Source organism: Geobacter grbiciae (assembly GCF_018531165.1).
Classification (GTDB): Bacteria; Desulfobacterota; Desulfuromonadia; order Geobacterales; family Geobacteraceae; genus Geobacter; species Geobacter metallireducens.
Map to the genome: position 1 here is coordinate 57,672 of NZ_JAHDIW010000011.1, position 90,255 is coordinate 147,926.

The 90,255-nt window shown below is 57.8% G+C and carries 97 protein-coding genes, 5 tRNA genes, 2 pseudogenes and 1 riboswitch (1 of these 105 cut by a window edge); of the genes and pseudogenes, 18 read left to right on the forward strand and 86 right to left on the reverse strand.

Annotated features, from left to right (window positions below; all coding sequences use genetic code 11):
• The 9 genes from KJB29_RS13335 to KJB29_RS13375 all read right to left on the reverse strand — a co-directional run.
• Nucleotides 1–176, reverse strand: the beginning of a protein-coding gene (locus KJB29_RS13335; protein ID WP_215734969.1) for a trans-sulfuration enzyme family protein. It extends 991 nt beyond the left edge of the window; only the first 176 of its 1,167 coding nucleotides appear in the window; its start codon is at nucleotides 174–176; its stop codon lies off the left edge, out of view.
• An 80-nt stretch (nucleotides 177–256) separates the two neighbouring features.
• Nucleotides 257–362: riboswitch (SAM riboswitch) on the reverse strand.
• Between the two features lie 102 nt (nucleotides 363–464).
• Nucleotides 465–1,244 (reverse strand): inositol monophosphatase family protein, encoded by a 780-nt coding sequence (locus KJB29_RS13340; protein WP_215735038.1) that lies wholly within the window; start codon nucleotides 1,242–1,244, stop codon nucleotides 465–467.
• Nucleotides 1,245–1,447: 203 nt separating this feature from the next.
• Entirely contained in the window at nucleotides 1,448–2,194 is a 747-nt protein-coding gene (locus KJB29_RS13345) for a sensor histidine kinase (RefSeq protein ID WP_215734970.1), read from the reverse strand.
• A gap of 221 nt (nucleotides 2,195–2,415) precedes the next feature.
• The gene (locus KJB29_RS13350) at nucleotides 2,416–3,882 is read right to left on the reverse strand and encodes an ammonium transporter (RefSeq protein ID WP_215734971.1); all 1,467 of its coding nucleotides are present in this window, start codon (nucleotides 3,880–3,882) and stop codon (nucleotides 2,416–2,418) included.
• A gap of 36 nt (nucleotides 3,883–3,918) precedes the next feature.
• Nucleotides 3,919–4,257, reverse strand: a complete 339-nt coding sequence (locus KJB29_RS13355; protein WP_004514085.1) for a P-II family nitrogen regulator — start codon at nucleotides 4,255–4,257, stop codon at nucleotides 3,919–3,921.
• A 46-nt stretch (nucleotides 4,258–4,303) separates the two neighbouring features.
• Entirely contained in the window at nucleotides 4,304–5,053 is a 750-nt protein-coding gene (locus tag KJB29_RS13360; RefSeq protein WP_215734972.1) for a hypothetical protein, read from the reverse strand.
• 379 nt (nucleotides 5,054–5,432) lie between these two features.
• Nucleotides 5,433–6,584, reverse strand: a complete 1,152-nt coding sequence (gene nifV / locus KJB29_RS13365; protein WP_215734973.1) for a homocitrate synthase — start codon at nucleotides 6,582–6,584, stop codon at nucleotides 5,433–5,435.
• A gap of 200 nt (nucleotides 6,585–6,784) precedes the next feature.
• Entirely contained in the window at nucleotides 6,785–7,471 is a 687-nt protein-coding gene (locus KJB29_RS13370; protein ID WP_215734974.1) for a type 1 glutamine amidotransferase, read from the reverse strand.
• Nucleotides 7,472–7,635: 164 nt separating this feature from the next.
• Entirely contained in the window at nucleotides 7,636–7,968 is a 333-nt protein-coding gene (locus KJB29_RS13375; protein ID WP_215734975.1) for a cupin domain-containing protein, read from the reverse strand.
• 176 nt (nucleotides 7,969–8,144) lie between these two features.
• Between KJB29_RS13375 and KJB29_RS13380 the strand changes: the two genes are divergently transcribed.
• From KJB29_RS13380 to KJB29_RS13400, 5 genes are all read left to right on the forward strand, one after another.
• The gene (locus tag KJB29_RS13380; protein ID WP_215734976.1) at nucleotides 8,145–8,480 is read left to right on the forward strand and encodes a PepSY domain-containing protein; all 336 of its coding nucleotides are present in this window, start codon (nucleotides 8,145–8,147) and stop codon (nucleotides 8,478–8,480) included.
• A 55-nt stretch (nucleotides 8,481–8,535) separates the two neighbouring features.
• On the forward strand, nucleotides 8,536–9,132 hold the full coding sequence (locus KJB29_RS13385) for an undecaprenyl-diphosphatase (RefSeq protein ID WP_215734977.1): 597 nt from the start codon (nucleotides 8,536–8,538) through the stop codon (nucleotides 9,130–9,132).
• Nucleotides 9,133–9,167: 35 nt separating this feature from the next.
• The gene (locus KJB29_RS13390) at nucleotides 9,168–9,938 is read left to right on the forward strand and encodes a COG4705 family protein (RefSeq protein ID WP_215734978.1); all 771 of its coding nucleotides are present in this window, start codon (nucleotides 9,168–9,170) and stop codon (nucleotides 9,936–9,938) included.
• A gap of 135 nt (nucleotides 9,939–10,073) precedes the next feature.
• Entirely contained in the window at nucleotides 10,074–10,736 is a 663-nt protein-coding gene (locus KJB29_RS13395) for a response regulator (protein ID WP_215734979.1), read from the forward strand.
• Complete coding sequence (locus KJB29_RS13400; RefSeq protein ID WP_215734980.1) at nucleotides 10,712–12,052, forward strand: ATP-binding protein; 1,341 nt, start codon at nucleotides 10,712–10,714, stop codon at nucleotides 12,050–12,052. The genes KJB29_RS13395 and KJB29_RS13400 overlap by 25 nt, the downstream gene beginning before the upstream one ends.
• A gap of 47 nt (nucleotides 12,053–12,099) precedes the next feature.
• Here KJB29_RS13400 and KJB29_RS13405 read toward each other — a convergent pair whose 3' ends face one another.
• The 6 genes from KJB29_RS13405 to KJB29_RS13430 all read right to left on the reverse strand — a co-directional run bounded on the left by KJB29_RS13405 (nucleotide 12,100) and on the right by KJB29_RS13430 (nucleotide 19,133).
• Nucleotides 12,100–12,732 carry a hypothetical protein gene (locus tag KJB29_RS13405; RefSeq protein ID WP_215734981.1) on the reverse strand — a complete coding sequence of 211 codons (633 nt, stop codon included), beginning with the start codon at nucleotides 12,730–12,732 and terminating at the stop codon, nucleotides 12,100–12,102.
• A gap of 173 nt (nucleotides 12,733–12,905) precedes the next feature.
• Nucleotides 12,906–14,885, reverse strand: a complete 1,980-nt coding sequence (locus KJB29_RS13410; protein WP_215734982.1) for a (Fe-S)-binding protein — start codon at nucleotides 14,883–14,885, stop codon at nucleotides 12,906–12,908.
• Nucleotides 14,886–14,970: 85 nt separating this feature from the next.
• Nucleotides 14,971–16,302 carry an electron transfer flavoprotein subunit alpha gene (locus KJB29_RS13415; protein WP_215734983.1) on the reverse strand — a complete coding sequence of 444 codons (1,332 nt, stop codon included), beginning with the start codon at nucleotides 16,300–16,302 and terminating at the stop codon, nucleotides 14,971–14,973.
• Nucleotides 16,303–16,460: 158 nt separating this feature from the next.
• Nucleotides 16,461–17,279: an electron transfer flavoprotein subunit beta/FixA family protein gene (locus KJB29_RS13420; protein WP_215734984.1), complete on the reverse strand. Its 819-nt coding sequence runs from the start codon at nucleotides 17,277–17,279 to the stop codon at nucleotides 16,461–16,463.
• Between the two features lie 164 nt (nucleotides 17,280–17,443).
• Entirely contained in the window at nucleotides 17,444–18,253 is an 810-nt protein-coding gene (locus tag KJB29_RS13425; RefSeq protein ID WP_215734985.1) for a GNAT family N-acetyltransferase, read from the reverse strand.
• Between the two features lie 7 nt (nucleotides 18,254–18,260).
• The gene (locus KJB29_RS13430) at nucleotides 18,261–19,133 is read right to left on the reverse strand and encodes a radical SAM protein (RefSeq protein WP_215734986.1); all 873 of its coding nucleotides are present in this window, start codon (nucleotides 19,131–19,133) and stop codon (nucleotides 18,261–18,263) included.
• A gap of 351 nt (nucleotides 19,134–19,484) precedes the next feature.
• On the opposite strand from KJB29_RS13430, the gene draG reads away from it, so the two are divergent.
• Together draG and KJB29_RS13440 are read left to right on the forward strand one after the other, a co-directional pair.
• Complete coding sequence (gene draG, locus KJB29_RS13435) at nucleotides 19,485–20,387, forward strand: ADP-ribosyl-[dinitrogen reductase] hydrolase (RefSeq protein ID WP_215734987.1); 903 nt, start codon at nucleotides 19,485–19,487, stop codon at nucleotides 20,385–20,387.
• A gap of 112 nt (nucleotides 20,388–20,499) precedes the next feature.
• Nucleotides 20,500–21,966 (forward strand): cytochrome c family protein, encoded by a 1,467-nt coding sequence (locus tag KJB29_RS13440; RefSeq protein WP_215734988.1) that lies wholly within the window; start codon nucleotides 20,500–20,502, stop codon nucleotides 21,964–21,966.
• A 72-nt stretch (nucleotides 21,967–22,038) separates the two neighbouring features.
• On the opposite strand, the gene KJB29_RS13445 is transcribed toward KJB29_RS13440, so the two are convergent.
• The 5 genes from KJB29_RS13445 to KJB29_RS13465 form a co-directional block, all read right to left on the reverse strand.
• Nucleotides 22,039–22,836, reverse strand: coding sequence for an NAD(+)--dinitrogen-reductase ADP-D-ribosyltransferase (locus tag KJB29_RS13445; RefSeq protein ID WP_215734989.1), 798 nt, complete (start codon nucleotides 22,834–22,836; stop codon nucleotides 22,039–22,041).
• Between the two features lie 56 nt (nucleotides 22,837–22,892).
• Nucleotides 22,893–23,222, reverse strand: coding sequence for a NifB/NifX family molybdenum-iron cluster-binding protein (locus KJB29_RS13450; protein ID WP_215734990.1), 330 nt, complete (start codon nucleotides 23,220–23,222; stop codon nucleotides 22,893–22,895).
• A 70-nt stretch (nucleotides 23,223–23,292) separates the two neighbouring features.
• Complete coding sequence (fdxB, locus tag KJB29_RS13455; RefSeq protein WP_215734991.1) at nucleotides 23,293–23,556, reverse strand: ferredoxin III, nif-specific; 264 nt, start codon at nucleotides 23,554–23,556, stop codon at nucleotides 23,293–23,295.
• Nucleotides 23,557–23,641: 85 nt separating this feature from the next.
• Nucleotides 23,642–24,025, reverse strand: coding sequence for a nitrogen fixation protein NifX (gene nifX, locus KJB29_RS13460; protein ID WP_215734992.1), 384 nt, complete (start codon nucleotides 24,023–24,025; stop codon nucleotides 23,642–23,644).
• A 136-nt stretch (nucleotides 24,026–24,161) separates the two neighbouring features.
• Entirely contained in the window at nucleotides 24,162–26,921 is a 2,760-nt protein-coding gene (locus KJB29_RS13465) for a bifunctional nitrogenase iron-molybdenum cofactor biosynthesis protein NifEN (RefSeq protein WP_215734993.1), read from the reverse strand.
• A gap of 347 nt (nucleotides 26,922–27,268) precedes the next feature.
• Here KJB29_RS13465 and KJB29_RS13470 point away from each other — a divergent pair, with 347 nt between their 5' ends.
• The 4 genes from KJB29_RS13470 (at nucleotide 27,269) to KJB29_RS19415 (ending at nucleotide 30,430) form a co-directional block, all read left to right on the forward strand.
• Nucleotides 27,269–27,769 (forward strand): rubrerythrin family protein, encoded by a 501-nt coding sequence (locus KJB29_RS13470; RefSeq protein WP_215734994.1) that lies wholly within the window; start codon nucleotides 27,269–27,271, stop codon nucleotides 27,767–27,769.
• 55 nt (nucleotides 27,770–27,824) lie between these two features.
• Nucleotides 27,825–28,400 (forward strand): rubrerythrin, encoded by a 576-nt coding sequence (rbr, locus tag KJB29_RS13475; protein WP_215734995.1) that lies wholly within the window; start codon nucleotides 27,825–27,827, stop codon nucleotides 28,398–28,400.
• Nucleotides 28,401–28,564: 164 nt separating this feature from the next.
• Entirely contained in the window at nucleotides 28,565–29,440 is an 876-nt protein-coding gene (locus tag KJB29_RS19410) for a PAS domain-containing protein (RefSeq protein ID WP_246561395.1), read from the forward strand.
• A gap of 12 nt (nucleotides 29,441–29,452) precedes the next feature.
• Nucleotides 29,453–30,430, forward strand: coding sequence for a PAS domain-containing sensor histidine kinase (locus tag KJB29_RS19415; protein ID WP_343213569.1), 978 nt, complete (start codon nucleotides 29,453–29,455; stop codon nucleotides 30,428–30,430).
• A gap of 152 nt (nucleotides 30,431–30,582) precedes the next feature.
• Here the strand turns inward: KJB29_RS19415 and KJB29_RS13485 are convergent, their stop codons facing one another.
• The 4 genes from KJB29_RS13485 to nifH form a co-directional block, all read right to left on the reverse strand.
• Nucleotides 30,583–31,449, reverse strand: a complete 867-nt coding sequence (locus tag KJB29_RS13485; protein ID WP_215734996.1) for a nucleotidyltransferase family protein — start codon at nucleotides 31,447–31,449, stop codon at nucleotides 30,583–30,585.
• Nucleotides 31,450–31,880: 431 nt separating this feature from the next.
• On the reverse strand, nucleotides 31,881–33,350 hold the full coding sequence (nifK, locus tag KJB29_RS13490) for a nitrogenase molybdenum-iron protein subunit beta (RefSeq protein ID WP_215734997.1): 1,470 nt from the start codon (nucleotides 33,348–33,350) through the stop codon (nucleotides 31,881–31,883).
• A 137-nt stretch (nucleotides 33,351–33,487) separates the two neighbouring features.
• Nucleotides 33,488–34,951, reverse strand: a complete 1,464-nt coding sequence (gene nifD, locus KJB29_RS13495; RefSeq protein ID WP_215734998.1) for a nitrogenase molybdenum-iron protein alpha chain — start codon at nucleotides 34,949–34,951, stop codon at nucleotides 33,488–33,490.
• Between the two features lie 183 nt (nucleotides 34,952–35,134).
• Nucleotides 35,135–36,004 (reverse strand): nitrogenase iron protein, encoded by an 870-nt coding sequence (nifH, locus tag KJB29_RS13500; RefSeq protein ID WP_215734999.1) that lies wholly within the window; start codon nucleotides 36,002–36,004, stop codon nucleotides 35,135–35,137.
• A 435-nt stretch (nucleotides 36,005–36,439) separates the two neighbouring features.
• On the opposite strand from nifH, the pseudogene carB reads away from it, so the two are divergent.
• Nucleotides 36,440–38,455, forward strand: a pseudogene (gene carB, locus KJB29_RS19870) (carbamoyl-phosphate synthase large subunit); the annotation flags it as partial.
• A 95-nt stretch (nucleotides 38,456–38,550) separates the two neighbouring features.
• On the forward strand, nucleotides 38,551–39,639 hold the full coding sequence (locus KJB29_RS19875; protein WP_425514121.1) for an ATP-binding protein: 1,089 nt from the start codon (nucleotides 38,551–38,553) through the stop codon (nucleotides 39,637–39,639).
• A gap of 82 nt (nucleotides 39,640–39,721) precedes the next feature.
• Here the strand turns inward: KJB29_RS19875 and KJB29_RS13510 are convergent, their stop codons facing one another.
• A complete protein-coding gene (locus KJB29_RS13510; RefSeq protein WP_215735000.1) occupies nucleotides 39,722–40,285 on the reverse strand; it encodes an ANTAR domain-containing response regulator in 564 nt (187 codons plus the stop codon).
• A 181-nt stretch (nucleotides 40,286–40,466) separates the two neighbouring features.
• On the opposite strand from KJB29_RS13510, the gene KJB29_RS13515 reads away from it, so the two are divergent.
• The 5 genes from KJB29_RS13515 to KJB29_RS13535 are packed head-to-tail and all read left to right on the forward strand — an operon-like array spanning nucleotide 40,467 to nucleotide 45,634.
• Nucleotides 40,467–41,474 (forward strand): HlyD family secretion protein, encoded by a 1,008-nt coding sequence (locus KJB29_RS13515; RefSeq protein WP_215735001.1) that lies wholly within the window; start codon nucleotides 40,467–40,469, stop codon nucleotides 41,472–41,474.
• A gap of 9 nt (nucleotides 41,475–41,483) precedes the next feature.
• A complete protein-coding gene (locus KJB29_RS13520) occupies nucleotides 41,484–42,410 on the forward strand; it encodes an ABC transporter ATP-binding protein (protein WP_215735002.1) in 927 nt (308 codons plus the stop codon).
• Entirely contained in the window at nucleotides 42,407–43,369 is a 963-nt protein-coding gene (locus KJB29_RS13525; RefSeq protein ID WP_215735003.1) for an ABC transporter ATP-binding protein, read from the forward strand. Before KJB29_RS13520 ends, KJB29_RS13525 begins: the two co-directional genes overlap by 4 nt.
• Nucleotides 43,366–44,499 carry an ABC transporter permease gene (locus KJB29_RS13530; protein ID WP_215735004.1) on the forward strand — a complete coding sequence of 378 codons (1,134 nt, stop codon included), beginning with the start codon at nucleotides 43,366–43,368 and terminating at the stop codon, nucleotides 44,497–44,499. The genes KJB29_RS13525 and KJB29_RS13530 overlap by 4 nt, the downstream gene beginning before the upstream one ends.
• Before the next feature lie 4 nt (nucleotides 44,500–44,503).
• Nucleotides 44,504–45,634, forward strand: a complete 1,131-nt coding sequence (locus KJB29_RS13535; protein WP_215735005.1) for an ABC transporter permease — start codon at nucleotides 44,504–44,506, stop codon at nucleotides 45,632–45,634.
• Nucleotides 45,635–45,808: 174 nt separating this feature from the next.
• Here the strand turns inward: KJB29_RS13535 and rplQ are convergent, their stop codons facing one another.
• The 61 genes and pseudogenes from rplQ to KJB29_RS13840 all read right to left on the reverse strand — a co-directional run.
• Nucleotides 45,809–46,345, reverse strand: a complete 537-nt coding sequence (gene rplQ / locus KJB29_RS13540) for a 50S ribosomal protein L17 (RefSeq protein ID WP_215735006.1) — start codon at nucleotides 46,343–46,345, stop codon at nucleotides 45,809–45,811.
• Between the two features lie 33 nt (nucleotides 46,346–46,378).
• Nucleotides 46,379–47,401 carry a DNA-directed RNA polymerase subunit alpha gene (locus KJB29_RS13545; RefSeq protein ID WP_215735007.1) on the reverse strand — a complete coding sequence of 341 codons (1,023 nt, stop codon included), beginning with the start codon at nucleotides 47,399–47,401 and terminating at the stop codon, nucleotides 46,379–46,381.
• A gap of 33 nt (nucleotides 47,402–47,434) precedes the next feature.
• Nucleotides 47,435–48,061: a 30S ribosomal protein S4 gene (gene rpsD / locus KJB29_RS13550; RefSeq protein WP_215735008.1), complete on the reverse strand. Its 627-nt coding sequence runs from the start codon at nucleotides 48,059–48,061 to the stop codon at nucleotides 47,435–47,437.
• 43 nt (nucleotides 48,062–48,104) lie between these two features.
• Nucleotides 48,105–48,500: a 30S ribosomal protein S11 gene (rpsK, locus tag KJB29_RS13555; protein WP_215735009.1), complete on the reverse strand. Its 396-nt coding sequence runs from the start codon at nucleotides 48,498–48,500 to the stop codon at nucleotides 48,105–48,107.
• A gap of 22 nt (nucleotides 48,501–48,522) precedes the next feature.
• Complete coding sequence (gene rpsM / locus KJB29_RS13560) at nucleotides 48,523–48,891, reverse strand: 30S ribosomal protein S13 (protein WP_215735010.1); 369 nt, start codon at nucleotides 48,889–48,891, stop codon at nucleotides 48,523–48,525.
• Nucleotides 48,892–48,915: 24 nt separating this feature from the next.
• A complete protein-coding gene (rpmJ, locus tag KJB29_RS13565; protein WP_011365704.1) occupies nucleotides 48,916–49,029 on the reverse strand; it encodes a 50S ribosomal protein L36 in 114 nt (37 codons plus the stop codon).
• A 29-nt stretch (nucleotides 49,030–49,058) separates the two neighbouring features.
• A complete protein-coding gene (map, locus tag KJB29_RS13570; RefSeq protein WP_215735011.1) occupies nucleotides 49,059–49,805 on the reverse strand; it encodes a type I methionyl aminopeptidase in 747 nt (248 codons plus the stop codon).
• Between the two features lies 1 nt (nucleotide 49,806).
• On the reverse strand, nucleotides 49,807–50,454 hold the full coding sequence (locus KJB29_RS13575) for an adenylate kinase (RefSeq protein ID WP_215735039.1): 648 nt from the start codon (nucleotides 50,452–50,454) through the stop codon (nucleotides 49,807–49,809).
• A 20-nt stretch (nucleotides 50,455–50,474) separates the two neighbouring features.
• On the reverse strand, nucleotides 50,475–51,782 hold the full coding sequence (gene secY, locus KJB29_RS13580; protein ID WP_004514256.1) for a preprotein translocase subunit SecY: 1,308 nt from the start codon (nucleotides 51,780–51,782) through the stop codon (nucleotides 50,475–50,477).
• Nucleotides 51,779–52,225 carry a 50S ribosomal protein L15 gene (gene rplO, locus KJB29_RS13585; protein WP_011365701.1) on the reverse strand — a complete coding sequence of 149 codons (447 nt, stop codon included), beginning with the start codon at nucleotides 52,223–52,225 and terminating at the stop codon, nucleotides 51,779–51,781. Before rplO ends, secY begins: the two co-directional genes overlap by 4 nt.
• 20 nt (nucleotides 52,226–52,245) lie before the next feature.
• Nucleotides 52,246–52,425, reverse strand: a complete 180-nt coding sequence (rpmD, locus tag KJB29_RS13590) for a 50S ribosomal protein L30 (protein WP_215735012.1) — start codon at nucleotides 52,423–52,425, stop codon at nucleotides 52,246–52,248.
• A 22-nt stretch (nucleotides 52,426–52,447) separates the two neighbouring features.
• A complete protein-coding gene (gene rpsE, locus KJB29_RS13595; protein WP_214185064.1) occupies nucleotides 52,448–52,936 on the reverse strand; it encodes a 30S ribosomal protein S5 in 489 nt (162 codons plus the stop codon).
• Nucleotides 52,937–52,960: 24 nt separating this feature from the next.
• Entirely contained in the window at nucleotides 52,961–53,326 is a 366-nt protein-coding gene (gene rplR / locus KJB29_RS13600) for a 50S ribosomal protein L18 (protein ID WP_215735013.1), read from the reverse strand.
• 17 nt (nucleotides 53,327–53,343) lie between these two features.
• Nucleotides 53,344–53,883 (reverse strand): 50S ribosomal protein L6, encoded by a 540-nt coding sequence (rplF, locus tag KJB29_RS13605; RefSeq protein ID WP_215735014.1) that lies wholly within the window; start codon nucleotides 53,881–53,883, stop codon nucleotides 53,344–53,346.
• 29 nt (nucleotides 53,884–53,912) lie between these two features.
• A complete protein-coding gene (rpsH, locus tag KJB29_RS13610) occupies nucleotides 53,913–54,311 on the reverse strand; it encodes a 30S ribosomal protein S8 (protein WP_215735015.1) in 399 nt (132 codons plus the stop codon).
• Nucleotides 54,312–54,346: 35 nt separating this feature from the next.
• Nucleotides 54,347–54,532, reverse strand: a complete 186-nt coding sequence (locus KJB29_RS13615; protein ID WP_214185068.1) for a type Z 30S ribosomal protein S14 — start codon at nucleotides 54,530–54,532, stop codon at nucleotides 54,347–54,349.
• Between the two features lie 18 nt (nucleotides 54,533–54,550).
• Nucleotides 54,551–55,090: a 50S ribosomal protein L5 gene (gene rplE / locus KJB29_RS13620; protein ID WP_004514248.1), complete on the reverse strand. Its 540-nt coding sequence runs from the start codon at nucleotides 55,088–55,090 to the stop codon at nucleotides 54,551–54,553.
• A 14-nt stretch (nucleotides 55,091–55,104) separates the two neighbouring features.
• A complete protein-coding gene (gene rplX / locus KJB29_RS13625) occupies nucleotides 55,105–55,431 on the reverse strand; it encodes a 50S ribosomal protein L24 (protein ID WP_215735016.1) in 327 nt (108 codons plus the stop codon).
• Between the two features lie 21 nt (nucleotides 55,432–55,452).
• Entirely contained in the window at nucleotides 55,453–55,821 is a 369-nt protein-coding gene (rplN, locus tag KJB29_RS13630) for a 50S ribosomal protein L14 (protein ID WP_004514246.1), read from the reverse strand.
• 13 nt (nucleotides 55,822–55,834) lie between these two features.
• Nucleotides 55,835–56,092 (reverse strand): 30S ribosomal protein S17, encoded by a 258-nt coding sequence (gene rpsQ, locus KJB29_RS13635; RefSeq protein WP_004514245.1) that lies wholly within the window; start codon nucleotides 56,090–56,092, stop codon nucleotides 55,835–55,837.
• Between the two features lie 7 nt (nucleotides 56,093–56,099).
• The gene (rpmC, locus tag KJB29_RS13640; protein ID WP_215735017.1) at nucleotides 56,100–56,288 is read right to left on the reverse strand and encodes a 50S ribosomal protein L29; all 189 of its coding nucleotides are present in this window, start codon (nucleotides 56,286–56,288) and stop codon (nucleotides 56,100–56,102) included.
• Entirely contained in the window at nucleotides 56,278–56,700 is a 423-nt protein-coding gene (rplP, locus tag KJB29_RS13645; protein ID WP_004514243.1) for a 50S ribosomal protein L16, read from the reverse strand. The genes rpmC and rplP overlap by 11 nt, the downstream gene beginning before the upstream one ends.
• 18 nt (nucleotides 56,701–56,718) lie before the next feature.
• On the reverse strand, nucleotides 56,719–57,354 hold the full coding sequence (rpsC, locus tag KJB29_RS13650) for a 30S ribosomal protein S3 (protein ID WP_004514242.1): 636 nt from the start codon (nucleotides 57,352–57,354) through the stop codon (nucleotides 56,719–56,721).
• 19 nt (nucleotides 57,355–57,373) lie between these two features.
• The gene (gene rplV / locus KJB29_RS13655; protein ID WP_011365700.1) at nucleotides 57,374–57,706 is read right to left on the reverse strand and encodes a 50S ribosomal protein L22; all 333 of its coding nucleotides are present in this window, start codon (nucleotides 57,704–57,706) and stop codon (nucleotides 57,374–57,376) included.
• Between the two features lie 21 nt (nucleotides 57,707–57,727).
• The gene (rpsS, locus tag KJB29_RS13660; protein ID WP_215735018.1) at nucleotides 57,728–58,009 is read right to left on the reverse strand and encodes a 30S ribosomal protein S19; all 282 of its coding nucleotides are present in this window, start codon (nucleotides 58,007–58,009) and stop codon (nucleotides 57,728–57,730) included.
• Between the two features lie 27 nt (nucleotides 58,010–58,036).
• Nucleotides 58,037–58,861 carry a 50S ribosomal protein L2 gene (gene rplB / locus KJB29_RS13665; RefSeq protein ID WP_004514240.1) on the reverse strand — a complete coding sequence of 275 codons (825 nt, stop codon included), beginning with the start codon at nucleotides 58,859–58,861 and terminating at the stop codon, nucleotides 58,037–58,039.
• A gap of 27 nt (nucleotides 58,862–58,888) precedes the next feature.
• Nucleotides 58,889–59,173: a 50S ribosomal protein L23 gene (locus KJB29_RS13670; RefSeq protein ID WP_004514239.1), complete on the reverse strand. Its 285-nt coding sequence runs from the start codon at nucleotides 59,171–59,173 to the stop codon at nucleotides 58,889–58,891.
• Entirely contained in the window at nucleotides 59,170–59,793 is a 624-nt protein-coding gene (gene rplD, locus KJB29_RS13675; protein WP_215735019.1) for a 50S ribosomal protein L4, read from the reverse strand. The genes KJB29_RS13670 and rplD overlap by 4 nt, the downstream gene beginning before the upstream one ends.
• A gap of 22 nt (nucleotides 59,794–59,815) precedes the next feature.
• Nucleotides 59,816–60,448 carry a 50S ribosomal protein L3 gene (gene rplC, locus KJB29_RS13680; protein ID WP_215735020.1) on the reverse strand — a complete coding sequence of 211 codons (633 nt, stop codon included), beginning with the start codon at nucleotides 60,446–60,448 and terminating at the stop codon, nucleotides 59,816–59,818.
• A gap of 27 nt (nucleotides 60,449–60,475) precedes the next feature.
• Complete coding sequence (rpsJ, locus tag KJB29_RS13685; protein ID WP_215735021.1) at nucleotides 60,476–60,784, reverse strand: 30S ribosomal protein S10; 309 nt, start codon at nucleotides 60,782–60,784, stop codon at nucleotides 60,476–60,478.
• Nucleotides 60,785–60,802: 18 nt separating this feature from the next.
• Nucleotides 60,803–61,993: an elongation factor Tu gene (gene tuf, locus KJB29_RS13690; protein ID WP_215735022.1), complete on the reverse strand. Its 1,191-nt coding sequence runs from the start codon at nucleotides 61,991–61,993 to the stop codon at nucleotides 60,803–60,805.
• A gap of 28 nt (nucleotides 61,994–62,021) precedes the next feature.
• Nucleotides 62,022–64,100: an elongation factor G gene (gene fusA / locus KJB29_RS13695; RefSeq protein ID WP_215735023.1), complete on the reverse strand. Its 2,079-nt coding sequence runs from the start codon at nucleotides 64,098–64,100 to the stop codon at nucleotides 62,022–62,024.
• A gap of 37 nt (nucleotides 64,101–64,137) precedes the next feature.
• The gene (rpsG, locus tag KJB29_RS13700; protein WP_215735024.1) at nucleotides 64,138–64,608 is read right to left on the reverse strand and encodes a 30S ribosomal protein S7; all 471 of its coding nucleotides are present in this window, start codon (nucleotides 64,606–64,608) and stop codon (nucleotides 64,138–64,140) included.
• Nucleotides 64,609–64,630: 22 nt separating this feature from the next.
• Entirely contained in the window at nucleotides 64,631–65,002 is a 372-nt protein-coding gene (rpsL, locus tag KJB29_RS13705; RefSeq protein WP_011365696.1) for a 30S ribosomal protein S12, read from the reverse strand.
• 121 nt (nucleotides 65,003–65,123) lie between these two features.
• Nucleotides 65,124–69,302, reverse strand: a complete 4,179-nt coding sequence (gene rpoC / locus KJB29_RS13710; RefSeq protein ID WP_215735025.1) for a DNA-directed RNA polymerase subunit beta' — start codon at nucleotides 69,300–69,302, stop codon at nucleotides 65,124–65,126.
• Between the two features lie 77 nt (nucleotides 69,303–69,379).
• Complete coding sequence (gene rpoB, locus KJB29_RS13715; RefSeq protein WP_215735026.1) at nucleotides 69,380–73,492, reverse strand: DNA-directed RNA polymerase subunit beta; 4,113 nt, start codon at nucleotides 73,490–73,492, stop codon at nucleotides 69,380–69,382.
• A 162-nt stretch (nucleotides 73,493–73,654) separates the two neighbouring features.
• Entirely contained in the window at nucleotides 73,655–74,038 is a 384-nt protein-coding gene (rplL, locus tag KJB29_RS13720; protein ID WP_214185091.1) for a 50S ribosomal protein L7/L12, read from the reverse strand.
• A 49-nt stretch (nucleotides 74,039–74,087) separates the two neighbouring features.
• Entirely contained in the window at nucleotides 74,088–74,612 is a 525-nt protein-coding gene (gene rplJ / locus KJB29_RS13725; protein ID WP_004514633.1) for a 50S ribosomal protein L10, read from the reverse strand.
• Nucleotides 74,613–74,787: 175 nt separating this feature from the next.
• On the reverse strand, nucleotides 74,788–75,492 hold the full coding sequence (gene rplA, locus KJB29_RS13730; RefSeq protein WP_004514632.1) for a 50S ribosomal protein L1: 705 nt from the start codon (nucleotides 75,490–75,492) through the stop codon (nucleotides 74,788–74,790).
• Between the two features lie 22 nt (nucleotides 75,493–75,514).
• On the reverse strand, nucleotides 75,515–75,937 hold the full coding sequence (gene rplK, locus KJB29_RS13735; protein WP_215735027.1) for a 50S ribosomal protein L11: 423 nt from the start codon (nucleotides 75,935–75,937) through the stop codon (nucleotides 75,515–75,517).
• Between the two features lie 63 nt (nucleotides 75,938–76,000).
• Nucleotides 76,001–76,528 carry a transcription termination/antitermination protein NusG gene (gene nusG, locus KJB29_RS13740; protein ID WP_004514630.1) on the reverse strand — a complete coding sequence of 176 codons (528 nt, stop codon included), beginning with the start codon at nucleotides 76,526–76,528 and terminating at the stop codon, nucleotides 76,001–76,003.
• Between the two features lie 15 nt (nucleotides 76,529–76,543).
• Nucleotides 76,544–76,729: a preprotein translocase subunit SecE gene (gene secE / locus KJB29_RS13745; RefSeq protein WP_004514629.1), complete on the reverse strand. Its 186-nt coding sequence runs from the start codon at nucleotides 76,727–76,729 to the stop codon at nucleotides 76,544–76,546.
• 26 nt (nucleotides 76,730–76,755) lie between these two features.
• Nucleotides 76,756–76,832 (reverse strand) — tRNA-Trp (locus tag KJB29_RS13750).
• 46 nt (nucleotides 76,833–76,878) lie between these two features.
• Entirely contained in the window at nucleotides 76,879–77,028 is a 150-nt protein-coding gene (gene rpmG / locus KJB29_RS13755; protein WP_214185096.1) for a 50S ribosomal protein L33, read from the reverse strand.
• A gap of 67 nt (nucleotides 77,029–77,095) precedes the next feature.
• Nucleotides 77,096–78,286, reverse strand: a complete 1,191-nt coding sequence (gene tuf / locus KJB29_RS13760; RefSeq protein WP_215735022.1) for an elongation factor Tu — start codon at nucleotides 78,284–78,286, stop codon at nucleotides 77,096–77,098.
• Nucleotides 78,241–78,390, reverse strand: coding sequence for a CRISPR-associated protein Cas5 (cas5, locus tag KJB29_RS19880; protein WP_148206089.1), 150 nt, complete (start codon nucleotides 78,388–78,390; stop codon nucleotides 78,241–78,243). The genes tuf (KJB29_RS13760) and cas5 overlap by 46 nt, the downstream gene beginning before the upstream one ends.
• Nucleotides 78,346–78,421, reverse strand: a tRNA-Thr gene (locus tag KJB29_RS13770). The genes cas5 and KJB29_RS13770 overlap by 45 nt, the downstream gene beginning before the upstream one ends.
• A gap of 13 nt (nucleotides 78,422–78,434) precedes the next feature.
• Nucleotides 78,435–78,511 (reverse strand) — tRNA-Gly (locus KJB29_RS13775).
• Nucleotides 78,512–78,619: 108 nt separating this feature from the next.
• A tRNA-Tyr gene (locus tag KJB29_RS13780) sits at nucleotides 78,620–78,705 on the reverse strand.
• A 22-nt stretch (nucleotides 78,706–78,727) separates the two neighbouring features.
• A tRNA-Thr gene (locus KJB29_RS13785) sits at nucleotides 78,728–78,803 on the reverse strand.
• A 143-nt stretch (nucleotides 78,804–78,946) separates the two neighbouring features.
• Nucleotides 78,947–79,757, reverse strand: a pseudogene (locus KJB29_RS13790) (electron transfer flavoprotein subunit beta/FixA family protein).
• 73 nt (nucleotides 79,758–79,830) lie between these two features.
• On the reverse strand, nucleotides 79,831–81,642 hold the full coding sequence (locus KJB29_RS13795) for a YgiQ family radical SAM protein (protein WP_215735028.1): 1,812 nt from the start codon (nucleotides 81,640–81,642) through the stop codon (nucleotides 79,831–79,833).
• A 9-nt stretch (nucleotides 81,643–81,651) separates the two neighbouring features.
• Entirely contained in the window at nucleotides 81,652–82,692 is a 1,041-nt protein-coding gene (gene argC, locus KJB29_RS13800) for an N-acetyl-gamma-glutamyl-phosphate reductase (protein ID WP_215735029.1), read from the reverse strand.
• A gap of 128 nt (nucleotides 82,693–82,820) precedes the next feature.
• On the reverse strand, nucleotides 82,821–83,213 hold the full coding sequence (rpsI, locus tag KJB29_RS13805) for a 30S ribosomal protein S9 (protein ID WP_215735030.1): 393 nt from the start codon (nucleotides 83,211–83,213) through the stop codon (nucleotides 82,821–82,823).
• 35 nt (nucleotides 83,214–83,248) lie between these two features.
• Nucleotides 83,249–83,680 carry a 50S ribosomal protein L13 gene (gene rplM / locus KJB29_RS13810; RefSeq protein WP_004514736.1) on the reverse strand — a complete coding sequence of 144 codons (432 nt, stop codon included), beginning with the start codon at nucleotides 83,678–83,680 and terminating at the stop codon, nucleotides 83,249–83,251.
• A gap of 100 nt (nucleotides 83,681–83,780) precedes the next feature.
• Entirely contained in the window at nucleotides 83,781–84,515 is a 735-nt protein-coding gene (truA, locus tag KJB29_RS13815) for a tRNA pseudouridine(38-40) synthase TruA (protein ID WP_215735031.1), read from the reverse strand.
• Between the two features lie 84 nt (nucleotides 84,516–84,599).
• A complete protein-coding gene (locus KJB29_RS13820; RefSeq protein WP_215735032.1) occupies nucleotides 84,600–85,619 on the reverse strand; it encodes an aspartate-semialdehyde dehydrogenase in 1,020 nt (339 codons plus the stop codon).
• A gap of 3 nt (nucleotides 85,620–85,622) precedes the next feature.
• Complete coding sequence (asd, locus tag KJB29_RS13825) at nucleotides 85,623–86,723, reverse strand: aspartate-semialdehyde dehydrogenase (protein WP_004514733.1); 1,101 nt, start codon at nucleotides 86,721–86,723, stop codon at nucleotides 85,623–85,625.
• A 36-nt stretch (nucleotides 86,724–86,759) separates the two neighbouring features.
• Complete coding sequence (leuB, locus tag KJB29_RS13830; protein WP_004514732.1) at nucleotides 86,760–87,848, reverse strand: 3-isopropylmalate dehydrogenase; 1,089 nt, start codon at nucleotides 87,846–87,848, stop codon at nucleotides 86,760–86,762.
• A 262-nt stretch (nucleotides 87,849–88,110) separates the two neighbouring features.
• On the reverse strand, nucleotides 88,111–89,160 hold the full coding sequence (locus tag KJB29_RS13835; RefSeq protein WP_004514731.1) for a hypothetical protein: 1,050 nt from the start codon (nucleotides 89,158–89,160) through the stop codon (nucleotides 88,111–88,113).
• Nucleotides 89,161–89,205: 45 nt separating this feature from the next.
• The coding region (locus KJB29_RS13840; protein WP_215735033.1) for a PKD domain-containing protein at nucleotides 89,206–90,255 on the reverse strand (1,050 nt) is incomplete at its 5' end.

The window sequence follows — 90,255 nt, forward strand, 5'->3', positions numbered from 1 at the left end:
CTCCCCTCCTCCAGGGCCTGCCGGGTGGGGTTGCCGGAGCGGGTATAGTCGTAGCCGGTGCTCTGGCCGAGCCCCGGGTGCCGGAAGGTGGCCGTCTGGTAGATGGGGACCGTCACCGCGCCGGTGCGGGTGTCCCACTCAAGTCCGATCTGTGCTGTCTGGGTTGCGATGTTCATAGTGGTTTTGCCTCCTGAATGAAAAAATCCCCTTCCGGGGTGCGGAAGAGGATTTTTCGCCGTTACGGCGGCAACGCTCTTCCTTATCTCCCGGAACGTTGCCGTTCCGCAGGATTTGGCACCGTCCCCTTGCGGGGGGTTGCCGCGACGTCATAGGGCCAGTCCCTCGGTCGCTCGTGATAAGAAATGAATCTATTCAGTTGTCAACCGACTCTATTGTTAAGCTATTTGCTAAAGATACCTGAAAGAAACTCTAGCAAAGGAGTCATATATCGTCAACCTATTTTTTCACATCACTTTACCCGACAATACCGCCAGCATTTCGTCGTGGATAAGGCCGTTGGAAGCCAGAATGCGGTGGTCGTCGATGGCAAAGGGCTCGCCGGCATGGTTCGTCACCCACCCCCCCGCCTCGGTGACCAGGAGCTGGCCGGCGGCCACGTCCCAGGGTTTCAGCTTCACCTCCCAGTAGCCGTCGAGACGGCCGGCAGCCACGTAAGCCAGATCGAGGGCCGCGGCTCCGGCCCGGCGCACGGCCCGGGCGGCAAACTGGAAGCTGAAGAAGTTGGCGAAGTTGTTCTCGTTGTCGCGGGTCCGGTCATAGGGGAAGCCGGTGGCGAGGAGGCACTGCTTGAGTGGCTGGCGGGACGAAACCCGGATGGGCCTGCCGTTCACGAAGGCCCCCTCTCCTTTCACGGCGGTGAAGAGTTCGTCCATGACCGGGTGGTAGATGACGCCAAGCCTCACCTCGCCGTCGATCTCCAGGGCGATGGAGACGCAGAACCAGGGGAAACCGTGGGCGTAGTTAGTGGTGCCGTCGAGGGGGTCCACGATCCAGCGGTGAGGGGACATCCCCGCATCCAACGTCCCCTCTTCGGCCAGAATGCCGTGGCCCGGATGGGCCCCGCGGATAGTGGCGACGATCAGGTCCTCGCACGCCCGGTCCACCTCGGTGACCAGATCGATCTCCCCCTTGAAGCGGATATCGTGCTCCTCCCATAGCCGCTGCCGCTGGATGGCGCCGGCGCTGCGCGCGGCCCGGATCGCCGTCTCCAGAAATTCCTTCATCATGATTCCCCCGTGCCTTTGTGTTTATCCGCAAGAATAACACGGAGCAACGGAGCAACTGAGTAAAATCCGAGAAGAAAATCCTTTTATATTCTCATTTCAGTATCACACCCACCGGGCGAGGCAGGATTTCGGCCCGACGTATTGATTTCTCTGTTGCTCTGTTGCTCTGTGTTATTCCAACTGCCCTTTTCAGGATAATACTATTCAGCAACGGGAAAGGTCAGGGTGAAGGTGGTCCCCTCTCCCACCACGCTCTTCACGGCGATGGTGCCGCCGATTCCTTCCATGAGCTTGCGGGTGATGAAGAGGCCGAGGCCGGTCCCCTCCCCCGGCTCCTTGGTGGTGAAGAAGGGGGTAAAGATCCGCTCCAGGGCGTCAGGGGGAATGCCGGGACCGGTGTCGGCCACCTGCACCGTAACGGCCGTCTCGCTCTCCTGAACCGTCCGCAGGAAGAGAGTTCCCCCCTCACCCATGGCCTGGAGGGCGTTCATGACCAGGTTGATGATGACCTGCTTCACCCGGTTGGCGTCGGCGGCGATGAAGGGGAGCCGGTGGTCCAGGTCCTCGATGACGCCGATGGACCGCTTCCCCGCCTCGAAGCGGAGGAAGGTCATGACCTCGCCGATGACCTGGTTCGCATCCGCCTCGGCCCGCCCCCCACTATCCCGCCGGGCAAAGGAGAGGACCCCCTTGGTCAGTTCGGCCAGGCGGTGGGCCTCCTCGTTGACCCGCTCCACCATCTCGCGGACGAACTCGGGCAGTTCCTCCTCCCGGAGAATCATCTGGGTGGCCGAGACGATGACCGACAGGGGGGTGTTCAGCTCGTGAACCACTCCCGCCGCCATCCTCCCCAGTTCCGCCATCTTCTCGTTGAAGGCAAGCAGTTCTAAGAGCTCCCCTTCCACGTTGCCGTTGTCGGAGAGATATTTCGCCAGTGCATCCGCCATGGGTCCTCTGGTGCAGACCGGTTGAATAGGGTGCCTCATACCTTGTAGGCACGAGACGTGCCAGAAGTACCATTCATATTATCAACAAGTTACAAAGCAATCCCAGCAAACAGGGCAAAACATGCACACCATTTAGGCAGCAAAGCGCCCACAATTGAGGCACAAAGAAAGCCGCCCCGATAGAGGCGGCTTCAAATGTTGCGAGTGAATCGGCAAAACGCTCAGTTGTAGGCCGACTCGGAATGCTGGGTCTGATCGAGCCCCATGATCTCGTCTTCCTTTTCCACGCGGAGCCCGATGGTCTTGTGGAGGACAAAGGCAATAACAAGGGTGACGATGAAGGCATAGGCGCCGGCGGCCACGACTGCGATCACCTGGGTGAAGAACTGGGAGACATTGCCGGAGAGGAGCCCCGTGGCGCCGACGGTGGCGAAGATACCGGTGGTAAGGGCGCCGAAGGTCCCCCCCACGCCGTGGACACCGAAGGCGTCGAGGGAATCGTCGTACTTGAGCTTGGCCTTCAGCAGCACGCCACCATAGCAGACCACGCCCGCCGCAAGTCCCATGAGGATGGCGGCGCCAGGTTGCACAAAACCGGCAGCGGGGGTAATGACGACCAGGCCGGCAACGACACCGGAACCGAAACCGAGAGCGGAAGGTTTGCCCGCGTGAATCCATTCCGCGATCATCCAGGAAAGGCCGCCTGCAGCCGGTGCGATGGTGGTGGTGGCAAAGGCGAGACCGGCCAGCCCCCCCGCCGCGTCGGAGCAGTTGGCCCCGACGATGGCGGAACCGGCGTTGAAGCCGAACCAGCCGAACCAGAGCATGCCGACGCCGAGCATGGTCAGTGGCAGGCTGTGGGGCGCCATCCGCTCGTGGGGGAAGCCATGCCGCTTGCCGAGAAAGATGAGGAACGCCAGGGCCGAGATACCGGAAGAGAGGTGAACGACGGTGCCGCCGGCGAAGTCGAGGGCTCCCTTCTTGAAGAGCCAGCCGTCGGACATCCAGACCCAGTGGGCCAGGGGGTCGTACACCAAGGTGGTCCAGAGAAGCACGAAGACGCAGTAGGCGGAAAACTTCACCCGCTCGGCCAGGGCGCCGGAGATGAGGGCGACGGTGATCATGGCGAACATGCACTGGTACATGGCGAAGACGTACTCGGGGATGGCACCCGGCGCGGTCGGCACGTTCTGGAAGAGGGCGTAGACCGGGTTGCCGTCCTTGAAGGTGATGAGGCCGTTCAGAAGCGCCTTGCTCAGGTTGCCGAGGAGGCCACCCCCAATGTCAGGGCCGAAGGAGAGGGAGTATCCGAGCACGGCCCACTGGACCCCGACGATCCCCATGGCGACAAAGGAGTGCATGATCGTCGAGAGGACGTTCTTGCCCCGGACCATGCCGCCGTAGAAGAAGGCGAGTCCCGGAATCATGAAGAGGACCATGGCGGCGGAGACGAGCATCCAGGCGGTGTCGCCGGTATTGAGGACCGGATCGACGTTTTTCGGGGCGGCAGGGGTGGCCGGAGCAGCGGCGGGCGCCGCGGCGACTGCGGGTGCCGGGTCAGCCTTCTGGGCCGACGACAGGGAAGCCTGAGCAGGGGCAGCGGGCTTCGCTTCCTCGGCCAGGAGGGCGACCGGGAGCGAGAGAGCGACGATTGCCAGCAATGCGACAAATGATAGTTTAAACTTCATTGGTTACCTCCATGGACTGATCTCTATTCCTGTCTCTCAGATGGCCTCGGCACCCTTTTCGCCGGTTCTGATCCTCACCGCCTCGTCGAGGGGAAGGATGAATATCTTGCCGTCGCCGATCCTGCCGGTCTTGGCGGTGTTTTCTATGGTTTCCACCACCTTGGCCACCACCTCATCGGCCACCGCAATCTCAATCTTAACCTTTGGAATGAAATCGACAACATACTCGGCACCGCGGTAGAGTTCGGTATGCCCCTTCTGGCGGCCGAATCCCTTTACCTCGCTCACGGTTATTCCTTCCACGCCGATTTCGGTGAGTGCGTCCTTTACCTCATCCAGCTTGAACGGTTTGATTATTGCCTCGATGAGCTTCATTGCTAACCTCCGAATGTCGTTGTTTCCTTCGGGACGCTTCGGCCGCCTAGGGGAAGTTGATATCAAGCTGCGTGGTGACGGTATTCTTGCCGCCGGTGTAGGCGTTGTTGTATATGTCATAGCCGACGATCAGCGAGACGTTTTTGGTGAAGGCCCAGGACACGCCGAAGTTCAGGGCGCCTGCGCCGCTGTTGCCGCTCTGGTAGTCGACCGCTGCCCACAGCTTGTCGGAAATCTCGCTCATGGTCCGGTCCCAGGAGAGGAGCAGCCCGTCATTGGCGGCCTTTCCGTTCTCGTCCACCAGCACCCTGCCGCTGCCGTGGTAGTACCCGGCAGAGATCCTCCCGATGACGGGAAGCGTCTTCGCTGCTAGGGCATACGTGATGTTCTGGGTGGTTACCCCCACTTTCGTGCCGAAATTGTAGCCGCCAACAGCAAGGGCCGGCGAATAGGGAAACAGGGCATCCTCAGGGGTGCCGATCTTCGCGTTGAAGTAGAAGGGACTGCTGTCGGTGGCTGAATTGGTGCCGGTCTCCATGTAATCAACCCCCACCTCCATCTGCAGCTTCTCGAAGGGGAGAACGCCGACCGTCACGCCGGCATCATAGGTATTGGTGGTGACGCCGTTGTGCTTGGAAGTCCGGGTATAGTTGTCGAGGCCCAGGTGAACCGTCTTGTAGGCCTGGACATCGGCGGAAGGAATCCATATCTGGGTGGAGGGGGTTGCCAGAGCGGCGCCGCAGGTGGCGGCCACCAGTGCCAGTGCCAGGGAAAAAGTCTTCACTGTCTTGTTCATGTCCATACTCCTTTGTAAGTATTATTTTGATTACATCCACACTGCACATATTCCCGGGGTCCCGCACACGCCTCCTTTCGTCAAATCGAATAAAAAAGGCGCCTCCGCTCCGTAGCGGAAGGCGCCTTTGCCTTGTCAATCCAAGTTGTTTCTCGATTGCTGTTCAGGGCCGGCGGCACAACCTTTGTGCTTCCGGCTCCTGGCAACGAATTAGCACAAGGCATGCCACCATGCTTCATTAAATTCCAGCCCCGTAATTACGGGAAGTTAGTGAACCGCGGATCGTGATGCGAACGGAATGAGGGGGATGAACCGCTCACCCCCTTCGCGTTTTGCACATTTTATAAGCATTTTCCATTTCAAGGATGATGCATCCCCTTCATGCCGCCCTGAGGGCGCACCGCTCCGAGGCATGGATCGTACGAAGCTCCCCATCGGAGAGGGGACGTTTCAGCCGCTGGGCCAGGTTCCGCACCTCATCCATCAGAGCACCCGCCTCCTGCCGGGAGAGCTCAATACCCATCTGCCGGAAACGCTCCACAAGGCCGCTGGTCCCTGAATGCTTCCCCACCACGATGTGTCGGCAGAGCCCCACCTCGGCCGGATCGAACCCCTCGTAGTTGCGGGCATCCTTGATGACCCCGTCGGCGTGGAGCCCCGATTCATGGGAGAAGACCCGCTCCCCCACCACCGCCTTCCAGGGAGGGACCGGCCGCTGGGAGGCCCTTCCCACGAAGCGGGAAATCTCGTGGAAGCGGTGGGTGTCTATCCCCGGATCGATGCCGCAAGCAAGCTTGAGCCCCATCACCACCTCTTCCAGAGCCGCGTTGCCTGCCCGCTCCCCGAGGCCGTTCACCGTGGTGTTCACAAAACGGGCACCGGCCTTGATGCCGGCGAGGGCGTTGGCTGTGGCCATCCCCAGGTCGTTGTGGGTGTGGACCTCGATGTCGAGGCCGGGGACTGCGGTCCGCAGGGCCTTCACCTTCTCGTACATGGTGAACGGGTCGAGGATGCCGAGGGTGTCGCAGAAGCGGAAGCGGTCCCCCCCCATGGCGCGGGTGATCTCCATGAGCTCGGCCAGGAACCCGAGGTCGGCCCGGCTCGCGTCCTCCCCACCGACGGAGACGTAAAGATCACGTTCTTTGGCAAAGCCCAGGGCCCGTTTCAGCTGCTCCCTGACCCCATCCCGGCTTGTGCGGAGTTTGTGGGCAATCATCTGATCCGAAACCGAGAGGGAGATGTCCACCGCGGCAACGCCGCAGGCCAGGGATGCCTCGATGTCGGGGATCACGGCCCGGTTCCAGGTGATGAGCCGGGCGTTGAGCCCCAGGTCCACCAGGGCACGAATCGCATCCCGCTCCTCCTCCCCCATGGCCGGGATGCCACACTCCAGCTCCTGCACCCCGATCCCGTCCAGCATCCGGGCAATGGCGAGTTTCTCCTTCCTGCTGAAGACGACCCCGGCAGTCTGTTCGCCGTCCCGCAGTGTGGTGTCGTCGATGATGATGGGGCTTGTGGTCGCGTTTTCCATGGCAGGCTCCTTTCCGTGAAAAAAAGAGCCCCGGATCTGGTGTTCCGGGGCTCCATTGCCGACTGCTCTCAGGTTGTCTCCACAGAAAAGCACAAGCCGTGCCACGGGATTCAGTTCTCGGCTAAAGCCCCGATGGCGTTGAACAGAGGGGTGACAGACATGATTCTGCTGCCTATTTCTTTGGCAGAATACCGAAATATTCAGACAAGGGAGGCAATGCGGAGGAAATTGGCAAGGAGCCGCCGGGAGGCAGCCCGAAAACCCGGCTCTACGGCCGCGAATTCCGCCACAAAACGGTCGGCGCTGGACGCCGTCTCGTCGTTCCAGCGCGCCCAGGTGGCAATGATATCCCGATTTACCTCCGGGTGAAACTGGAGCCCCCAGGCCCGCTCCCCCACGCGGAACGCTTGGTGCGGACAGTCGGGGGACGAGGCGAGGATGGTCCCTCCGGCGGGGATGGCAAAAGTGTCGTTATGCCACTGAAAGGTGACGAAGGGGGAAGAAATGCCGGCAAAGAGGGGATCGTGCTCCCCTTCAGGGGCAAGGGTGACGGTGAGGGTTCCCTTCTCGCCGTTGGCCCCTGGGGTCACCGCCGCCCCGAGGACATGGGCCAGGAGCTGGCCGCCGAGGCAGATGCCGAGAAAGGGGATTTCGGCAGCCACTGCCTCGCCGATGAACTCCTTAACGACAGAGAGATAGGGATGGGTCGCCGTGTCATGGACCCCCATGGCCCCTCCGAGCACAATAACGGCGGCCCCTTCGGCGGCCAGCGGAAGTTCCTCCCCCGCGAAGGGGCGAGCCAGCCGGAAAGGCACCCCCATCTCCTCCAGGTACTCGGCGTAGGCCCCGGACGGGACATCGGGATCATTCTGCACGATCAGAAGCATTGCTTTCCTCCGGTTGCAACGGGATTGGGCAGAAGTGGGTCTCTTCTCCCCGATCTGAATACCTGATGCACGGAGCAGGCCGGAATCATCCGTGCCGATTTTACAAAAAAGAAACCCACTTCAGGGCGGGTCTCTTTTCTTCAGCAAAGCATGGTGGGAGCGTTTTACGCCCGGATCATCACCAGAAGCATCTTGAAGCGGGTCACCGCCCGCAGGGCGTGGGGGTGATTGGCGGGCATGATGATGAACTGTCCCGCCGTCACCCGGTGATCGGTGCCGTCGATGGTGATGTCCGCCTCGCCGTCGACGATCTCCACGAAGGCATCGTAGGGGGCCGTGTGCTCGCTCAGCCCTTGCCCCTCGCCGAAGGCGAAGAGGGTGATGGTGCCGACTTTTTTGTCATTGAGGGTCCGGCTCACCACGGAGCCCTCCTGGTAAGCGATCAGATCCTTCAGGTCAATGGCGCGTCCCACCAGGGTTTCCGTTGTTTCGCTCATGATTTCCTCCTCAATGGTGAAATGGTCTTCCTCTGCAATAACAGTACACCATTCCGGGGCAGGGGGATTTGATCCCCGTCAAAAAACTTTTTCTTCCTAATTTTGAGCTAAGTTTCCCCTGCTATCGTCCTAACCATACAGCACGAACTGCTGACACCAAAAGGGAGGAAACACCCATGAAACGAGCACTGAAGGCAGGATTAGCGCTTGTCGCCATCGCCACCATCGGGACTGTAACCGCAAATGCTTCCAAAGTACCGGAGAATGATGCGCTCATCATCCGTCACGCGGAAACCTCACTTATCAAGGCGGTAAGGGCAGCGGAACAGCAGACCAATGGAAAGGCAACGCGGGCCGAGTTGGAGCATGGAAAAAAGGGGTGGATCTACGAAGTTGAAGTCGTTGCCAACGGCACCACCTATGATGTCGCCGTTGATGCGGCCAAGGGGATCGTTCTGGCCTCTACCGTCGATAAAGCCGACAACACCAACGATCAGGACAAGGAAGATTGATCTCGACAGAAACCATCATCCGGGGAGAACAATCTCCCCGGGCAGGTAAACGACAATGGAAGTACTGAATCATAGGCTATTTATGCTTCTTAACGCTCCAGCCCATCCCAGCGAACTCATGCTGTTACTGGCTCGCGGTGCGGCCGAGGATCTCATCCTGCTGGTGCCGTTACTTCTGGTGTACGGCTGGCTGTGGGGAAACGAGCAGCGACGCATCGTTATGCTGGAAGCAACGGCAACCGGCTCGCTGGGCCTGCTGGCCAACCAGGTCATCGCCTTTTTCTGGCTGCATCCACGCCCATTCATGGTCGCCATGGGGCACACATTCTTGCATCATGCGGCGGACTCTTCATTTCCCAGTGACCACCTGACCCTCATCTGGGGTGTCTCATGCTCGCTCATGATGCGGAAGCGCTTTCGACGGGCGGGTATTGCACTGGCTGTAGCGGGAGTGCCGGTGGCCTGGGCGCGGATCTACCTAGGAGTCCATTTCCCGTTTGACATGGCAGGAGCTGCCTTGGTGGCTCTTATGAGCGCCTGGCTGGTGTCCCGCAGCGAGCGTCTGCTCATTGCTGTCTGTTACCGCCCGATGCTCGCAGCTTACCACCTGATTGCAAAACCACTGATTCAGGGAGGCTGGGTCGATGAATAAGCCATCCATTAATAGCGAGAAGGGAGATTTCTGACATGAATACACCATCCGGGCGGACAACCGGGCAACTCCTGAACAAAGTGCCGGAAGTCACCATCACCTTCTGGCTCCTCAAGATCGCCGCAACAACCCTCGGCGAAACGGGGGGCGACGCCGTATCCATGTCCATGAACCTGGGGTATCTGGTCGGCACGGGGATCTTCGCGGCGATCTTTGCCATAGCCGTCACCGCCCAGGTTCGCGCCGGACGCTTCCACCCCCTTCTGTACTGGAGCACCATCATAGCCACGACAACGGTGGGAACCACCCTGGCCGACTTTGCCGACCGCTCTCTGGGCATCGGCTATGCCGGCGGCGCATCGATTCTCTTCACCCTGCTCATGGGATCCCTCTTCGTCTGGCATCGAAGCCTCGGTTCCGTCTCCGTCGACACGGTCCGAACCAGGAAGGCGGAGGTGTTCTACTGGGTAACCATCATGTTTTCCCAAACCCTCGGCACCGCCCTGGGAGACTGGACGGCGGATACGGCCGGCCTCGGCTACACAGGGGGGGCGATGATTTTTACCATCCTGCTGGCAGGGGTTGTGGCGGCGTACTACCGGACCCGCATATCCCGCACAGCCCTTTTCTGGACGGCGTTCATCCTGACCCGCCCCCTGGGAGCGGTGGTCGGCGACCTGCTCGACAAACCAGTCAACGCCGGGGGATTCGGATTGAGCCGCTACACGGCATCGACGGTTCTTTTCAGCTTCATCCTCCTGGGGCTGTATGCCTTTCCCCATCGAGCCGCGGAGAAGGGCCACTGAGCCGGGGCGGGGATATTTCCCTGGTGACATCCGCCCGGCCTGGGGTATGGTATAGCTGACGGCATTGACACTGGCTGCACGCGGATAACGGCGGGCTAGTGGCTGTGCCCGCCAAGCCGTCCCCCCGGAGAGATGATGCGGATTTTGCTGATTGAAGATGACAGGATGATCGGCGAGGCGGTCGAACAGGCACTGAAGGATGCCGCCTATGCCGTGGACTGGGTCCGCGACGGCATCGCCGCCTCCGATGCCGTTGAGACCGGTGAGTATCAACTGGTTATCCTCGATCTGGGTCTTCCCGGAAGGGACGGCCTGGAGGTGCTGCGGCGGATGCGCGGGGCGGGAAACCCTGCACCCGTCCTCATCGTCACCGCCCGCGACGCCCTTGACGAGCGGATTCGCGGTCTCGACCTGGGTGCCGACGACTATCTTCTCAAACCATTCGCGGTGGGAGAACTGCTGGCAAGGATACGTGCCGTAACCCGCCGCCAGGCGGGGAGCACCGTCCCCCTCCTCAGCAACGGAGTCCTGGCCCTCGACCCGGCCACCAAGGAAGCCGTCTGCGGCGACCGGCGCTGCCGCCTCACCAGCCGCGAGTTTTCACTGCTGCAGGCCCTGCTCCTGCGCCCCGGCGCGATCCTCTCCCGCGATGACCTGGAGACCCGCATCTACGGCTGGAATGAGGAAGTGGAGAGCAACGCCGTCGAATTTCTTATCCATGCGGTACGCAAGAAACTGGGGAGCGACGCAATCAAAAATGTCCGGGGGATGGGATGGATGGTGGAACGCAACCGGTGAACGGCTCCCTGCGTCGCCGCCTGTGGCGCTGGATAGCCGGGGTAACTCTTGCAAGCGGCCTGGCGGCAGGGCTCTGTTCATACCTGATATCATTCCGGGAGGCCCAGGAACTTCAGGACGATCAACTCCGCCAGATGGCCCTCCTGATGGAACGCCACCCGGAAACCGCCGATGGCTGGATGAGCCCCCTGGGAAGTGTGGACGGCAATGATCGCGATGCGCGAACTGTCGTCTGCCCCCTGGGGGTCGCCCCCAAAAACCCGAAACTCCCGGTCCTCCCCGGAACCTTGCCTGAGGGATTCCAGACGCGGGTCCACCATGGAACGGCCTGGCGCCTCTATGTCTTTACCCTTCCGTCCGGTGTCCGGCTCGCCACGGGGCAGATGACGGCGGTACGCAATGAGATCGCCCGGGACAGCGCCCTTCTCACCCTGATTCCAATACTGCTGCTGGTGCCGGCCCTCTCTCTTCTGGCAGCCTGGATCATAGGGCGCGCCCTGGCACCGGTAACACATCTTTCCCATCAACTGGACAGACGGGATGACACCAACCTGACCCCCATAGCCGCCCATGGAGTCCCCTCGGAGATACGCCCCTTTGTCGCCGCCATCAATGGGCTCATGCAGCGTCTTGCCACGGCCCTTGAGCAGCAGCGCCGTTTCATTGCCGACGCCGCCCACGAACTGCGCTCTCCCCTGACTGCCCTGACGGTACAGACGGACAACCTCGAACAGAGCATTTCGTCGCCCGAGGGGAAGCAACGGGTCATGCAACTCAAAGCCGGTCTTGAGCGAGCCGGGAAATTGCTGGAACAGCTCCTGAGTCTGGCACGGCGCCAGGCTGGCGCCGCGCCCGCGACTGATGTCCCCTTCGACCGCCTGGTTCAGCAGGTTATCGAGGATTACGTGCCGTTCGCCGCAACAAAGCGGATTGACTTTGGCTGCGACCGGTTTGAGGAGGTTGCCCTGACCGCACCGGCGGAAGACCTGCTGGTGCTGGCACGTAACGCCGTTGACAATGCCCTGCGCTATACGCCGCAGGGAGGCAGGGTTGATGTCAGTCTGTACCACGACGGGGGGGAGATGGTCTTTCAGGTGGAGGATACGGGACCGGGAATTCCCTCCGGCGAAGAGGAGCGGTTGTTTGAGCCATTTTATCGTGTGGTGGGGAGCGATGAAACCGGCAGCGGTCTTGGACTGGCCATCATACGGAGCATTGCGGACCGCCTGGGAGGCACGGTGAGCCTGAACAACAGGAAGGGGACGAAAGGGGCGCTATTCCGCTACCGGCAACCTCTTACCCAAAACAACCGGTGATGGTATCGTTCGGGGGCGTTGACCGTTATCCCCGGTACGCACGCAACTCACGCCTCGGGAAACTCGTCCAGCCCAATGAGAGTCTCCCGCAATTCGTACCGCGCAACGGCGAAGAGTTTCTCCAGGAGGCGCTCCGTGGGGGCCGGGGGATAGAGAGGAAACGAGAGCCGGTAGATGAGGTCCAGGTAGCCGTCGTTCCTGTTCTCCTCAAGGAAAAGGGAGCCGTACGGGTAGATGGGCGCATAGATGAGCGCCTCCTCCATGACGGCGTCGTCATCGCTCCAGAAGGGAAGGATCATCTCCAGGCAGAGACAGAGTCCGAGCCCCGTGGGATCGTCAGCCACGAAGAGGAGCAGTTCGTCCTGGGGAGAGCCCCCATGCTCCAGCACCTTGGGGCAGGCAGTCGCGGCGGGGATCACCATGAGACGCCCGTGCTGGGGGTCGAGGCCGTAGAGCCACCCCCTGCGCTCCAGATGACGCTCGATCCGCTCGTAGGCCTTCACGTGCTGCGGGGCGATACCCTTGTAGAAATCCGCCCGAAGTTCATGGCGCTTCGCGATCAGCACCTCGAAGGGGATGCTGGCATCCTCGCCGGTGGCGGGACGGCTCCCCCGCAACTCGGGGTTGTTCACCACCAGCCGGAGGTGGGGCCGTTTCCGGTCGTCCTTGTACTGCGTCATGACGTTGTGCACCCTTTCCTGTGTCGTGTCGCAAATCCCAGCTTGTTTCCGTGGGATTATACCCCGAAACGCCGCCGGTGCCTATCCCTGTCAAACCTTTCGGCTCTTGCGGGCACAAAAAAGGGAGCCCCCCGAAGAAAGCTCCCCTTTTTTCATGTCTATCCAGAGATGACCTACTGCGCCGGACGCATCGCCTCGGCAACCACCTCGGCTATGTCCCGAACCTTGGTCTGGCCCGCCTGCTTGTCCTTGAGTCCGTCCTCGAACATGGTCATGCAGTAGGGGCAGGCGACGCAGATGGTATCGGGATTCTTCGAAAGAGCCTCGGTGACCCGGTTCAGGTTGATCCGGGTGCCGGTCTGCTCCTCCATCCACATCCGGCCGCCGCCGGCGCCGCAACAGAACGACTCTTCCCGTGCCCGGTCGAACTCGGCCGGGACCGCGCCGGCCACCTTCGCCACCACCTGCCGCGGTGCCTCGTACACGTCGTTGTGACGCCCCAGGTAGCAGGAGTCGTGGAGGATAATCTTCCCCAGCTCGCTCACCTGGCGGTTCAGCTTCAGCCGGCCGGCGTCCAGAAGCTGCTGGATCAGCTCGGAATGGTGGATCACCTCCAACTCGAGACCGTACTGGCGGTAGTCGTTCTTGAGGGTGGTGAAACAGTGGGGGCACTGGACGATGACCTTGGTCACCCCCCGCTCCCGGAAGATCTCCACGTTCTCCCGGGCCATCCGGTCGAAAACGTACTCGTTCCCCAGGCGCCGGAGGCTGTCGCCGCAGCACTTCTCGTCCTTGCCGAGAATCCCCCAGGAGATGCCTGCCGCGTCAAGGATCGTTGCCACGTTCACCGTCACCTGCTTGCTCCGGGAGTCGAAGGAGCCGGCGCACCCCACATAGAAGAGGTACTCGGTCTTCCCTGCCTCGAAGGGTTTTACATCCATCTGTGCGGCCCACTTGGCCCGCTCGCTGGGGGCGATCCCCCACGGGTTTGAGCGTTGCTCCATGTTCTCGAAGAGGTTCAGGAGTTCTTCGGGGAATGTTGTCTTCATCTCCACCAGATGCCGACGCATGCCGACCAGCTTCGAGGGGTGCTCGATCATGACGGGGCAGGCCTGAAGGCAGGCGCCGCAGGTAGTACAGGCCCAGATGGTCTCCTCGGTGTTGGTCCCCTCCCCTTCCGCTCCGATTAGGGGGACCCGCGGCGGCTCACCCGCCTTCAGGGCCTGCTCGTTGGCCAGCAGGTTTGCCTTCAGACTGTGCACCACCTGCCGGGGGTTGAGGGACTTGCCGGTGGCGTTGGCCGGACAGGCATCCTGACACCGGCCGCACTCGGTACAGGAGAAGGAATCAAACAGGTCCTTCCAGGTGAGGTCGGTGACTTTCTCCACCCCATAGCGGTTGCCGACAGCGAATTCCTCGCGGGGCTGGGTGCTGGTGCTCCCCAGGTTCTGGAAGAAGCAGTTGGGTATGGCGGTGAGGATGTGCATGTGCTTGCTCATGGGGAGGAAACAGATGAAAGCCAGGAGCACCGTGGCGTGCAGCCACCAGAAGAAGCTCCCCAGTGCCGGCAGGCTGGCGCCGCTCTCCGCGAGCATGTTGGCGGCAACGGCGGAAACCGGCATGAAGGAGGCCGGCTCCAGTCCCCCCACAATCTTGACGCCGTTCAGGCCGAAGGAGGCGATCATCAGCAGGGCGATGAACGAGAGGATGAGGAACGCCTCGAAACTTCTGGCGCTTACGTAGGCGCTGTCCAGGTAGGCCGGCTTGAAGATGAGCCGCCGGGCAAAGGAGAGGACGATGGCCGCCAGGGCAAACAGGGAGACGATGTCAAAGGCGAAGACCAGCGGGTGGTAGAGGGCTGTCGGCAAGACGTTCGCCAGGCGGAAGCCGGGGATGAGTCCTTCCAGGATGAAGGCGCCGTTGGCCATGAGGAGCACGACGAAAGCCCAGAAGATGACGAAGTGGTTGATGCCGAAGGGGCGGGCCACCACCCGCTTCTGGCCGAAAGCGTAGAGCAGCATGTCCCAGAGCCGCAACGACGGATTGTCAAAGCGGTTCTCGGGCCGGCCGAGACGAATGAGGCTCAGTTTCTTGCCGCACTGCCAGATGAAGACGCCGATGGCAATGAGGAACAGTGGAGTGAAAATGGTCATAGCGAACCTTTCGGTGCCAATCTAAGGGCTAGTTTTTGGGCCTGGGGTTAAAGAGAATGGAGCGAACTCCCTTGACTTTTATCCATCAGCCCTTTCTTTTCGATGCTTTCAGTTCCCGCAGCTGGCTGGTGATGGCCGGGACGATTTTGAACAGGTCTCCCACGATGCCATAGGTGGCCACCTGGAAGATGGGGGCCTCCTTGTCCCGGTTTATGGCGATGACCACGTCGGAATCCTGCATTCCGACGAGATGCTGGATGGCGCCGGAGATGCCGCAGGCTATGTAGATCTTTGGGCGCACGGTCTTGCCGGTCTGCCCGACCTGGCGGTCGTGGGGCATCCAGCCGGCGTCCACGGCGCTGCGCGACGCGCCGACCACCCCACCCAGCTCATCAGCCAACTCCTGGAGCATGGCGAAGTTCTCCGGTCCCATCAGGCCGCGCCCGCCGGAAACGATGAACTCGGCCCCGGCGATGTCGACCCCTACCTTCGTGTCCCTGATGATTTCAATGACCTTGGTGAGGATGTCGGCCTCGTTGAGGGTAATCTGCTCCCGGACGATCGCGCCGGTGGCGCCTTCCATCCGTTCGGGCATCGGCATCACGTGGGGGCGGACCGTGGCCATCTGCGGACGGAACTTGTCGCACATGATGGTGGCCATGATGTTGCCACCGAAGGCGGGGCGGGTCTGGCGGAGGTTCCGCTTGTCGTCCACGTCGAGACCGGTGCAGTCGGCGGTGAGGCCGGTCTTGACCCGCGTGGCAACGGCCCCGGCAAGGTCGCGCCCCATGCCGGTGGCCCCCATGAGGATAATCTCGGGCTTGTATTTGTCGATCAGGTGGCAGCAGGCGTTGAGGTAGGGCTCGGTGCGGTAGAAGCGGAAGACGTCCTGGTCCATGAGGTACGCCTTGGTGGCGCCGTAGCTGAAGGCCTCGCGGCAAAGGTGCTCCACGCCGTGGCCGATGACGATGGCGCAGAGTTCTGTGCCGATGTCCCGGGCCAGTTGGGCACCGACCCCCATCAGCTCCCAGGAGACCTTGGCGGGCTCCCCTTCGGTCTGCTCCACAAAGACCCAGCCCCCTCGGTAAGCGGCGAGCATCTGCGCCAGGGCGGCCTCCTCGGCGTCCTCTTCCTCGACAGCGGGGGCCGCTCCGGCGGCCTGCTGCCTGGCCAGTTCCTCCAGAATCTTCAGCTCCTCGGGGGTGAAGAACATCTCCAGGGCATCGGCGGGGCAGACCTTCACGCATTTAAGGCAGCCGATGCACTTCTCGGAGAGGATGATCGGTTCCCCCGCATCGCTCATCTCTATGGCATCCACGGGGCAGGCGCTCTGGCACCGGGCGCCGCAGGCGATGCACTTTCCCGGGATGGGCCGGGCTGTGCCCCGGGGCTTCTTTATCTTCTTTGGTTCAGTCATGGGTGAATACTCCGTATTCTTGTTCGGGCGCTTCGCGCGTTTGATCACTTCGTTCGATCGCTTCGCTCGTTCGTTTACTTCGTCTCGAACGTTTCGAACGCGGCGCTCGCCGCACGAACGTGCGAAGCACATCAACGAGCGTCAGCGATCGAACATCATCACACCGCCAGCAGATCCTTCGCCAGCAGCTGGTCGATGAGCAGGCGGGCCGTTCCCGTCGGATCGGCCATGCCGTCGCCGATGATCTCCCCCTTGTCCCGCTCGGGGGAGAAGATTCGGCTCACCCAGGTGGGTGACCCCTTGAGGCCAACGGTGTTCACGTCCATTCGCAGCACCTCGTTGGTCCAGACCGTTACCTGGGCATCGGCGGCGGCAAGGCGCATGGGAACAGAGGGGTAGCGGGGGCGGTTCAGCTCCCGCACGGCGGTTATCATGACCGGCAGAGTGGCTTCAACGACCTCGTAGCGTCCTTCCAGCTTGCGCCGGACCTTGATCCGCCGGTTGACCGGGTCCAGTGCCTCGATGCGGTCCACGAGGGTCAGCGGGGTAAAGCCGAGGCGCACGGCAATGCCGGGGCCCACCTGGGCGGTGTCGCCGTCGATGGTCTGCTTGCCGCAGAAGACGATCCCCACCTCTTCCCCGGTCTCCTGGGCGATCCGCTTGATGGCAGCGGCGAGGACATTGCTCGTGGAGAGGGTGTCGGCGCCGCCGAAGCAGCGGTCAGAGCAGAGAATGGCATCATCGGCCCCCATGGAGAGGGCCTTGCGAAGAGCGGCCTCGGCGTTGGGTGGACCCATGGAGAGGGCCACGGCCCGGAAGCCGAAGCGGTCCTTGATCCGGAGGCTCTCCTCCAGGGCATGGGTGTCGTACGGGTTGACGATGAACGGGATCCCCTCGCGGACGAGGGTGTTGGTGGCTGGATCAATCTTTACCTGGGTAGTGTCCGGCACCTGTTTGATACAGGCAATGGCGAGCATGAAAATCCTCCCGCCCGGTGAAGGGCTCAAAAGTTAGAGACGGAGTCAACGGGTCATTGCCTCCATCTTCAGCAGCAGATAATAATATCAAAAAATCAAACTTGATTTCAAGAATAGTTTGCTTAAATTTTAGGCATATTTTTTATTGTGAATAAAAATAATATTCACCCCACGCTCCCCAATGTGGCAAGGGCGAAAATCTTTTCCGGCTTATAGGCCGGCTCGTCACCCACGCACATGAGGACCGTCCGCCCGCAGGCGGCAAAGCCGGCATGAGCGAGAACAGAGGCGGCGGCACTATTGCGGGCCGGCACGTCGAGGAGAACCTGCGCCCCCCCCTGCAGGCGGGAGAGCGCCCGCCCCAGGAGCTCCCCGGCAACGCCCCGTCCCTCTGCCGCCCAAGGGCCCAGCTGAAAGCCGCTTCCGCACGGCTGGGTCACCAGGAAGCCTCCGTTCTCCCGCAGCACTATTCCCCGAGCAGCCACGGCACTCAGGACACACCTGCGGTCATCACCCCATCCGGCACGATCGAGGGCAACCAATTCGTCCGGAGCAACGAGGTCATCGTGCCAGTGCGCCCCCCCCGTGGCCGTTCCGCGCCAGCGAACCACGCCGTCCATTTCCCGGAACCCCATTTTCTCGTAAAGGGGACGTCCCTGCGCCGATGCGGTGAGCCAGACGGTCCTGACTCCGGAGTCCAGGAGCTCGCCCATGGCCCGGCCCATGAGGAGGGTTCCGTATCCCCGTCCGCGATACTCCTCCGCCACGATCAGGTTGCCGATCCAGCCGCTCGCGCCGTAGCGGATCGCTGTGACGAACGCTACGGGCCGCCCGTTTTCCTCCACGGCGAGGCAACCTCGGGGAAAGCTTTCCAGGATGAATGCGAACTCCCATGGGTCGCTGCTCCATCCCTCGGCGGCGGCCAAGGCCAGGAACAGGGGAACGTCATCGGGATAAAAGGGCCTGATCTTCATGCCCGCCTCAAACGGCAACGGGAAGCGGAGTGCCAGACTCCGTCACGGTGGCATCCCGGCCGATGAGCCCCACGGCGTCGGCCCGGCACTGGCGGCAGTGCTTGAACTGGCCGATGATCGACTCGTTTCGCTGCCGCATCCGGTCCAGCTCTTCGGGCGGCGGCGGGCTGATATGGGCGAAATCGGCCTGGGGTATGAGCGGCATTATATTCATGACAAAGGCGCCGAGCTCCTTGATTTTTCTTCCGATAAGGGGCACCTGCTCCTCGTTGACCCCGGGGATGTAGACGGTGTTCACCTTCACCGTCATCCCGTATCCCACGGCCCGCCGGATCCCCTCCAGCTGGTTGGCCACCAGGATCTCCGCCGCCTCGACGCCCCGAAAAACCTGGCCTTGATAGCTGATGTGTCCGTAAATCCGCGCCCCCACCGCCGGATCGAGGGCATTGAGGGTAACGGTGAGGCTGTGGAGATCCAGTTGGTGGAGCCGGTCGATGGCGTCAGGGAGGAGGAGCCCGTTGGTGCTCATGCACTTCATGAGATGGGGGAACTCCTCCCCCACGAGGCGGAACGTCTCAAAGGTCTCTTCGTTGGCCAAGGGGTCGCCGGGGCCGGCAATGCCGATCACCTTGATGATGGGCCCCACCACGGGACTCGCCATCACCTCGCGAACCTTGGCGATGGCCTCGGCGGGAGTGATGAGCCGGCTCGTGACGCCGGGACGGGACTCGTTGGCGCAGTCGTGCCTGCGGGTGCAGTAGCCGCACTTGATGTTGCAGCGGGGCGCCACGGCCAGGTGCATCCGGCCGTTCTTGTGGTGGTTGCCGCCGAAGCAGGGGTGCCCCTGGATCTTCTTCAACTGGTCGCATGATGTGGCCATCTCTACCTCCGTGCCCGAATAGGCTGCCTGAACGAAAAAAAGCCCGGCGGATTTCTCGCGCCGGGCTCCTGTGCCTGTCTTCCTCTCCACACGTCGTCGTATGGCCTTTGCCTTATCCATTAACATGAAGCGTGCCAGATCCTACCTAACCGTGGAAGTGACTGTAACGCCTTATAGTTAGCGGTCATTTAGTTATACTAAAAATTATTTTTCTGCCCGTTTTTTCCAAGGTGGATTAAAAAATAGGCAACAACGCGAGCAAGGAGTTACCCCCGCTGCTTCGCCAACCCGCCACCGTGCTCCCACAACACCTCGTTCCACCAAGGCTTGTTTATTGCAGCACCTTCCACCATGCCCCACCTCCTCGATCATCACGATATCCGCTCCCGGGCCCGGGCCGCCTTCATCGGACTGGCGGTGGGAGACGCCCTCGGCGCGCCGGTGGAATTCATGACGGCCGGGGAGATACGGTCCAAGCATGGCGTCCTGCGGGAGATCGTCGGTGGCGGATGGCTGCAGCTCAAACCGGGCCAGGTGACCGACGACACCGAGATGTCTCTCTGTGTGGCCCGGGCCATCGTTGCCGCTGGCGGTTGGTCCCTGCGCGGCATCGCCGAAGAGTTCGCGGGATGGCTCAGGACAAAACCGGTGGATGTGGGGGACACCTGTCGCCGGGGCATCCGGAACTTCATGCTCAAGGGAATCCTCGAAACCCCCTTCAACCAGTGGGACGCCGGCAACGGCGCCGCCATGCGGATGCTCCCGGCGGCCCTCTACACCCTCGGCGACGATGACCTCCTGCAGCGCTGCGCCCTGGAGCAGGCCCGCATCACCCACAACCACCCCCTTTCCGACGCCACCTGCATCACCCTCGGGCGCATCGTCCACCTGGCGCTCCAAGGCGCATCCAAGAACCGCCTCCGCCGGGAGGCAGACCTCCTCGTCGCCACTCATCCCACCTTTTCCTTTACCCCCTACCGGGGACTCGCCACCGGCTACGTGGCCGATACCGTACAGACCGTTTTCCACCATTTCTTCCAGGGACGCAGCTTCGAGGAATGCCTCGTGGGAACCGTGAACCAGGGGGGGGATGCCGACACCACCGGTGCCATCTGCGGCATGATCGCCGGGGCCTATTACGGCATGGAAGGTATTCCCCAGCGGTGGCTGAAGCGAATGGTGCGGAGAACCATGGACGAAACCGCAGAAGTTTCCCAACGGATAATCGAGCTGTCTCCGGCCCTCCGCAAATAATTTGGTAATTTGTCGCCCTCCTCTTGACGCCCGTTTTTTTTCTGCTAAAACGTTAACCGTCAGTTAACCGAAACTCATGATCACTGCAGGTATGGGCCAAGGAGGATCCACCATGAAGCGAACGTCACGCCTCGCCACCACCCTTTTCGTCTGTTTCGCAATCGTCGGTGCCGCTGTGGCGGCCCTAGCAGCCTCACCCGTCTTTCCCGTGGACCGGGAGTTCTACCCCTACTACCCGTCACTCATCAAGTGGAACAAATCGTCCGTCCCCTTCAACGCCCCCGAGGTCTGCGGCGGCTGCCACGACAAGCAATACAAGGAATGGAACGGCTCGGTCCACAGCCTCGCCTTCAAGGATCCGGTCTACCAGGGTGAACTCAACAAGGCAGTCAAGGCCGTGGGCCATGACATCGCACGGCAGTGCGAGGGATGCCACACCCCCATCGGCGTGGTCACCGGCGAGGTCAAGGCGCCGGGCCTTGCGGGGCTTTCCGCCATCGCCCTTGCTGGCGTCTCCTGCGATGTCTGCCACTCCATCAGCGGCGTGACCCACCAGCAGACACCGGCCCGGGTCGCCGAGAATGGCTCCTTCATAATGACCCCCGGCGTGGAGACAACCAGCGGCCAGGCCATCATCAAGCGCGGCCCCATCCCCAACCACAAGGAGTGCGGCGGAGGGTTCCACCAGTGTGAGGAATCCCCTCTCCACCTCCAGGCCAACCTCTGCGCCTCCTGCCACCAGGTCTACCACTACGACGACCACTTCCCCATCGAGGCCACGTACAACGAGTGGATTGCCGGCCCCTACGCCCAGAAGGGGATCATGTGCCAGGACTGCCACATGGTCGACATCCAGACCTTCAAACGGACCGCCGACCAGTTCGTGAAGCCCGAGCGCAAAGAGTACAAGCACTACTTCAGCGGTGCCAACTACCTCCTCACCTATCTGGCCTCCGGCGCCGCCAAAAAGGCAGGGGACGAGGAACTGGCCAAGAGCATGATGAACCAGTACGAGATGGCCGTGGAGCGGCTGAAATCCGCGGCGGAACTGGAACTGTTCCCCATCTATCACAACGGGAAGCTCGACGAACTGAAGGTGCGGGTAAAGAACATCCGGGCCGGACACAACCTCCCCACATCTCTCACCAACGTGCGTCAGATGTGGCTGGAGATCACCGCCAAGGACGAGAACGGCAAGGTGGTCATGACGAGCGGCACCCTCAACCCCGATGGATCACTTTCCGAAGTCGCCCGCAATTTCGCCTCCGACGGCATGACCAGCGACTTCCACTTCGCCATCGACCCCTGGAAAGTGGTCGGTTTCTCCAAGCATGACACCATTCCGCCCAAGGGGTACCGGGAGACTTACTACGGGTTGCACTTCCCGGCTGACCTAAAGAAGGTCACCATCGAAGCCAAGCTCCGGTTCCGCCAGGCCGACCAGAAGGTGGCCGAAGCACTCCTGGCCGCCGTGCCCAAAGACATCAACCTGGAGCAGATGTACGGCCTCAAGGCAGTTCCCCCCCTCCCCGTGGTTGACATGGTGGTGAAGGAGGTGACGGTGGATACGAGCAAGTAAGCAAGGCCTACACGGTTCGACGCAACAAAGCCCCGGTGGATCGCTCCGTCGGGGCTTTTGTGTGCCAAATTTTCACACCGTACACATAACCCTCCGCACCCGGTACTCCCCCCCGATGACCAGGTACTCCCCCTCCCCCTTGAGGATGCTGCCAGGGAGGAGATCGTCGAAGAAAAAGACCTTGGACAAGGGCGCCCGGATCTCCCAGACCGTGGAGCCGAATTCCCAGGCCCGCTCCTCATGGGAGGTGAAGGAGACGAGGTTGTTGAACCGAATGATTTTCTCCCGCCTGCCGAGCTCTTCCACCACGTCGTAGTCGTCAGCCGCAAAGGTCCCCCGATAGAGAGTCACACACAGCTCGCCGGGAAAGCGGCGGGCCAGTTCGTACTGACAGAACTCGTAGAGGATGTCCAGCTGGGAGTTGATGGCGCTGGTCCGCTTGCTGCCGGCGGTGCGGTCCACTACGTAGCCGTAGTAGGACTCGGTGTGGATACCGGTGATGCGGGCTTTGTGGAAAGTAGGGACGATCCCTGTGCGGCTCTCGACCCACCCCTTGAGGACGGCCCCCTCCACGGAATTTGAATCCATCATCCAGCCTCGGAGATAGCGGAGATAGCTGTTTTTCAGGCTTCTGCGGGCCGATGGCGTTGCCTGCTCCTGCCAGAGGTGGAGCTGAAACTTCACCGACATGTAGTCGTTGAAGACAGTGCCCCGCTCATCGGGCGAGTCAATGGCGGCGAGCCGCTCGAAGAGGAAGCGGTTGGCGAGGCGGACCCCCTGGACCTCCAGGGGGTGGGGATTGTCGTTGAAGTGGCGGGAGGCGATGACCCACGGCGGCAGGTTGCAGAGATTGAATCCCGAGTTGTGCATGGGTCATCACCTCGTTGTGACGGTTGGCTGGCGCAAGGGCACAGCAAGCGGCGCCCCTACAGGGCCTTGACAAGTTCCGCCAGGGTCGGTTTGATGGGGCCATCGGCCACATAGGCGTCAATGCCAAGCCGCTCCATCGCCATCTGGGGAGCCTGGCCGATCTGAGCGCAGACCACGGCCCGGCAGCCGGCAAGGGCTCCGGCAATGGCCTCAAGGATATGGCTCCGCAGGGGATGGTCCACGTCGTAGGAGCAGTAGCGCTCCACCTTTTTCTCGTCCACCAGCTTTGCGTCGGCTCCCTTCACCTCATAGATGAGGAACCGCTCCGCATGGCCGAAGTGCTGATTGATCTCCCTTCCGTCCTTGGATGCTACGGCAATGAGCATGGTAACCTCCTTGGTGGGGGACCGGTTCCTCTCATATGCTTTTCCTGGTTCCCGATCCCTGGTCCCGGCTTTAAAGAACCACCGGTTCAAAGCTGAAGCACTTCTTCGAACAAGTCCTTCCGCAGGCCTGACAGCCGATACAGTTGCCGGGGTTCGTGACCTTCATGAACATCTTGGCGGAATCGTCCTCATCCACCTCCTCAAAGGTGAGCACGTCGTGGGCGCAGACCTTGAAACAGCGGGCGCAGCCGATGCAGGTCTCTTCGTCGACGGAGACCACAAACTGGGGGGTGTACTCGCTCTTGTTTCTTCTCAATCCGGTGATGTAGGCCATGGTGCCTCCTCCGTTATGGTTGTGTAGGGGCGCTGCTTGCCGCCCCCACTGATATGAGAGGGTGCGGCAAGCAGCGCCCCTGCGGTTATTCCTCGAACGAAGTTTCCTCCCCTTTGTTCATGGCCTTGCGCAGCCACGGTGGAGGGTTCCCCTTCAACACCTCCTGAAGCCGGCTCACCGTATCGGGAAGGCTCACGGGGGAGTTGGTCTTCATGGGATGAATCTTCAGGGCAACGAGCTTGGCAGCCGCCGGCCCGCCGATGGCCATGGTGTAGACGATGGCACACTCCCTGAGGGCGGCGGCCCGGGCCGCAATCTTGTCCTCCTCGTCATCACCGTGGGTGCCAATGGCGACCGTCTCCAGGAATGATGAGGCCTCCGGCCCGATCTCCCAGATATGGAAATACTTGGCCACGCCGAAGTGCTCGTCGATCATCTCGCCGGTTGTTGATGTGAATGCGACTTTCATAGGTAACCCCTCTTTCTTGGAACACAGAGCAACTGAGCAACAGAGAAAAACGCAAATTCCTTCTGTAGACGAAACGCCTAAATTCAGTCGTTAAGGTTTTCTCCGTTGCTCTGTTGCTCTGTGTTATTACAGCCTTTCAGTTATGGGCCAGCTTCTGCCCCTCGGCCGCGTTGGCCTGGAACAGGTTTGCCGTCTCGAACAGAAGGTTCATGGTCCCCCGGTACCCCACCCACATCTTCTGGTGGGCGCCGAGGCGATCGAAGACCGGGAGCCCCGCCCGCAGGTGGGCCTTGATCCCCAGCTTTGCCGCGGCCTGACGCCCATTGGAGTTGGCCACCACCAGGTCGCTCCCCTTTGCCGCCGTCTCCAAGTCCTCCAGGTCCCCCACAAAGATCTCCCGTGCCGGCAGGGCATCGAGCCCCCGGACCCGTGTCGCCGCAATGGCCGCCTGGATCTCGCACCCCATCCCCGCCAGGAAGTTCACCAACGTTTTCAGGTTGTCTCCCTCCAGGGCCACGGTGACTTTCTTGAGGCCGAACTGGTAGTGGGAGTCCACCATGGCATCCATGAGGCGACTCCGCCAACGGCGGAATTTCTCGGGAATGGGCCTGCCGGAGATGGCCGACAGGGTCTCCATGAAGCGGTCCACCTCGGCCAGCCCGGTGATGGAGGTGAAGCCGTAGCTGGGCGCCCCGCAGTTCTCCGTCAGGGCCTCGGCCGCCCTGGAAAGCGAATCGCCGATGAAGACCGTTGCACAGCTTCGCCCCGCCTCCCTAATGCGCGCCATCGACACCCCGCCGGTGGAGAGGGGGGACACCGTCTCGTCGATGTGGCCGTCCAGGGCGTTGGCGATGTCGGGGACAATGATGGGATCGAGCCCGAAGGCCTCGCAGATCTCCCGCACCTCCTCCACGTCGGCAGGGGTCAGGTGGGCGCCGGGGAGGATCGTCACCTGGCTCGGAATCGTCTCACCCGGCTCCGGCACCTCCTTCACAATGGCCTCAACCGCCGCCGCGTACCCCTCCTGGAGAGAACCGCAGTAGTCGGGGGTCGATGACCAGACGATGGGGACCCCGTCGAATTCCGGGTTTTCCTGGCGAAAGTGGACAATGGCGCTCCGGACGTCGTCCCCCATGGTTTCGGTGAGTCCCGAGGTCATGACCCCCACAACCTCAGGGTGAAACTTCTCGATCACCTTTTTCAGCCCCTTTTTCAGGTTTTCCCAGCCACCGAAGATGGCGGTGTCCTCGCTCATGGCGGTGGAGTTCAGGGCGACGGGCTCCTTGAAGTGGCGGGAGAGCTGGAGCCGGATGAAGGTGGAGCACCCCTGGGCACCGTGGAGAAGGGCCAGCATCTGGTCGATGCCGAGATAGGCCAGGGTCGCGCCGAGGGGCGGGGAGTTCTTCTGGGGGTTTACCGTGGCGTTCTTGGCCGACGCCTTGACCTTTGAATCCTTCAGGTCCTCGGCCAGGCAGGCCCGGGCGTGACCGGCGGCTTTTGCCACGGCGTCTGCCAGTTCCTCCTCGCTCTTCTCCCACGGCGCCGGCGCGTTCAGGACCGGCCAGATGGGGTTGTTGACCGTGAGGTCCAGCTGCTTCGCAAAGGTCACCATCCCCTCGTACCCGGCGTAGGGGTGGGAGCGGCCGTGGTTGATGTCCAGGAACGGGGTCTTGGTCTTGAGGGCCAGGAACTTGGTCTTTCCCCCTGCCACGATCAGGTCCGGCATCTTGTCGTACATGACCTGGAGGAGCCCCGCGCTAGAGGTATCCTCGATGATCCGGGCGTCCCGGTGCATGAGGGCCTTCATCCGGTAGAAGTCCTCCAGGGTGGAGTTCTGGGTCCCGGCGGCCAGGATCTCCACCCCCAGCTCCCGCAGGGCGTTCACCATGGACCAGGTCTTGACCCCGCCGGTAAAGAGGACCGACCGCTTCCCCTCCAGCCGCGCCCGATAGGGGGCGAGGCGCTCGCGGCACGTGGCCTCTTCCTCCTCCAGGAGCTTTTCCACCCGATCCTGCATGGTCCGCTTCTCCAGCCCTCCCACGGCGTCGTCCAGCTCCCGGGCGATGTCCCGCAGCGCCTTGGCCGTGTCGGTCATACCGTAGAACGACTCCTCCAGGTAGGGCATGCCGTAGTTCTTCTGCATCTTCTTGGCGAGGTTGGTGAGGCTCTTGGAGCAGATGATGACGTTGAGCTTTGCCCGGTGGGCGTAGCGCAGTTCCTCGAACCGGGCGTCGCCGCTGAAACAGGAGAGGACCTGGATGCCGAGCCGCTCGAACAGGGGCAGCATTCCCCAGAGATCGCCGGCGATGTTGTACTCGCCGATGAGGTTGATTGAAAAATCACCCAGAACCGGCGGCTCGGCAGTGCCGATGACGTGCTTGAACAGCACCTCGCCGGCCAGGCGGTTGCCGATGTTCTTGTCGCCGATGAAGCCGGGGGTGTTGACGGGAATGAGGGGAATGGCGACCTTCTTCCGGGCCGCGGCGCAGACCGCCTCCACGTCGTCGCCGGTCATGGCGGTGACGCAGGTGGCGTAGACGAACATGGCCTTCGCCTCTCCCGCGTACCGCTCGGCCAGTTCAAGGATCGCCTTGTAGAGCTTCTTCTCGCCACCGAAGACCACGTCGTTCTCCAGCATCTCGGTGGTGAAGCCCCGGCGGTAGAGCTGGGACCCCGAGGAACGGGCTCCCCGGTTGTCCCAGGAATTGCCGGCGCAGGCAATGGGGCCGTGCACCAGATGGATCACATCGGTGATCGGCATGAGCACCACCCGGGCGCCGTCGTAGGCACAGGAGCGCTCGGCCCCCTCCCCCGGCTCCGATTTCTTGCAGAACTTGGGGGCACCTTTTTCGTGGGTATCGCAGTCGGATACGTCGTAGTAATCTGGTTTGGCCATGGCAACCTCGAATGCACAAAGAAAAAAGGCGCCGCCATTCCGGGGGAATGGTCGGCGCCTTTGCCTGAAAAAACCGTCGGGATACATCTTCCGTGTTGAATCACTGTTAGCAGGTGACGTGCCAAGAACGTCATTCTCGGACAACACCCTGATTTATCTAAAAAATCATATCCGACCGTTCTTTCTTCCGGCTAATTATGCACACAATTTACGCAGCAGTGGCCAGCTCGTAATCGTCCAGGCCGGAGCGCGGAGGGGGTCCATTCTATGCTTTTGACACGAAGAGGAAATGCTGATATTAAAATGTTTCACAGAACGCTACATTATTGCAGACAGGGAGGTATTACATGTCCACAAAGGAAAACCTCGCAAATGCCTTTGCCGGCGAAAGCCAGGCCAACCGGAAATACCTCGCCTTCGCCAAGCAGGCGGAGGTGGACGGCTTCCCCCAGGTGGCGAAACTGTTCCGGGCCGCCGCCCATGCCGAAACCGTCCATGCCCATGCCCACCTGCGCGCCATGGGAGGGATAAGGGAAACCGTGGAAAACCTGAAGGAAGCCATAGAGGGAGAAGGGTTCGAGTTCCAGACCATGTATCCCCCCTACCTGGAAGAGGCCAAGGCAGAAGGGAACCGTGTGGCGGAAATCTCCTTCCGCAACGCCCTGGCGGTCGAGGAGGTGCACCACGATCTGTACCAGAAGGCTTTAGCAGCAGTCATGAACGACGGCGACCTGCCGGCCCGCAAGGTTTACGTCTGTGAGATCTGCGGCAACACCGTCTATGACTTTGCACCGGACAAATGCCCGGTCTGCCAGGTGCCGAAGGACCGCTTCACCCTGATTGACTGATGGAGCATCCGGCCACAGAGCCCTCTCAAAAAAACACCATGAAGGAGATCACCAGATGAGCAGCGTCAAGGGAACCAAAACCGAGCAGAACCTCCTGAAATCCTTTGCCGGCGAGAGCCAGGCCCGCAACCGCTACACCTACTTTGCCGCCGCGGCAAAAAAAGAAGGGTACGTGCAGATCGCCGACATCTTCGAGGAGACCGCCAACCAGGAGAAGGAGCACGCCAAGCGCTTCTTCAAGTTTCTGGAAGGGGGCGACCTGGAGATAACTGCCTGCTTCCCGGCCGGCAGGATCGGCACCACGGCCGAGAACCTCCTGGCCGCCGCCACGGGTGAGCACGAGGAGCACACCGTTCTCTATCCGGGCTTCGCCCAAGTGGCCCAAGAGGAAGGGCTCCCCGCCATCGCGGCGGCCTGGCGGGCCATCTCTGTGGCGGAAAAGCAGCACGAGAAGCGCTACCGGGACCTCCTCGCCAACGTCGAGTCCAAGCGGGTCTTCACCCGTGATGCCGAAGTGGTCTGGCGCTGCCGCAACTGCGGCTACCTCCACACCGCCACTGACGCACCGGAGCAGTGCCCCGCCTGCGTCCACCCCAAGGACCACTTCGAGCTTCTGGGGGAGAACTGGTAGCGTGATGAACGTTTCCGTGTAACACGGCAAAAGAGGACATTTCCCCGCAAGGGAGATGTCCTCTTTTGTTGTGACAAACACGACTTTTTCCGGCACAGCCGTTGCTTACCCTTTACCAGGTATCTCTACTTGACTTTGTTGCTCCCCTTCAAGGTTTCAACGATATGACCACTATGCCGTACGACATCTTTCATCCCGACCGCAAAGCGCTCATGGCGATTATTGAGGCGCTGCCGGTGGCCGCGTTGTACACCGAAGGCGACCACATCTGCTTCAACCGGGCTGCCGAGCGTCTCATCGGTTACGGGATGGACGAGATTAGATCAATCGACGACTGGTTCCAAAAGCTCCACGGCCCGTGCCATAAAAAAATCCGAGAGATTTACGATTCCGACAGGGCTGCGGGGTTCCCTGCCCCGCGACGCGTCACCATCACCACGAAAGACGGATGCCGCCGCCACGTTGAGTTTAGCGCCTCAGGAACAGACCGGATCATCTACATCATGCACGACATCACTGACCTGGTGTCTGCCCAGGAGCAAGTGAAAGAGAACGCCGCGCGGTACCAAATCCTCAACAGCACCTCCATGGACGGTTTCTGGGTGGTGGACCAAAGCGGCAAGATCATCGAAATGAACGATGCCTGCTGTGCGATGCTGGGGTATAGCCGCGAAGAACTCCTGGCCATCAATCTCAGGGATATCGAAGCCGCCGAAAGCCCGGAAGAGACCAACAAACACATGTGTGCCCTCATCAACAGCGGCTATGACCGTTTTGAAACCCACCATCGCCGCAAAGACGGGCGTATCATCGATGTGGAAATCAGCACGACGTACGAGTACACCACGAACTGCTTCCTGGCCTTCGTTCGGGACATCACCGAGCACAAATACGCGGATAAAGCCCTGCGGCAAAGCGAAGAGCGCTACCGTCGCTTTTCATCGCTCACCTCTGACTATGTCAATTTCTGCAGCCGTCAAGGGGACTCCCCCTACCGGGTCCGGTGGATGGGTGGCGCGGTGGAGGCGATAACCGGCTAATCAGCGGAGCAAATTCAAGAATGGGGCTGCTGGATGAGTCTGGTGCACCCCGACGACCGGGATCGGGTGAGCAGCAATGTCATGGAATTGGCGCCGGGTGAAACCTATTCTGACGAATTCCGGATCATTGCAAAGAATGGCACTATCCATTGGATACTCGAGGCATGCCGCTGCGAGGCGGGGGAGGCTCCCGGCGAACTATTCCTTTTCGGCACCTCCCGGGATATAACCGAGCGCAAGCTGGCCGAGGAAGAAATTCGCACGCTGAACGAAACGCTGGAAAGGCGTGTCGAAGAACGGACTGCCCAACTGGAGGCTGCCATCCGGGAGCAGGAGTCCTTCAGCTACTCGGTTTCCCATGACCTGCGGGCTCCCCTGCGCCACATCAACAGTTACAGCGCCATGGTGATAGAGGATTTCGAGAAACAGCTTCCGACAGAGGCCCGTCGCTACCTGGAACGCATCGGCATGGCAAGCGCCCGCATGGGCCAGCTCATCGACGACCTGCTGGAACTGTCGCGGGTCAGTCGGTCAGAACTGCACAGGAGCACGATCAATCTCAGCAAAACGGCAGCAATGATTGTCGCCATGTTCAGGGAAACGGAGCCGGACCGGACCGTTGAGTGGGTCATTGCCGACGGCCTCACGGCCCGGGCCGACAAGATTCTCATTCGCCAGGTCCTGCTGAACCTGCTGGGAAATGCATTGAAGTACTCCGCCAAAACGCCTCAAGCTCTCATCGAGTTCGGCACCGCGTGCGTGGAAGGAGAACGCGCCTTCTTTGTCAAAGACAATGGGTCAGGTTTCAACATGGCCTACGTGAGCAAGCTCTTCCGCCCCTTCCAGCGGCTCCACGGCAGCGAATTCCAGGGGACCGGCATCGGCCTTGCCACGGTGAAGCGGATCATCGAACGCCACGGGGGCCGGGTCTGGGCCGAGGGGAGCGTCGATGCGGGAGCGACATTCTACTTCACCCTGCCGGAGAGATGACCGTTTAACAGGCTACAAGCATAAAGCAGAATCCGGTGACAGGAGGTGAGCGCAGCAACGGGCACCAGGTAACACGAACGGCCCGCCGAGTTATCCTGGCGGGCCGTTCGTGTTTGGGACGCATCGTCTACTCCGCCCGAGATACTACAGCACTACCGGTAATACGGGGGGAATTTTCCGTTATACAGCAATCGCCACCATTCGAACGCTTCAGCGACATTATATTTCAATCGCGCTTCCAGTGCCCTAGCGGCTCGCATGAATGCGGCAGTAAGTTCCGTTTTCACTGTCATGTAATCGGAATGCGCTGAACAAGGGTTCACGCATCCCGACACCCCCATCGGATCCTCGATCGGAGCCATTTCATTGTTGAATAGATATCGAAAGGCGCCGTGTACATCCACATCATAAACGACAGACGATGCATGTTCCAAATATTTGGCTACTGCTAACTCCAGATAAAACGAGGAGATCGGCACGCCGCCACAATACTTCCACGCCTTCATGAGCCGCATGAGATTTCTACTCCCCACACCCAACCGCTGCTCAATTGCTTTTATGTACGCACCATGGGCGTCCGGGCTCGTCCTCATCCACCCGCCGGTGTCATCCGGCATGTCATATATTTTTTGTCCGTTCGCCTCCGTGACAAAATCGACCGGGATAACCTTGGTTGTCCCCTGAGCACCAACGGCCACCTCTATTCCTGGATACTGAATTCTCACTTCGGCATCCTGCAGATGAAAATCCAGATAATTTTTTATCTCCGAAACCGTCGCCACGGAATCCGCTTTCAACTTCCCCGTTGGCATCACGGCAAAATAATCGTAGCCGCTCCAGCCATTAATATACGTCCCGTTGCGCAAGGAACCGGTTATGATGAAATCATTCAGTCCATAGCCGGTTCTCAAGAAGTCCGCGACGGAACTATGGAGTGTTTTCAGAGATTCCGCCTCTGTGCGCGGGGAAGCGATCCGGTGAAGGAACTCATGGAACCCCTTGTTGACGGTTCTGGTCATAGATACACCTCGGTGCCCGGAGCAGCACGTACAGCTGTTGATATTTTTCTTGTCATCACATTAACGCCCAACCACCGTCAGCAAACAGAAAAGCCGTCCGATTCAGCTACACGCTGACCCGAACGGCTTGATCCACCAATTGCGGCCTCGTTTCCGACAAGCATCCATGCCACGAAAAAATCCATCATCAGGGCAAAGGGGAGATCAATCCGATCTACCAGGGTGTTCCCAATCAATGATATACAAACTACTTCAACAACTGCCGGCCGTCAAGACATCGCGACATCGCACGATAATCGTTGGATACACCCGGAAGTACACCGCCAGGTACACCGAACCATAAATAAAAGGCCAGTGACTCTGTATTCTATAAATTTTCGTCTAGAATATAGCCACTGGCCTTCGTGCCGATATTTAATAATTACAGCCGGTTAGCGCATCATCTCGAACTGTCTATCCTCACAAGTCTCGTCGGTGATGTCGACAAATTTGTTGCAGATGGTCGTCACCATGTTGATTACCCCCTGGTAGCCGATGATCGGGTAGCGGTGCAGGTTCACCCGGTCAAGGACAGGGAAGCCGAAGCGGAACAGCGGTATCTTCGCGTCGCGGGCCATGAACTTGCCGTGGGTGTCCCCGATGATGGCGTCCACGGGGTCGGTCATGATGAGACTCCGCATGTGCCAGAGGTCCTTGCCCATGTAAATCTTCCCCTGCTTCCCGTACGGGGACAAATCGAGGAGCGCCTGGATCTCCTTTTCCACCTTCTTGCTCCCCTTGCTGCAGAGAATGTGGTACGGCACCGCCCCCATCTCCAAGAGGAAGCTGACGTAGCCGATGAGCTGGTCCGGGTCGCCGTAGAGGGCGAACTTCTTGCCGTGCATGTACTGGTGGGCGTCGGTCATGGCATCCACCGCCCTCCCCCGTTCGGCCTTGAAGCTCTCGGGTACCGGCTTGCCGGCGACCTCGGCGATCTTCATGAGGAAGGCATCGGTCTTGGCAATCCCCAGCGGCATGGGGAGCGCCGCGTGCTTGCCGGCATAGTTGTCCTTGACCCAGGCATAGGTCTTGGCGGCCGAATAGGGGCCGAGGCTGATGGTGGCCTTGCCGTTGATGGAGTCGGCAGCATCGTCCAGCCTGGTGCCGCCGGGATAGATGCGGTAGGTGCCGTCCAGAGGCGAATCGAAGACGTCGGAGATGTCGCCGAGGATGGTGTACGGCACGCCGAAGGCCTCGAAGATCCGCTTGTACTCCCTAAAGTTGCCGGTGTTGGCGTCAAAGCCGGGAAGCAGATTGATCTTGCCGGTGCAGCGCCCCTCCACCTTCTTCCCCTCGGTCAGGGCCTGGAGGATGGAGAGGAGCATGGCGTCGTAGCCGTGGACGTGGGAGCCGCTGAAGCTCGGGGTGTTGGCATAGGGGACCGGCATGTCCGCGGGGACGATCCCCTTGTTGCGGGCATTCTTGATGAACGCGGACAGGTCGTCGCCAATGATCTCCGGCATGCACGAGGTGAAGATGGAGACCATCTTCGGCTTGTAGAGGGCAATGGCGTTCTCCAGACCCTCGTGGAGGTTGTTCTGGCCGCCGAACACGGCGCCGTCCTCGGTCATGGAATCGGAGACGGCAGGCGCCGGCTCCCGGAAATGGCGGTTCAGGGTGGAGCGGTAGTAGGATGCGCACCCCTGGGAGCCGTGGACGAAGGGGAGGCTTCCTTCGAAGGCGTGGGCCGCCAGTTCGGCCCCCAGGGGCTGGCAGGCATGGGGCGGAGCGATCACCAGCGCCTCCCGCTTGAAGTTGAGATCCCTGTACTCCTCGGTGTTGATCCAGGCGGCGACCCTCTCGATCTCCTCGACGGGGGTCTCGGTCACCGGCTTGACAGCTAGCCCTAGATTGTTTGCCATGATATGTCTCCTTTCGACCGGAACTCATCCGTTCACAGTCGCAAATTCTCAACACAGAGCAACTGAGCAACAGAGAAAAGCAAAATTTATTTGTTTTTTAAACTTACTCAGTTGCTCTGTTGCTCTGTGTTTCAATACTAATAAGGGCTTCTGACCAAGTCCCACGTAGGACTGTTAATTGCCATATCTATATCCCGCGCAAAGATCGGGAACCCCTTGTAGCCGTGGTACGGGCCGGAATAGTCCCAGCTGTGCATCTGGCGGAACGGCAGCCCCATCTTCTGGAAGACGTACTTCTCCTTGATGCCGGAGGCGACCAGGTCGGGCTTCAGCACGTGGGCGAACTGTTCCATCTCCAACTCGGACGCGTCGTCGTAGACCACGGTGGCATCGGGCATCTCCGGGGCGGTCCGGTCGTAGTCGTCGGTGTGTGCAAACTCGTAGCCGGAGCCGACGCAGAGCATCCCGAGATCCTCATAGGCGCCGATGGTGTGGCGCGGGCGGAGGCCGCCGACATAGAGCATCACCTTCTTCCCTTCCAGCCGGGGACGGACCTCCTCGATCACCGCCTGCATCTGCGGATCGTATTTGGCGATGACCGCCTCCACCTTCTCCTTGATGGTGTCGTCGAACAGCTCGGCCAGCTTGCGGAGACTCTCACGGATCTTGGTGGGTCCGAAAAAGTTCAGCTCGATCCAGGGAATGCCATACCTTTCTTCCATCACCTTGCACATGTAGTTCATGGAGCGGTAGCAGTGGATGACATTGAGCCGCACCTGATGGGTGGCGGCGATCTTCTCCATCTCGCCGTCGCCGGTCCAGACCGCCTTAACGTTGAAGCCGCACTCCTCCAGCAGCGGCTTCGTGGACCAGGCGTCCCCGCCGATGTTGTACTCGCCGATGAGGGCGATGTCGTAGGGGCCCACCGGCTCGGCGAACTCGCGGGTCTCAATGATGTAGTCCCGGATGGTGTCGTTGGAGATATGGTGCCCCAGGGACTGGGAGACGCCCCGGAACCCCTCGCAGTTGCAGGGGATGATCGGGATGTCCAGCTCCTTGGCACTCGTCTTGGCCACGGCGTTGATGTCGTCACCGATGAGCCCCACTGGGCACTCGGAGAGGACCGAGATCCCCTTGGCCAGGGGAAAAAGCTCTTTAGCCTCCTTGAGCAGCACCTTCAGTTTCTTGTCGCCGCCGTAGACGATGTCCTTCTCCTGAAAGTCGGAGGTGAACTGCATGCCGAACTGGTCGACCCCCAGCTTGCCGGACATGAGGTTACGCCGGGTTCCCCAGGAGTACCAGCCACACCCCACCGGGCCGTGGGAGACGTGGACCATGTCGCGGATCGGCCCCCAGACAACCCCCTTGGCGCCGGCATAGGCGCAGCCCCGGGCGCTCATGACGCCGGGCACGGTCTTTTTGTTGGATTTGACGCAGGCGCTGCAACTCGCCTGGTCGTTGGGAGCCAGGTGGGGCGCCCGCTTCTTCCGCCCCTTTTCCGGATAGACCTCCAGGACCTTGTCGATCATTGCCTGGGTCGACTCCTTGGTGATTCCGTCGATCGTGGTTATGCCTTCTGTTTTCTTGAGTACATTGGACATAAGAATTCTCCTGTCGAGGGGCGCACACCATGCGCCCCTGTATATCAGCCCAAAGGGTTTTACCTGCTGACGAGCGATTTTGAGGTCAGGTCGGCGGCTTCCAAGGAAGAGCGCGGAGGCGTAGCAGCGCTACGCCGCACAAGCGATGACGCAGGAAACGCCGAGATGGCCCAAAAGCGTTCGTCATCTCGCTACTGACTCGGCAACCCCTACGATCGACTCGTCCTCCGCCTCCATGATGCCGAACTCCATGAGCAGATCCTCCAACTCGTCCATCTCCAGGGGAGTCGGCACCACGAGCATTTTGTTGTCGAGAATCTTCTTGGCTAATGTCCGATACTCATTCGCCTGCGGATGCTCGGGAGAGTACTCGATGACGGTCATCCGCCGCAGTTCGGCCCGTTGCACCTGATTGTCGCGGGGAACGAAGTGGATCATCTGAGTGCCCAGTTTCTTTGCCAACGCATCGATCAGTTCGTACTCCTTGTCGGTCTTGCGGGCGTTGCAGATGAGGCCGGCCAGCCGAACCTTGCCGGAGGAGGCGTACTTGAGGATACCCTTGGCAATGTTGTTGGCTGCATACATGGCCATCATCTCGCCGGAGCAGACGATGTAAATCTCTTCGGCCTTGTTCTCCCGGATCGGCATGGCGAATCCGCCGCAGACGACATCGCCGAGGACGTCGTAGAAGACGAAATCCAGGTCAGGGGTATAGGCGCCGTTCTCCTCCAGAAAGTTGATGGCGGTGATGACGCCTCGACCGGCGCACCCCACACCCGGCTCCGGGCCACCGGACTCGACACATTTCACATCGCCGTAACCGACCTTCAGAATATCGTCCAACTCCAGGTCCTCTACCGTACCCAGTTCCCGCACCTTGTCCATAACCGTGGCCTGGGCCTTGGCATGGAGGATGAGGCGAGTGGAGTCCGCCTTGGGGTCGCAGCCGACGATCATCACCTTCTTGCCCAGCGAAGCGAGCCCCGCCACCGTGTTCTGGGTTGTCGTGGACTTGCCGATGCCACCCTTGCCGTAAATCGCGATTTGTCTCATGATGTTTCTCCTTTCGCCCTAGGTCTGAGCCTTTAATGGTTTGCGGGGCAACAAAAAAAGGCGCCCCAATGGTGATATTGGTGGCGCCCTTGCCTGCGTTCAGCAGCGAATACTCCGGCGTATTCTCGTTATTGATTTAAAACCGATAAAGCACTGACCGTGCCAAAAACCAACACAGTGTAATTACTGAACTTTGCTTCTCCCCCCTCGCAATGCACGCCTCTTTCCTGTTCACCTGCTCAAGGAATAACCATCGCACAAGCAAGGAATCCCCTCCGATGACAAGCCCTCGACTCCATGGCAATAGAGGCCAAGGGACCGGTATCATCCTGACGCTGCGGAGTGACGTATTCACTTCTTGCAGCTGCCTCCTTTTTTTGCGATAGTTGCCCAATTATTTTTCACCAATGCCCATTTTCCAGGCAAGGAGGAAACATGCCCAGGCGCGACGACGTCAAGAAGGTCCTCATAATCGGCTCTGGCCCCATCATCATCGGACAGGCCTGCGAGTTCGACTACTCCGGCACCCAGGCCTGCAAGGCCCTGCGCAAGCTGGGCTACCGGATCGTGCTGGTGAACTCCAACCCGGCCACCATCATGACCGACCCCGGCATGGCCGACGCCACCTATATCGAACCCCTCAATGTGGACACCCTGACCGAGATCATCCGCAAGGAGCGCCCCGACGCCCTCCTCCCCAACCTGGGTGGCCAGACGGGCCTCAACCTCTCGTCGGCCCTGGCCCAGGCCGGCGTGCTGGACCGGTACGGGGTGCGGGTCATCGGCGTGAATCTCGATGCCATCAAGCGGGGCGAGGACCGGGAGACCTTCAAGGAGACCATGACGCGGCTCGGCATCGAGACCGCCCGCAGCGAGATTGCCACAACCATGGAAGGGGCCCTGGACGTGGTGTCCCGCATCGGGTTGCCGGTGGTGATCCGCCCCGCCTACACCATGGGGGGGACCGGCGGCGGCTTCGCCTACAACATGGAGGAGTTCCGGACCATCGTTGCCCGGGGACTCGCCGCCAGCCCGGTGAGCCAGATCCTGGTGGAGGAATCGGTGCTGGGGTGGGAGGAGCTGGAACTGGAGGTGGTGCGGGACGCCAAAAACCAGAAGATCACCGTCTGTTTCATCGAGAACGTGGACGCCATGGGGGTCCACACCGGCGACTCATACTGCACGGCCCCGATGCTCACCATAACGCCGGGGCTTCAGGCCCGGCTTCAGGACTACGCCTACCGGATCGTCGACGCCATCGAGGTGATCGGCGGCACCAACGTCCAGTTCGCCCATGATCCGAAAACCGGGCGGGTGGTGGTCATCGAGATCAACCCCCGCACCTCCCGCTCCTCGGCCCTGGCCTCCAAGGCCACCGGTTTCCCCATCGCCATGGTGTCGTCGCTCCTGGCCGCGGGGCTTACCCTGGACGAGATCCCCTACTGGCGGGACGGCTCCCTTGAAAAGTACACCCCGAGCGGCGATTACGTGGTGGTGAAGTTCGCCCGCTGGGCCTTCGAGAAGTTCAAGGGGGTCGAGGACAAGCTCGGCACCCAGATGCGGGCCGTGGGCGAAGTAATGAGCATCGGCAAGAACTACAAGGAGGCGCTCCAGAAGGCGATCCGCTCCCTGGAGATCGGCCGGTACGGCCTCGGCTTTGCCCGGGACTTCAACGCCGCGCAGTTGCCGAGGCTTCTGGAGATGCTGGCCGAGCCCTCCAGCGAACGCCAGTTCATCCTCTACGAGGCCATCCGCAAGGGGGCCGACCTGGTGCAACTCCACCGGCTGACCCACATCAAGCACTGGTTCCTGCAGCAGATGAAGGAGCTGGTGGAACTGGAGGAGGAGATCCTCCGGCACCGTGGGAGCCTCCCCCCGGACGAACTGCTGCTCCGGGCCAAGCGGGACGGCTTTGCGGACCGCTACCTAGCGAAGCTTTTGGAGATCCCGGAAGCCCAAGTCCGCGAAAAGCGCCTCACCCTGGGGCTTACCGAGGCGTGGGAGGCGGTGCCGGTCAGCGGGGTGGAAAACGCCGCCTACTACTTCTCCACCTACAACGCGCCGGACACGGTGCCGGTCAGCGACCGGAAGAAGATCATGGTGCTGGGGGGCGGCCCCAACCGGATCGGCCAGGGGATCGAATTCGACTACTGCTGCGTCCACACCGCCTTAGCCCTGCGGGAGGCCGGTTACGAGACCATCATGGTCAACTGCAACCCGGAGACGGTCTCCACCGACTACGACACCTCTGACAAGCTCTACTTCGAGCCACTCACCGTGGAGGATGTCCTCTCCATCTACGCCAAGGAAAAGCCCGAAGGGGTGGTGGTCCAGTTCGGGGGGCAGACCCCCCTCAACATCGCCGCCGAACTGGAGGCGGCCGGAGTAACGATCCTCGGCACCACGCCGGAGACCATCGACCTGGCCGAAGACCGGCAGCGCTTCGCCAAGGTTATGCGTGACCTGGGAATCCCCCAGCCCGAATCGGGGATGGCCAGCACCCTGGATGAGCCCTGGCCGTTGCTGACCGCATCGGATACCCCCTCATGGTGCGCCCCTCCTATGTTCTGGGGGGGAGGGCCATGGAGGTGGTCCACGACGAGGAGATGCTCCGGGAGTACGTGGCCAAGGCGGTGGACGTTTCCCCGGAGCGCCCGATCCTCATCGACCGGTTCCTGGAGAACGCCATCGAGGCCGAGGCCGACGCCATCAGCGACGGGACCGACGCCTTCGTGCCGGCGGTCATGGAGCATATCGAGCTGGCAGGGGTGCATTCGGGGGACTCAGCCTGCGTCATCCCGCCGGTCAGCATCCCCCAAAAGCACATCGACACGATTGATGAGTACACCCGCCGGATCGCCGTGGCCATGGGGGTCGTGGGGCTCATGAACATCCAGTACGCCATCGCCGGCGACACCGTCTACATCCTGGAGGCGAACCCCCGGGCCAGCCGCACCGTCCCCCTGGTCTCTAAGGTCTGCAACATCCCCATGCCCCGCATCGCCGTGCAGGTTATGCTGGGGGCGAAATTGAAGGATATGGGGCTCGTCCGCCGCACCTTCCCCCACTTCGGGGTCAAGGAGGCGGTCTTCCCCTTCCCCATGTTCCCGGAGGTGGACCCGGTGCTCGGCCCGGAGATGCGCTCCACCGGCGAGGTGCTCGGACTTGCGGGGAACTACGGTCTCGCCTTCTATAAGGCCCAGGAGGGAGCCAACGCCCAGCTCCCCCTCTCAGGTTCGGTCCTCTTCACCATCGCCGACTGGGACAAGGAGGGTGCCCTGGTGGCGGCCCGCCGCTTCGCGGAACTGGGCTTTACCATCCGGGCCACTGAGGGGACCTGCCGCTTCCTGGCCGGCCACGGCATCGCCGCCACCCCGGTCACCAAGCTCCACGAGGGGCGCCCCAACCTTGTGGACGCCATCAAAAACCGGGAAATCCAGCTGGTGGTCAATACTCCTGCCGGCAAGCAGAGCGCCCATGACGACTCCTATATCCGCAAGGCCGCCATTGCCAACAAGATTCCCCACATAACCACCGTGGCGGCAGCAGTGGCCGCCGCCGAGGGGATAGCTGCCCGCCACAACGGCAAAGAGCCGGTCATGAGCCTGCAGGAGTACCACGCGGGCATCCTCTGAGGGGAACCGCTGCCCTTCAATTCCGCCACACAATAGTCGTACGAAAGGGGCGCCCCCCCCCCACGCGGGAGGCGCCCCTTTTTTATTCCGTAAGCAAAATCGCCTCGGCGATCTGACGCATGCTCTTGCGCTTATCCATGGCCAGCTTCTGCATCCTGCGAAACGCCTCGGGCTCCGAAAGCCCCTGACTCCTCATCAGGACCCCCTTGGCTTTCTCGATGACCTTGCGGCTCTCCAGGGTCTCCCTCAGATCCTCCACTTCCTCCTTGAGAGTTTCCACCTCGTCGGCATGGGCACAGGCAAGTTCAATGGCGGGCCAGAGGTCCTGCTCCCGGAAAGGCTTGGCCAGAAAGCCCCCGATGCCGCTCTCCTTGGCCCGCCTGACCGTATCAGGGTCACAACAGGCCGTCAGGAGGATAATCGGGATCTTCAGCCGCTGCCGGATTTCCCGGGCCGCCGTGATCCCGTCCTTCTTGGGCATCGAGACATCGAGGATAATGATGTCGGGCATGGTGGCCAGCGCCGTCGCAACAGCCTGCTCCCCGTCCCCGCACTCCCGGATTTCATCAAAGCCCAACTCCTTGAGCTTATTTTTTAGGCTCATCCTGATAATCGGCTCATCATCGCACATAAGAACACTTCTCAATGAAATCACCACCTTATTGATGTTTTTACCTGCAATCTCCTCCATACCCCTTGGCTTTCAGCATAAACCGTTCCAAGGGAGGGGCTGGCGTTCCCCTCCACCATCCTTTACAATGCCCACCACGGTGCCACAATAGATGCTGACGCGCCCGCGGGCGCCACACCGCTCCGGAGGATCATCCATGAAGAAGAAGGTAGCCCTGATCGCCATCCTGCTTCTGGCCGTCGCGGCCATTGCCTGGTTCGTCACCCGCCGCACGGGGAACGACGGCAGCACCGTTGCCGTTTCAGGAACCATTGAATTGACCGAGGTGGAGGTGAGCTTCAAGATTCCTGGGCGGGTACGGGAGCGGCTCGTTGACGAGGGTGAGCTGGTGAAGGCGGGGCAGGTGGTGGCACGGCTTGACGATGATGACCTTCGCCTGGAAGTGGCCCAGCGGGAGCGTGACACGGAAGCCATGGCAGCGAATCTGCGGGAACTGGAGACCGGTTTCCGGAAGGAGGACATCGCCCGGGCCGACGCCGCCGTGAACAGGGTCAAGGCCGAGACAGATCGTCTCAAGGCCGATTTTGCCCGGCAGGAGGCCCTGTTCCGGCGTGAGGTCATCTCCCGCCGCGACTACGATGCCGCCAAGGCCGCCCACGAGTCGTCCCAGGCTGCCCTCCGCGAGGCCGTGGCCCAGCAGGAGCTCATGCACCGGGGCCCACGGAAGGAACAGATCGACGCGGCCCGGGCCCGCTTCGGCCAGGCTCGGGAGGCGCTGGAGCTTGCCCGCACCCGCCTCGGCTACACCACCCTCGCCGCCCCCATGGCGGGGCTCGTCCTGGCAAAGCACGTGGAGCCGGGGGAACAGGTGGCCGCTGGCACCCCCATCATCAGCGTGGGTGACATGCCTAACACCTGGATGCGGGCCTACATCGCCGAGACCGATCTGGGGCGGGTGAAGGTGGGGCAGAAGGCCCGGGTGAGGAGCGACACCTGGCCCGATCGCCGCTACGAGGGGACCGTCACCTTCATCTCACCGGAGGCGGAATTCACCCCCAAGAGCGTGCAGACGGAAAAGGAGCGGGTGAAGCTCGTCTACCGGATCAAGATAACCATCCCGAACCCCGCCATGGAACTGAAGCCGGGGATGCCGGTGGATGCTGAAATCGGTACCGGCGACCAGGGACCGGGGACTGGGAAATAACCTCTTGCCATGGACGCCATCACCACCGACAACCTCACCAAACGCTTCGGCAACCTGACCGCCGTGGACGGACTCACCCTCTCCGTGGCCCGGGGGGAGCTCTTCGGCCTCGTGGGCTCCGACGGTGCCGGCAAGACCACCACCATGCGGATGCTGGCCGGCATCATGGACCCAACGGAGGGGTCGGCCCGGGTCATGGGGCACCACACGGTGCGGGAAGCTGAGCCCCTCAAGGAGGAACTCGGCTACATGAGCCAGCGGTTCGGCCTCTACCCGGACCTGACCGTGCTGGAAAACCTCCACTTCTACGCTGACATCTACGGACTCCCCCGGCGGGGGCGCGACGAGAAGATCGGCCGTCTCCTCTCCTTCAGCAACCTGACCCCCTTCGGAAAGAGGCTGGCCGGCAACCTCTCCGGCGGTATGAAGCAGAAACTGGGGCTTGCCTGCGCCCTCATCCATACCCCCAAGGTTCTCTTTCTGGACGAACCCACCAACGGGGTCGACCCGGTCTCCCGCCGGGACTTCTGGCGCATCCTCTACCAGCTCCTGCGGGAAGGGGTGACGGTTTTCGTGGCCACCGCCTACCTGGACGAGGCGGACCGCTGCAACCGCGTGGGGCTCATCCACCGGGGGCGGCTTCTGGCCTGCGACACCCCCGACAACCTCCGGGGGCTCATGGACGGCACCATCCTCGACGTGCTGACCCCTGACCCGAGACGAGCCGCCCTGCTCCTGAGGGAGCGCCTGGAGGGCGAATCCGTGGGAATCTTCGGCGACCGGCTCCACGTGGTCACGCGGGATGCGGAGGAGGCAGGCCCTGCCATCAAGGCGATCATGGAGGGGGCAGGGGTGACGGTCCAGAGCATCCGCCCCATCGAGCCGAGTCTTGAGGATGTGCTGGTATCGGTGCTTTCCGGGGAGGCAACCCAATGAGCGACCTGGCGGTCACCCTCCGCGACCTGGAAAAGCGTTTCGGCGATTTCGTGGCCGTGAACCGGGTGAGCCTCGACGTGAAACGGGGCGAGATCTTCGGCTTCCTGGGCCCCAACGGCGCAGGAAAATCCACCACCATCCGGATGCTCTGCGGCATTCTCCAGCCCACTGCGGGGAGCGGCACCGTAGCCGGTTTCGACATCGTCCGGCAACCCGAGGAGATCAAGAAGAACATCGGCTACATGAGCCAGAAGTTCTCCCTCTACGAAGACCTGACCGTGGAGGAAAACATCGATTTCTACAGCGGCATCTACCGGATTCCCGACGCCAATAAGAAGGAACGCAAGGAGTGGGTCATCCGGATGGCGGGGCTGACAGAGCACCGCGCCTCCAAAACCGCAATCCTCTCCGGCGGCTGGAAGCAGCGGCTGGCCTTGGGATGCGCCGTTCTCCACGAGCCCCCCATCATCTTCCTGGACGAGCCCACCTCCGGCGTGGACCCCATCAGCCGCCGCAACTTCTGGGACCTGATCTACCACCTGGCCGGCGGGGGGGTCACCGTCTTCGTCACCACCCACTACATGGACGAGGCCGAATACTGCGACCGCCTGGCCCTCATCTACCGGGGGGAACTCATCGCCCTGGGAACCCCGGCGGAGCTGAAGACCCGCTTCATGGAGGAGGAGATCGTGGAGGTGCGTTGCAGTCAGCCCCAGGATGCCATGGAGACCATCGAGGCCATCCCCGGCATGGGACACGCCGCCCTCTTCGGACGGACGCTCCATGTTGTTGCCCAACGGGCCGACGAGGCGATCCCGGCCATCCAGGAGTCGCTTACCGTCGGAGGCTTCACCGTGGACGGCATCGAGCGGATCGTCCCCTCCCTGGAGGATGTCTTCGTCTCCCTCATCGAGGCCAGGGACCGGGAGACCGCGCCCCAACGGGAGTTCAGGCGATGAAGCTCCAGCGCGTGGCGGCCGTGGCCCGCAAGGAATTCATCCACGTCTTTCGGGACCCCCGGAGCCTCGGCATGGGGATCGCGATTCCGATGCTGCTGCTCTTTCTCTTCGGCTACGCCCTCACCCTGGACGTGGACCGGGTGCCGCTCATGGTCTGGGACCAGAGCGCCACCCCCGAGAGCCGGGACTTCATCAGCCGCTTCGCCGGTTCCCGTTACTTCACCCTGGCTGGGAGCGTCGGCACGTACCGGGAAATCGAGATTGCCATCGACCGGCGCGACGTCCTCATGGCCCTGGTGATCCCCACCGATTTCGCCCGCAAGGTCCGGACGGGGATGCCGGCGCCGGTGCAACTGATCCTGGACGGGAGCGACTCAAACACTGCCACCATCGCCTTGGGGTATGCCGAGGCCGTGACCTCTGCCTGGGCCCGGGAGGTGGTCCTTGAGCAGACCCGACGCTTCGGGCCTGTCCCCGCCGCCGGCAGCGTGGAGGTGCGCCCCCGGGTCTGGTTCAACACCGACATGGTCTCCCGCAACTACATCTTCCCGGGGCTCATCGCGGTCATCATGATGGTCATCGCCGCGCTACTCACCGCCCTCACCGTGGCCAGGGAGTGGGAAACCGGCACCATGGAGCAGCTCATCACCACCCCGCTCCGGGGGGCGGAGCTCATCGTCGGCAAACTCATCCCCTATTTCGCCATCGGCATACTCGACCTGGTCCTCTCGGTCCTGGTGGGGGAGTTCGTCTTTGACATCCCGCTGCGGGGGAGCCTCTGGCTCCTGTTCGCCATGTCGCTCATCTTTCTCACCTGCACACTCGCCTTCGGGCTCCTCATCAGCATCGTCACCAAGAACCAGCGACTCGCCTCCCAGATCGCCATGGTGACCACCATGCTACCGGCCTTCCTCCTCTCCGGCTTCATCTTTCCCATCGAGAACATGCCTCCCCCCATCCAGGCAGTGACCCACATCATTACGGCCCGCTACTTTGTCACCATCCTGCGGGATATCTATCTGAAGGGAGTGGGGCTCGGCGTGCTGGCACCGGAGGCGGCGTTCCTGGCGGTCTTCGGAGTGGTTGTTCTGGCCCTGGCAGTAAAAAAATTCCGGAAGAAAGTGGAGTGAGGCGATGCTGGAGCGGCTCAGAAGCATGCTGGTAAAAGAAATCATCCAGGCCCTTCGGGATCCCCGGATGCGCTTCATTCTCTTCATAATCCCCGCCATTCAGACGGTGATCTTCGGCTATGCGGTGAACACCGACGTGCGGAACGTGACGACCGCTGTCTACGACCTGGACAACTCCCCCGAAAGCCGGGACCTGGTCGCTCGGTTCCAGCGATCGGGGTACTTCCTCATCACCCAGCGGATAGACCGTGAAAGCCGCGTGCGGGATCTCATGGACCGGGGGGAGGCGAAGGCAATCCTCCGGATAAACCGGGGCTTCGGCGCTGACCTGGGGGGAGGACGCACGGCTCTGCTCCAGATCATCCTGGATGGCAGCGACAGCAATACCGCCGGCATCGTCCTGAACTATGCATCGCGGATCACCGCCAGCCTTAACGACGAACTGCGGGGAGCTCAACTCCCCCGAAGTGCAGGAGCACGTGTCCTCGCGGGCGGCGTCCAACTCCAAAGCCGCGCCTGGTTCAACGAGAACCTGGAGAGCAGCAACTACTTCGTACCGGCGGTCATTGCCAATATCGTCCTCATCATCACCATGCTCCTCTCCGGCATGGCCGTGGTGCGCGAGAAGGAGATCGGCACCATGGAGCAGATGATCGTCACCCCCATCTCCAGAAGTGAATTCATTCTCGGCAAGACCATCCCCTTCGTCCTCATCGGCTTCATCGATGTGGCAGTCATTACTGCGGTGTCGAAATTCTGGTTCCAGGTTCCCATCCGGGGAAGCCTGCCCCTCCTTTTCGGCTCAACCGCCCTCTTTCTCATGAGCACTCTCGGCTTCGGGCTCTTCATCTCCACTATCAGCACCACCCAGCAACAGGCCATGATGAGCTCGTTCTTTTTCATCTTCCCCGCCATGCTCCTCTCGGGGTTCGCCTTTCCCATCGAGAACATGCCACGGGTGGTCCAGTACTTCACCTATCTGAACCCGCTTCGCTACTATCTGGTCATCATTCGGGGGATTTTTCTGAAAGGGGTGGGGGTCGATATCCTATGGCCTCAGATGGCGGGTCTGCTGGTGCTGGGGAGTGTCATTCTGGGGTTTGCAGTGAAACGGTTCCGGAAGACCCTGGCGTAGGAAGGTGGCAAGAAGGTTATAGGGGAGAGGGGAAATTATAGACGTCTTGGCTTGGGCCGGAAAACAGCATGATCACGAAAGCTCACGTTTGAAATCCACAACTGAACTGCCCCAAAAGCAAAAGAGGCAAGGTTACCCTTGCCTCTTTTGCTTACACTTTGAACATCCGACAACTTAGTCTGCTTTGCCTTCACACTCATCGACCGCATCCTTAACAGCGGACTGAGGAGCGTTTTCCTCGGCAACTACTGGTTCGTCAGCAGGGGAGGTGAGAACGGCAGCTTGCTCGACAGCAGGTGCTGTTGCAACGATAGTTGCCTTGGCCGGTTTGGCCTTCTTTTCTTTTTTGTTCACCTGCTCCTCAACGAGCTCTATGACAGACAGTGGAGCATTGTCGCCCGGACGGATGCCAAGCTTGATGATACGCGTATATCCGCCATCACGCTCCTTGTAGCGGGGGGCTATGGTCGAGAAAAGCTTGGTAACGACTTTCTTGTCCCGGATATAGGAGGCAGCCTGACGCTGTGCATGCAAATCACCTCTTTTGCCCAATGTAATCATTTTTTCAGCGATGGAACGGAGCTCTTTTGCCTTCGCATCAGTGGTAGTGATCCGCTCATGCTCCAGAAACGAGGTCACCATGTTACGAAACATCGCTATCCGGTGGCTCGTGGTTCTTCCAAGTCTTCTCCCTGCCTTATTGTGACGCATAACCTATAATCCTTTCTTCAGGAAACCTAGCAATTATTCTTCGTCCTTCCGCTCCCCACGGATCCTACGCATAACCTCAGGGTCAGGGAAGCCATCAAGCTTCATCCCAAGAGTAAGTCCCATATCTGCAAGAATATCCTTAATCTCGTTCAGGGATTTGCGCCCGAAGTTTTGTGTCTTGAGCATCTCAGCCTCGGAACGCGAAACAAGTTCGCCAATCATCTTGATACCGGCATTTTTGAGGCAGTTTGCCGAGCGTACGGAGAGTTCAAGCTCGTCTACGGAGCGATAAAGGTTCTCATTAACCCGTTCACGCTCCTCCTCGGTTTCCGCTTCCTCAGCAGGTTCGGCTTCTTCATCGAAGTTGATAAAAATGCTCAGTTGCTCCTTAAGAATCTTTGCAGCAAACGCAACCGCATCTTCCGGAACAACACTACCGTTCGTCCAGACTTCAAGAGTCAGCTTGTCATAGTCGGTCATTTGACCTACACGAGCATTTGAGACAGTGAAATTCACTTTTTTGATGGGAGAGAATATGGCATCGATCGGCATCGTTCCAACCGGAGCTTTTTCGTCACGGTTACGGTCCGAAGGCACATACCCCTTGCCCAGCTTTACCACCATCTCCATCTCCAGATTGGCATCCTTTGAACAGGTAGCAATATGGTGGTCTGGGTTCAGAATTTCAACATTTGCATCGGTGACAATATCGCCTGCCTTAACAATCCCGTCACCTTTGTGAATAATACGTACTGTGCGGGCCTCATTTCCGTGCATCTTGAGGCTGACACCTTTGAGATTGAGTATGATATTCGTAACATCCTCAGTCACACCGGGGATGGATGAAAACTCGTGGAGCACTCCCTTGATTTTCACGGAAGTAATCGCGGCGCCCTGAAGTGATGAAAGTAGCACTCTTCTCAGCGAGTTTCCGAGTGTCGTTCCGAATCCACGTTCGAAGGGCTCAGCAAAAAATTTTCCGTATGTATTGGTAAGCGATTCACTCTCAACCTGAAGCTTCTTGGGGCTGATCAGGTCACGCCAGTTTCTGTACATGCATATCCTCCCTGTTACGGGTCTGTTCGCTTGTTACTTGGAGTAAAGCTCGACGATCAGTTGCTCCTGAATCGGCATTGCAATGTCCTCGCGAGCGGGGAGCAGTTTTACAACGCCTTTGTAGCCTTCTTTGTCAAGCTCAAGCCACTGAGGGGTCCCACGGCGAACGACCGCATCAAGGGATTCATTGATGCAGGCAATCTTGCGGCTCTTTTCTTTCAGCACAACCACATCACCAGCCTTGAGTTGGATAGAGGGAATATTCGCTTTTTTCCCATTAAGGGTGAAGTGATTGTGGCGGACCAGAATCCTTGCCTCTGTACGAGAGGAAGCAAAACCGAGGCGATATACAACATTATCAAGGCGCCGTTCAAGGAGTGAAAGCAGGTTCTCACCCGTAACGCCCCGCATCCGGTCAGCCTCTTCAAAGTAACTGCGGAACTGCTTCTCAAGTACGCCGTAAATCCGGCGAACCTTCTGCTTCTCCCGAAGCTGAATTCCGTAGTTGGAAACCTTCGGCCTACCCTGACCATGCTGGCCGGGAGGATAATTCCTACGCTTTATGGCACACTTGTCAGTGTAACAACGCTCACCCTTGAGAAACAACTCCATGTTTTCCCGCCTGCAGAGCCTGCAGGAAGGACCTGTATATCTAGCCAACGTTGACCTCCTTTACGTAAAACGTACTCGACGTGCTGTTTTATTAGACCCTTCTGCGCTTCGGCGGACGGCAGCCGTTATGGGGAATCGGCGTGACGTCACGGATGAAGTTGACATGAAAACCAGCAGCCTGAAGAGCACGCAAAGCAGACTCACGACCAGATCCAGGGCCTTTCACATACACTTCAACACTACGCATGCCATGATCCTGAGCCTTTTTCGCGCAGTCCTCTGCTGCAACCTGAGCAGCGAACGGCGTACTCTTACGAGAGCCCTTAAAGCCTTTGCCACCAGCAGAAGACCAAGCAACCACATTACCAACAGGATCAGTTATGGTGATGATAGTATTATTGAACGTAGCCTGAATGTGGGCCACTCCATTGGGAATATTCTTTTTTTCCTTCTTCTTCTTGACAACTTTTTTAGCCGGGCTTGCCATTATTCCTCCAGACTCCTATGGTCTATTTCTTCTTACCTGCAACCGTTCTGGCAGGACCTTTGCGCGTACGTGCATTGGTCTTCGTTCTCTGTCCGCGAACGGGAAGCCCCTTCCGATGACGGAGTCCACGGTAGCACCCGAGGTCCATGAGCCGTTTAATGTTCATGGACACATCGCGGCGAAGGTCACCCTCTACCTTGATATTCTTATCGATAAACTCCCTGATCTTGGCTACTTCAGCCTCAGTCAGGCTGTCAGTTCTCGTATCTACGCTGACACCTGATTCCGCCAGGATCTTTTGTGCTGTTGCACGCCCGATCCCGTAGATATAAGTGAGCGCGATTTCTATCCGCTTGTTTCTTGGTAGGTCAATGCCTGCGATGCGTGCCAATGCGCGGTCCTCCTCTGTAGTCTCTTAGCCTTGTCTCTGGGTATGCTTGGGCGTTTCGCAAATTACACGAACAATTCCCTTGCGCTTAATTATCTTGCATTTGTCACAAATTTTTTTTACTGACGCCCTTACTTTCATCGTTAATCCTTTCGATGCCTCGAATGCGACTAGAGTTTACTGAGTATTTCCGGACCATACTCCGTGATAGCAACAGTATGTTCAAAATGAGCTGACAGGCCACCATCACAAGTGACGGCCGTCCAGCCATCATCCAACACCTTTACCTGATAACTCCGCTCATTGATCATAGGCTCAATAGCGAGAACCATTCCCGGTTTCAACCTGACCCCCCGGCCAGGCTCGCCAAAATTCGGAACCTGCGGACTTTCGTGAAGCTTCTTTCCGATCCCGTGCCCCACGAAATCCCTGACGACCGAAAATCCGTGGCGTTCCACGTAGCTCTGAACTGCATGCGAAATATCTGACAGCCTATTGCCGGGAACTGCTGCCTCAATTGCACAATGGAGAGACTCTTCAGTCACCTTGACAAGGCGCTCCGCCTGGGCAGTAACCTTCGAAACGGGCACTGTTATAGCGGCATCAGCGTAATATCCGTTGTAAACAACACCGAAATCGAGGCTGACTATGTCCCCCTCGACTAATTCACGCTTACTTGGCATGCCATGAACAACCTGCTCATTAAGAGAGCAGCAAAGAGCATACGGGAACCCCCCATACCCCTTGAATGCAGCCACCGCTTTACGCTTTCGCGCTTCCAACTCTGCAAGCCTGTCAAGAAATAAAGTGGTAACGCCAGCCCGTACCTCAGACCTCAAAATATCGAGAATCTCCGCCACAATCTGTCCAGCGGAACGCATTCTTTCAATTTCCTGGGGTGACTTTAGAACAATCACCCTACCTACTCGCCACAATGATCTGAATTGATTGAGAAACGGATTCTATTGAGCCAAGAGCATCGACCTTCCTCAGCAGTGATGCACGCTCATAATACAACTTAAGGGGAACAGTCTGCTCCTCATAAACGTCAAGACGACGGCGGATTGTCTCCACTTTATCATCATCTCTCTGATAAAGCTCTCCGCCACAACTATCGCAGCGCCCTTCAACGGATGGCCGATCATACTGAACATGAAAACCACGACCACACGCCCTACACATACGCCGCCCCGTCAGACGATCAACCAACACCGCATAGTCCACTTCAAACGATATAACATGGGCAATCGACCGACCAGCCCCCCGCAACATGCCACCCAGCGCATCAGCCTGGGCCACAGTCCGCGGGAATCCGTCAAGAATAAAACCAGCGGCACAATCGTCTGCCGCAAGCCGCTCGTTAACAATACCCACAACAACTTCATCAGGAACAAGCGAACCGGCATCCATATAGGACTTAGCCTTGATCCCTAACGAGGTCTGATTCGCAACGGCCGACCGCAGGATATCGCCGGTCGAAATCTGCGGAATACCATACTTACGGACAAGAAGGTTAGCCTGCGTCCCCTTACCTGCGCCAGGAGGACCAAGAAAAATCAAATTAATCGCATTTTCATTTCCAGACACTACTTCCTCCCCCTAACCCTTACCCCCTTCATAAACCCTTCATAACTCCGGGTTATCAGATGGGACTCAATCTGAGCAGCGGTATCCATCCCCACACCCACCGCGATAAGGAGCGCCGTTCCTCCGAAGTAAAACGGCAAATTGAATTTTCCTATAAGAATAGAAGGAAGAACGCAAACAGCTGAAATATAAATCGCACCTGCAAACGTCAACTTCGTAAGCACTCGATCCAAATACTCGGAAGTTTCCTTACCGGGGCGAATGCCCGGTATATAACCACCGTGCTTCTTAACGTTATCTGCCACATCTACGGGGTTAAAAGAAACAGCCGTGTAGAAGTAACAGAAGAATACGATAAAAGCAACATAAAATATGTCATATACCCAGTTGCCGGGCGTCAGACTCTTTGCAGCGGATTGGACCCAGGGAATATTAATGAAGTTTGCCACTGTTGCAGGAAACATAATTATCGAAGAAGCAAAGATCGGCGGTATCACACCCGCCATATTAACCTTGAGAGGAAGGTGGGACGTCTGACCACCGTACGTCTTCAGCCCTACGACACGTTTAGCATAGTGTATTGGCAATCGGCGCTGGCCGCGCTCAACAAAAACGATCGCAGCGATAACCAAGAACATGAGAACAAGTATAAACAAGATTACAAAGAGAGAAATTTGACCTGTCTTGAGCAGCCGCACCGAGTTACCCAGCGCCACCGGAATCCTTGCAACAATACCGGCAAAAATGATCAAGGAGATACCGTTACCAATGCCCTTCTCCGACATCTGCTCACCAAGCCACATAATGAAGGCTGTGCCAGCGGTCAGAGTAATAACGGTCATAAATCTAAATCCCCAGCCAGGACTCGGCACCACAAGCTCACCGGCTGGTCCACGCATGCTTTCGAGTCCGATACTAATGCCCAGAGCCTGAACAACGCTCAAAACGATAGTTCCATACCGCGTGTACTGAATAATCTTCTTGCGGCCAGATTCGCCTTCTTTTGAAAGTTTTTCGATGGCAGGGACAACTACCGTCAACAACTGAAAGATAATAGAGGACGAAATGTACGGCATGATGCCCAGAGCAAATACCGTAAGCTTCTCCAGAGCACCCCCCGAAAACATGTCGAAAAGCCCGAGGAGTGTACCACGGGCTTGTGCAAAGAAGTGTGCAAGTGCGGTGCTGTCGATCCCTGGAGTCGGAATATGGCACCCTACCCGGTAAACGGCGAGCATCCCTAATGAAAAAAGAACTCGCTTTTTAAGTTCCGGTATTCTGAAGATGTTTTGAAACGCCTCTATCAAAGCGTGATCTCCTCAATTTTACCGCCAACTGCTTCAATCTTCTCTTTTGCCTTTGCACTGTATTTGTGAACCTTGACAACGAGAGACTTGGTCACATCACCATCAGCAAGGACCTTGATCCCGTCCTTGACGCCACTTATCAACCCTGCGTTCAGAAGAGCCTCTGCATCCACAGTAGAGCCGCTTTCGAATACGTCCAATTGACCAATGTTGACGATGGCATAATCCTTACGCATAAGCGGAGTGAAGCCGCGCTTGGGAAGACGACGCTGCATCGGCATCTGCCCGCCCTCGAAACCGGCTTTTATGCTCCCACCGCTACGTGCCTTTTGACCTTTATGGCCTTTTGTTGCAGTTTTACCATGACCGGAACCAGTTCCACGGCCAATTCTTTTCCTATCTTTAGTCGCACCGATCGCCGGCTTGAGATTATTCAGTTCCATCACAGACACCTCTGAGTAGATTACTCTTCAACCTTGACCATATGGGAAACCTTGGCAATCATGCCAACGATTTCTGGAGTATTCTTCAAGACAACAGTCTTATTGAGCTTATTGAGCCCCATACCGTTCAGAACAGCTTTCTGTGCCGTGGTGGCTCCAATCTGACTCTTGATCAGTGTAATTTTCAGTCCGGCAGACATGCTTACCCTCCGTAAATGTGTCCTATTCAGCCATTCCGCGCCGCGCCATAATCTCTTCAGGGCTACGAAGTTGTTTCAGCCCGTCAAAAGCAGCCTTCACGACGTTGTGCGGATTGTTTGAGCCAAGGCACTTGGAGAGAACATTGTGAAGTCCCGCTGATTCGAAAACAGCACGGGCTGCGCCACCGGCAATAACACCAGTACCTGCGGAAGCCGGTTTGATAAGCACACGACCCGCACCAAAGTGTCCTAGAACTTCATAGGGGATCGTCTGGCCTTCGACAATCGGAACCTTGATAAGATTTTTCTTTGCCTGTTCCACGCCCTTGCGGATGGCTTCAGGGACTTCATTAGCCTTACCCAAACCATAGCCTACAAAACCGCTTCCGTCGCCAACAACAACAAGCGCCGAAAAGCTGAACCGCCTACCACCTTTAACAACTTTCGCGACCCGACTGATATGGACAACTTTGTCAGTAAGGTTCAATTCATTTGGATTGATCTTCTGCAAGTTCACGCCTCCTTGTTGTTCCTTCTAGAAGGACAAACCGTTCTCACGAGCCGAATCAGCAAGGGCTTTGACCCTTCCATGATACAGAAACCCGTTACGGTCGAATACAACGGAAGTAATATTCTTTTCCAGAGCCTTCTTTGCGATCATGGCGCCGACACATTTCGCGGCCTCGACGTTGCCAGTGTACTTGAGGGCATCGCTTTCATCTTGTACAGTTGATGCAGATACGAGTGTTACGCCCGTTGCATCATCAATTATCTGTGCATAGATGTGACGGGCACTCTTATATACATTCAACCTTGGCCGGTCAGTCGTACCACAAATTTTCTTCCTCACCCGCGTCTTCCGCTTGAGGTGAGCCACTTTCTTCTGAGCGAGAGGACTCACGTTACTTCTCCTTAAGGCTATTTTTTGCCGGTCTTGCCGGCCTTTCTCAGAATTCTCTCGTCGGCATACTTTACACCCTTACCCTTATAGGGTTCGGGACCGCGGAAAGAACGAATCTTGGCTGCAGTCTGGCCAACGAGCTCTTTATCAATCCCTCTGACAAAGACCTTGGTCATTTTATCCACCTCAACCGTTATGCCTTTAGGAAGAGGAAAATTAATCGGATGAGAGTACCCAAGGCTAAGGCTAAGAACATCGCCCTTTGCTTCTGCTCTATAGCCAACGCCGTTTATCTCAAGTATTTTTTCAAACCCTTTAGTGACACCAACGACCATGTTATTGATCAGCGTTCTTGTCAAACCATGGGCGGAACGTGACTTTATAGCATCATCGGCTCTATTAACACTGACACTCTTCTCCTCTATCTCGAGGGCGATGTCGCTCATAATCTCGCGTGAAAGCGAACCTTTCGGCCCCTCGACCTTCAGAATAGGAGTTGCGAACGAAACCTTCACCCCGCTTGGTATCTCAATAGGACGTTTACCGATCCTGGACATGACTTGTATGCTCCTTGCCTTCTCTATTATTACCAGACAGTACAGATAACTTCACCGCCGACGCCTGCCTCGCGAGCAACCTTGTCGGTGATGATACCCTTGGACGTTGACAGAATAGCGACCCCCATCCCACTCTTCACGCTAGGAATCTCATCACAACCAACGTACACCCTACTACCAGGTTTACTCACACGCTTTATCTCCCTGATAACAGGTTCTTTCTCATCAATAAATCTGAGATAAACACGCAAAACGCCTTGCTTGTTATCAGCGATCACCTTAAAATTCTTTATAAAACCTTCTGCCTTAAGGACATTCGCCAAGCTCACTTTCAAGTTAGAAGACGGAATATCCACCTTCTGGAGCTTTGCCATGCTGGCATTTCGTATCCTTGTGAGCATATCGGCAATAGGGTCAGTCATCGACATTGAGCGTACTCCTCTTTCTTAACGAGTTTACTGCGTTACCAGCTTGACTTGATTACTCCCGGAATCTGACCGGTTGTAGCCAGCTTTCTGAGGCAAATCCTGCACATATCGAATTTACGATAATAGGCACGGGGCCGTCCGCAGAGGGGGCAACGGTTATACTCACGGACCTTGAATTTGCTTCCCCGTTGTGCCTTTATGATCATCGATGTTTTAGCCACTGGCGTCCTCCAAATATATTAGTTCCTGAAAGGCATCCCAAGTTGCTTGAGCAGTGCCTTGCCTTCTTCATCGCTTCGTGCTGATGTTACTATGGTTATGTTGAGCCCTTTGATCTTGTCGATCTTATCGTATTCAATCTCAGGGAAAATAAGCTGTTCTTTGATGCCAAGGGAATAATTGCCACGACCGTCAAAACCCTTACCCGACACACCCTTAAAGTCTCGCACACGTGGGAGCGCTACATTTATGAGCCGATCAAGGAATTCAAACATCTTTTCACGGCGAAGCGTAACCATGCAGCCAATGGGCATCCCTTGACGCAGTTTAAAACTTGCGATAGATTTTTTTGCTTTTGTAATAACTGATTTCTGCCCAGTTATCATAGCGAGTTCTTCGACAGCTGAATCCAGGATCTTGACATTCTGAATTGCCTCTCCAAGGCCCATGTTAACAACTATCTTTTCAATCTTGGGAACCTGCATTATGTTCGAGTATCCAAAGTCCTTCGTCAACTGAGGGACGATCTCGTTCTTGTAAAGCTCATTCAGCCTGGCCATCTCTTCCTCCGTTCCTATTTATCAAACGAGTCGCCGCATTTGATACAAACACGAACTTTCTTGCCGTCCTCAAGCACGTTCATCTTCGAGCGAACCGGTTTCTTGCACTTGTCACAATAGAGCATAACATTTGAAACATGCAGTGGGTTCTCTTTCTCTACAATGCCACCTGGTTCATTCCCGCGAGCACGCATGTGTCGCTTAACCATGTTAAGCCCTTCAACAAGCACACCATCCTTCTTGGGAAGAATGCGGATTACTTTACCAATCTTGCTTTTATCTTTGCCGGCGATAACAGAAACGGTGTCGCCTTTTTTAACGTGAAATTTCTTGTCGAGCATGGAATATCTCCTCGAAATGTATTACAGAACCTCAGGTGCAAGAGACACAATTTTCATGAATTTCCGCGCCCTCAGTTCTCTTGCGACCGGACCGAAGATCCGAGTGCCGACAGGTTCACGCTGATTGTTAATAACCACAGCCGAATTATCGTCAAAACGGATGTACGAACCGTCAAGGCGTCCAACCTCTTTGGCGGTTCTAACAATTACCGCCTTGACGACATCACCCTTTTTCACTTTGGAATTCGGAATCGCTTCTCTTACAGAAGCAACAATAATATCACCAATTCCAGCATATTTTCTTTTGGATCCGCCAAGAACCTTTATACAAAATAGCTTTCTGGCTCCGGAATTATCCGCAACATCCAAAATGGTCTGCATCTGAATCATGGCTTACTCCCGATCACTCGAACCTATCGATTATCTGACGAACTCTCCAGCGCTTGTCCTTACTCAATGGACGAGTCTCAACGATTTGTACCCTATCGCCAGACTTGCAGCTGTTTTCTTCGTCATGAGCTTTGTATTTGACACTTCGCTTTATGTACTTGTTATAGACAGGATGTTTCACAAGATGTGAAACCTGCACTACAACAGTCTTATCCATTTTATCACTCACAACAATGCCGACTTGGGTCTTTCTGTTCCCGCGCTGACTCATAGCTTCTCTAGCCCCTTCTTTCGCTGAGGAAAGTATTTACCCTAGCGATATCTTTCTTAACAGCCGAGATTTTAGCTGTATTCTCGAGTCTTCCGGTATGAAGTTGGAACCTCAAATTAAATAACTCTTTAGTCAGTTCCGCATTCTTCGCCGTCAGTGCTTCGACCGACATATTTTTAAGGTCACTAGCTTTCATAACCTTCCTTCCTGGAAATGAATTTCGTCCCGACAGGAAGCTTGTTCGCAGCAAGGCGAAACGCCTCACGTGCAATTTCCTCGCTGACGCCCTCCATTTCGTAGAGCACTTTACCGGGCTTCACTACACAGACCCATGAATCGGGCGATCCTTTACCCTTCCCCATCCGTGTTTCAGCCGGCTTTGATGTGAGTGGTTTATCTGGAAACATACGAATCCAGATTTTTCCGCCCCTCTTGATATAACGCGTCATTGCAATACGAGCAGCCTCTATCTGACGGGAATCAACCCATCCACACTCCGTTGCCTGGAGACCGAAATCGCCGTACGACAGTGTAGCCCCGCGCATTGCTGCGCCCGTCATGCGCCCCTTCATTTGCTTTCTATACTTAACTCTTTTGGGCATCAACATTGGGAAAAACTCCTGTTTCTATTTTTGACCGGGGAGAACTTCACCTTTAAAGATTAGAACTTTTACGCCAATAATCCCATAGGTAGTCTTGGCTTCAGCAAAGCCGTAATCTATATCTGCCCGGAGCGTATGCAAGGGTACGCGCCCCTCTCTGTACCACTCAGTCCGGGACATTTCAGCTCCGCCAAGGCGACCGGAGCATGTAATCCTAATCCCCTTCGCACCGAACTTAAGCGCAGAAGTTACGCTTTTTTTCATTGCTCTGCGGAAAGCCACGCGCCGCTCTAGTTGGAGAGCTACGTTCTCCGACACCAGTTGAGCATCAAGCTCGGGCTTCCTGACTTCTTGTATATTGAGGTAGATCTCTTTGTCAGTAAGCTTGGCAAGCTCCTTCTTGAGAGTTTCCACCTCGGCGCCCTTCTTACCGATTATAAGCCCAGGCCGAGCAGTAAAGATATTGATCTTTGCCTTACTGGCAGCGCGCTCAATCTCGATCTTGGAAACACCCGAGTTAAAAAGACGCTTTTTCAGGAAATTCCTCAGTTTGATATCTTCATGAAGCAGCTTCGCATAATCTGCTTCCGCATACCAACGCGAATCCCATGTTCTGATTACACCAAGCCTGAATCCAATTGGATTTACTTTCTGACCCAAGACATCACCTCCATTCCGATTACTTATCTGCCAGCACTACAGTTACATGGCTGGTAGGCTTTCTGATTTTGCTGGCACGCCCCATAGCACGAGGAGTAAACCTCTTGAGAACTGGTCCCGCGTCAACAAAAATCGTTTTCACGAATAGTCTATCAACGTCTGATGCACCCTTTTGCTCAGCATTAGCTACTGCTGACTGGAGAAGCTTCGACACCAGTTTTGCAGACGGCTGCGGAGAAAAACGAAGTATAGTGAGAGCATCCTGTATGCCCCTACCCCTCACCATATCCACAACCAGACGAGTTTTCCGCGGGGAAAGGCGGGCAAATGACAATTTAGCTCGTGCTTCCATTCTCTAGGCTCCTTTTACCGGTTACTTCTTCTTCAACTTGCTCTTCTTGTCTGCTGCATGGCCGTAAAATGTTCTCGTCGGAGCAAACTCACCAAGTTTGTGTCCAACCATATTTTCGGTCACGAAAACAGGAATAAATTTTTTCCCGTTGTGAACGGCAAAAGTCAGACCGATAAAATCCGGAGTGATCGTTGAACGACGCGACCAAGTCTTGAGAACTTTTTTGGAGCCGGTCCCTTCTGCAGCAACCTTTCTTGCCAAATGATCATCAACAAAAGGGCCTTTTTTGATCGAACGTGCCATGGTCTCTATCCTTTAACCAAGTGGTTATTATTTAGTACGCGGCTTCACGATAAACCGCGAAGATGTCTTATTTTTCCTGGTCTTATACCCTTTAGTCGGAATACCCCACGGTGTCACGGGGTGACGACCGCCCGAGGTCCGACCTTCACCACCGCCGTGAGGGTGATCGACAGGGTTCATGGCAACACCGCGAACCTTCGGTCTGCGGCCAAGCCAACGCGAGCGACCTGCCTTGCCAATCGTCACGTTTTCATGATCGATATTACCGACTTGACCAACAGTAGCCATACAATCAAGCAAAACCATCCGTACTTCGCCAGACGGAAGCTTCACCTGAGCATATTTCCCTTCCTTAGCCATGAGTTGCGCAAAGGTCCCAGCGCTCCGTGCCAGTTGACCACCTTTACCGATTTTAAGTTCGATATTATGGATAATGGTACCCAGCGGTATGGCACGAAGAGGAAGTGAGTTACCTGGCTTGATATCAGCACTGGTGCTGGCCAGCACCACATCGCCCACCTTAAGGTTCAATGGGGCCAGAATATAGCGCTTTTCTCCGTCAGAGTAATGCAGTAGAGCAATACGAGCGCTACGGTTGGGATCGTACTCGATGCTCGCAACCTTTGCCGGAATATCAATCTTGTTCCGACGAAAATCCACAAGCCTGTACTTTTTCTTATGACCACCACCTATATGCCGTGATGTTATCCGACCAAAGCTATTACGCCCCCCTGTCTTCTTCAATGTAAGAAGAAGGGATTTCTCCGGACTGGAGGTCGTGATCTCGTCAAACGCTGAACACGTCTGGTGCCGACGGCCTGCTGATGTTGGTTTGTAAGTCTTTATTGCCATGATGTGCTCACTCCACTGCCAAAGTGTTTATATCTCAAAGAAATCAACATTGTTTCCCTCTTTGAGGGTAACATAGGCTTTTTTCCAGTTCGAACGCTTGCCATAGTGACGACCAACACGCTTCAGCTTGCCAGCCACGTTGACAGTATTTACTTCTGAAACTTCAACCTTGAAGAGTTTCTCGACAGCATTCTTGATTTCTATCTTATTTGCGCTACGGTCAACCTCGAAAGAGATCACATTTTTTGCGTCTTTTTCAAGAGTGGTCTTTTCCGTTACAAGAGGCTTTTTTAATATGTCATAAATATTCATGACTGCAGTGCTCCTTCGATCTTCCGAACAGCTGACTGAGTGAGTATGACATTGTTAAACTTAACAATATCGAAAACATTAAGATGCTCAGCTTTAAGAACCTTAACGTCCTTCACGTTGCGTGCAGACAACTCAAGATTCGTATTTACCTCATCAATAATAACAAGGGTCTTCGTCACATCGAACGTTTTAAGAACGCCAACAAAACCCTTTGTCGAGATTGATGGCAGCGAAAAGCCATCTAGGACTGAAAGCTTATTCTCTTTGAAAAGCATGGAAAGAGCTGACCGAACCGCAGCCTTCCGGGCCTTTTTGTTCATCGAAAGTGCATAGGTCTTAGCTTGAGGACCAAAGGCAACACCGCCACCGACATAGTGCGGTGCACGTATGCAACCCTGGCGAGCCTGCCCGGTACCTTTCTGCTTGTAGGGCTTTTTGCCTCCACCAGAAACAGCCGCACGATTCTTTACGCCAACGGTCCCTGCGCGACGGTTTGCAAGCTGAACCTTAACCGCTTCATGAATGAGATATTCCCTGACGTCGCCGTTAAAGACAGCGTCACTGAGGTCCATCTCACCTACCTTGTTCTTATTGATATCGAAAACGTCGATTGTAGCCATAACTATCTCCGGTCCTGCAAGTCTAACGTGCTTTAACACTGTCTTTGAGAAGCAGAATACCATTCTTCGCGCCTGGTATTGCCCCTCTGATCAGCAGCAGATTGTCCGCTGTGTCAACACGGACAACTTGAAGACGTTGCACCGTAACACGCTCATTTCCGAGTTGGCCTGGCATTTTCTTATTTTTGAATACGCGCGACGGCCATGCAGAACTACCGATCGAACCGGGAGCCCGGTGGAAACAGGAACCATGGGATGAACGGCCTCCACGGAAGCCCCACCGTTTAATGACACCCTGGAAACCTTTACCAATGCTTGTTCCGGTCACATCGACATAATCACCCGGCGCAAAGATCTCAGCGGTAATAGAGTCGCCAATAGTATACCTATCGACATCCTCTACCCTGAACTCACGGATATAAGCAAAGACACCTTGGCCAGCGGACTTGCAGTGACCTACGAGCGCGCGCCCCGACTTGTCGGCATCCTTCGCGAGAAAACCTACCTGAATAGCGTTGTACCCGTCTGTCTCAATAGTCTTCTTTTGCAAGACGACACACGGCCCAGCCTCTACTACAGTAACTGGAATGCGCCTGCCATCATCAGCAAAGATCTGGGTCATACCCAGCTTTTTCGCAATCAATCCCTTCTTCATGGCAATATTCCTATCCTTACATTCGCATTAGAGCTTGATTTCAACATCTACGCCTGCAGAGAGATCAAGCTTCATGAGAGCGTCGACAGTCTGCTGTGTTGGATCAAGAATATCGATGAGACGTTTATGTGTCCGGATTTCGAACTGCTCTCGAGACTTCTTGTCCACGTGCGGTCCCCGCAGGACGCAATATTTGTTAATTATCGTCGGGAGAGGGATTGGTCCAGCAACCCGCGCACCTGTTCTTTTTGCAGTATCGACTATCTCACCCACTGATTGATCAAGAAGCCTGTGATCAAAAGCTTTAAGGCGGATTCTAATTTTTTGACTTGGCATTTCTTCCTCGTTCCTGCTTTATTCGATGATAGAGCTGACAACACCGGCGCCGACAGTACGGCCACCCTCACGGATAGCGAACCGCAGGCCTTCGTCCATGGCGATCGGGGTGATCAGGTTAACCGTTACGGCTACGTTGTCGCCGGGCATGACCATTTCGGTTCCTGCGGGAAGGTCTACTACGCCGGTCACGTCGGTGGTCCGAAAGTAGAACTGCGGACGGTAGCCGTTGAAGAACGGGGTGTGGCGCCCGCCTTCTTCTTTGGTCAGGATGTAGGCCTCGGCCTTGAACTTGGTGTGCGGGGTGATGCTCCCCGGCTTCGCCAGCACCTGGCCACGCTCGATGTCTTCACGCTTTACACCACGGAGCAGGGCACCGATGTTGTCGCCGGCACGCCCTTCGTCGAGGAGCTTGCGGAACATTTCTACACCGGTGACGGTGGTCTTGGTGGTCGTCTTGATTCCAACGATCTCGACTTCCTCGCCCACCTTGACAACGCCACGCTCAACCCGACCGGTAGCAACGGTACCGCGACCGGAGATGGAAAAGACGTCTTCGACGGGCATCAGGAACGGCTTGTCGATGGCGCGCTCAGGCTCGGGAATATAGGCGTCAACGGCGTCCATGAGCTTGACGATGGCTTCAGAGCCGAGCTCGTCCTTGTCGCCATTGAGGGCCTTGAGGGCGGAACCCTTGATGATGGGAATGTCGTCGCCCGGAAAATCATAGGAGGAGAGCAATTCGCGAATCTCCAGCTCGACGAGCTCAAGAAGCTCTTCGTCATCGACCATGTCAGCCTTGTTCAGGAACACGACGATGTAGGGAACCCCTACCTGACGAGCAAGCAGAATGTGCTCGCGAGTCTGGGGCATGGGGCCGTCGGCGGCGGAGACAACGAGAATCGCGCCGTCCATCTGAGCCGCACCGGTGATCATGTTCTTGACGTAGTCGGCGTGGCCGGGACAGTCAACGTGAGCATAGTGACGCTTTTCGGTTTCATACTCAACGTGCGAGGTGGCGATGGTGATACCACGCTCACGCTCCTCAGGGGCGTTGTCGATCTGATCAAAGCCCTTGAATTCGGCCTGGCCGCGCTCGGCCAGAACCCGCGTGATGGCGGCGGTCAGCGTGGTCTTGCCATGGTCAACGTGACCAATCGTCCCTATGTTGACGTGCGGTTTTGTTCTCTCGAATTTTGCCTTTGCCATGTAGGATTCCTCCCTCTATGGAAATAAATTACCCTTTTACTTTAGCGATTATTTCTTCAGACACCGATTTCGGAACCTGCTCGTAGTGATCAAACGTCATGGTGTAGGTAGCACGACCCTGCGTGGCAGAACGAAGATCAGTTGCATACCCAAACATCTGCGCCAGCGGAACCATGGAACTTACCACTTGGGCACCGGCACGACCTTCCATGCCCATAATCCTTCCGCGACGAGAGTTGAGATCACCGATGACATCGCCCATATATTCTTCAGGAACTACAACCTCGACCGACATGATCGGCTCAAGGAGTACCGGTGAAGCCTTTGCAGCAGCCTCCTTGAACGCCATCGAGCCAGCGATTTTGAAGGCCATTTCGGAAGAGTCTACCTCGTGGTATGAACCGTCGACCAAGGCAACCTTAAAGTCCACACAGGGGAACCCAGCGAGCACACCCGTGTCCATAGCCTCCTGAATCCCCTTATCAACAGCAGGGATATACTCGCGCGGCACAACGCCACCCTTAATGGCATCAACAAACTCGTATCCCTTGCCGGGCTCCTGCGGCTCCATCTCGATCCAGACATGGCCATACTGACCACGGCCACCGGACTGACGCACAAATTTACCTTCAACCTTGACCTTTTTGGTCACAGTTTCACGATAGGCAACTTGTGGCTTACCAACATTAGCCTCAACCTTGAACTCACGCATGAGACGGTCAACAATAATTTCAAGATGAAGCTCACCCATGCCAGAGATAATTGTCTGACCAGTTTCCTCATCGGTCCGAACACGGAACGAAGGGTCTTCACTGGCAAGCTTTTGAAGACTGATGCCAAGCTTCTCCTGATCGGCCTTGGTCTTCGGCTCAATAGCAATCGCAATAACCGGCTCAGGGAACTCTATGGACTCAAGAATTACGGGCGCGTCCTCAGGACAGAGAGTATCACCAGTTGTAGTGTACTTAAGACCTACAGCGGCAGCAATGTCACCAGCAAGAACTTCCTTTATCTCTTCACGCTTGTTTGCGTGCATCTTCAGAAGTCTACCGATACGCTCCTTTTTACCCTTTGTGGAGTTATATACGTACGAGCCAGAATTAAGGACCCCAGAATAAACCCTAATAAAGCAGAGCTGACCAACAAAAGGGTCAGTCATAATTTTGAAGGCCAACGCCGAGAACGGTTCACTGTCAGCAGCCCTACGCTCAATCTCGGCACCGGAATCGGCATCTATACCCTTTATGGACGGAATATCCACTGGAGACGGAAGATATTCAACAACCGAGTCAAGGAGATTCTGAACCCCTTTATTCTTGAATGAAGACCCACAAATCACAGGGCATATCTGAATTGCAATCGTCGCATTGCGAATGGCAGCCCTAACCTCATCCACAGTAAGCTCTTCGCCGCCCAGATACTTCTCCATCAAGGCATCATCATGGGAAGAGATTTCTTCAACCATCTTCTCATGATACTCTTGCGCAAGCTCCTGAAGATCAGCCGGAATCTCCTCCACATGAAACTTTGCACCAAGAGATTCCTCGTCCCAGACAATCGCCTTCATCTCCACAAGGTCAACCACGCCCTTAAAGGTATCTTCTGCACCAATCGGCAACTGAATTGGCACAGGGTTGGCCTTGAGGCGATCGCGGATCATGGAAACCCCACGAAAGAAGTCCGCCCCAACACGGTCCATCTTATTAACAAAAGCAATACGCGGAACACCATACTTATCAGCTTGCCGCCACACGGTCTCAGACTGGGGCTCAACACCACCAACCGAACAAAAGACAGCAACCGCACCGTCAAGCACGCGCAGCGAACGCTCAACCTCAATAGTAAAGTCAACGTGGCCAGGCGTATCAATAATGTTTATGCGATGATCGCCCCAGTTACAGGTCGTCGCAGCGGAAGTAATAGTAATTCCGCGCTCCTGCTCCTGCTCCATCCAGTCCATCGTGGCAGCGCCTTCATGCACCTCACCAATCTTGTGAGTTACGCCAGTATAATAAAGAATACGCTCAGTCGTCGTCGTCTTACCGGCGTCTATGTGCGCCATTATCCCAATATTTCGGGTTTTTTCCAATGGTACAAGTCGTGCCACAAAATCCTCCAGTTACCTATACTCACCCTATCTAAAACTACCAACGGTAGTGTGCAAATGCCCTGTTCGCCTCAGCCATCCGGTGCGTATCCTCACGCTTCTTAACTGCAGCACCACGATTGTTATAGGCATCAAGGATCTCACCAGCAAGCTTATCAGTAACCGTCTTCTCAGAACGGTCGTTGGCGTACTTAACAAGCCAACGCATCGCAAGCGAAACCCGACGATCAGCACGAACCTCAACAGGAACCTGATACGTGGAACCACCAACCCGTCGCGATTTAACCTCAAGAGTCGGCTTAATATTATCAAGACACTTCTTAAGAACCTTAACCGCCTCTTCACCTGTCTTCTGAGAGACCACCCCAAGCGCACCATAAAGCGCGCGCTCAGCCGTACTCTTTTTCCCGCCCACCATAATAACGTTTACAAGCTTCGCAACAACCCTGTCGTTAAACTTGGGGTCAGGAAGAATAACCCGTTTAGCTACTTCTCTTCTTCTCGGCATATCACCCTCTCACCAAAGTCGATTACTTGGGCCGCTTGGCGCCATACTTGGAACGAGCCTGCTTCCGATCCTTCACACCAACAGAATCCAGCGTACCACGAACAATGTGATACCGAACACCAGGAAGGTCCTTAACCCGACCACCCCGAATAAGCACTACAGAGTGCTCTTGAAGATTATGCCCAACCCCCGGAATATAAGAACTGACCTCAATTCCATTTGTCAGACGAACCCTTGCAACTTTCCTCAACGCAGAGTTCGGCTTCTTAGGGGTCGTAGTATAAACCCTGGTACAGACGCCACGCTTCTGAGGACAGCTCTTCAGCGCGGGGGAATTCGACTTTTCCTTCTTACTCTTCCTGCCGATGCGGATCAGCTGGTTAATCGTTGGCATACTCTGTTTCTCCCAATAACGGCTTCTCCAGGGGGTACTCGCCCTGCGGAAGCGACAAAGTTAGCAGCTACACAACACCTTGTCAAGATTTTTTTCATTACTTTCAATCTGACCGTGAGAGCTATTCCTCAATATCGTCAAGCATGTCATCTTCAGGGTAATCCTCCTCAACAGCGGGAGGCGCAACGGCAACGGGTTCCAACAGTTCTGCCTGCTCGGCGACGAGTTTGAGGTTCCGATAACGAGACAGACCTGTTCCAGCAGGAATAAGCCGTCCCATAATGACGTTTTCCTTGAGCCCGCGAAGCTGATCCACCTTTCCCTCGATGGCCGCCTGGGTCAGCACCTTTGTCGTCTCTTGGAAAGATGCAGCAGAGATGAATGATTCCGTCGAGAGCGATGCCTTGGTGATACCAAGAAGAAGCGGTTCGGCAATGGCGGGACGCCCCCCCTTTGCAATAACCCGTTCGTTCTCTTCCTCGAAGACCCAGCGCTCGAGTTGGTCATCAATGAGCAAGTTAGTATCCCCCACTTCCTTGATCCGAACCCTGCGGAGCATCTGGCGAACAATGGTCTCAATGTGCTTATCATTGATCTTGACGCCCTGGAGTCGGTAAACCTCCTGAACCTCGTCGACCAAGTACTTTGCGAGTTCCTTGATACCCAACACCCGAAGAATGTCGTGGGGGTTGGAGGACCCGTCCATGAGGGGTTCGCCTGCCCGTACGTAATCGTTCTCATGTACACTGATATGCTTGCCCTTGGGGATCAGATACTCTTTGGGCTCACCCAACTCCGGAGTAACAATGACCTTGCGCTTCCCCTTGGCATCCTTGCCGAAGGTGACGACACCGTCAATCTCGGTTATCACAGCGAAGTCCTTAGGCTTGCGAGCTTCGAAGAGCTCGGCAACCCGCGGGAGACCACCGGTGATATCTTTGGTCTTCGTCGTTTCACGCGGAATCTTCGCAATTACATCACCGGCATTGACGAACGAGTCTTCGGCCACGGAAATGTTGGCACCGACCGGCAGATAGTAGCGACCGATGGTGCTCCCGCCGGACGCGGATTCGGGATCCGATGCCTTTATGGCGATACGCGGCCGCTTGTCAGCATCCCTCGACTCAATGATAACCTTACGGGAAAGGCCGGTCACCTCGTCGAGTTGTTCCTCCATGGTTACCCCTTCAACAATGTCCCCGAACTTAACGCGTCCAGCGACCTCGGTGAGGATCGGCATGGTGTAAGGGTCCCACTCGGCGAGCGTTTCGCCTGGTTTCACAACCTGATCAGGGCCGAACTTGATCTTGGCGCCGTAGACAATGCCGTACTTTTCGCGCTCACGACCCGTTTCGTCGATGATGGCAACTTCGCCGTTGCGGTTCATGACGATATGGTGTCCCTCAATATTGACGACGCTGTTTATATTGATGAACTTAACCCGGCCTTCTGTCCGGGCTTCAAGCGAGGTCTGCTCTGCATGCCGCGATGCCGTACCACCGATATGGAAGGTACGCATGGTCAGCTGAGTACCCGGCTCGCCGATGGACTGGGCAGCGATGACGCCAACCGCTTCCCCCATATTGACGATATGTCCGCGGGCAAGGTCACGTCCGTAGCACTTGGCGCAAATGCCGCGTCTGCTCTGGCAGGTGAGCACGGAGCGGATCTTGACCCGCTCGATGCCAGCATCCTCGATGCGCTTCACGAGCGTTTCATCGATTTCCTGGTTGGCAGGAACAAGCACATCGCCAGTTACCGGATCAAGGATATCGTCAAGGGCAACGCGGCCGAGAATGCGATCTCCAATCTGCTCAATGACTTCGCCACCCTCGGTCAGGGATGTGACGGTAAGGCCGTCGAGCGTGCCGCAGTCCGTCTCGGTGATAATGGCGTCCTGTGCCACGTCAACCAGACGACGGGTAAGGTAACCGGAGTTCGCGGTCTTGAGAGCCGTGTCGGCAAGACCCTTCCGGGCACCGTGGGTCGAGATGAAGTACTGAAGAACGTTCAGTCCCTCCCGGAAGTTGGCGGTGATAGGAGTCTCGATGATTTCGCCGGACGGCTTCGCCATGAGCCCCCGCATACCCGCCAGCTGACGAATCTGCTGAGCAGAGCCCCGCGCGCCCGAGTCGGCCATCATGTGAATGGCGTTGAAGGAAGGAATCTTCACTTCCTGGCCGTCAGGGGAGAGGATCGTGTCCTTGGAAAGGTTGTCGAGCATCTGCTTGGCGATGTCTTCCGTAGCCTTGGCCCAGATGTCGATAACTTTGTTGTAGCGCTCCCCGTCGGTGATGAGACCCTCGGTATACTGGTTCTGGATCTCCTTCACCTCGTCGTTGGCGCTGTCGATGATTGCGGACTTCCCTTCGGGGATCACCATATCATTCATGCAGATGGAAATACCCGCCAGGGTCGAGTAGCGGAATCCGGTCTCCTTGAGCCGGTCGGCCAGGATGACGGTCTCTTTGTTGCCGGCAAGGCGGTAGCAGACATCGATCAGGTTCACAAGCTCCTTCTTGCTCATAACCTTGTTGATGGAAGAGAAGGGGACCATTTCGGGGAGTATCTCACGAAGCAAGATACGACCAACTGTCGTCTCGATGATGGCCGGCTGTTCAGACGCAGCGGAGAGAATGTTTTTCATCCGGACGCTGACACGTGCCTGGAGGTCAACCTCGCCGGCATCATACGCTATCCGCACTTCTTCCGGAGACGCGAAGATTTTCCCGTCCCCCTTGGCGAAATGACGCTCCCGGGTCATGTAGTAGATACCGAGAACCATATCCTGCGACGGTACGATGATCGGCTTGCCATGCGCCGGAGACAGGATGTTATTGGTACTCATCATGAGCACCCGCGCCTCCACCTGGCTCTCGATGGAAAGAGGGAGGTGGACCGCCATCTGGTCGCCGTCGAAGTCCGCGTTAAAGGCGGTACACACGAGGGGGTGGAGCTGGATGGCCTTTCCTTCGATCAGCACCGGCTCAAAGGCCTGGATGCCAAGGCGGTGCAGGGTAGGGGCACGGTTGAGCATAACAGGATGTTCTTTGATAACCTCTTCAAGTACGTCCCAGACCTCCGGACGCTCCTTCTCCACCATCTTCTTGGCGCTCTTGATGGTGGTGACGAAGCCCCGCTCCTCAAGCTTGTTGTAGATGAACGGCTTAAAGAGCTCCAGGGCCATCTTCTTGGGGAGACCGCACTGGTGGAGACGAAGCTCCGGTCCCACAACAATAACGGAACGGCCAGAGTAGTCGACCCGCTTGCCGAGGAGGTTCTGGCGGAAACGGCCTGATTTTCCCTTGAGCATGTCGGAGAGGGACTTGAGGGGGCGCTTGTTAGGGCCTGCAATGGCACGGCCGCGGCGACCGTTGTCAAAGAGGGCGTCAACGGCTTCCTGCAGCATCCGCTTCTCGTTGCGTATGATAACCTCGGGGGCCTGTAGTTCCATGAGGCGCTTGAGGCGGTTGTTCCGGTTGATTACGCGACGATAGAGGTCGTTGAGATCGCTCGTCGCAAAGCGTCCGCCGTCGAGGGGGACCAGGGGACGCAACTCGGGCGGAAGGACCGGGATGCACTCAAGGATCATCCACTCGGGACGGTTGCCGGACTCCTTGAAGGCCTCCACAACCTTGAGCCGCTTGGCGGTCTTCTTACGCTTCGCCTCGCTCGTTGCTTCGATCATCTCTTGGCGGAGTTGTTCAGCAAGCTGATCCAGATCGATGGCCTTGAGGCAGTCACGGATGGCTGCTGCCCCCATACCTGCGTCGAACTGGTAATTGTGCTCCTCAAGCGCCTTCAGGTAACGGTCTTCGGAGAGTACCTCGGCCATGGCCATTCCGGTGTTCTTCGGATCGGTAACCGCATAGGCTTCGAAGTAAAGGACCTTCTCAAGGTCTTTCAACGATATGTCAAGCAGGTTCCCGATTCGGGAGGGAAGCGACTTGAGGAACCAGATGTGGGCAACGGGAGTGGCAAGGTCGATATGCCCCAGGCGCTCACGACGAACCTTTGAGGGGATGACCTCGACGCCACACTTTTCGCAGACGATGCCGCGGTGCTTCATGCGCTTGTACTTGCCGCAGTTGCATTCGTAGTCCTTGGTGGGGCCAAAGATTTTCGCGCAGAACAGACCATCACGCTCCGGCTTGAAGGTCCGGTAGTTGATGGTTTCGGGTTTCTTTACCTCGCCGAACGAACGCTCCCGAATCTTCTCCGGTGAAGAAACGGAGATGCGGATCGCCGAGAAGTGGAGGGGGTCCTTCGGTTTATCGAAAAAGCTGAAAAAATCTTCCAATGTCTAATCCTCCTCTGTTTAGGAGTGGCTGCTGCTCATGTGATCGTTCAGGCGGTCAATGTCTTGGATGACCAACTCTAATCCTCGTCGCCTTCCAGGAGTTCCACATCGAGACACAGCGACTGGAGTTCCTTTATCAGGACGTTGAACGACTCCGGGAGTCCCGGCTCGAGGGTATGCTTTCCTTTGACAATGGCCTCGTACATGCGCGTACGGCCTGCAACGTCATCGGACTTCACCGTCAGGAATTCCTGGAGAGCATAGGCGGCGCCGTATGCTTCCATGGCCCAGACCTCCATTTCACCGAGACGCTGGCCACCAAACTGAGCCTTGCCGCCCAGAGGCTGTTGGGTCACGAGGCTGTAGGGGCCGATGGACCGGGCGTGGATCTTGTCGTCAACCAGGTGATGGAGCTTGAGGACGTACATGACCCCGACCGTGACCTTGTGCTTGAAGGGTTCTCCGGTCTTGCCGTCGAAAAGTCTGACCTGGGCGGTCTCGTCGAAACCGGCCTTGTCGAGCATGCTTCGAATCTGCTCCTCCGAAGCCCCCTCAAAGACGGGCGACGCCATCGGAACTCCGCGTTGGAGACGCTTGGCGACGTTTATCAGTTCCTCCTCGTTGAGAGAGTCAAGGAACGCATTCATTTCCTTGGAGCCGTAAACCTTCTGGAGATACTCCTTGATCGTGGCAGACGGAGAATGCTTCTCAAGCATTTCCTCGATCTTCCAGCCGATTCCCTTGGCAGCCCATCCCAGATGGGTTTCGAGGATCTGCCCCACGTTCATACGGGAAGGAACACCCAGGGGGTTCAGCACAATCTCGACGGGACGGCCATCCTCCATGTACGGCATGTCTTCCTCGGGAAGGATACGGGACACAACCCCCTTGTTACCGTGGCGACCTGCCATCTTGTCACCGACCTGAAGCTTGCGCTTGATGGCAACGTAAACCTTGACCATCTTGATTACGCCCGGGGGAAGATCATCGCCCCGCTTCAGCTTCTGGACCTTATCGTCAAAGACATATTTTATGATATCAATCTGCTGCTGGAGCGTGGCAAGGATCGCGGCAACCTTCTCCTCGACCCCCTCCCCGCCACTGACGGAAATCTCATCCCACCGATCAAGGGGGATTGCCGTCAGGGCCTCTTCCGTGATGGCGGCATCCTTGGCGATGACCGTCTTGCCGTTTTTGTCCTCCACCTTCACGGCAGCGGTCTTGCCGACCAGAAGCCTTTTCAGCTTCCCGACAGCAGAGTCACGGATAATCCGGATCTCGTCCTGCTCGTCCTTGCGAAGCTTTTCCTCCTCCATCCGCTCAATCATCTCGGTACGGGAGTCTTTGTCGTTCCCTTTACGGGAAAAGACCTTGGCGCCGATGACTGTCCCCTCGACCCCCGGCGGAACACGCAGGGAGGTGTCGCGAACGTCTCCGGCTTTTTCGCCGAAGATGGCCCGGAGAAGCTTTTCCTCCGGCGAGAGTTGGGTTTCGCCCTTCGGCGTGATCTTCCCGACCATGATGTCACCCGGTTTGACTTCAGCGCCAATCCGGATGATGCCGGACTCGTCCAGGTCCTTGAGGGTTTCCTCGCCCAGATTCGGGATATCCGAGGTTATCTCTTCCTTGCCGAGCTTGGTGTCACGGGCAACGCACTCGAACTCCTCGATATGGATCGAGGTATAGCGGTCGTCTTTGGTGAGCTTCTCGGATATAAGGATCGAGTCTTCGAAGTTGTAGCCACCCCAGGGCATGAAGGCGACGACAACGTTCTGCCCCAGAGCCAGCTCCCCCATGTCGGTGGACGGGCCGTCGGCAATGACATCGCCCCGTTTCACATGATCGCCAACCTTAACCACCGGCCGCTGGTTGATGCACGTGTTCTGGTTGGAGCGGGCAAACTTGATGAGGTTATAGATATCGACACCGGTGCCGGTCTCGTCATACTCGTCCTCGTCGATCTTGACGACGATGCGGGACGCGTCTACCGATTCGACGACGCCGGTGTGACGCGCCACAACCGAAACGCCCGAATCCTTGGCGACTACCCGCTCCATGCCGGTGCCGACCAACGGAGAATCGGCTTTCAGGAGCGGTACTGCCTGACGTTGCATGTTGGAGCCCATGAGGGCGCGGTTGGCGTCGTCGTTCTCAAGAAACGGAATAAGCGATGCTGCGACGGAAACAAGCTGCATCGGAGCCACGTCCATGAGCTCCAGTTCGTCCCGATGCACGAGGAGGAACTCGCCCGACTTACGGGCAGAGACATAATCGTTCACAAAGCGGCCATCGGCATCCATCTCGGCGTTGGCCTGGGCAATGGCATGCCCCTCCTCCTCAAGGGCGGAGAAGAACTTTACCTCGGCGGTGACTTTCCCCTCACTCACGATCCGGTACGGCGTTTCCACAAAGCCGTGCTCGTTGATCCGGGCATAGGTGGAAAGTGACGCGATAAGACCGATATTCGGACCTTCAGGAGTCTCAATCGGACAAACCCGGCCGTAGTGGGTAGGGTGAACGTCACGGACTTCGAAGCCGGCCCGTTCGCGGGTGAGGCCGCCTGGTCCGAGGGCAGAGAGGCGCCGCTTGTGGGTGACCTCGGAAAGCGGGTTTGTCTGGTCCATGAACTGCGAGAGCTGCGATGAGCCGAAAAACTCCTTGACCACGGCCGAAACCGGCTTGGAGTTGATCAAGTCGTGGGGCATCAGGTTCTCGACTTCCTGCAGGCTCATCCGCTCCTTGATGGCCCGCTCCATGCGGACAAGACCGATGCGGTACTGGTTTTCCAGCAGCTCGCCCACAGCCCGCACCCGCCGGTTGCCCAGATGATCGATATCGTCGATGGTCCCTCGGCCGTTTTTCAGGTCGATGAGATACCGGACCACCTCAAGGATATCCTCCTTGGTGAGCACCTGGCAGTCAAGGGGGACGCCGAGTCCCAGCTTGTAGTTGAGCTTGAGCCGTCCCACGGCCGAGAGATCATAGCGTTCTGCATTGAAAAAGAGGTTGTCGAAAAGTGCCTGGGCACTCTTGAGGGTCGGGGGATCACCAGGACGCAGGCGACGATAGATCTCAATGAGCGCGTCGTCAGTAGTGTTTATTTTATCGACGAGCAGTGTGTCCCGCAGCGAGGATGTCACATGGAGGTTGTCGATGAAAAGAACCTTGAACTCCGAAATGCCCCGTGCCTTGATCTCGTCAAGCTTAGCCTGGGAGATCTCCTCGTTGCACTCTACCAGCACTTCGCCAGTGGCGGGGTCAACAATATCGGTGGAAGCGTACTTTCCACAGACCTCTTCGGCTTTAATGGGAATCTCGGTGATTCCGTGCTCGGTCATCTTGCGGATTGCCGCCTTGGTGAACTTTCTGTTCGCCTTGATGATGACTTCACCTGTCTTGGAATCAACGATATCGGAAGAGGTTTTCTGGGTTGTCAGAAGCTCGGCGTCGGCCTTCTTCCACATCCGCTCCCCATCGAGGCCGATTTCCTCACTCCGGTAATAAAAATTGAGAAGCTCCTCCGCACTGTTGCCAAGGGCCTTAAGGAGGACCGTTGCCGGCATCTTGCGGCGACGGTCGATCCGGACATAGAGTATGTCCTTGTGGTCGAACTCGAAATCGAGCCAAGAGCCACGGTAAGGGATCACTCGGGCGGAATAGAGGACCTTGCCGCTGGAATGGGTCTTGCCCTTGTCATGGTCGTAGAAAACACCGGGAGAGCGGTGAAGCTGGCTCACGATAACACGTTCGGTACCGTTTATGATGAACGTGCCGTTCTCGGTCATGAGCGGGATCTCGCCGAAGTAGACCTCCTGCTCCTTGATATCCCGAATAGAACGGACGCCAGTATCCTTGTTCACGTCCCAAACGACGAGGCGCACCTTCACCTTCATGGGGGCGGCGAAGGTCATCCCGCGCTGGTGGCATTCTTCAACATCGTACTTCGGTGTGCCGAGGCTATAGGAAACATACTCAAGCGAAGCAGTATCGCTAAAGTCCTTAATTGGGAAAACACTCTTGAATACAGCTTCAAGCCCGCTGTTCTTGCGTGCTTCGGGGGGGGTGTCAATTTGCAGGAAACGCTTATAGGAATTTTTTTGAATATCAATAAGGTTGGGGATGTCAATGATTTTCTTGATCTTGGCGAAATTCTGGCGTAGAAGCTGGTTATTCGCAATTGAATAAGCCATGTTTTCTCCTTTGGCGAGGCTCATGGAGCCTCTAACCCCCTGGATTTAGTGCCTTCTCCGATATTGCCCGGAGCCAGCGGATACGAATTCGGAACTAAAATAGAAGAGCCAAGGCCGCATGGAGCGGCCTTGGCTGATGTGCTGACGCAGTAGACTCGAGCCTTACTTGATCTCGACTTCAGCGCCGGACTCAACGAGCTGCTTCTTGGCGTCCTCTGCCTCTTCCTTGGAAACGCCGGTCTTGACGGGCTTCGGTGCGCCGTCGACCAGGTCCTTGGCTTCCTTGAGGCCAAGACCGGTGAGGGCACGGACAACCTTGATAACGCCAATTTTGTTGGCACCGGCACTCTTGAGGATGATATCAAACTCAGTCTTCTCTTCAGCAGCCTCGGCGGCAGCGGCCGGAGCAGCGGCAGCGGCAACGGCGACCGGCGCAGCGGCGGAGACACCGAACTTCTCTTCGAGTTCTTTCACGAGCTCAGAGAGCTCAAGAACGGTCATATTCTCAATGAAGCTAACGACATCGGCTTTGGTGATTTCTGCCATTTCTGTATTCCTCCGTTAATAACGTTCGTTGTTGAATGTAAAGGAAGGACTAATTGCCTTCCTTTTGGATTTTGATTGCGTTGAGCGCACGAACAAAACTTCCCGGAACTGCTGCCAGGACGCCCACAAAGTTGGCAACCGGAGCATTGATGGTTCCAAGCAGTTTCGCAAGAAGTACTTCACGACTCGGCAGATCGGCCAATGCCTGGATATCGCTGACCGAGATCTGCTTGCCGGACAGCACGGCAGCCTTAAGCTTGAAGGTGTTGGCCTGGGTTTTGGCAAACTTTGACAGGACCTTAGCAGCTGCGACCGGATCATCATAGCTGAACGCAATGGCGGTCGGACCGGCGTAGTGGGGAGAGAGCGATTCCTTATCGGTCTCCTTGGACGCAAGCTCCAGCAACGTGTTCTTGGCAACCTTGTACTCAACGGCAGCTGCACGAAGTTCATTTCTCAGGGTCGTTGCCTGCTCTACGCTCATACCACGGAAATCGGCGAGAAACACTGCTTTAGCCCGTTTAAGCTTTTCGTGCAGTTCCGCTACCTGTTGTTGCTTGTTTTCTCTATTCAAGCGCCTTCCTCCTTTCTGTTCGGGTTGAGGGCCGAAGCCCCAGCCAAAGTCAGAAAGTGCGGGGTTTAGTACTTTCCTGTGACTACCACAAGTCTCGGCAGGCTGCCTGCGCCATTAAGCCCGGATGCTGCCCGGGCACCTGCTGTCTTTGACTTTGGCTTTATATACCTAATGCTCAGACAAGCTTCGACTGGACGTCTGCGATATCCAGATTCAGCCCCGGTCCCATGGTGGAAGAAAGGCTGATCTTTTTGATGTAGGTACCCTTGGCTGCGGACGGCTTCGCCTTAACGAGCGCCTCCACAAGCGCAAGAAGATTTTCCTTGAGCTTGTCCGCATCAAACGATGCCTTACCGACCGGCGCATGGACAATACCGGCCTTCTCGACCCGGAATTCAACCTTCCCGGCCTTGGACTCCTTAACCGCACGGCCCACATCAAACGTGACCGTGCCGACCTTCGGGTTCGGCATGAGTCCGCGGGGACCAAGAAGCTTACCGATCTTGCCGACAACACCCATCATGTCGGGAGTCGCGATGGCGGTGTCGAAGTCGAACCACCCCTCCTGGATCTTGGCAACGAGGTCTTCGGCGCCTACATGGTCAGCGCCGGCGTCACGGGCCTCCTTCTCCTTTTCGCCCTTGGCGAAAACGAGTACCCGGACGTCCTTGCCGAGACCATTCGGCAGAACTACGGCGCCACGAACCATCTGATCGGCATGGCGGGGGTCAACGCCCAACCGAACAGCGACCTCCACGGTCTCGTCAAATTTGGCGTAGGCTACCGACTTGACACTTTCTATACCTTCAACGAGGGGGTAGGTCCGGCTTCGGTCTATCTTCGCCAAGGCTTCCCTATGCTTCTTCGCTGTCTTCGGCATCTCTCAATCCACCCTTTCTCTATTAAACAATTTCAACGCCCATGCTGCGGGCAGTCCCTTCGACCGTTCTCATGGCAGCTTCAAGCGACGCAGCGTTCATGTCGGGCATTTTCTTGACCGCGATCTCTTTCACCTGCTCCGCAGTCAACTTTCCGACCTTGTTCTTGTTCGGCACGCTGGAACCGCTCTCAATCCCGACCGCCTTCTTGATGAGAACCGACATGGGCGGCACTTTGGTGATAAAGCTGAACGAACGATCTGCGTAGACGGTTATGACAACAGGAGTAATGGTCCCCTCGTCGCCCTGGGTCTTGGCATTGAACGCCTTGCAGAACTCCATGATATTGACACCATGCTGGCCCAGAGCCGGACCAATCGGGGGCGAAGGGTTTGCTTTGCCCGCCGGAATCTGCAGCTTGATGTATCCCGTAATCTTCTTTGCCATTGCCGTGCTCCTTGTTCTTCTCCTCAGAGAAGGATATACCGTTTATCTGACAGAGGGTTATCCCTACTGTTTTTCCACCTGCATGAACTCAAGCTCTACAGGAGTTGCGCGCCCGAAAATGCTGACCATAACCCTGAGTTTACCCTTGTCAGGCTTCACATCTTCTACGACTCCAGTAAAGTTAAGGAACGGACCATCAACCACCCGGACCGTCTCTCCAACCTCGAATTGAACCTTGGGTCGGGGCTTCTCAGCACCCTCTTCCATCCTACGGGTGATCTTCGCGACCTCTTCGTCAGGTATGGCAAAAGGGTTATTCCCCCCTACAAATCCAGTGACCTTGGAGGTTTCCTTCACTACATGCCATGTCTCATCGCTCAACTCCATGTTGACAAGGATATAGCCAGGAAAAAACTTGCGGGAGGAAGTCTTCTTCTCCCCCTTTTTCAACTCTACCACTGTTTCTGAAGGAATAAGAATCTCGCCGAAAGACTCCTCCAGGCCAAGGTTCTTAATTCGCTCAGAAAGGGAGAGCCTTACTTTATTTTCAAATCCGGAGTACGTATGGACCCCGTACCACTTTTTTGCCATAGTAGTTTGCGTCCTTTAGCCAAGGATAAGGCGCATCAGTTTCGCCAAAATCACGTCACACGCCCCGAGATAAATGGAGATTATGACTACGATAGCCACCACGACCCACGTCGTTGAGATGGTCTCTTTGCGGGTAGGCCAAGTCACCTTGCCCAACTCGGCCTTCACTTCAGTGAGAAAATCTTTGGCTTTTGCGATCACGTGAGAACCCCGGGATGGATAAAAAATGGCAGGCCAGGAGGGATTCGAACCCCCAACATCCGGTTTTGGAGACCGGCGCTCTAGCCGTTAGAGCTACTGGCCTGCGTCCGCTGGGGCTGCAGATAGCAACCCCAAACCTGTGACCGTGGTTACTTGGTTTCCTTGTGGACGGTATGGGTACGACAGAAGCGACAATATTTTTTGAACTCGAGCTTCTGCGGAGTATTCTTCTTATTCTTAGTGGTCGTATAGTTCCTCTGCTTGCACTCGGCGCAAGCAAGAGTAATAATGTCTCTCATTGGCTTAACCCTTCATAGTAAAGAATGCGAGCAGGCCTAGGCCTGCTCGCGAAATTTCCAGCAACAATTATTCGATGATAGAGCTGACAACACCGGCGCCGACAGTACGGCCACCCTCACGGATAGCGAACCGCAGGCCTTCGTCCATGGCGATCGGGGTGATCAGGTTAACCGTTACGGCTACGTTGTCGCCGGGCATGACCATTTCGGTTCCTGCGGGAAGGTCTACTACGCCGGTCACGTCGGTGGTCCGAAAGTAGAACTGCGGACGGTAGCCGTTGAAGAACGGGGTGTGGCGCCCGCCTTCTTCTTTGGTCAGGATGTAGGCCTCGGCCTTGAACTTGGTGTGCGGGGTGATGCTCCCCGGCTTCGCCAGCACCTGGCCACGCTCGATGTCTTCACGCTTTACACCACGGAGCAGGGCACCGATGTTGTCGCCGGCACGCCCTTCGTCGAGGAGCTTGCGGAACATTTCTACACCGGTGACGGTGGTCTTGGTGGTCGTCTTGATTCCAACGATCTCGACTTCCTCGCCCACCTTGACAACGCCACGCTCAACCCGACCGGTAGCAACGGTACCGCGACCGGAGATGGAAAAGACGTCTTCGACGGGCATCAGGAACGGCTTGTCGATGGCGCGCTCAGGCTCGGGAATATAGGCGTCAACGGCGTCCATGAGCTTGACGATGGCTTCAGAGCCGAGCTCGTCCTTGTCGCCATTGAGGGCCTTGAGGGCGGAACCCTTGATGATGGGAATGTCGTCGCCCGGAAAATCATAGGAGGAGAGCAATTCGCGAATCTCCAGCTCGACGAGCTCAAGAAGCTCTTCGTCATCGACCATGTCAGCCTTGTTCAGGAACACGACGATGTAGGGAACCCCTACCTGACGAGCAAGCAGAATGTGCTCGCGAGTCTGGGGCATGGGGCCGTCGGCGGCGGAGACAACGAGAATCGCGCCGTCCATCTGAGCCGCACCGGTGATCATGTTCTTGACGTAGTCGGCGTGGCCGGGACAGTCAACGTGAGCATAGTGACGCTTTTCGGTTTCATACTCAACGTGCGAGGTGGCGATGGTGATACCACGCTCACGCTCCTCAGGGGCGTTGTCGATCTGATCAAAGCCCTTGAATTCGGCCTGGCCGCGCTCGGCCAGAACCCGCGTGATGGCGGCGGTCAGCGTGGTCTTGCCATGGTCAACGTGACCAATCGTCCCTATGTTGACGTGCGGTTTTGTTCTCTCGAATTTTGCCTTTGCCATGTAGGATTCCTCCCGGACAATCTATTTTGAGAATTGCTTCTCGCTAAAAACGAAAAAAATGGAGCCCACAACCGGATTCGAACCGGTGACCTCTTCCTTACCAAGGAAGTGCTCTACCTACTGAGCTATGTGGGCATGATGCAAAGTATGGAGCGGGAAACGGGACTCGAACCCGCGACCCTCAGCTTGGAAGGCTGACGCTCTAGCCAACTGAGCTATTCCCGCCGAACCGCTCTGAAGCTTTTTGAAGCCCCGCAGCGCCACCGCTCCCAGTACCAACGGTTTCACAACCTCCTGGGGCACGCCTACGTCACAAGACTTCTGAAGATTGTATGGTGGAGGGAGGAGGATTCGAACCTCCGAAGTCGTACGACGACAGATTTACAGTCTGTTCCCTTTGGCCGCTCGGGAATCCCTCCAGACGGAGATGCGAGTTTCAAATGGAGCTGGCGACAGGACTTGAACCCGCAACCTGCTGATTACAAGTCAGCTGCTCTACCAGTTGAGCTACGCCAGCGCGAAAAAATCTATACCTGCTTTTTATTTCACGGTCAAGCTTTTTAGCACAAAGAAGACACTCTATATAAACCACTGAATAATGCATGTCAAGTCAAATAATCCAACCGCCCTACTTTCACACCAAATACCAACGTCGTTTTCCTAGAAGGGAAGCAAGTCATTGTTCTGCAGGGTTCCCACCATCAGGCGCGCCGTTTCCGCCGGATCGGCTTCACCGTCTCCAATAATTTGCCCCTTGGCGCGCTCCGGGGGAAATATACGACTAACCCACGTCGGAGGCCCCTTAAGTCCAACGGTTGCTGGATCAAGTCTGAGCACCTCGTTGTTCCACATAGTCACCGGCGAGTCAGCAGCCTCTATGCGCATCGGAACGGCAGGATATCGCGGACGGTTGATTTCCCGAACAACCGTCAACATGGCTGGCAGTCGTGCCTCCACCATTTCGTAGCGCCCCTCAAGCTCTCGCCGCACCCTGATTTACGGGCGCCGAGATCAAGCTCCTCAAGCCGATCGACCAGTGTCAACTGGGTAAACCCGAGCCGGGTAGCGATCCCCGGCCCTACCTGCGCGGTATCGCCGTCAATGGTCTGCTTTCCGCATATCACGAGGACGACCTCGTCCTTTTCACCCAGACGGCTGATGGCAGAAGAGAGGACATTACTGGTCGCGAGGGTGTCAGCCCCACCAAACGACCGGTCAGAGAGGAGAATTGCCTCGTCGACCCCGAGGGCTATCGCCTTGCGAATGGTGGCCTCGGCATTGGGGGCCCCATGGATATGGCCGCAACCCGCAGGCCATAACGGTCCCTGAGACAAAGGCTCTCTTCCAGGGCATGGGTGTCATAGGGATTTACTATGAATGGAATCCCTTCTCGCACCAGCGTGTTGGTAACCGGATCAATCTGAACTTGCGTCGTGTCGGGTACTTGCTTGATACAGCATACGACAAGCATGGCACCCTCCTCCTTGGGGACAGCACACCCCCTGCATAGGACCAAATTAATTAAATCGCATCCGTATCCGGAGTCAAGGACGGCGCTTGCCACCTCTCGGCGCGCTGCGGCATTTTTCCCGCTGCCGGAATCCCCCGAGGAGTTCGGCAGCCGCTTCCTCGCGGCCACAGGCCCGAAGTGCTTCAAGAACGTTGCGCCGCTCTTCGGGTTGATGCCACAGAAGCAGCGCCTTCTGGAGCCGTTTCTCCCGGTCGCTCCGCGCCACATAGACTTTCCGCCCGGAGAAGGGATCGATACCCGTATGGTACATGCAGGTGGCAAGGGTTCCGGGGGTAGGTGTAAAGTCCTGCACCTGGTCCACCCGCATGTTGTGGCGCTTGAGAAACAGGGCCAGCTCCACCATGTGATCAAGAGTACACCCCGGATGCCCCGACATCAGGTAGGGAATCACGTACTGTTTTCGCCCCAGGCGCATGCTTTCGTCCCTGAAGCGGGCAAGAAAGCGCTCGAACGCCTCCTTCCCCGGTTTACGCATCAGATCGGTGACCACATCCACCGTATGCTCCGGAGCGACCTTGAGGAATCCGCCCACATGGTGGGCCAACAGCTCGCCAAAGTACCCCGGTTGTCGCTCCAGAAGATCGTAGCGGATGCCCGACGACACCGCCACGTGCCTCACTCCCGGAATCGCTCTCACCCGCCTGAGGAGGGTAGCCGCCCGTCGGTCGTGGGTGACAAGATGTCGACAGACCGACGGGAAGAGGCAGCTTTCGCGGCGGCAGCCCTTCCCTGCATCAGGACTGCCACAGCGCAGGCCGTACATGTTGGCTGTCGGCCCGCCCACGTCGCTGACACTCCCGCGAAACCAAGGCATCTTCACCATTCGCCCGACTTCCTCCGTAACTGAGTGCTCGCTTCGCGACTGGATAAACTTCCCCTGGTGGTGGGTTATGGCACAGAAGGCGCACCCGCCGAAGCAGCCGCGATGCGTGGTGATGGATGACTTGATCTGGTCATAGGCTGGTATTGGCTCTTTGTATGACGGATGGGGCGCCCGGGCGAACGGAAGTGCATAGACAGCATCTATCTCCGCTTCAGAGAGTGGAACGGAAGGGGGATTACAAACGAGCAGGCGCTCGCCGTGGCGCTGAGCAAGGGCCTTGCCGCTACCGGGATTCATTTCATGCGTGACGAGCCTGAAAGCTTCGGCATAGCGACGGGGATCAGCCATCACCTCCTCGCAGGTGGGAAGCACTAGCGCGCCGGAAGGCACGTCTCCCCGGGCCGCATACGCCGTCCCCGGAATGTCGGTAAGCTGCGAGAGGGGTTCTCCGCCGCTCAGCCGCTCGGCCAACTCCAGGATAGGTCGCTCCCCCATACCGAATACGAGGAGGTCCGCCTTGGCGTCAAAGAGAATGGAGCGACGGACCTTGTCTTCCCAATAGTCGTAGTGGGCGAAACGACGAAGCGATGCTTCAATGCCGCCGACAACCACCGGTACGTCCTTGAATGCTTCCTTGAGTCGGGAGGTATAGACAATGGTGGCCCGGTTGGGCCGGGCGCCATGGCGGCCGCCGGGGGTATAGGCGTCGTCGTGGCGTAGTTTCTTGAGGGGGGTATAGTGGGCGACCATGGAATCCATGGCGCCGGCAGCGACGGCAAAGAAAAGACGGGGACGCCCCAGAGCCATGAACGGCTCCCGGGAGCGCCAATCGGGTTGGGGAATGATCCCGACCCGGAAGCCGTGGGATTCGAGCCATCGGGCCAAGAGTGGAACCCCAAAGGCCGGGTGATCGATGTAGGCGTCACCGGTAACGAAAACGACGTCAAGTTCGTGCCATCCCCGTTTTAACGCCTCGGCTCTTGTGGTTGGAAGAAACGACATAGATACCCGTCAGGGGAAAAGGGGGAGCCCTTCCAACCCCATCGCCTCAGGGAAGCCGTACATGATGTTCATGTTTTGCACGGCCTGGCCGGCGGCACCTTTCACGAGGTTATCGATGGCGGAAACCACAATGACCCGCCCAGTGCGACTGTCCACAGCCAAACCGATGTCGCAGAAATTGGAGCCACGCACGTGGGCAGTGGATGGGATGTTTCCGGCGGGAAGCACCCGGACAAAGGGCTCCCCTTCGTAAAATTCAGCATAGAGCTTCACCAGTTCGGCGACGGAGACATTGTCTGTAAGCCGCGCGTAGATAGTGGAGAGAATTCCCCGGTCCATGGGAACCAGGTGAGGAGTGAAGGTGACGGTGATCGACCCACCAGCCAGAAGCGACAACTCCTGCTCGATTTCGGGGATATGCCGGTGCACTCCACCCACCCCGTATGCCTTGAACCCGTCATTCACTTCGCAGTAAAGGTTCTCTACCTTGGCGCCCCGGCCTGCACCCGAAACCCCAGACTTGGAGTCGGCAATAATGGTCGACGGGTCGATAAGGCGCTTTTTCAGGAGCGGCATGAGCCCCAGAATGACGCTCGTGGGGTAGCAGCCGGGGTTACCCACGAGCCGGGCATCACCGATCTTCTCCCTCCGGATCTCTGGAAGGCCGTAGACCGCCTCCTTCAGGTTCTCGGGGTCCATGTGGGGTTCGTACCATTTCTCATAAACGGCTGGATCATTGAAGCGATAGTCGGCGGAGAGGTCAACCACCTTCTTTCCCAGCTCCAGAAACGTGGGGACCACTTCCATAGCTGCCTTGTGGGGAAGGGCCGTAAAGATAAGGTCGGCCTTCTGGGCCACCCTGACCGGTTCCAGATTCTCAAGCACCTGAGTGTAGCGGTTGCGCAACGTCGGAAAGACGGCGGCGACGGGCCGGCCGGCGCTCTGTTCAGAGGTTATGCAGGTGACAGCCACCTCGGGATGGCAGTAAAGCAGCCTGAGCAGCTCGACTCCGGTGTATCCGCTCGCTCCGACAACAGCAACATTCAGCATGGGCAAACTCCTGAGAAAAAAGGTGGCTGACACGAAGTATCAAAAGTATAGGGCAAACTCTGGCAAAGCAAAAGGGGAAAACCCGAATGGATTTTCCCCTTGAACAGCCGTGGCTGCAGATGGTGCGCTTAGCGCTTGGAGAACTGGCAGCTTCTCCGGGCGGCGCGCTTACCGTACTTCTTCCGCTCCTTGATGCGGGAGTCACGAGTGATGAAACCGGCCTTCTTGAGGGTACCGCGGAGGGTGACGTCCACTTCGAGAAGAGCTTTCGTGATGCCATGCTTGATGGCGCCGGCCTGGCCAGAGTCGCCGCCGCCGCGGACGTTCACATAGATGTCAAAGTTGCCCACTTTTTCAACCAGTTCCAAAGGCTGCTTGACGATCATTTTGGAAGTCTCGCGCCCGAAGTAGTCGTCGATGGACTTGTTGTTGATGACAATGTTCCCGGTCCCCGGCTTCAGCCAGACCCTGGCGACCGACGATTTCCGCTTACCCGTACCGTAGTAGCTGATTGCTGCCATTCGTTATCTCCTGATCCGTATATTCTCTGAACCGATTAGATTTCGAGAGTCTTGGGCTGCTGGGCCTCGTGCGGATGCGCGGGACCGGCGTAGACCTTGAGCTTCTTGAGCATGTGACGGGCAAGCTTGTTCTTCGGAAGCATCCCCTTTACGGCCTTGCGGATAAGGTCTTCGGGTTTTTTCTCGATGAGTTTGCCTGCGGCGATGGACTTGATGCCCCCCGGAAATCCGGAGTGGCTGTAGTACATCTTGTCGGCGAGCTTGTTGCCGGTGAGCTGAATCTTCTCAGCATTGACCACAACGACAAAATCACCAGTGTCAACACTCGGGGTGTAGATCGGCTTTTTCTTGCCGCGGAGGATATTGGCGATCTCGGTGGCCATGCGACCGAGCACCTTGTTATCGGCATCGACCAGGAACCAGTCCCTGGTTACTTCTTCTTTCTTTGCAACCTTCGTCGTCTTCATCGAACCCTCTCAAACTGGATGGAATAAAGAGTAAACACTTTTCTCAGCGAAGGACGGATAATACTATGGCCATCAGCAGCTGTCAACCCTAAAATATATGTCAATAATAGACTTCCATGAGGCACAGCCCCTGAGGGGGGGCTGTCGGGCCGGCAAAACGTTCTCCAGGATACCGAAACAGAAGCGCCACGTCATCGGCACTTCGCCTCCCCCGGCCAACCTCTACGAGGGTGCCAACCATGATCCGGACCATGTTGCGCAGGAATCCGGAACCCTTTACGTGAACATGGAGGAGATCCCCTTCCAGTGCCAGGTCCACGGCATCTATCCGCCGGACTGTGGTCCGCGCGGCACAACCTGCCGTGCGGAATGAGGCAAAATCATGCTCACCGACCATATGGCTGGCCCCCCTTTCCATGGCTGCCAGATCAAGCGTTTCCCTCACGTGCCAGGCATAGTGGCGGCAAAGGGGAGAGCGGCCCCCCCCCCGGTGAATGGTATAGCGGTAGTGCTTGCCTGCGGCATCAAAGCGCGGGTTAAAGCCGTCCGGGGCCTCCAGCGCTTCCACCACGGCGATATCGGGAGGAAGAAGCGCATTGAGCCCATCGGAGAAGGCCCGCATCGGCAGCCCTTTGGCGGTGGTAAAGGCGGCAACCATGCCCCGGGCGTGGACACCGGCATCGGTGCGACCAGAGGAATGCACGCGAACCGGTTCCTTCAGCAGCCTCGCCAACGCCTCTTCGACCACCTGCTGGACAGAGATGCCGTTGGGCTGAATCTGCCAGCCCGCGTAGTTTGCACCGTCGTACTCGAGAACAAGTTTAATGGTATGCATAAAAATTAAGGACGCCCTGAAGGGCGTCCCGCTCATGGTGACATGTTGCCATGCGTCCCGGCTGGGGGGACACACGAACAGGCCCTACCTGAGATACCTTTCGATCAGGATCTCGGCGATCTGGACGGCATTCGTGGCCGCACCCTTGCGGATATTGTCCGCCACCACCCAGAGGTTGAGGCCGTTGGCGATGGACTCGTCCTCACGGATGCGCCCCACGAGGGTCAGGTCCTGGCCGGCAGCGTCGATGGCCATGGGATAGGATGACGTGGCCGGATCGTCCACCAGCTCCACCCCGGGCGCCTTTGCCAGAAGTTCGCGGGCCGTGGCCACGGTCAGCTTGTTCTCGGTTTCGATATTCACTGACTCGGAGTGGCCGTAGAAGACCGGCACTCGAACTGCAGTGGCGGTTACCCCGATGTTCGCCTCAAGAATCTTCCGGGTTTCGTGCACCATCTTCATCTCTTCCTTGGTATAACCGTTGTCACCGAAGGAATCGATCTGAGGAAGGCAGTTGAAGGCGATCTGGTGGGGGTAGGTCGCCACTTCCGGCGACTTCCCCTGAAAAAGGGTGACCACCTGTTTCTGTAGCTCTTCAATAGCTTTCTTGCCGGTGCCGGAAACAGCCTGGTAGGTGGAGACCACGATCCGCCTGATGACAGCGTGGTCGTGGAGCGGCTTCAGGGCCACCACCATCTGGATGGTGGAGCAGTTGGGGTTGGCGATGATACCCTTCTTCCGGTAGTCGGCGATGGCGTGGGGATTCACCTCGGGAACCACCAGCGGCACGTCCGGATCCATCCGCCAGGCACTGGAGTTGTCGATACAAACGGCGCCGGCAGCTGCCGCCGCGGGACAGAAATCCCGGGAACGGTCGCCGCCAGCCGAAAAGAGGGCGATGTCGATCCCCTCAAAGGAGTCGCGGGTCAGCTCTTCCACCATCACCGGCTTTCCCTTGAACTCCAGCACCTCGCCGGCGCTCCGGGCACTGGCCAGGTAGCGGATCTTCCCCACAGGGAAGTTGCGCTCTTCGAGGCATTCGATCATCTGGCCACCGACGGCGCCAGTGGCGCCGACGACGGCCACGTTCCACAGTTTTGCCATTACTTATTTCTCCACGAGGATACGGAGCATCCGGCGCAGGGGCTCGGCAGCCCCCCAGAGGAGTTGATCGCCGCAGGTGAAGGCCTGCATGTACTGGGGGCCCATCTTCATCTTGCGGACCCGGCCGATAGGGACTGTGAGAAGCCCGGATACCGCGGCGGGGGTCAGGTCGGCCAAGGTGTCGGCCTTGGTGTTGGGGACGAACTTGACCCACTGGTTGTCGTTCTTGATCAGCTCTTCAATATCGCCCAGGGGGACGTCCTTGTTCAGCTTGATGGTCAGGGCCTGGCTGTGACAGCGCATGGCGCCGACGCGGACGCAGATGCCGTCCACCGGGATCGGGGTGGTTGTGCCGAGGATCTTGTTGGTCTCGGCGAAGCCCTTCCACTCCTCCCGGCTCTGGCCGTCCTCCACCTCCCGGTCGATCCAGGGAAGGACGCTGCCAGCCAGGGGGAAGCCGAACTCTTTCGTCGGCAGGGCGTCGCCGCGCAGGGTGGCGGTCACATCCCGGTCGATGTCGAGGATGGCCGACGAGGGATTCTTGAGGAGGTCAGCCACGGAACCGTGGAGGGTTCCCATCTGGGAGAGGAGTTCGCGCATGTTGGGGGCACCGGCGCCGGAAGCAGCCTGGTAGGTCATGGAGGTGAGCCACTCCACGAGGCCGGCCCGAAAAAGCCCTCCCAAGGCCATGAGCATGAGGCTCACGGTGCAGTTGCCGCCGATGAAATCCTTTTGCCCCTTGGCCAGGGCCGCGTCGATGACGTTGCGGTTCACCGGGTCGAGGATGATGACCGCATTCGGCTCCATCCGGAGGGTGGAGGCCGCGTCGATCCAGTATCCCTGCCACCCTTGCTTGCGGAGTTCCGGGTGGACGGCCTTGGTGTAGTCGCCACCCTGGCAGGTAACGATGATGTCGAGCTTTTTCAGTTCTTCAATGTCATCGGCACTCTTGAGGGTGCCTGCATTCATGGGGGCAGGCTGCCCCGCCTGGGAGGTGCTGAAGAAAACCGGCTCGATGCCGGTGTTGAAATCCCCCTCCTCCACCATCCGCTGGAGGAGAACCGAACCGACCATACCGCGCCAACCGACGATTCCTACTTTCATGGGCAGAACTCCTTTTTCGGGAATAAGGTAAATCCGTTACAGGGCCACGATGATCGCGTCACCCATCTCTTTGGTGTTGACGAGCTTTTCGCCCGGCTTCTCCTGAAAGATGTCACGGGTCCGACATCCCTGGTCGAGCACCTTGGCCACGGCGTTGTCAATGGCATCGGCCGCGTCCACCATGCCGAAGGAGAAGCGGAGCATCATCCCCATGGAGAGGATCTGGGCGATGGGGTTCGCAATCCCTTGCCCCGCAATGTCCGGGGCGCTGCCGCCGGAGGGCTCGTACATGCCGAAGGTCCCCTCGGCAAGCGACGCGGAGGGGAGCATCCCCAGGGAGCCGGTCAGCATGGCTGCCTCATCGGAGAGGATATCGCCGAACATGTTCTCGCAGAGGATGACATCGAACTGCTTGGGCCAGCGGACCAGCTGCATGGCAGCATTGTCCACGTACATGTGGGAGAGCTCCACGTCCGGGTATTCCTTGGCAATGCCGGTGACCACCTCGCGCCAGAGGACCGACGAGGAGAGAACGTTGGCCTTGTCGATGGAGCAGACCTTTTTGCCCCGCTTGCGAGCCGCCTGGAAGGCAACGTGGGTGATCCGTTCGATCTCGGGGACACTGTAGCGCATGGTGTCGAAGCCGACCCGGTCGCGCCCCTCGCCTTCGATCCCCTTGGGCTGGGCAAAGTAGATGCCGCCGGTCAGCTCGCGGATAACCAGCACGTTGAAACCGCCGGCGATGACCTCCTCCTTGAGGGAAGAAGCGCCCGTCAGGGACGGGAAAATGATGGCCGGCCGCAGGTTGGCGTAGAGACCGAAGATCTTTCTGAGGGGAAGGAGCGCGCCCCGCTCGGGCTGCTCATCCGGGGGAAGCGTCTCCCACTTGGGGCCGCCCACGGAGCCGAAGAGGATGGCATCGGACGTCTTGCAGATAGTAATGGTAGTTTCGGGGAGGGCCTTCCCTTCAAGGTCAATACCGGCGCCCCCGACATTGGCGTGGGTCCGCTCGAATTTCACGTCGTACTTCTTCTCTATGGCGTCCAGCACCCGGAGCGCCTCGGCCATAACCTCGGGACCGATGCCGTCACCGGGAAGAACCGCCACCTTGAACACCTGAGACATCCCTACACCCCCGCACAAGAAATATACAAAAGTACTTAATGCTATTGAGCAAAGTCTCTGTTGTCAACAAAAAACCGGCAAAGTGAAATCAGCCCAAACGAGGGGGAGACCCTGATTAGCTGCAGGAAAATTGAGCATTGGGAAGGGGCAGACCAATGGGAAGGGATGACGTAAAAGGGGCGCCTGCCGCATACGACAGACGCCCCGGGTTTAAATACCGCCGGCAAACAGCAAGGCAACCCTCACTGTCCGGCCAGAGGACCTACCAGGCCTCACCGGTTGTGTTCTGGTGGGAGCCGTGGCAATCCGCGTCGCAGGACGGCGTGTCATAGCGGCTTGCCGATGTCGCCTTGGTGTAGCGCAACAATTTGTCCTGCAAGCTGGGGGTCCCGCCACCTTTCCCGTCAGGATAGTACCGGCTTGGCAGTCCCGAAGTGAAGGTCACAATCAACCGGCTTACCTTGCCGCCATGGGGTACCCGCGTGTGGCAATACACGCAGGGGTATTTAGAGTGGTTGCTTTCCGAGTGCGTGTTGTTCGTATTGACGAGGGGGTGGCAGTTCTTGCAGAACAGCTTGCTGTTGCTGGCGTCACCGAGCTTCCAGAGCTGGCCGGTGGCGGAGTTGTAGGGCCAGTCCCTGCCGACGCCAACCAACTTGCCATCGGCGCCGTGGCAGTCGAAGCACTTCATTGTCTGCTTGCCCATGTTGACGTTCCAGGGCGAAGACAGTTGAGTCTTCACAAGGGCCTTGGGCGCGGGAGAATTGGGGTAATTGTTGAGACCGGTGACAATGGGGTGGCCGGAGCGGTTATACTGGCTGAATTCCATGGCTTGGTCGGTAAGAAGCAGCCCCGACGGTCCCGTCACGCCGCTCACGCTATTGGTGGTTGAACCAAGACCGTTGGATGAGTGGCACTTGACGCATACCTGGTACTCCTTGGTTGCAGGAGTAACCTTTGTGTACGATGACGGTGCCGTCCAGATCCCACTGGTAACCGGTTCCACGCCGTTATAGGCGGCGAAATTCGCGGCGTAATCACCATGCTTGCTCAAATGCGTCTCGGCCCCGTGGCAGTTGGAGCAGGTATAGGGCTGTCCCGCCACACCAGTGGCAATGGTATCCTTGACGGCAGCAACGGTGCTGTCATGGCAGGTCTGGCAGACGGTGGCGACAAAACCGCCGTGCTGGGTGACCAGATTGGTTCGATGACAGGAACCGCACGTGCCCGTCCCTATGGTTGCCACGTGTCCCGCCATGGCCGGAGCGGCCAAAGCGAGGAGCGCGATGAATGTGATCCCGATGCGCTTCATTTCGTTTCTCCTTTCAGTTCCTGGACTCTGATTAGTCTCACTACGTTACTGTACCTGGAAGGCACCCTCGGCAACGTAGAGGCTGTTCGAAGTGGGGGTGACACGGAACTTCATCCAGCCGTAGCCGTTCATCTGCTGGGCGATGGAAGTGACGTCGATATCCTTCCACCCGGTGCTGCTCGTGCTGTAGCTCGTGTAGTAGCGGGTGTTCACCGAGGTTCCGTTGGACTGGTACGGGTAGATCCTCAAGGTCCGCGAGGAACTGATGGAGGAGACATACACCCGCAGCACCACCTTGGTGGCGGTCAGGGCATCGCGGTTCAGTTTCATGGCGATGACGTAGTTGCTGCCGCTGCTGCCATACTGCAGCAGGTAGCGGTCGGTAGTGTTGCCGTCGCGGAAGTTGGCGGTGACGTCGCTGCTGTTGCTGTCCGAGGAGGTGACGGAGTAGAGCCGCTGCATGGACAGAACCTGGTCGGCAAAGACCGAGCTGCTGGTCGGGGCCGCCTGGACGGTGACGATGGTGGTGGCGCTGGCGCTGGCGCCGGCGTTGTCGGTGACGGTCAGGGTCACGGTGTAGGTGCCGGCCGTGGCGTAGGTCTTGGTGACGGAGACGCCACTGCCGGTGGTGCCGTCGCCGAAGGTCCAGGCGTACGATACGATGGTGCCGTCCGGGTCGCTGGAAGCGGCCCCGGAGAGGGTCACTGCCTTGTTGACGGTGGTGGTCACATTGGCGCCGGCGTTGGCCACCGGAGGCTGGTTGCCGTAAGCGGCGTGGCAGGAGGTGCAGGTCTGCGGTATGCCGGCCATGCCATCGTTGATGGCTTTCTGGTAGCCGGCGTTAGTGTTGTTGTGACAGGTGAAGCAGTAAACCATTTTCTCTTCATGGGCGGCGATGAAGCCGGTGGTGCTGTTGAGGGTGACCATGTCGTGCTGCTTCGCATGGTTGCCGAAGCCGCCGATGGCGTTGTGGCAGTCGGCACAGACAACCGGTTGGCCACCGAGACCTTTCTGAACAGCCGCGGTTATGGCCGTGTTGGTGCTGGCGTGGCAGGCGGCGCACTGGAAGCCCCGCTGGGCGTGCAGGTCGGTCAG

What these genes read in the sequence shown, in the direction of transcription:
- KJB29_RS13410 (WP_215734982.1), bottom strand. Translation starts at nt 14,885, where the DNA reads ATGACCATTTTCACTCCACTGTTCCTCATTGCCATCGGCGTCTTCATC.
- rplK (WP_215735027.1), bottom strand. Translation starts at nt 75,937, where the DNA reads ATGGCAAAGAAGATTACGGGATACATCAAGCTGCAGATTCCGGCGGGC.
- KJB29_RS13470 (WP_215734994.1), top strand. Translation starts at nt 27,269, where the DNA reads ATGTCCACAAAGGAAAACCTCGCAAATGCCTTTGCCGGCGAAAGCCAG.
- KJB29_RS13835 (WP_004514731.1), bottom strand. Translation starts at nt 89,160, where the DNA reads ATGAAGCGCATCGGGATCACATTCATCGCGCTCCTCGCTTTGGCCGCT.
- KJB29_RS13515 (WP_215735001.1), top strand. Translation starts at nt 40,467, where the DNA reads ATGAAGAAGAAGGTAGCCCTGATCGCCATCCTGCTTCTGGCCGTCGCG.
- tuf (WP_215735022.1), bottom strand. Translation starts at nt 78,286, where the DNA reads ATGGCAAAGGCAAAATTCGAGAGAACAAAACCGCACGTCAACATAGGG.
- KJB29_RS19875 (WP_425514121.1), top strand. Translation starts at nt 38,551, where the DNA reads ATGGTGCGCCCCTCCTATGTTCTGGGGGGGAGGGCCATGGAGGTGGTC.
- rplA (WP_004514632.1), bottom strand. Translation starts at nt 75,492, where the DNA reads ATGCCGAAGACAGCGAAGAAGCATAGGGAAGCCTTGGCGAAGATAGAC.
- rplD (WP_215735019.1), bottom strand. Translation starts at nt 59,793, where the DNA reads ATGGCTACAATCGACGTTTTCGATATCAATAAGAACAAGGTAGGTGAG.
- fdxB (WP_215734991.1), bottom strand. Translation starts at nt 23,556, where the DNA reads ATGGCCTACATCACCGGATTGAGAAGAAACAAGAGCGAGTACACCCCC.
- KJB29_RS13350 (WP_215734971.1), bottom strand. Translation starts at nt 3,882, where the DNA reads ATGAAGTTTAAACTATCATTTGTCGCATTGCTGGCAATCGTCGCTCTC.
- KJB29_RS13535 (WP_215735005.1), top strand. Translation starts at nt 44,504, where the DNA reads ATGCTGGAGCGGCTCAGAAGCATGCTGGTAAAAGAAATCATCCAGGCC.
- argC (WP_215735029.1), bottom strand. Translation starts at nt 82,692, where the DNA reads ATGCTGAATGTTGCTGTTGTCGGAGCGAGCGGATACACCGGAGTCGAG.
- rplL (WP_214185091.1), bottom strand. Translation starts at nt 74,038, where the DNA reads ATGGCAGAAATCACCAAAGCCGATGTCGTTAGCTTCATTGAGAATATG.
- nifX (WP_215734992.1), bottom strand. Translation starts at nt 24,025, where the DNA reads ATGAAAGTCGCATTCACATCAACAACCGGCGAGATGATCGACGAGCAC.
- nifK (WP_215734997.1), bottom strand. Translation starts at nt 33,350, where the DNA reads ATGGCAAACAATCTAGGGCTAGCTGTCAAGCCGGTGACCGAGACCCCC.
- KJB29_RS13355 (WP_004514085.1), bottom strand. Translation starts at nt 4,257, where the DNA reads ATGAAGCTCATCGAGGCAATAATCAAACCGTTCAAGCTGGATGAGGTA.
- rpmC (WP_215735017.1), bottom strand. Translation starts at nt 56,288, where the DNA reads ATGAAAGCTAGTGACCTTAAAAATATGTCGGTCGAAGCACTGACGGCG.
- KJB29_RS13525 (WP_215735003.1), top strand. Translation starts at nt 42,407, where the DNA reads ATGAGCGACCTGGCGGTCACCCTCCGCGACCTGGAAAAGCGTTTCGGC.
- draG (WP_215734987.1), top strand. Translation starts at nt 19,485, where the DNA reads ATGCCCCACCTCCTCGATCATCACGATATCCGCTCCCGGGCCCGGGCC.
- rplQ (WP_215735006.1), bottom strand. Translation starts at nt 46,345, where the DNA reads ATGCGTCACAATAAGGCAGGGAGAAGACTTGGAAGAACCACGAGCCAC.
- KJB29_RS19410 (WP_246561395.1), top strand. Translation starts at nt 28,565, where the DNA reads ATGACCACTATGCCGTACGACATCTTTCATCCCGACCGCAAAGCGCTC.
- nifD (WP_215734998.1), bottom strand. Translation starts at nt 34,951, where the DNA reads ATGTCCAATGTACTCAAGAAAACAGAAGGCATAACCACGATCGACGGA.
- rpmG (WP_214185096.1), bottom strand. Translation starts at nt 77,028, where the DNA reads ATGAGAGACATTATTACTCTTGCTTGCGCCGAGTGCAAGCAGAGGAAC.
- rplN (WP_004514246.1), bottom strand. Translation starts at nt 55,821, where the DNA reads ATGATTCAGATGCAGACCATTTTGGATGTTGCGGATAATTCCGGAGCC.
- KJB29_RS13425 (WP_215734985.1), bottom strand. Translation starts at nt 18,253, where the DNA reads ATGAAGATCAGGCCCTTTTATCCCGATGACGTTCCCCTGTTCCTGGCC.
- asd (WP_004514733.1), bottom strand. Translation starts at nt 86,723, where the DNA reads ATGAAAGTAGGAATCGTCGGTTGGCGCGGTATGGTCGGTTCGGTTCTC.
- rpsJ (WP_215735021.1), bottom strand. Translation starts at nt 60,784, where the DNA reads ATGCCAAGTCAAAAAATTAGAATCCGCCTTAAAGCTTTTGATCACAGG.
- KJB29_RS13820 (WP_215735032.1), bottom strand. Translation starts at nt 85,619, where the DNA reads ATGGCAAAACTGTGGAACGTGGCCGTCGTCGGCGCCACTGGCGCCGTC.
- KJB29_RS13445 (WP_215734989.1), bottom strand. Translation starts at nt 22,836, where the DNA reads ATGCACAACTCGGGATTCAATCTCTGCAACCTGCCGCCGTGGGTCATC.
- KJB29_RS13375 (WP_215734975.1), bottom strand. Translation starts at nt 7,968, where the DNA reads ATGAGCGAAACAACGGAAACCCTGGTGGGACGCGCCATTGACCTGAAG.
- KJB29_RS13465 (WP_215734993.1), bottom strand. Translation starts at nt 26,921, where the DNA reads ATGGCCAAACCAGATTACTACGACGTATCCGACTGCGATACCCACGAA.
- KJB29_RS13405 (WP_215734981.1), bottom strand. Translation starts at nt 12,732, where the DNA reads ATGACGCAGTACAAGGACGACCGGAAACGGCCCCACCTCCGGCTGGTG.
- KJB29_RS13545 (WP_215735007.1), bottom strand. Translation starts at nt 47,401, where the DNA reads ATGTACAGAAACTGGCGTGACCTGATCAGCCCCAAGAAGCTTCAGGTT.
- nifH (WP_215734999.1), bottom strand. Translation starts at nt 36,004, where the DNA reads ATGAGACAAATCGCGATTTACGGCAAGGGTGGCATCGGCAAGTCCACG.
- nusG (WP_004514630.1), bottom strand. Translation starts at nt 76,528, where the DNA reads ATGGCAAAAAAGTGGTACGGGGTCCATACGTACTCCGGATTTGAAAAT.
- KJB29_RS13400 (WP_215734980.1), top strand. Translation starts at nt 10,712, where the DNA reads ATGGATGGTGGAACGCAACCGGTGAACGGCTCCCTGCGTCGCCGCCTG.
- rpsQ (WP_004514245.1), bottom strand. Translation starts at nt 56,092, where the DNA reads ATGAGTCAGCGCGGGAACAGAAAGACCCAAGTCGGCATTGTTGTGAGT.
- KJB29_RS13430 (WP_215734986.1), bottom strand. Translation starts at nt 19,133, where the DNA reads ATGGCCACATCATGCGACCAGTTGAAGAAGATCCAGGGGCACCCCTGC.
- rpsI (WP_215735030.1), bottom strand. Translation starts at nt 83,213, where the DNA reads ATGGCAGCAATCAGCTACTACGGTACGGGTAAGCGGAAATCGTCGGTC.
- tuf (WP_215735022.1), bottom strand. Translation starts at nt 61,993, where the DNA reads ATGGCAAAGGCAAAATTCGAGAGAACAAAACCGCACGTCAACATAGGG.
- rplO (WP_011365701.1), bottom strand. Translation starts at nt 52,225, where the DNA reads ATGGAACTGAATAATCTCAAGCCGGCGATCGGTGCGACTAAAGATAGG.
- rpsL (WP_011365696.1), bottom strand. Translation starts at nt 65,002, where the DNA reads ATGCCAACGATTAACCAGCTGATCCGCATCGGCAGGAAGAGTAAGAAG.
- rplC (WP_215735020.1), bottom strand. Translation starts at nt 60,448, where the DNA reads ATGAAGAAGGGATTGATTGCGAAAAAGCTGGGTATGACCCAGATCTTT.
- KJB29_RS13450 (WP_215734990.1), bottom strand. Translation starts at nt 23,222, where the DNA reads ATGCTCATTGCCGTAGCATCCAAGGACGGAAGGGAGATCAATCAGCAC.
- rplM (WP_004514736.1), bottom strand. Translation starts at nt 83,680, where the DNA reads ATGAAGACGACGAAGGTTGCAAAGAAAGAAGAAGTAACCAGGGACTGG.
- KJB29_RS13395 (WP_215734979.1), top strand. Translation starts at nt 10,074, where the DNA reads ATGCGGATTTTGCTGATTGAAGATGACAGGATGATCGGCGAGGCGGTC.
- rplF (WP_215735014.1), bottom strand. Translation starts at nt 53,883, where the DNA reads ATGTCCAGGATCGGTAAACGTCCTATTGAGATACCAAGCGGGGTGAAG.
- rpsK (WP_215735009.1), bottom strand. Translation starts at nt 48,500, where the DNA reads ATGGCAAGCCCGGCTAAAAAAGTTGTCAAGAAGAAGAAGGAAAAAAAG.
- truA (WP_215735031.1), bottom strand. Translation starts at nt 84,515, where the DNA reads ATGCATACCATTAAACTTGTTCTCGAGTACGACGGTGCAAACTACGCG.
- KJB29_RS13420 (WP_215734984.1), bottom strand. Translation starts at nt 17,279, where the DNA reads ATGCTCGCCATTGCCTGTATCAAACAGGTGCCGGACACTACCCAGGTA.
- rpsH (WP_215735015.1), bottom strand. Translation starts at nt 54,311, where the DNA reads ATGTCGATGACTGACCCTATTGCCGATATGCTCACAAGGATACGAAAT.
- rplB (WP_004514240.1), bottom strand. Translation starts at nt 58,861, where the DNA reads ATGGCAATAAAGACTTACAAACCAACATCAGCAGGCCGTCGGCACCAG.
- nifV (WP_215734973.1), bottom strand. Translation starts at nt 6,584, where the DNA reads ATGGAAAACGCGACCACAAGCCCCATCATCATCGACGACACCACACTG.
- KJB29_RS13390 (WP_215734978.1), top strand. Translation starts at nt 9,168, where the DNA reads ATGAATACACCATCCGGGCGGACAACCGGGCAACTCCTGAACAAAGTG.
- rpmJ (WP_011365704.1), bottom strand. Translation starts at nt 49,029, where the DNA reads ATGAAAGTAAGGGCGTCAGTAAAAAAAATTTGTGACAAATGCAAGATA.
- rplX (WP_215735016.1), bottom strand. Translation starts at nt 55,431, where the DNA reads ATGCTCGACAAGAAATTTCACGTTAAAAAAGGCGACACCGTTTCTGTT.
- rpmD (WP_215735012.1), bottom strand. Translation starts at nt 52,425, where the DNA reads ATGTCTGCCGGACTGAAAATTACACTGATCAAGAGTCAGATTGGAGCC.
- rbr (WP_215734995.1), top strand. Translation starts at nt 27,825, where the DNA reads ATGAGCAGCGTCAAGGGAACCAAAACCGAGCAGAACCTCCTGAAATCC.
- KJB29_RS13415 (WP_215734983.1), bottom strand. Translation starts at nt 16,302, where the DNA reads ATGACTGAACCAAAGAAGATAAAGAAGCCCCGGGGCACAGCCCGGCCC.
- KJB29_RS13340 (WP_215735038.1), bottom strand. Translation starts at nt 1,244, where the DNA reads ATGAAGGAATTTCTGGAGACGGCGATCCGGGCCGCGCGCAGCGCCGGC.
- rplP (WP_004514243.1), bottom strand. Translation starts at nt 56,700, where the DNA reads ATGTTGATGCCCAAAAGAGTTAAGTATAGAAAGCAAATGAAGGGGCGC.
- rplV (WP_011365700.1), bottom strand. Translation starts at nt 57,706, where the DNA reads ATGGAAGCACGAGCTAAATTGTCATTTGCCCGCCTTTCCCCGCGGAAA.
- KJB29_RS13530 (WP_215735004.1), top strand. Translation starts at nt 43,366, where the DNA reads ATGAAGCTCCAGCGCGTGGCGGCCGTGGCCCGCAAGGAATTCATCCAC.
- rpsG (WP_215735024.1), bottom strand. Translation starts at nt 64,608, where the DNA reads ATGCCGAGAAGAAGAGAAGTAGCTAAACGGGTTATTCTTCCTGACCCC.
- rplE (WP_004514248.1), bottom strand. Translation starts at nt 55,090, where the DNA reads ATGGCCAGGCTGAATGAGCTTTACAAGAACGAGATCGTCCCTCAGTTG.
- KJB29_RS13345 (WP_215734970.1), bottom strand. Translation starts at nt 2,194, where the DNA reads ATGGCGGATGCACTGGCGAAATATCTCTCCGACAACGGCAACGTGGAA.
- rpsS (WP_215735018.1), bottom strand. Translation starts at nt 58,009, where the DNA reads ATGGCACGTTCGATCAAAAAAGGCCCTTTTGTTGATGATCATTTGGCA.
- KJB29_RS13795 (WP_215735028.1), bottom strand. Translation starts at nt 81,642, where the DNA reads ATGTCGTTTCTTCCAACCACAAGAGCCGAGGCGTTAAAACGGGGATGG.
- KJB29_RS13670 (WP_004514239.1), bottom strand. Translation starts at nt 59,173, where the DNA reads ATGAATATTTATGACATATTAAAAAAGCCTCTTGTAACGGAAAAGACC.
- rpoB (WP_215735026.1), bottom strand. Translation starts at nt 73,492, where the DNA reads ATGGCTTATTCAATTGCGAATAACCAGCTTCTACGCCAGAATTTCGCC.
- KJB29_RS13520 (WP_215735002.1), top strand. Translation starts at nt 41,484, where the DNA reads ATGGACGCCATCACCACCGACAACCTCACCAAACGCTTCGGCAACCTG.
- KJB29_RS13485 (WP_215734996.1), bottom strand. Translation starts at nt 31,449, where the DNA reads ATGACCAGAACCGTCAACAAGGGGTTCCATGAGTTCCTTCACCGGATC.
- leuB (WP_004514732.1), bottom strand. Translation starts at nt 87,848, where the DNA reads ATGTCTCAGGTGTTCAAGGTGGCGGTTCTTCCCGGTGACGGCATCGGT.
- KJB29_RS13440 (WP_215734988.1), top strand. Translation starts at nt 20,500, where the DNA reads ATGAAGCGAACGTCACGCCTCGCCACCACCCTTTTCGTCTGTTTCGCA.
- KJB29_RS13385 (WP_215734977.1), top strand. Translation starts at nt 8,536, where the DNA reads ATGGAAGTACTGAATCATAGGCTATTTATGCTTCTTAACGCTCCAGCC.
- KJB29_RS13370 (WP_215734974.1), bottom strand. Translation starts at nt 7,471, where the DNA reads ATGCTTCTGATCGTGCAGAATGATCCCGATGTCCCGTCCGGGGCCTAC.
- KJB29_RS13380 (WP_215734976.1), top strand. Translation starts at nt 8,145, where the DNA reads ATGAAACGAGCACTGAAGGCAGGATTAGCGCTTGTCGCCATCGCCACC.
- KJB29_RS13360 (WP_215734972.1), bottom strand. Translation starts at nt 5,053, where the DNA reads ATGAACAAGACAGTGAAGACTTTTTCCCTGGCACTGGCACTGGTGGCC.